The following is a 113,569-nucleotide window of genomic DNA, read 5'->3' as shown; positions in this document are numbered from 1 at the left end:
GACCACCCTTGACGACCTCGATGACGGTTCCGGTGACGACGCCGTCCTCTTCCTTGATCTTCTCGATCGTGCCCCAGGCCTTCTCGTACTGGGCGCGCTTCTTCGAGAGGATCAGACGGCCTTCCTTGTCCTCCTTCTGGAGAACCAGGGCCTCGACGTGGTCGCCGACGTTGACGACCTCGTTCGGGTCGACGTCGTGCTTGATCGACAGCTCGCGGGAGGGGATCACGCCTTCGGTCTTGTAACCGATGTCGAGCAGGACCTCGTCCCGGTCGACCTTGACGATGGTGCCCTCGACGATGTCGCCGTCGTTGAAGTACTTGATGGTCTGATCGATCGCCGCGAGGAAGTCTTCCTCCGACCCGATGTCATTGACCGCTACCTGCGGGGTGGTGCGAACTGCGGGGTCGAGGGGAGCCTCGATGCTGGCCGTCATGTGGTGGGTTGCTCCGTGGACTGGTGGTGTTGTGCGGTCGCGTCATGAACCGTTGGATCGCACCAAACCGCGGGATTGCCAGAAGACGACAGATTCACCACCGAGCTGCTGCGAGTCACGAGCCTGCTCCGTCCGAGGTCGCGCGGGCCCATAGCGCATCTCACAGAATACCGGTCTTGACTCGGACAGCACAACCTGGGGCACCCGGCATCACCGGCCGCCCGCCGAGGTCTCCCGACGTGCCCGACAACTACAGCTGATCTCAATGTACGACGTCCAGGTCCGGGCGGCCGCCGGCGAGCGTGCCCGTGTCCGCCATCCGGGAGACCAGGCGGTGCGCGCGGGCCGCGATCTCGTGCTCGGCCGCCCGCCCGGCCAGGTCGAGCAGCGCCCACAGATCGGCCGCCCGTCCGCGGTCGACGAGCCGGTCCCCCAGCCCCATCGGGCGCAGCGCGGCCAGAACGGCGCCCGCGAGCACCTTGTCCTCGGAGAACCGCAACAGGTTGCCGACGTCGGCGTACGGCGATCCCACGTGGCTGAACTCCCAGTCGATCAGGCCGGTGATCCGCACGGTGTCCGGGTCGACGAGCAGGTTCTTCGGGTTGAAGTCGCTGTGCACGAGGCAGAACCGGTCCACGCCGCCGGCCAGCAGCTCCTCCGCCTCGTCGATCACGTCGGCGAACCCGTCGGCGAGCCCCAGCCGGAGCCCCGCGACGTACTCCACGAGGTCACCCGTCCCGAACGGCTCGACCCCGAGCTCGTCGTCGCGGAACATGCCCGGCCGCAGGAACGGCATCCCGCTCAACCTCGCCAGCAACTCCCCCAGCTGGGTCCCGACCGTCCGGCGCTGCTCGTCGGAGGCCGTCTCCAGGAACACCTGCAGGTTCACCCCCGGCAGCCGCTCGGTCAGCAGGTACGGCGGCTCCTCGTACGACCCGTCGCGCTTGAGGTCCAGCACCCGCGGCACCGGCAACAGCCCGCGGACCAGCTCGAGCAGCGCGGCGTCCACCGCGGCCCGCCCCGGATCGTTGGCGTAGAACTTGATGACCGCGTCCTCGCCCCCGGCACTCACCGCGAACGTCTGCCCGCCGTACCCACCGGCGAGCGGAACAGCACTGGCTGCGAAGTCGACCATGGGTCCGACACTAGAGTGTGCGGCGTGAACGAGCCGGTACGGGTTGAGCTGACGGAAGCGCAGACGTCGCGGGCCAGCCGTACCTATTGGAACGAGGTCGCCGACGAGTACCTCGCGGAGCACGGCGAATTCCTCGGCGAGGACCGGTTCGTCTGGTCGCCGGAGGGGGTCGACGAGGCGGACGCGCGGCTGCTCGGGCCGGTGCGCGGCCGGCGGGTGCTGGAGGTCGGGTGCGGCGCCGCGCAGTGTTCGCGGTGGCTGGTGACGCAAGGCGCCGACGTGGTGGCGTTCGACATCTCGGTCGAGCAGTTGCGGATCGCGAAGACGCTGGACGAACGCACCGGCACCGCGGTCCGCACGGTCGCCGCGGACGCCGTCGCGCTCCCCTACCGTGACGCCGCGTTCGACATCGTCTGCTCGGCGTTCGGCGCGCTCCCGTTCGTGGCCGACGTCGGTACGGCGTTCCGCGAGGTCGCCCGCGTCCTGCGGCCGGGTGGACTGCTCGTGTTCTCGGTGACACACCCGTTCCGCTGGACGATGCCCGACGACCCGTCGGCGGCCGGGCTGCGCATCACCCACTCGTACTTCGACCGCACGCCGTACGTCGAGGTCGACGACTCCGGTACGCCGGTCTATGCCGAGCACCACCGCACCACCGGCGACTGGATCCGCGCGCTCACCGGCGCGGGCTTCGTCGTCGACGACCTGCTCGAGCCGGAATGGCCGGCCGGGCACGACCTGATCTGGGGCGGCTGGGGGCCGGTCCGCGGCCCGCTCGTCCCCGGCACGGCGATCTGGACGGCCCACAAACCATGAAGGACACCCGGTTCCCGGCAGTCGACGGCCTGCGGGTGATCGCCGCGCTCGCGGTGGTGATCTCACAGGTCGGTCTGCACACGCACGCACCGTTGGCCGGTGTTGTGTCGCGGCTGGACGTCGGCTGGGCGATCTTCTGCGCGCTGTCCGGCTTCCTCTTGTACCGGCCGCACGTGCTGGCGTGGTTCTCGGGCACCCTGCCCCCGCTGACCCTGCCCTACCTCCGGAGCCGCGCCCTACGCATCCTCCCGGCGCTACTGGTCGCGGTGCTGCTGTCCATAGTCTTCGTCCCGCACCCCGCGACGGCGTACCTGCGCTGGGCCGCATTCACACCGCTCCCGTTCTACCTACTCCTCCCTGGCCTCGGCCGGCTGCTGACCGGGTACGAACGCCCCACCCGGCGCAGTGTGCGCTGGCGGCTCCTCGTCCTGGTCGCGCTGACCGTTCTCGGACCTGTGTGGATGGCCGCCGTCACGGCCACCGGCCACCCGGACGCCGGTCTCTGGCTGCCCGGGTACCTCGGCTGGTACGCCGTCGGTATGGGTATGGCGCTGTGGCAAGTCGCCCGCGCCACCGGGCGACTCGGCCCCTCCACGCTCGATACGCTGACCAGGGTCCCCGGCACGCTCTGGGGTATCGCGGCAGCCCTCTTGCTGATCGCAGCCACCCCGATCGCCGGCCCGTACGACCACTCGACACCCACACCGGCGCAGGCGTTGGTCAAGAGCCTGCTGTACACGGTTGCCATCGCCTGCACGCTCTTCCCGGTCCTGACACCAAGCGCGAGGACTGTCCGCGTTCTCGGCGGTCGACCCGCGCAGATCGCCGCACACCTCTCGTACGGCGTCGTCGTGTACCAGTTCGTCGTACTAGGGCTGCTGCGCGGACCGTTCGCCGTACAGCTCCCTCTGATGTTGCTAGGGGCCGTAGCGCTCGCAGCAGTCAGCTACCGCCTTCTGGAGCGTCCCGTCTTGGGGAAGAAGACGCCCACGGCCAAGACGGACAGCAGCGCGACCAGCCCGAGCAGCAGCGCCGCCCGGTAGGTCCTGTCCGGCATGAAGCGTGCCGTGACGACCTGCTCCTGTCCGGCCGGAAGCAGCCAGCCCTGCTGCCAGCCGCCGACGCGGATCGGCGTCAGCTTCAGGCCGCTCCCGTCGTACGCCTCCCAGCCCTCGTCGTAGTTCTGCGCCACCACCAGCACGGACTGCTCGTCCGCACCGGGCACCTCGACCGTGAGCTCGGTGGGGTTCGACCGCCACACGTCCACGCCTTGGATCGGCTGAGCCTTGACGTCACCGAGCCCGGCCTTCGCCAACGTCGTCTCGATCGGCACCAGCCCACCGTTGGACTGCACTTCCACTTGGTGCTGCCCGGACCGCAGCGGGACCGCCTCCAACGAGCCGCACAGACTGAACGACACCGGCTGCCGCAGGAGCAGCTGCTGCATCGTGGCCGCGACCTGTGTCCGCAGCGGTACGCCGTCCACGCGGACCGCCGGCCCGTTACCGCAGTACGCCGGAACGTGCCGCTTCGGGTCGACCGCCTTCCGCAGCTCGTCGGCGCCGAGCACTTCCACCTCGGAGACGCCGACCGGGCTGGTCCGGGCGTCCTGCAGCGGCTTGGTCGCGGTGAAGTCGATCTTCACGGTCCGGGTGTGCCGGGTCGGGAACCGGACGTACCCGCCGGCATCGACAGTCGCGTTCACCGGCGTGCTGTTGTCGAAGTGCAGCGTCACCGCCGCGGGCCGCGACCCGTTCAGGTACGCGTCCGCCTGGAACCGCAGCCCGTGCACGTCCCTCGCGGTCGGCAATGTCAGCGTCAGGCTCGGCCTCGGGTCGTCCGACGCCGCGAGCCAGCCCGTCCCGGTGGAGCGATCGACCGCCGCACCGGGCCGGCCCTCGGGCGCGGCGATCGCCCGCGACGACGCGGTCGCGGTGATCGCGCCCGGCACGGTGAGCAATTGCTCGAGGGTCTCGCCGTCCTTCGCCAGCGCGGTCCCGCGCAACTCGTACGACGCGGCCTCCGGGATGCGGATGGCCCGGGACAGCCCGTTCGGCTCGGCGGAGTTCTCCGCCTGCTCCGGGCTGCACAGGGCCCGCGCTCCCAGATGCAGACAAGCGGAGCGCCCGATCTGCTTGTTCCGCAGTACGACGGCACTCGGCTCCTGGTCGTTGTCCCGGCTGTCGGTCTCGACCAGCGGCAGTCCGTCGACCTTGCCGCCCGCGTCCGCCCGCAGTACGGCGGCTCCTTGGCCGCCCAGTGCGGTCACCACCGTCGGTACGTCGTCCGCGCTGCCGTCGACCGCGACCAGCCGGGACCGCGGGATCAGCCGCCCCGGAGTGGTGGCGCCGACGTCGTAGATCTCCACGCTCGGGTACGGCAGCCGGGTCTCGCCCGCGGGGCCGAAGTACGCGACCCGCCCGATGCCGGCGTCGGCCAGGCTCTCGTGGATCGCGAGCGCCGGCGTAGCGTCCGGCAGATCGTTGCGCACGACAACGTAGCGGACGCCGTCCCGGGTCAGCTCCTGCCGCAGCGTCTGGTCGCCGACGCCGGAGTCCACGCGGTTCCACAGGTCGTCGGTGAGCGCAGCCATCGGCCGCTTCACCAGAGCGGCCAATGGCTCGTTGGAGGTCGACAGGACGAGCACACTGCCCGGCGCGGACTGGCCATCGAGCCAGCCAGCCGCCCGCTCCCAGTGCTTCGGTATCGCGGCGAACGCGCCGGCGGGCTGCATCAGGATCACCGGAAGAGCAGCAGCCGCGGCGAGGCTGGTGATCAGGACAGGGACAACGCGACGGTTGATGCCGCGTGACACGGAAAGCGTGGTCAGCCGCGGCAGGTAGTGCGCCGCCGCGAGCGCGAGCGGTAGAGCGACGACGGTGCCCGCCACAGGCAACCACCGTGGCCCTGGCGGAGCAGCGCCGTACCGGATGAGCATCAGGAGCGGCACGAGCCACCAGATCGACGCGGCCACCACAAAGCCGAGCCAGACGAGTGTCAGCTTCACCCGTGCTCGCAGCACCAACCACAGCGCGGCCAGGACGAGGACGGCCGCGTTTCCGGCCGGGCTGGCGCCACCGATCAGTGCGAAGGCGACAGCCGACCAACTGGCCCGCCACCAACCGGAACGGATGCGTGGTGAGACAAGCGGCAGCAGTACCCATGGGGCCATGGCCATCGGCCACACCTCGATGGGAAGCTCACCGAACGCCCGTGGCACCAGCGCGTACAGCAGGCCGACCGCGAAGCGCGTCCAGGGCACGCCGTACTGCAGGACGTTGCAGAGCTTCCAGATACCGAGGAACGCGACGCACAGCACCAGCGACCACCAGAGGCGCTGGATGATCCAGTCCGGCACCGACAGCGTGTCCAGCAACCAGTGGAACGGCCCCATCGGCAGCAGGTAACCATAGGCGTCGCTCTGCAACTGGCCGAACGCCGTGTGCGGGTCCCAGAGGTGCATGGCCCGCGACAGGAAGCCGCCCGGTCCGGCAGTCAGCTCGAGCTTGCGGTCCGGCACGACCAGGCCGGGAGCGTGCTGGAAGCAGAGGGCGATCAGCGCCAGGCAGCCCAGAACGAGCCGTGCCCGCCAGACGACCTGTTCGGAACTCCCTGCTGTCAGCCTCCTCACCGGCGGGACATTAACGGATCCGGCGGCTCCGCAGTGGCATCGTTGCCGTACCGTGAGGTCGGGCAAATCTCACACCAGTACCGTTTTCGCCACCGATCGAGCCGAGGCAGCACGCATGACTTCTGGCACCACTCCGGCGCCGCAACCGCAGGCTCCCCGTAAGAGCTTCCTGCGCAGTGCCACGGTCGTCGCGGTCGCGATGGCGATCATGAACGTGGCGGCGTACGGCTTCACGCTGATCGGGTCCCGGCGGCTGATGCCGGAACAGTTCGGCGCGATCACCGCGCTGCTCGGCCTGCTGCTGATCGGGAACGTCGCGTCCCTCGGCCTACAGGCCGCCGGCGCCCGGCAGCTCGCCACCCACACCGGGGACGGCGCCGCCACGCTCGCCGACGCGATGCTGAAGGCCGGCCGACGGTCGGCGCTCGCGCTGACGGTGCTCTGCCTGGTGCTGACGCCGGTGTTCATGTGGCTGCTGCACGTCGACTCGGTCATCGCGATCCTGCTGCTGGCCCCGACGCTCGGCGGCCTCACGCTGATGGGGTCGCAGCTCGGCATCCTCCAGGGCAGCCACCGCTGGACCGAACTGGCCGCCGTCTACACCGCGGCGGGCATCGGCAGGCTGGTCCTCGGCGGCGGCGCGCTGATCATCCACCCGTCCCTCGACTGGGCCATGGCCGGCCTCGCGGTCGGCGCCGCCGTACCGGCCGTCCTCGGCCAGTTCTTCCTCCGCGGCTCGGGCGGAGCGGCCGGCAAGGACATCAAGGAAGTACTGCGGGAGACCGTGCACGGCACGCACACCCTGCTCGCCTTCTTCGCGCTGGCGAACGCCGACGTGCTGTTCGCCAGGGCGCTGCTCGACGAGAAGGACAGCGGGTACTACGCGGCCGGGCTGATCATCGCGAAGGCCTGCCTGTTCCTCCCGCAGTTCGTGATCGTGCTGGTGTTCCCGTCGCTGGCGAACTCCCCTGGCGACACAGTCCGGCTCCGCCGGGCGATCTTCGCTGTCGCCGGCCTCGGCGCGTGTGCGGTCGCCGGGACGCTGATCCTGCCCGGAATCGTGGTCGAGGTGATCGGCGGCAAGGAGAAGTACGCCCCGCTCGGCCCGTACACCTGGCTGTTCGCCGTCGCCGGTTCGGCGTACGCCGTACTGCAGCTCGTCGTGTACGCCGCGATCGCGCAGCAGGAGAAGCGCGCCGCGCTGGTGATCTGGCTCGGGCTCGTCGTACTCGCGGTCGCCGCCGGGATCGTGCTCGGCACCGGCATCGCCGGCGGCCTGACCGGCGTGAAGGTGCTGGCCGGCATGACCAGCACCTGCGCGCTCCTCCTGTCCGGCGCACTCGCCACCGGACTGCACCGGCAGTCCAGCTGACTCACCAGAGGCTGGACCTGGCGAACCGCCGGGCGAAGGTGTTCGCCAGCACCAGCAACACGAGCCCGATCACCGATCGGAACAGCCCGATCGCGGTCGCATAGCTGAACTGCGGAACCGCCGACGCCAGACCGATCTTGTACACGTACGTGTCGATCACCTCGGCCACGTCCAGGTTCAGGTTGTTCTGCATCAGCAGCACCTTCTCGAACCCGACCGACAGGATCGAGCCGATGTTCAGGATCAGCAGGATCACCGCCACCGGCACGATCGCCGGCAGGTCGATGTGCCACATCCGCCGCAGCCGGGACGCCCCGTCGACGATCGCCGCCTCGTGCAGCTCCGGCGGCACGCTGGTCAGCGCGGCCAGATAGATGATCGCCGAGAACCCCATCGTCTGCCACGCCCCGGACCAGACGTACAGGTGCCGGAACAGTCCGGAATCGCCCATGAAGTCGACCGGCCCGAGCCCGAACAGCCCGAGCAACTGGTTCGCGACGCCGGTGTTCGGGTTGGTCAGGACGACCAGCAGGCCGACGACGACCACCGTCGAGATGAAGTGCGGCGCGTACGTGATCAGTTGCGCCGACCGGCTGAACCACTTCTTCCGGACGGTGTTCAGGCAGAGCGCGAGGATGATCGGCAACGGGAACGTCGCGAGCAACTCGTACACGTGCAGGAACACCGTGTTCTTGATCAGCCGCCAGAACTGGTAGGACTCCACGAACCGCTCGAAGTGCTTGAACCCGACCCACGGGCTGCCCCAGATCCCGGACACCACGTTGTAGTCCTTGAACGCGATGATCACGCCGTACATCGGCCAGTAGGCGAAGACCGCCAGCCAGATCAGCGGCAGGGCGAGCATCGCGTACAGCTGCCAGTTGCGGCGCATCCGCAGCCCCAGTCCGACCGACGACTTCGCGGTCCGGTCCCGCTTGTGGGTGGCCGCCGTCCGGGCGGCGTTCAGTGTCGTCATGCGGTCATCCCTTCAGGGAGCCGATCATGGCCCCCTTGACGAAATGCTTCTGGACGAACGGGTAGACCAGCAGCGGCGGGATCATCCCGATCACGATCAGCGAGTACTTCAGCTGCTGCTGCAGCTCCTTCAGCTGGATCAGCTTGCTGGTGTCCGGCATCTGCGACGGGTCGATCTTCGACTGGATCAGGATCTGCCGGAGGATCACCTGCAGCGGGAACAGGTGCTCGTTGGTCAGGTAGATCAGCGCGTTGAAGAACGAGTTCCACTGCCCGACCGCGTAGAACAGCAGGTTCACCGCGATGATCGGCTTGCTCAGCGGTAGCACGATCCGCCAGAAGAACCCGAAGTCGCTGCAGCCGTCGACCTTGCCCGCCTCGACCAGTTCCTCGGGAATCGTCACCATGAAGTACGTCCGGGTGATGATCACGTTCCAGACCGCGAGCGCGGCCGGCAGGATGATCGCCCAGCGGGTGTTCAGCAACCCGAGCTTGTCGACCACCAGGTACGTCGGGATCAGCCCGCCGCTGAACATCATCGTGAACACGAACGCCGCCATGATCAGGCCCTTGCCCGGCAGGCCCTTCCTGGACAGCGGGTACGCCGCGAGCAGCGTGAGGACCGTCGCCACCACGGCTCCGACGACCGCGTAGTACACGGAGTTGCCGAAGCCGCTGACGATGGATTTGTAGTCGAAGACCGCCTTGTACGCGTCCAGCGTGAAGCCGACCGGCCACAGCCACACCTCGCCCGCGGCGACCTTCTTCGTGTTGCTGACCGACGCGCTGAGCACGTAGACGATCGGGTAGAGGACGGCGAGACAGAACAGGCCCAGCGCCGTGTAGATGCAAGCCGAGACGATCTTGTCCGAACGGGTGTCCTGGGTGGCAGTGGCGCTCATGAGTTGTACGTCTCGTAGGCGGCCTGCTGCAGGTCGAGGTACGGCTTCACGCCGATCTTCGCGACCCGGTCCTTGTAGTCGTTCCACGCGCCGTCGTCGTTCGGGTCGAGCTGGCCGGTGACGAACCGGGACAGCGACTGGGAGACCTCGTTCTTCAGGTTGGTTTTCAGCTCGGCCTCCTGCGCCGCCTGGTCCTGGTCGAGCGTGACCGGCGGGAACTGCATCTCCTGCGGCTGCTTGTACGGGAAGTAGCTGTCGACGGTCTGCTGGTACAGCGGCTGCTCGAACGTCAGGTCCTTCGGGTTCACCTTCTCGCCGAGCCGGAAGTCCTGGGACCGGTACATCGCGTTGTCCTGGCTCCAGCTCGGGTTCTTCGCGGTGTTCCAGGTCGCGTCGAACCCATAGATCGCCTGTTTGCCGTTGATCCCCAGTTCGCCCTTCTTCGCCCACGCGAACTGCGGGCCGCCGTACGCGCGCAGGATGGCCTCGAGCTCCATCTGGGCGTCGGCCCACATCACCATCAGCTCCGGCTTGGCGCACTTCTTGGTGATCACGAGCTTGGCCACGTCCACGCCGACGCCGAGGTAGTTCCAGGCGGCGTACCGGACCTTGTTCGGGCCCTCCAGCGGCGGGATCGCCTGGTACTTGCGCCAGCGCGCGTTCGGGTCCTTCTGGTCGATGTCGACGAAGCCGCCCCAGTAGTACGAGCGGGCGCCCCCGATGATCGGCTTGCCCGGCGAATTCCCGTAGCGCTCCATCTGGTCCTGGTCGGCGGTGAACACGTCCTTGTTGATCAGCCCCTCGCGGTAGAGCCCGTGCAGGTACTTGAGACCCTCGCGCCACTCGTCCTTGTCGAACGTGACGTCGACCTTGCCGTCGTTCACGACCAGCCACGGGTCGCCCGGGTTGTAGAGGAACGCGTTCATGAAGTACGAGTCCAGCGCGGCGTCCTTGTAGCCGGCGAACGGGATCGTCTTGCCGTTGCCGCCGAGGTCGGCCTTCTTGAAAGCGCGCAGCACCTCGCGGAACTCGTCGGTGGTCTTCGGAACGTCCAGGCCGACCTGCTGCAGCCAGTCGGTGTTCAGGAACGTCCGGCCGTTGCTGGCCCGGCAGTGGTAGCAGTCGTTGATGCTCGGGAACGAGTAGATCTTCTTGTCCGGCGCCTGCACCAGTTTGCGGGTGTCCGGGTAGTCCTTCATCGCCTGCTGCAGGTTCAGCGCGTACGCGCCGATGTACTGGCCGACGTCGGTGAACAGGCCCTGCTGGCCGTACAGGAACAGTTGCGAGCGGGTGAACGAGACGCCCATGAACGCGTCCGGGATGTCGCCGGCCGCGATCATCGCGTTCACCTTGGTCATGATGTCGTCGGCGGTGCCGCCGATCTGGTTCCACTCGATGTGGACGTTCGTCTTCTGCTCCAGCCATTTGGTGAAGGCGTTGGTCTTCCAGTCCCCGATCGTCACGTCCTGCGGTACGACGATCTTGAACGTCACCTTCTCGCTGGTGAGCGGCTTCAGCGCGCGGGCGACCGGGCCGACGTACCCCTCCGGGTACTGCACCGTGGCGAGCTTCGGGCCGAGCGTGACGCTCGGGACCACGTCACCCGCGCCCGCTGCCGCGCTGCCTGCGCTGCCACCGCCGCTGCAGGCGCTGAGCAGGCCGCCGGCGGCTGTCGCCGCTGTGAGCCCGAGGGCGCCGGACAGCAGTGACCGGCGGCTGACTCCCGGGCGTGCGTGATCGTTCGACATGGTTCCTCCAAGGCGGCTGGGTCGGAACAAAGACGAAATATCCGATAGCAATATCCAATAGGATCTCGGATCTTGCCCGGGAGAATGACATAGAAAGTGAGTTGACGGAAGAGGTCGCCGACCACTGACCGGGATCGGTTGGTGACTGTCGGTATCTTGCGCGTAAGCGTTTACTGCTTGCGATTCCGGGCCCGACTTTCTTGCGTCAAGTAACCCGTCTCGAGGGGGTCGATAGGGTCGGGGCATGCCGACACCGAAGTTCATCCTCGACCTGCGCGAGAAGATCGGGCACGACCTGCTCTGGCTGACCGGGCTGAGCGCGGTGGTGCTCAACGACCAGGACGAGGTGCTGCTGGTCAAGCGGGCCGACAACGGCCGATGGAGCCTGATCGGCGGGATCCTCGAGCCGGGCGAGGAGCCCGCGGTCGCCGTCGTCCGCGAGATCCAGGAGGAGACCGCGGTCGAGGCCCGCGTCGACCGGCTGCTCAGCATCGAGGCCACGCCGCCGGCCGCCTACCCGAACGGTGACCGGGTCCAGTTCCTCGACCTCTGCTTCAGCTGCCGGCCGCTCGGTGGCGAGGCCCGGGTCAACGACGACGAGTCCACCGACGTCCGCTGGTGGCCGCTCGACGCCCTGCCCGACCTGACCGACGGGGAGCACCTCCGCCTCCGGCGCGCCCTCTCCCCCGCCGACCAGCCGGTCTACGTCACCGCCGCAGACTGACCTGCAGGTCGCGTAGCCAGCGCGCGCTGACCGCCGGCTCCCGGACCAGCAGCTCCGCGAGCCGGCGCCGTACCTTCGGCGTCCGCGCGGCCGCGACCAGCTTCACCGCCTCGGCCAGCGCCATCCGCGTCTTCTCGTCCCGGCGCGGGTCCGCCACCTCCGGATCGGTCCAGCGGGTCCGGCGGAACGAGGCGGCGGTCTTGTACTGGTAGTCGCCGAAGTACGACCAGATCCGGGCGTCCAGCGACACGTTCCGGATCGCCGACGCCGGCAGCTCCGCCGCGAACCCGGCGTGCTGCTGCCAGCGCCAGGTGTTCGGGCTGGTCTTCTTCCGGGCCGTGATGCCGACGAACCGCACCTGCCGCCGGATCACGTCCCACTGCGCGCGCTCGTCGTCGGCCCACCGGCGCAGCACGGCGTACAGGTTCTCGAACGTCGATCCCTCGTGGACCAGGTCGACGAACACCGTCGGCCGCCCGCGCATCAGCTCGGCCGGCGCCAGCCCGTCCGCGGCCAGGTTCGTCCGGAGCTGCCGCAGCTCACCGCCGGTGAGCGCCTGCCCGTCCGACCCGAACAGCGACAACGGCAGCGGATGCAGCCGCGAGCTCCACTCCGTGTCCGCCAACGCCCCGCTCAGCAGATCGAACAGGCTGTCCACCGACCGCCCGACGAAGTACAGCTCACCGTTGCCGCACTGCCCCAGCACCCGCGCCGCGCAGCGGATCAGGTCGTCGAGGAAGAACAGCTCCCAGATCTGGACGTCGTCGAGCAGCGAGCCGAGGTTGTCCGGCCGGATCAGGTCCCAGCGGAACGGCCGGTTCGCCTCCATCAGGTCAGTGCGCGGCCTCGTGCCAGGTGCGGCCGATGCCGACCGAGACGTCCAGCGGAACGGCCATCTCGACGGCGTGGCCCATGTCGTGGCGGACCAGCTTCTCCAGCGCCTCGCGCTCACCGGGGGCGATCTCGAAGACGAGTTCGTCGTGGACCTGGAGGAGCATCCGGGACTTCAGGCCGGACTCCCGCAGCGAGGCGTCCACCTTCAGCATCGCCATCTTGATCACGTCCGCCGCCGAACCCTGGATCGGCGCGTTCAGCGCCATCCGCTCGGCCATCTCGCGGCGCTGCCGGTTGTCGCTGGTCAGATCCGGCAGGTAGCGCCGACGCCCCAGGATGGTCTCGGTGTACCCGGTCTTGCCGGCGTCGATCACGATCGACCGCAGGTAGTCCCGAACCCCGCCGAAGCCCTCGAAGTACTCGTCCATCAGGCCCTTGGCCTCGTCGACGCCGATCTTCAGCTGCTGACTCAGCCCGTACGCCGACAACCCGTACGCGAGGCCGTAGTTCATCGCCTTGATCTTCGCGCGCTGCTCCTGCGTCACCGCGGACGGCTCGACCGAGAACACCCGGGACGCGGTCACCGAGTGGAAGTCCATCCCGGAGTTGAACGCGTCGATCAGGCCCTGGTCCTGGGACACGTGCGCCATGATCCGCATCTCGATCTGGCTGTAGTCCGCCGACATCAGCGACTCGTTGCCCTCGCCGACCACGAAGGCCTGCCGGATCCGGCGGCCCTCCTCGGTCCGGATCGGGATGTTCTGCAGGTTCGGCTCGGTGGAGCTCAGCCGGCCGGTCGCCGCGATCGTCTGGTTGAACGTGGTGTGGATCCGGCCGTCGCGCGGGCTGATCGTCTTCAGCAGACCCTCGACGGTCTGCCGCAGCCGGGTCGCGTCCCGGTGCGCCAGCAGGTACGCCAGGAACGGGTGCTCGGTCTTCTCGAACAGCGCCTGCAGCGAGTCCGCGTCGGTCGTGTAGCCGGTCTTGGTGCGCTTGGTCTTCGGCATCTGCAGCTCGTCGAACAGCACGACCTGCAACTGCTTCGGCGACCCGAGGTTGATCTCCTTGCCGATCACCTCGTACGCCGACGCCGCCGCCTCCCGGACACCGGTCGCGAACCGGTCCTCGAGCTGCTCCAGGTACGGCCGGTCGACCGCGATCCCGTCCCGCTCCATGGCCGCGATCACCTGGATCAGCGGCAGCTCGACGTCCGCGAGCAGCGCCGTACCCGCCTGCTTCTCGAGCTCGGCGTCCAGCGTGTCGGCGAGGTCCGCGATCGCGCGGGCACGCAGCATCGTGTGGTCGGCCGCCGGGCCGCCCTCGACGTCGTCGAAGCTCAGCTGCCCGTTGTCCGCCTCCTCGTTGCGCAGCTCGCGCTTGAGGTACCGCACGGTCAGGTCGGCGAGGTCGTACGCGCGCTGGTCCGGGCGGACGAGGTACGCGCTCAGCTGCGTGTCGGAGCTCAGGCCCCCGAGGGTCCAGCCGCGCTCGAGGAACCCGAGCAGCGGCCCGTTCACGTCGTGCAGCGCCTTCGGCACGGCCGGGTCCGCGAGCCAGGCCTTCCAGGCTTCGGCGTCGTCGGCGGTCAGCGCCTCCGGGTCGAACCAGGCCGCCGCACCGGTGGTGTTCGCCAGCGCGAGCCCGGTGATCTGCCCGGTGCCGCCGCCCCAGCTGCCCTGCACCGCGATGCCGACCCGATCGCCGCCGCTGACGTGCTCCTTCAGCCAGGCCGCCAGCTCACCCGGCTTCAGCTGGGCGCCGTCCAGGTCGAAGCCGTGGTCGACCGTCGCGTCGACCTCCTCGTGCTCGGCCACCAGCCGCTCGCGCAGCACCCGGAACTCCAGGCTGTCGAACAGCGTGTGCACCTTGTCCCGGTCCCAGGCGACCCGGGCCAGGTCGTCGACCGAGACGTCCAGGGTCAGGTCCCGGACCAGTTCGTTGATCTGCCGGTTCCGGATCACGTCGGCGAGGTGCTCGCGCAGCGACTCGCCGGCCTTGCCCTTGATCTCGTTCACCCGGTCGACCACGTCGTTCAGCGAACCGAACTGGTTCAGCCACTTCGCCGCGGTCTTCGGGCCGACGCCGGGGACGCCCGGCAGGTTGTCGCTCTGCTCCCCCACCAGCGCGGCCAGGTCCGGATACAGCCGGGGGCCGACGCCGTACTTCTCCTCGACCGCGGCCGGGTCCATCCGGGCGATCTCGGAGACGCCGCGCTTCGGGTACAGCACCGTGATGTTCTCGTTGATCAATTGGAACGAGTCCCGGTCGCCGCTGCTGATCAGCACCTCGAAGCCCTGCTCGTCGGCCTGCGTCGCGAGCGTCGCGATGATGTCGTCGGCCTCCCAGCCGTCGATCTCCGTGGTCGGGATCCGGAGCGCCTCCAGCACCTCCTTGACCAGCGAGATCTGGCCCTTGAACTCGTCCGGCGACTTCGACCGGCCGGCCTTGTACTCCGTGTACTGCTCGGAGCGGAAGGTCTTCCGGGACACGTCGAACGCGACGCAGATGTGGGTGGGCTGCTCGTCGCGGAGCATGTTGATCAGCATCGAGGTGAACCCGTACACCGCGTTGGTGTGCTGCCCGGTGGTGGTGGAGAAGTTCTCCACCGGGAGCGCGTAGAAAGCCCGGTACGCCAGCGAGTGCCCGTCCAGCAGCAGGATCCGCGGCCGGCCCGTGCCCGGGGTCGCGGAGTCCTTGGTCATGGTGTTCGTTTCTGCAGCCACACACCGACTCTAGTGGGTCCCACGGACAGTTCTGACACACTGCTGCCGTGACAGATGAATCGAACCTCGGACCGGGCATGTCGATGGAGGGCACCCTCCTCCAGACGATGGGAATCGTTGTCACCGAGGCCTCAGCGGACCGGGTGGTCGCCACCATGCCGGTCAAGGGCAACACGCAGCCGTACGGCCTGCTGCACGGCGGCGCGTCCTGCGTCCTCGCCGAGAGCCTCGGCTCGATCGGGTCCGCCCTGCACGCGGCGACGTACGGGAAGGTCGCGGTCGGCGTCGACATCAACGCCACCCACCACCGCGCCGTCCGCGACGGAGTGGTCACCGGGGTCGCGACGCCGATCTACCTCGGCCGTACGACGACGTCGTACGAGGTGGTCATCACCGACGACCGCGACAAGCGGGTCTGCACGGCGCGGATCACTTGCCAGCTGATTCAGAGCCCCCGGAGCTGACCGCGCGGCGGGCGAACGCGGAGCGGCGTGAGGAGAGCAGGGCCAGCAGGTTCGGGGCGTGCTCGGCGGCGAGCCGGCGACGGACGGTGAGCGTGTTCGCGAACCGCAGCACGCCGGCCTGACCGAGACCGAGGCGGGCCAGGAAGCGGTTCGCCTCGCGGGCGATCGCGGGTGCGACCACGGCCAGGTGCGCGCAGCTCTCGTGCTCGGCCCAGGCGACCGCCTCGGCGATCAGCGCCTTGCCGAGGCCGTGCCGCCGGGCCGCGTCGCTGACGTGCAGGTACTCGACGGTGACCGTGTTGTCGTCGTGCAGCGGGCTGACCGCGGTCCGTCGCAGGTACGCCATCCCGTGCACCTCGCCGTCCAGCTCGACCACCAGCAGCCGGCCGGCCGGGTCGCCGAGATGTTTGCTGACGGCAACCTCCGCGGCCGCCGCGGACGGCGGCGCCGGCAACCGGGACGGCAGCCCGGCGGCGGTGCTGAGCTCGCGCCACAGCGTGACCAGGGCATCCGCGTCCCCCGGCTGCGCGTCCCTCACCTCGACGGCTGCCACCACAGCGACCTCCCGGTCCGGTCCACCCCCGAGGTGAACAGACGGGCCGATACGCTCGTCCGAGCGCAACAGTAGGCCTTCGGGAGTCACATGCAAAGCTGACCCCAAATGTCCGGAGGGATCAGTTTGTTCATCGGAATCGGGACTGTCGTGAACGTCGCGACGGTGCTCGTCGGTTCGGTACTCGGCGTGCTCGTCGGCCACCGGCTGAGTCACCGGACCAGGGAGCTGGTCACCGACGCGATCGGCCTGGTCACGCTGCTGATAGCGATCTCCTCGGCACTCACCGTCGGTGACAAGGCACTCAGCGACGCGGTCGGCACCAGCGCCCCCGTGCTGATCGTCCTCGGCGCGATGCTGATCGGCGGCATCATCGGCTCGCTGCTGCGGATCGAGCAGCGGCTGGAGGGCTTCGGCGCCTGGATACAGCACCGGTTCGACCGCCGCGAGGGCGAGGGCAAGTTCGTCGAAGGGTTCGTGTCCGCGTCGATGGTGTTCTGCGTCGGCCCGCTGACCTTCCTCGGTTCACTCTCCGACGGTCTCGGCCGCGGCGCCGACCAGCTCTTCCTGAAGGCGGTCCTCGACGGCTTCACCAGCATCGCCTTCGCCGCCTCGTTCGGCTGGGGCGTGGCAGCCTCCGCCCTGGTGGTCCTCGTGGTGCAGGGCTCGATGACCGCGGTCGGAGCTCTGCTCGGCGACGTACTGCCTGACGCTCATGTCACCGCGCTCGGCGCCACCGGAGGCGTGATGCTCATCGGCGTGGCGCTCAGGTTGCTGAAGCTCAAGCAGGTAGCGGTCGCCGACCTGCTACCTGCCCTGATCGTCGCGCCGCTGCTGGTCCAGTTGCTGATTGCCGTCCGCAACTGAACCAGCAGCGACGGACCTCAGTCCTCGCCCAGGTAGGCCTTCCGGACCGAGTCGTTCACCAGCAGGTCCCGGCCGGTGCCGGACAGCACGATCTTTCCGACCTCGAGCACGTACCCGAAGTCGGCGCGCTTCAGCGCCGCCTGCGCGTTCTGCTCGACCAGCAGGATGGTCGTACCCTGCTTCTGCAACTCGGTCACCGTCGACATGATCCGCTTCATCATGATCGGCGACAGGCCCATCGACGGCTCGTCCAGCATCAGCAGCTTCGGCCGGCTCATCATCGCCCGGCCCATCGCCAGCATCTGCTGCTCACCGCCGGAGAACGTACCGGCCGGCTGCTTGCGCCGCTCCCCGAGAATCGGGAACAGGTCGTACGCCGCCTGCAGATCGGTGCGCACCCCCGCCGGATCCGTGCGGGAGAACGCGCCCAGCATCAGGTTCTCCTCGACCGACAGCCGCGGGAAGATCCGCCGGCCCTCGGGCGAGTGCGCCAGACCGCGGGTGACGATGTCGTGCGCCGCCACCTGGTCGATCCGCTCGCCCTGGAACCAGATCTCCCCCGACGTCGGCCGGAGCAGACCGGAGATCGTCTTCAGCGTGGTGGTCTTGCCGGCGCCGTTGGTGCCGATCAGCGACACCACCTGCCCCTGCTCCACGCTGAAGCTGATCTTCTTCACCGCGACGATCTTGCCGTAGGCAACTTCCAGGTCCTTGACCTCGAGCATCGCGCTCACGGGGCCTCACCCTCCGGTACGTCGTCCTGCGGCCGGTCGTCGTCTTCGTCCTCGCCGGTACCGATGTAGGCCTCGATCACGCGCGGGTCGGACTGGACCTCTTCCGGCGTGCCCTCGATCAAGGCCTCGCCCTGGACCAGGCAGAGCACCCGGTCGCAGAGGTTGAAGATGAACCGCATGTCGTGCTCGATCACCACCACCGCCAGGCCGGCGTCCCGGATCTTGAAGATCAGGTCGCTGGCCTGCCGGGTCTCCTGCGGGTTCATACCGGCCGTCGGCTCGTCCAGCAGGATGAGCTTCGGGTCGGTGGCCAGCGCCCGGGCGATCTCGAGCCGGCGCTGGTCGCCGTACGGCATGTTCCGGGCCAGGTGCTCGGTGGACCGGCCCAGGCCGACGAAGTCCAGCAGCTCCTGGGCCCGCAGCCGGGTGGCCGCCTCCTCGTGCCGGAACTTCGGACCGTGGATCACCGACGTGAACGCGCCCGCGCTGGTCCGGCAGTACCGCCCGACCATCACGTTCTCCAGCGCGGTCATGTTCGCGAACAGCCGGATGTTCTGGAACGTCCGCGCCATCCCGGCCCGGACCACCGCCCGCGGCTTCGGCGGCAGCGGCGCCAGGACCCCCGGCACGGGTGCCGTCAGGCCCGGGTTCTCCTGGAGCAGCGGCACGTCCTCCATCTGGTGGCCGCCGAGCGCGTTCCGCCGGAGCACCGGCAGGAACCGCATCGGCTGCCGCTTCTGCGGCGACGCGGCGAACCGGACCTGGCCGCTGGTCGGCTTGTAGAGCCCGGTGAGGCAGTTGAAGAACGTCGTCTTGCCGGCACCGTTCGGGCCGATCAGACCGACGATCTCGCCCTGCCGGACGCTCAGGTTGACGCTGTTCACGGCCAGCAGACCACCGAACCGCATCGTCACACCGGTTGCCTCGAGCACCGTTTCGCCGGTCACCGCCGGCCGCCCGACGTCCTGCACGGTGGTCATTTCGCCTCCCCGGTGACGAGTTGTTCCTCTTCGACCACGTCGGCCAGTTCCTCGTCCTCCTCGTGGAACTCCAGCTGCCTTCGTCTGCTCGCGACCAGCCCCTCGGGCCGGAACCGCATCATCAGCACCAGCAGCAGGCCGAACATCAGCAGCCGGTACTCCTGGAAGAACCGCAGCTTCTCCGGCAGCAGCTTCAGGATCGTCGCACCCAGCAACACACCGGCGATGGTGCCCATACCGCCGAGCACGATCGCGGCCAGCAGGAACGCCGACTCCAGGAACTGGTACTGGTCCGGACTGACCGCAGCGTCCTGGTGGGCCTTGATGGTGCCGGCCAGACCGGCCAGGAAGGCGCCGATCGCGAACGCGAGCAGCTTCAGCCCGAACACGTTCACGCCCATCGCCTCGGCGGCCTTCTCGTCCTCCCGGATCGCCACCCAGCCGCGGCCGATCCGGCTGTTGTTCAGCCGGGCGAAGACCAGGATCACGAAGCCGATCAGGACCAGCAGCAGGAAGTAGTAGTTCGAGAACCGGCCGAGGTCGATCCCGGCGACGGTATGGTCCGTGCCGAAGTTGAACCCGCCGACCTTCAGGTCGGGAATACCGGGTACGCCGTTCGGCCCGTTCGTCAGGTTCGGGCCGTTGTTGCCGTCCAGGTTGCCCATCGTGAACCGGAAGATCTCACCGAAGCCCAGCGTGACGATCGCCAGGTAGTCGCCCGAGACCCGGAGGGTCGGCGTACCGATGATCAGGCCCAGGATCGCGGACACGCAGGCGCCGATCAGCACCACGACCAGGAACGGCGGCTTCCAGTTGACCGTCGCGAACGCCGACTGCGACAGCACCGCGGCCGTGTACGAGCCGGCGCCGAGGAACGCGATGTACCCCAGGTCCAGCAGGCCGGCCAGGCCGACCACGATGTTCAGGCCCATCGCGGTGGCGCTGAAGATCAGCACCTGGTTCGCGATCGACATGTTCGCGTCCGACCCGTTCTGGGTGAACGGGAACAGGAACGCGACCACGAACGCGGCCAGCGTGAGCACCCGCTTGCGGCGCTGCGCGACGTGGCCGATCCACGTCATCGCGCCGGTGCGGAACAGGGCGACGGCCACGATCGCGACGAACACCAGGCAGAGGATGAACGACCACGCGTCCTGCAGGCCGAGCGCGTACGCCGCGGCGTACAGGATCGCGCCCATCAGCACCGCGATCGACAGGATCTCGAACCAGCCCGGCAGCCGGGCCTCGCTCATGTCCCGCAGTTGCCGCAAGGGCAGCATCCAGCCGGACGCCGCGAGCAGCAGGGCGCCGACGAGGGACACCCAGCCGCCCGGGTTCACGTTGATCAGGCCGCCGGCCTCGGTGGTGATCGCGATCACGATCAGCACCATGTAGAGCGCCAGGCCGGTCCCGAGCATCCGCAGGCCGACCGTCGCGTCCAGCCAGGAACCGAGCTTGACCAGCGGGCCCTTCTCGGCCAGCAGCAGTACGAGCGACAGCAGCGCGCCGATGATCGCGAGGATCTGCAGGCCGCCCGGGTAGAAGTTGATCGACAGGTCGTTGAGGATCTGGCCGTTATAGCTCCAGGACAGGAACGAGCCGATGATCACCAGGGCCACGCCGGCGATCCCGGCCGGCCAGGCGATCGGCTTGCCCGGCTTCGCCACCGGCGCCTCCGCGGCCTCGCCCACCGGCGTCTTCACGTGCGTCATGCCCGGTCCACCACCCTCGCGCCGAGCAGGCCCTGCGGCCTGAAGACCAGAACCAGAATCAGGATCACGAACGCCCAGACGTCCTTCCAGGTGCTACCGCCGAACTGGCCCGGGATGTACTGGGTGGCCATCGCCTCGACCACGCCGAGCACCAGACCGCCGACGACCGCGCCGTACACGTTGCCGATACCGCCCAGGACCGCGGCGGTGAACGCCTTCAGGCCGGCCAGGAAGCCCATCCGGAAGTCGATGTTGTTGTTCTGCAGACCCTGCGAGACACCCGCGATCGCGGCGAGCACCGCACCGAGGGCGAACGCGACCACGATGATCCGGTCCACGTTGATACCCATCAGCCGCGCAGTGTCCGGGTCCTGCGACACGGCCTGCATACCGCGGCCGAGCCGGGTCCGGTTGATGAAGAACCACAGCAGTACGGCGCAGGCCACGAGCGCGGCGACCGTGAAGATCGCGGACCGCTGGATCGTCACACCGCCCACCTGCAGCGCCTGGCCGGTCACCACGTCGAGCTGCGGGAACGGGATGCGCGCCTTCGCGCTCGGCCACTCGACCTTGTCGAGCACGGCCTTGAAGAAGACCCAGCCGACCTCCGCGACGACCGCTGCCACCGCGGCGGCGACAGCCACCGAGCGGATGTCGACCCGGACCCGGGCGCGCTGCTTCGTGGTCTGGCCGAGGATCGCGCCGACCGCCGTACCCACGACGGCGCCGCCGACGATCGCGGCCACGACGTACAGCGCGGAGAGGTCGGTGCTGATCAGCAGCACGACGATCCACAGCACGACGGCGCCGGCCGCGGCGCCGAGCAGCGGGGCCCGGTCGTACCACTTGGTGACCGGGTTGTCGAGGTTGACCCCGGACTGCCGGTGGCCGACCGCGTAGCCGGCCGCGATCGCGAGCCCGGCGAACACCACCACGGTCCAGGCCGGACGCTCGTAGAACAGCCGGATGAACTCCTGCAGGAACACGGAGATACCGATCGCCGTGATCAGCGGTGCGAGACGTGGCGCGTTCCGCAGGGGACGGTACGCGACACGCTCCATCAGCACCGCGGTACTGACCGACGCGATCATCGCGCCGACGATCATCACCGGCAGGATCCAGACACTGGTCTTGCCGTTGAAGAACAACAGGTACGTCGTCAGCGCGCCGAACGCGCCGATCATGAACACCTCGCCGTGGGCGAAGTTGATGAGCTGCACGATGCCGTACACGACGGTGTACCCGACCGCGATCAGGGCGTACAGCGAGCCCAAGGTCAACCCGTTGACGAGTTGCTGGAAGAACTGGTCCACGTCGACCTCCCATCTGCCTCGGTTGTGACATGCCAGGGGGGTGGGAGGATCACTCCCACCCCCGAGACATGAGGTCGACCCTGCTTACTTGTTCTCGAACGCCTTGGTTTCGACGGTCGCCCACTTGCCGCCGGCAACCTTGTAGACGGTCAGCACCTTGGAGGTGGTGTCGCCGTACTGGTCGAAGGCCACCTTCCCGGTCACGCCGTCGAAGGAAACCTTGCTCATGGCATCGACTGTCGCCTGGCGCGCGGACTCGACGTCCTTGGCGTCCTTCAGCGAGGTCTTCAGGGCGGCGATGATCGCGTTCGCCGCGTCGAAGGAGTAGCCGCCGTACGCCGCGTACGGCTCCTTGAAGCCGGCCGCGTTGTAGTCGGAGACGAACTTCTTCGCCGACTCCAGGGTGTCCACCGGGGCGCCGACCGAGGTGGCCAGGTCACCGTCGCTGGTCTTGCCGGCCAGCGTGATGTACTTCGGGTCGTAGATGCCGTCGCCGCCCATCAGCGGGATGTTCAGGCCGGCGGCCTTCATCTGCTGCGAGAGCGGACCGGCCTGCGGGTACTCACCGCCGTAGTAGAGCGCCTGCGGGTTCGACGGCTTGATCGCGGACAGCGCGGCCTGGTAGTTCGAGTCGTCCGGGTTGATGGTCTGGGCCGCGACGACCTGACCGCCGAGCTTCTTGAACTCCTCGGTGAAGGTGCCGACCAGACCCTGGCCGTAGGCCTTCTTGTCGTGGATCGTCGCGACCTTGGTGATCTTCGCGGTCTCGTACAGGTACCGGGCCGCGAACGGGCCCTGGACCGCGTCCGTGGTGCAGGTGCGGAAGTACGTCGGGTACGGCCGCTTCGGGTCGGTCTGCCAGTTGGCGCCCTGGGTCAGGCCGGGGCCGGTGTTGGCCGGCGAGACCTGGACGATGTTCTTCGCCGCGAGGACCGGCTGCACCTGCTGGCTGGTGCTGGTGTTCAGGGTGCCGACCACGCCGACGACGTCGGGGTCGGAGGCGATCGCCGTGGCGGCGTTCTTACCGGTGTCCGGCTTCGCCTCGTCGTCCTTGGCCTCGACCTCGAGCTTCCAGCCCGGGATCGCGTTGGAGTCGTTGGCCTGCTTCACGGCCAGCTCGACGGAGTGCTGGATACCCAGACCCAGGGCCGACAAGTCTCCGGACAGCGGCGCGATGACGCCGATCTTCGCGGTCTTGGTCGAGCCTCCGGAGCCCCCGCCAGAGTTGTTGCCACTGCGTGAACCGCAGGCAGTCAGGGCCAACGACGCCACGATCAGGGTCGCGCCGACCCGTACTACGGAACGCTGGTGCACTGTTCCTCCAATGTCTGGATAGTCCCAGCAAATCCGGGACTCTCGCGTATTTCCCGCGAGCACCGGCAGGTTAGACCCGGCGATGGTTCCAAACGAACAGCGCACCGGCTGTGTTGTGAGGTCGTTACCCCGGTAAGCATCGTCCTACCACCTGGATACTGACCCCGCAGGTGTGGCAGTGACATAGGGTCAGCATCCGGACTGCCTCAGTGAGATTCGGTGCGCGTCAATCACCCGAACCGCCACGGTTCGTCACGATTGCGCCGCCGGGTTCACCTCACGGTCACGACACGCCGGTATCGCGGGCGGACAACGCCCCAGCCGTGCTCACGGCGGACACAGGTTGTGCTCAGGAGTCGCCGGCCTCGTTGACCACGAGTTCGGCGACCTGCCGCATCGAGACCCGCTTGTCCATCGCGGTCTTCTGGATCCAGCGGAACGAGTCCGGCTCGGACAGCCCGAACTTGGTCTGCAGGATCGACTTCGCCCGGTCCACCAGCTTCCGGGTCTCCAGCCGCTCGGCCAGGTCCGCGACCTCACGCTCCAGCTCCGCGAGCTCGACGTACCGGGAAGCGGCGATCTCGATCGCGGGCAGCAGGTCGGCCTTGGAGAACGGCTTCACCAGGTACGCCATCGCGCCCGCGTCCCGGGCCCGCTCGACCAGCTCCCGCTGCGAGAACGCGGTCAGCATCAGCACCGGCGCGATCCGCTCCCCCGCGATCTTCTCCGCAGCACTGAGCCCGTCCAGCTTCGGCATCTTCACATCGAGGATCACCAGATCCGGCCGCTGCTCGATCGCGAGCCGAATAGCCTCCTCCCCGTCCCCCGCCTGCCCGACGACGTCATACCCCTCTTCCGCGAGCATCTCGGCCAGATCCATCCGGATCAAAGCCTCGTCCTCAGCGATCACCACACGCTTAGCAGTCACACCCGACACCTTATCGACCCCCGCTCACGACTTGGCCCCGACAAACCCGTCCAACACCGCGACCCCTTCCTTCCGGCTCACCGCGATCGCGTTCCGCCGGGGTTGCCGCCACTTGATACCCAACAGATCCAGCGCGTCGGTCAGTATGTTGCGGATGTCCTCGGACTCGTTCGAGAACATGTACCGCACGTAGTAGTACCGCTTCCCGTCCGGCTTACTCGCCCAGTTCACGAACCGGCACCCATCCGAGTGGAACAACCCCCGCAACAGCTGTTCGGGGTACTTGGCAACAATCTCCCGCTGCCAGTCCGCCAGCTCGATCTTCCTCAGATGCTTCAACCCGGGCCCGTGCTGCGGAAACAGACACGGCCAGTGCTTCCACCGAGCCTCCGTCCGCACGTAGCCGACACCGCGCCGTGGACAGGGGCTCGCGGTCGGCTTGACGAGCTTCATGGTCTCGAAGATCTCGCGGTTCAGATCCGGGTACTTCTCGTCGTTGGCAATTTGCAGCGTGAACACCCCGCGCCTCGCCTTCGCGATGTGACCGTCCCCGAGGTACCACCCCAGCAACAACGCGTACGCCGGCTCGTCCAACTCGGCACCGTCGCACCGCGGACACGGCGTCCCCTGAAACCCGGTGCCCCGAGGCAACCCGCGCCGCTGATACAGCCGCCGCCACCGCCGAATCGTCTTGACGGCAACACCGTGGATCTCGGCGTTCACGCGATCGGCGACACCTTCGTCGGACATCCGCAACGCGGAATCCACCGTCTCCTGCGACCTGATGTGCGGCATACCCCATCGTCACGCCGCCCACCGACAGTTTCTGGTGCCGGGTGTGGGACTTGAACCCACACGCCCTTGCGGGCAATGGTGTTTGAGACCACAGCGTCTGCCTATTCCGCCAACCCGGCAGGGTGCAAAAGCAACTCTAGCGGCAAGTGCGTCGAATCCACGCATCGGGCCCGTGCCGCTCGCTGAGACCAGGCATTCGGCGTGATTCCTGATTCGACGCGAGCGACGCCGGTTGACCGGGCTGCGCTGCGGGAGTGGCGGGATCGGCCTGCTCAGGCCGAGCGGGTGAGCGAGTGCCCGTGGTGCGGGACGGGCTCGCTCGACGGGTCGTCGTACGCGCAGCTGCTGGGGCCTGTATCTCGGGGTCGGTGGCCTGTCGCTCCACCGGCGGGGCGTGTACGCGCTGCGGATCGCCTGCGACGACGTCTATCCGCGGTTGATCGACGAGGCGGAGTACGTCGTGCGCGCCGTACACCCGAACCGCCCCGTGCACCGCGTGCAGGCGGTTGGCTGTACGTCGGTCGTCTCGTACTGGAAGCACTGGCCGTGCCTGTTCCCGCAGCACGCGCCCGGCCGGAAGCATCTCCGCACGATCCAACTGGAGGACCGGCAGCAGGAACTCGTTGCCGAGCACCCCGAACTGTTCCTCCGCGGCCTGTTCAACTCCGACGGCTGACGAGTCCCCCGACATCATGCACCTCTGCCGGCAGTCCCTCGACCAACTCGACATCCCCTGGCGCATGCCCCGCCCCAACGCCCTGTCAGTAGCCCGCCGCGAAGGTGTGCAACGTCTGGACACCTTCATCGGCCCGAAGTCGTAGCTGTCGACTCAGAGGGGTACGTCGCTGGCTCCAACGGCTGCCGCAGCCGAAACACCTTTAAAACCTTGCACCCAGCACTCTCCGTGAGCTAGGAGCGTGCCGGGGATATCCACAGGTGGAGCGTGCCGCATGGCGGGCACACCTTCATTCGCTCTCGCCTACGCCACCATTCGTGGGCACGGCTCGCGGCGCTACCCACCCGCCCGGCCAGCTTTGCGGAACATTCCGGGCACTATGCGCGAACTTTCTTCCGGAGTGCACGCCCTTCGCCGCTCGTCGCACTCGCGCCCGGCCCGGCCGCGCGCGGTACCCCCGCCGGACGTCTCCCGGGGTCCGACCTGCGCCGCGGTGTCCACCCCGCGCAGCCGGCGCGTCAGGACGACCCCGGGGGTAGGGAAGATTTCCTGCCCGTATCGGGACGATATTCTCCCCAGGTCGGTCAACCGCGGCAGGCCTGTCGGTACGACCCGAACGTTCCTGATGCAGTACTGAGGTTGACCCGGTTCGTCCTGCTGTGCGTTCGCCGGAGGCCGCTCTTACCGTGCTCCTGCCGGGCTCGCGCACGGCCGCCCGAGCCGGCCACTTCTCTCAAGCTGTTTGTCTTCTTGCTTTGGAAGCGGCTGAGGCGGGCGGTCAGGTGACCGTCCGCCTCGTGCGCGGTTGTACCGCTTGTTACGGGTTGGGGCTGCGGTAGGCGGGGGCGATGCCTTCGATGGCGTCGCCCATGCGGTGGACACGGAGGGCGTTGGTGGAGCCGGGGATGCTCGGTGGGGAGCCGGCGACGATGACGACCAGGTCGCCCTTCTGGAGGATGCCGAGTTCGAGGAGGCGCTGGTCCACCTGGCGGACCATCTCGTCGGTGTGTTCGACGGTGGGGACGATGTGGGTGGTGATGCCCCACACCACGCTCAGCCAGGAGCTGACGGACGGGACAGGAGTGAACGCGAGCAGCGGGACCTCGGTGCGGTAGCGCGCGAGGCGCAGCGCCGTGTCGCCGGACTGGGTGAACGCGATCAGGTACTTCGCGTCCAGCCGCTCGGCCACGTCGGCGGCCGCGCGGGCGATCACGCCGCCCTTGGTCTTCGGCTCCCACTCGATCGCCTGGACCCGGCTGAGACCGTGCTCCTCGGTGGACTCCACGATCCGGGCCATCGTCCTGACCGTCTCGATCGGGAACCGGCCGACGCTGGTCTCACCGGACAGCATCACCGCGTCGGCGCCGTCGAGTACGGCGTTCGCGACGTCGGAGGCCTCCGCCCGGGTGGGCCGCGGCGCGGAGATCATCGACTCGAGCATCTGGGTGGCGACGATCACCGGCTTCGCGTTCAGCCGGGCCTGGTCGATGATCAGCTTCTGGACCAGCGGGACCTCCTCGAGCGGGAGCTCCACGCCGAGATCGCCGCGGGCCACCATGAACCCGTCGAACGCCTCGACGATCTCGTCCAGGTTGGCGACCGCCTGCGGCTTCTCGATCTTCGCGACGACCGGGAGCCGCAGCCCCTCCTCGTCCATGATCTTGTGCACCAGCTGGATGTCGGCGGCGTCGCGCACGAACGACAGCGCGATCATGTCGGCCGGCAGGTGCAGCGCCCAGCGCAGGTCCTCGGCGTCCTTCTCGGACAGCGCCGGCACGCTCACCGACACGCCCGGCAGGTTGATGCCCTTGTGGTTCGAGACCGGCCCGCCGACGGTGACCCGGCAGATCACGTCGGTCTCGGTGACCTCCTCGGCGACCAGCGCGATCCGGCCGTCGTCGATCAGCAGCTGGTCACCGGGGTTCACGTCGCCCGGCAGGCCGTCGTACGTCGTCCCGCAGATGGTCTGGTCGCCCGGCACCTCCCGGGTGGTGATCGTGAAGCGCTCACCGTAGGTCAGGGTCGCCTTGCCCTCGGCGAACTCGGCCAGCCGGATCTTCGGGCCCTGGAGGTCGACGAGGATGCCGACGTTGTTCCCGGTCTCCGCCGCGGCGGTGCGGATCCGTTGGTAGATCCGTTCGTGCTCGGCGTGGGCGCCGTGACTCAGATTGAGCCTGGCGACGTCCATACCGGCTTGGACGAGTTCCATGATGCGCTCCGGGGCGGCCGTAGCCGGGCCGAGCGTACAAACGATCTTTGCGCGACGCACGTCACAAAACCCTACTCCTGCAAACCACTGCCCCCGCTGGTCCGCCCCCCTTACTGGACAGTTAACACCCGGGGAACTCCTCTCCCGGTCGCTGAATCGTCAAGAGGACAAGGGGGTGTAGGCCCCGACGGTGACGTCGCCGTTGAGCTCGGCGGTGACTGTCTGGAGGCCGACCGGCTCGCCCTTCAGGTACGTGATCAGGGTGACCTCACCCGGCCGCCGCAGCGTGTAGCCGAGGGCGAAGGCGTACGCCGCTCCCCCGGTCGTCCCGTTCGTGTACGTCGTGACCGGCCGCCCGTCGACGACCTTGGTCTCCGGGCCGACCTGCCGGTGCAGGTGCCCCGAGAGCAGCAGCGTCGCGCAGCCCCGGGCGGCGGTGTCCGCGAACGACGACGGATCGTGCACGACGAAGGTGGAGATCCGCTTGTCGGCCGGCTGGTCGCAGGCGACGTCGGCGAGCCGCTTGGACTGGTGGTCGACGGTCTCGTCGCCGGGCTGGTCCGCGCTGCCGAGCCCGGTCTTGGTGGGGTCGCTGTCGCCGAGGAACCGGATCCCGTCGACCTCGACCGGCTTGCTGTCCAGCACGGTGAAGCCGCTCTTGCGGTACGCCGCCTCGACGTGCCCGCCGGCGTCGTGGTTGCCGGCCACCGCGACCACCTTGAAGTCCTTGAAGTGCTGCCGGAGCGAGTTGACGCTGAACATCTCCCACTCCTGCCCGGACGAGGTGTCGTCGCCGGCGTCGATCAGCAGTTTCGCCCCGCCCGCCTTGGCGACCTCGGCCGCGACCGGGTCCATCCCGATGTTGTCGTGCCGGTCGTTGACCTGGATCGCGACGGTCTCGTCCTTGCCCGGCTGGTGGATCTGTCCCTTGACCCCGTCGATCCTGTCCTTGAGCTGGCCGTAGAACCTGGTCGACCGCTGGTACGTCTCGACGGCGGTCCGGATCACCCCGACCCCGCCGGTGGTGGAGAACCCGGACGCCACCTCGACCCCTTTGAGCTGGTCGTCCAGGTCGAGCTGCGGCAGCAGTTGCGCCAGCGAGACCCACTGGGTCGGCGGCGCCTCCACCCGGCGCATCCGGCCGGGCCCGAAGATCGAGGCGATCGTGATCAGCATCGCGACCAGTACGACGATCGCCCGGTGCTCGACCCGCCGTTCGTGCCGGTGGACGAGGTGCCAGAGTTCGCGGCGGCGCCGTACGCCGATCATCGCCCACAGCGTGGCGACCAGGACGACGGCCAGGAACCCGGTGCCCGCGCCGGCCAGCGCGTCGTCGACCGCCATCTCCTGGACGGTCTGCTGGATCCGCGCGATCTCACCTTCGGGCTGGGCGGCGATCAGCGCGTCCCGGTTGATCAGGTCGGTGAGACTCGAGGCGTCGGTCTCCTGGACGTCGATGTAGACACCGATCCCGAGCGGGTCGCTGCTGGCGAGCCGGAACCGCGGCAGCACCGCGCCGAGGTCGACGGTCGCGTGCCCGTCGAACGTCGGCGACACGACGGCCGCGTGCGCACCGATCGTGACCCGCTCGGAATCGTTCACGAACGCGAACAGCCCGACCACGACCGAGGTCGCCACGAAAAGCACGCTCAACGCGGCCCAGGGCGCGATCGCCCGGAGCCGCGCTTTCGTCACCAGCCGCCTGACCACGGTCACCAACCTACCGAGAAGCCCCACCCCGTGCCCGGCACACCGCGCCGGTCACCCCGGGTGGGGCCCTGTTCTCAGACTGCGAGCGGCCGGGCGGTCGGCGGGATCGGGGTGGGGAGGGTGGACGAACCGGTGAGGTGGGCGTCCACGCCGCCCGCGCAGGACCGGCCCTCGGCGATCGCCCAGACGATCAGCGACTGGCCGCGGCCGGCGTCGCCACAGGCGAACACGCCCTCGACCGACGTCTGGTACTGCTTGTCCCGCTTCACGTTGCCGCGCTCGTCGAGCTCGACGCCGAGCTGCTCGAGGAACCCCTCGCGCTCCGGGCCGAGGAAGCCCATCGCGAGCAGCACGAGCTGCGCCGGGATGGTCCGCTCGGAGCCCTCGACCGGGGAGAACTTCCCGTCCTTGAACTCGACCTCGACCAGGTTCAGCCCGGACACGTTGCCGTCGGCATCGGCCTCGAAGTTCACCGTGGAGACGGCGTACACCCGGTCGCCGCCCTCCTCGTGGGCGGACGCGACCCGGTAGATCATCGGGTACGTCGGCCACGGCTGGCCCGCCGGACGCTCGTCCGACGGCCGCGGCATGATCTCCAGCTGGGTGACCGAGCGGGCCCCCTGACGGTGCGCCGTACCGAGGCAGTCGGCGCCGGTGTCGCCGCCGCCGATGATCACCACGTCCTTGCCGGTGGCAACGATCTGGCCGTCGACGGTCTGTCCGAGCGCGACCCGGTTGGCCTGCGGCAGGTACTCCATCGCCTGGTGGATCCCGCCGTACTCGCGGCCCGGCACCGGCAGGTCGCGGGCGGCCGTGGAGCCGGTCGCGATCACCACCGCGTCGTACCGCTGCTTGAGCTGGGTCCCGGTGACGTCGACACCGACGTTGACGCCGGAGCGGAAGACCGTGCCCTCCTCCTTCATCTGCTGGATGCGGCGGTCGACCTGGAGCTTCTCCATCTTGAACTCGGGGATGCCGTACCGCAGCAGGCCGCCGGGCTTGTCGGCGCGTTCGTACACCGCGACCGTGTGCCCCGCGCGGGTCAGCTGCTGGGCGGCGGCCAGGCCGGCCGGACCGGACCCGACCACCGCGATCGTCTTACCGGTCAGCCATTCGGGCGGCTGCGGCTTGACGTCGCCGGTCTCCCAGGCCTTGTCGATGATCGCGACCTCGACGTTCTTGATCGTCACCGGGTCCTGGTTGATGCCGAGCACACACGCGGTCTCGCACGGCGCCGGGCACAGCCGCCCGGTGAACTCCGGGAAGTTGTTGGTCGCGTGCAGCCGCTCGATCGCGCTCGACCAGTCGTCCCGCCAGACCAGGTCGTTCCACTCCGGGATCAGGTTGCCCAGCGGGCAGCCGTTGTGGCAGAACGGGATGCCGCAGTCCATGCAGCGGCCGGCCTGCTTGGTGATGATCGGCAGCAGTGCCTTGCCGGGCCCGCCGGGGTAGACCTCTTTCCAGTCCTGCACCCGCTCCGCGACCGGCCGCCGGTCGGCGACCTCGCGGCCGGTGGTCAGGAATCCCTTGGGGTCAGCCATCAGATGGCCTCCATCATCGCTCGCGTGGTCGCGTCCTCGTCCAGCCCGTCGCGCTCGGCGGCCGCCTTGGCCGCCAGCACCCGGGCGTAGTCGCGCGGCATCACTGTGGTGAATCGCGGACCGGCGGCGGCCCAGTCGGCGAGCAGCTTCGCCGCCCGTTCCGAACCGGTCTCCTCGTGGTGCCGCCGGACCAGGTCCTGCAACAGCTCGGACTCGTCCTCGGTGAGTGGGAGCAGGTCCACCAGCTCCGGGTTCACCAGGGCAGGGTCCAGGTCGAGTACGTGGGCCACGCCGCCCGACATACCCGCCGCGAAGTTCCGGCCGACGGCGCCCAGGACGACGACCCGCCCGCCGGTCATGTACTCGCAGGCGTGGTCACCGACCGCTTCGACGACCGCGGTGGCGCCGGAGTTCCGGACGCAGAACCGCTGCCCCGCGCCGCCGCTGATGAACAGCTCGCCGGAGGTCGCGCCGTACGCGATCACGTTGCCGGCGATGATCTGGTCGGCGGCGTCGAACCGGGCCCGGCGGTCCGGCCGGATGACCACCCGGCCGCCGGACAGGCCCTTGCCGACATAGTCGTTGGCGTCACCCTCGAGCCGCAGGGTGACCCCGCGCGGCACGAACGCGGCGAACGAGTTGCCGGCCGACCCGGTGAAGGTCAGGTCGATGGTCCCGTCCGGGAGACCGGCGGCCTTGTACCGCTTGGTGATCTCGTGGCCGAGCATGGTGCCGACGGTCCGGTTCACGTTCCGGATCGCGACCTGCGCGCGGACCGGTTCGCCGTTCTCGAGCGCGGGCCGGCAGATCCGGATCAGCTCGTTGTCGAGCGCCTTGTCCAGCCCGTGGTTCTGCTCGACGGTCCGGTGCAGGGCCGCGCCCTCCGGGAGCGCCGGCACGTGCAGGATCGGTGCCAGGTCGAGCCCGTCGGCCTTCCAGTGGTCGACCGCGCGCTCGACATCCAGCACCTCGGCGTGCCCGATCGCCTCGTCCAGCGTCCGGAAGCCGAGCTCGGCCAGGTACTCGCGGACCTCCTCGGCGATGAACTCGAAGAAGTTCACCACGAACTCCGGCTTGCCGGAGAACCGCTCGCGGAGCACCGGGTTCTGGGTGGCGACGCCGACCGGGCAGGTGTCCAGGTGGCAGACGCGCATCATGATGCAGCCCGAGACCACCAGCGGAGCGGTCGCGAAACCGTACTCCTCGGCGCCGAGCAGCGCCGCGATCACGACGTCCCGCCCGGTCTTCAGCTGGCCGTCGGTCTGGACCACGATCCGGTCCCGCAACCCGTTCAGCAGCAGGGTCTGCTGGGTCTCGGCGAGGCCGAGCTCCCACGGACCGCCCGCGTGCTTCAGCGAGGTCAGCGGGGCCGCGCCGGTGCCGCCGTCGTGGCCGGAGATCAGTACGACGTCCGCGTGCGCCTTGGAGACACCCGCGGCGATCGTGCCGACACCGACCTCGGAGACCAGCTTCACGTGGATCCGCGCCTGCGGGTTCGCGTTCTTCAGGTCGTGGATCAGCTGCGCCAGGTCCTCGATCGAGTAGATGTCGTGGTGCGGCGGCGGCGAGATCAGGCCGACGCCGGGCGTCGAGTGCCGGGTGCTCGCCACCCACGGGTACACCTTCGGGCCGGGCAGCTGCCCGCCCTCGCCGGGCTTCGCGCCCTGCGCCATCTTGATCTGGATGTCGTCGGAGTTCGTCAGGTACTCCGCGGTGACGCCGAAGCGCCCCGACGCGACCTGCTTGATCGAGCTCCGCCGGGCCGGGTCGTACAGCCGGTCGGCGTCCTCGCCGCCCTCACCGGTGTTCGACTTGCCGCCGAGCTGGTTCATCGCGATCGCCAGCGTCTGGTGCGCCTCCATGCTGATCGAGCCGTAGCTCATCGCGCCGGTGGAGAACCGCTTGACGATCTCGCTGACCGGCTCGACCTCGTCGATCGGGATCGGCTGCCGGTCCGACTTGAAGGCGAACAGACCGCGCAGCGTCATCAGCCGCTCGGACTGCTCGTCGACGCGGGACGTGTACTGCTTGAAGATGTCGTACCGGCCGGTGCGGGTGCTGTGCTGCAGCCGGAACACCGTGTCCGGGTCGAACAGGTGCGGCTCGCCCTCGCGGCGCCACTGGTACTCGCCGCCGATCTCGAGCTTGCGGTGCGCGGGCAGGATCCCGTCGGCCGGGTACGCGCGCAGGTGCCGGCGCCGGACCTCCTCGGCGATCACGTCCAGGCCGATACCGCCGAGCTTGGACGACGTACCGGTGAAGTACCGGTCGACGAGCTCGGGCGCCAGGCCGTTCGCCTCGAAGATCTGGGCGCCGGTGTACGACGCGACGGTCGAGACACCCATCTTCGACATCACCTTGAGGACGCCCTTGCCGAGCGACTTCACCACGTTGCGGACCGCCTGCTCCGGCTCGACGCCCGGCAGGTAGGTGCCCTGGCGGCAGAGATCCTCGACGGACTCCAGCGCCAGGTACGGGTTGATCGCCGCGGCGCCGTACCCCATCAGCAGCGCGACGTGGTGGACCTCGCGGACGTCACCGGCCTCGACGACCAGGCCGACCTGGGTCCGGGTCTTCTCCCGGACCAGGTGGTGGTGGATCGCGGAGGTCAGCAGCAGCGACGGAATCGGTGCGCTGTCCGCGTTCGAGTGCCGGTCGGACAGCACCAGGATGCGGGCGCCGTCGGTGATCGCGGCGCTCGCCTCGGCGCACAGCTCGTCGAGCCGGGCCCGGAGGGCCTCGCCGCCGCCTTCGACGTCGTACACACCCCGCAGCACCGTGGTGGCCAGGCCGGGCATGTCGCCGTCGAGGTTGATGTGCCGGAGCTTGGCCAGCTCGTCGTTGGTGATCACCGGGAACGGGATCACCACCTGCCGGCAGGACGCCGGGCTCGGGCTGAGCAGGTTGGACTCCGGGCCGAGGCTGGACGACAGCGAGGTCACCAGCTCCTCGCGGATCGCGTCCAGCGGCGGGTTCGTGACCTGGGCGAACAGCTGCGCGAAGTAGTCGAACAGCAGCCGCGGCCGGTCGCTCAGCACCGCGATCGGGGTGTCGGTACCCATCGAGCCGATCGGCTCCGCACCGGACCTCGCCATCGGCGTGAGGATGACCCGCAGCTCTTCCTCGGTGTACCCGAAGACCTGCTGGCGGCGGGTCACCGACGCGTGGCTGTGCACGACGTGCTCGCGCTCGTGCAGGTCCTCGAACCGGATCAGCCCGGCGTGCAGCCATTCGTCGTACGGGTGCTCGGCGGCGAGGGTGTTCTTCACCTCGGCGTCGGTGATGATCCGGTGCGCGTCGACGTCGACCAGGAAGATCCGGCCCGGTTCGAGCCGGCCCTTCTCGGTCACGGTCGCCGGGTCGATGTCCAGCACACCGGCCTCGGACGCCAGGACGACGAGACCGTCGTCGGTCACCCAGTACCGCGAGGGGCGCAGGCCGTTGCGGTCCAGCACCGCGCCGACCTTCGTACCGTCGGAGAAGACCACCGAGGCCGGGCCGTCCCACGGCTCCATCAGCGTCGAGTGGAACTCGTAGAACGCGCGCCGCTTCGGGTCCATCGTGGCGGCGTTCTCCCACGCCTCCGGGATCATCATCAGCATCGCGTGCGGCAGCGAGCGGCCGCCGAGGTGCAGGAGCTCGAGCACCTCGTCGAAGGACGCGGAGTCGGACGCTCCCGGCGTACAGATCGGGTAGAGCTGCTCCAGGTCTCCCGGGATCAGGTCGCTGGCGAGCAGCGCCTCGCGGGCGCGCATCCAGTTCCGGTTGCCCTGCACGGTGTTGATCTCGCCGTTGTGGGCGATGTACCGGTACGGGTGCGCGAGCGGCCAGGACGGGAACGTGTTCGTCGAGAACCTGCTGTGCACGACGCCGATCGCGGACGCGAGGTCGGGGTCGGTCAGCTCCGGGAAGAACTTGTCGAGCTGGTCGGTGGTGAGCATCCCCTTGTAGGTGATGGTCCGGCCGGACAGCGACGGGAAGTACGTCGCGGTCTCCTTCTCGGCGCGCTTGCGCAGCCGGAAGGCCATCCGCTCCAGCGCCAGGCCGAGCACGCGGCCCGCCTTCGCGGTCACGAACAGCTGCTTGAACGTCGGCATCACCGAGCGCGCGGTCGCGCCGAGCAGCTCGGGCGTGGTCGGGATGTCCCGCCAGCCGACGACGTCCAGCTGCTCCTCGGCGGCCAGTTCCTCGATCCGGGCGACCGCCTTGGCGGCGTCGTCGGCCTCGGCCGGGAGGAACGCGACACCGGTCGCGTAGCTGTGCGGAGCCGGCAGCTCGAAGTCGCACACCTTGCGGTAGAAGGCGTCCGGAACCTGGATCAGGATGCCGGCGCCGTCGCCGGAGTCAGGCTCGGCACCGGACGCGCCGCGGTGTTCGAGGTTCCGCAGGGCGGTCAATGCCTTGGCCACGATGTCGTGGCTCGGTTCACCGGTCAGGGTCGCGACGAAGGCAACACCACAAGCGTCGTGCTCGTGCCGTCCGTCGTAGAGTCCCTCGGCGGGGAATGGGGGGCGACCATACATTCAGGAGCTCCCGTCGTCCTACGGTCAAATACAACTGGCCGCGGGACAACACTGGCCCAAGCCGGGTGTCCCGAGACTACCTCATGACGCCCGCCAAATGGACTTTCTGTCCACCGCGCAACGCCTTGATGACCCTCAGTAAGCAAGCGCTCACTAGTAGCCCCCTATCTTCCCAGCCTGGGGCCTTCGCAACCACCCGCGGCACCGGAAATTCACTTGCCGGGACTGATAGGCCGGAGCCATGTCCTGGCAGCCCTCCCCCGACTGGCACCCGCTCACCGCCGGCACCGGCCAGGCGACCGGCGGCGTGTGGCGGACGCCGGGCGGCGAGGTCGTGAAACGCCTGGTCAGCGGCGTGACCGACCCGCGTCATCACGCCTACTGGGAACGGCAGGCGCTGGTCGCCGAGTCCGGCGTCGTCGCCCGTACGGCGGGGCTCCGGGCGCCGGTCTGTACGGGCGTGCAGCGGGACGCGGACGGCATCACGCTGCGGACGGCCTACGTCGCGCCGTACGAGTGGGCTCCGGAGGCGCTGGCAGACGCTCTGCTGCGGTTCTCGGCCTGTTCCGTGGCTGAGCCCGGCTGGGGTGCCCGGGACGTCCTACGGGACCGTCTGCGGACCGTGGAGCGCCGCGGCGGGTGGGCGGCGCTGGGCGGGTTGTCGACGCCCGCGATCCAGGAGCTGTGGGTACGTCGGGAGGCCGCGCTCGAGGCGCTGGACGCGCTCCCCCGGGTGCCCACGCATGGCGACGCCCATCCGGTGAACCTCCTCGGCCGGGACGGCGACGACGTTGTCGCCATCGACTGGGAACAGTTCGGGCTGGGCCCGGCCGGCTTCGACCTCGGCGACCTGTTGCTCACGACCGACCTCCCGCTGGACGCTCTTGCGGACCAAGCCCGGCCTGGGGCGGCGTTGGTGGCGGCGTACACCGGGGTTTCCCGGGCAGCGTGGGCCGTCGGACGCGCCGGGGCCGGGGATCACGTGGAGCGGTTGGACAAGCTCGCGTCGATCGTGGACGAGGCGCTCAGCCACGCTTCGTAGAACGCCTGGTAGCTGGGGAACCGGGTCGTCGTGGCCTCGATCAGTACGTCGGCCACCGGTTGCGGCGGGTCAGGCAGCAGCACCAGGGCAGCGCGAGCCATGACGTACGCCGTCGTACGGCTGTCGACCGGTGCTCCGAGAACGAGCTCTTCGGGCGCCATGAAGCGCTCGGAGCCGAACATGCGGCCCATCGTGTTGCGCGACGGGCCGCGGCGGTAGAGGTCGAGATCGACCACGGTCAGCCGCCGGGCAGCGAAGTCGTACACCAGCGCGCCGTCGTAGAAGTCCCCCTCAACCCACCCGGCAGCGTCCAACGCAGCGTGGAGTTCGTACAAGGCGCCGAGCGCGGCCAGAACCTCCCCGGTGGGCAGCGCCCGAAAACGCTCGCGGGCCACGGAGTCGTGGAGCAGTTCGCCGTCGCGCCATTCGTAGACGAGGAGCGGTCCGGCCGGTGACTCGATCACCGCATGCAGCGTGGGCGTCGTGTCGTGCGTGACCGATCGCGCCAGCTCGGCCGCGGTCCGCAGGAGTGCGACGCGGTCGTCGAAGTCCAGGTAGGGCCGCGTGTCGGCGGGATCACCGGCGGTCTTGACGAAGTAGCGGGCAGTGTCGGTGTGCACGCCGTACGAGACGTTGCCGGAGTCCGGCGTGGCGAACCGGGCGAAGATGGTGCCTAGTTGGTCGAGGTGCGTGGCCGGGAGGACTTCGATCGCACCGGGGAACATCCCGCCGACCCTAGTGGAGGAACACCATGGCTCTCAGCGATTTTCCGCGGTACCCGCTGCTGTTCGGGCCCAGTCCGCTGCACCCGCTGGAGAGGTTGTCGGCGTACCTCGGCGGCGCGAAGATCTGGGCGAAGCGCGAGGACTGCAACTCGGGGCTCGCGTACGGCGGGAACAAGACGCGCAAGCTGGAATACCTGGTCCCGGACGCGCTCGCGCGGGGCGCCGACACGCTCGTGTCGATCGGCGGCTATCAGTCGAACCACACCCGCCAGGTCGCCGCCGTCGCCGCGAAGGCCGGGCTGAAAGCCGTACTGGTGCAGGAGAACTGGGTCGACTGGCCGGACGCGCTCAACGACCGGGTCGGGAACATCCTGCTCAGCCGGATCATGGGCGCCGAGGTACGGCTCGACCCGTCTGGCTTCGGGATCGGGTTCAAAGACAGCTGGAAGCAGGCGCTCGCGGACGTCGAGGCGCGCGGCGGTACGCCGTACGCGATCCCGGCCGGCGCCTCCGACCACCGGCTCGGCGGGCTCGGGTTCGCGAACTGGGCGTACGAGGTCGAGCAGCAGGAACGCGAGCTCGGGATCTTCTTCGACACGATCGTGGTCTGCTCGGTCACCGGCTCCACACACGCCGGCATGATCGCCGGGTTCGCCGGCCAGGACCGCCCGCGCCGGGTGATCGGTATCGACGCCAGCGCCAAGCTCCAGGAGACCCGCGACCAGGTCGAGCGGATCGCCCGCAACACCGCCGACCTGATCGGCCTCGGCCGGGACCTGCGCGCCGACGAGATCACGGTCCTGGAAGGCTGGGCCGGCGACGAGTACGGCGTACCGGTGGCGTCGACGCTCGACGCGATCCGGCTGACCGGGCAGCTCGAGGGCATGATCATCGACCCGGTCTACGAAGGAAAGTCGATGGCCGGCCTGATCGACCTGATCCGCACCGGCGACATCCCACCGACCTCCACCGTCCTCTACGCCCACCTCGGCGGCCAGCCCGCGCTGAACGCCTACAGCGGCCTTTTCACCCAGAGTCACCCCATCGATCAGTAAGCTGCCCGCACTGGGGGTGATCGGATGACCGGGGTCTCGCCCGAGGTGCGGATCTGCCTGTTCGGGCCTGTCCAGGTGACCGTCAGCGGTACGCCGGTCACGTTCAACGGCACCCGGATGCGCACGCTGGTCGCCGTACTCGCGGTCGCGGCGGGTGAGTCCGTGCCGCTCGAGGCGCTCGCCGACCGGATCTGGGGTGACGACCTCCCGGACCGGGTGCGGCAGAGCCTGCACGCGATGGTGTTCCGGCTCCGCCGGGCCGTCGGCGCGGACGTCGTACGGACGGCCGGCACCAGTTACTGCCTCGCGGTCCGGCCGGAGCAGGTCGACGTACTGCGGTTCGAGCGCGCGCTCCGGGAGGCGGCCGGTCCGGACGCGATCACCGCGGCGCTGGCGGTCTGGACCGGGCAGCCGTTCCTGGGTACGGATTCGGACTGGTTGAGCACGACGGTTCTCCCCCGGCTGGAGGAGCTGCGGCTCGGGGCGATCGAGCGACGGGCAGACCTCGTCGACGAACCGCCGGCCGAGCTGCTCGCCGAGCTGCGGCAGCTGACCGGCGACCACCCGCTCCGCGAGTCGCTGTGGGTCCGCCTGCTGCGAGCCCTCGTCCGGACCGGCCGCTCCGCCGAGGCGCTCGGCCTGTACGACGTGATCCGCAGCCGCCTCGCCGACGAACTCGGCGTCGGCCCCGGCCCGGAACTCCAGGCCCTGCACGCCCACCTGCTCGCGACCGACACCGCCCTGCACCTACCCGCCGACCGCCCGCCCTCCAACCGCCCACCCTTCAACCTGCCGCCCTCCGGAGCGCCGCACTCGAACCTGCCGCCCTCCAACCTGCCGGCCTCCGGGCCGCTGCACTCGAACCTGCCGCCCTCGAACCTGGCGCCCTCCGGGGCGCCGCACTCCAACCTGCCGCACTCCGGGCCGCCGCACTCCGACCTGCTGCACTCCGACCTGCCGCACTCCGACCTGCCGCCGTCCGACCTGCCGTCCGGCGAGCCGGTGGCGCCGGAGGCGCTGCCGGCGGAGGCGCCCGACTTCCTCGGGCGCGACCGTGAGCTGGCGATCCTGACCGGCACCGACGGTCCGCTGGTCGCCGCGATCGACGGTATGCCGGGTGTCGGCAAGACCGCGCTCGCGTTGCGGGCAGCGCATCGGCTGACGACCCGGTATCCCGACGGACAGGTGTTCCTCGACCTCCACGGCCACTCGGAGGGAGTAGCTCCGGTCGCGGCCGGGGACGCGCTCGGACGGTTGCTGGTGGCGTTCGGCGTACCGGACCGGCGGATCCCGCTGGAGCTGGAGGACCGGGCCGGGCTGCTGCGCAGCCTGCTGGCCCGGCGGCGGGTGCTGATCGTGCTCGACAACGCCGCCACCGAGGCCCAGGTCCGGCCGCTGCTGCCGGGGACACCGGACAGCGGTGTCATCGTCACCAGCCGGCTGCGCCTGACCGGCCTCGACGCGACGGCCGCCGTCTCGCTCGAGACGCTGGAACAGCCGACCGCGATCGAGCTGTTCACCCGGATCGCCGGCCCCGACCGGGTCGCCGGGTCGTCTCCGGCCGTCCTGGCGGAGCTCGTCGAGTGGTGCGGGCGGCTTCCACTCGCGCTCCGGATATCCGCCGCGCGGCTCCGTACGCATCGATCGTGGCGACCCGAGGACCTCCTGGACCGGCTGCGGAACCACGAGCGGCTGGCCGAACTCACCTCGGGCCCGCGGAGCGTCGCCGCGGCGATCGACCTGTCGTACCGCGAGCTCTCCGCCGGTCTCCGCCGCGGCTATCGGCTGCTCGGCGTACACCCCGGCGCCGAGTTCCGGGTCTGGTCGGCGGCACCGTTGCTCGGGCTCGACACCGCCGCGACCACGGGTGTTCTCGAGCGCCTGCTGGAGGCGCACCTGCTGGAGGAGCCGGTCCCCGGGCGCTACCGCTTCCACGACCTCGTGAAGGACCATGCCGCCCGCGCCGCCGAGGAGACGCCGGACGATCGGCGTACGGCGGTCGCCCGGATCGTCGAGCACTACTGCCAGTCCGCGTCCGAGGTCGCCGCACTGCGCGCACCCGAGCTGGACCTCGCCACCCACGGCCTGCCGCCGATCGTCAGCACCCCGGAGGCGGCCCGCGACTGGATCGACAACGAACTACCCACCGCCCTCCTCGTCCAGGCCCTGGCCCCGGACCACTGCGTCGTACACCTGGCCGAGTCCCTGTACTGGTGCCTCCGCGACCTCGGCCAGTACGACGCGAAGACCGCGCTGCTCCGGAGGGCGCTGGCCGTCGTCCGCGCGTCGGGGGACGTCACCACCGAGGTCAACGTCCTCAACCGCCTCGGCGAGGTGTCGCGATTGCGGGGCTCCTACCCGGACGCGATCGAGACCTTCGGCCAGGCCCGGACCGCGGCACAAACAGCGGGCTACCGGTTGGGCGAACTGCGGGCCATCGAGGGTGTGGCCAACGTCTACGGTCTGCAGGAACACCGCGACGCCGCAGTGGCCGAGTTGCGAACGGCGCTCGGCATCGCGGAGGAGATCGGCGACGAACACGCTCAGCTCGACCTGCTCAACGCGATCGGCTGGATGCACGTCCGGTACGGCGAGCACCTGCTGGCGCTGGACTACCGCGAACGAGCCCTGGCGGCGGCCCAGCGGACCCGGCCGCGGTCCACCGGGAAGTTCCTCGCCGCGATCGGCCACATCCGGCTGCAGCTCGGCGAGCTGGAGCTTGCGCTGGACTACTACGAGCGTGCACTGGAACATGCCCGAGCGACGGACAACCGGCACAACGAGCTTCGGGTGCTGGACGGGCTGGCGCACGTGTACCTGGAGCTCGGGCGGCTGGAGGAGGCCGAGCAGGCCCGCGAGCGGACGCTGGTCCTCGCGCGCGAGATGGGGTCGCAGAACTGGCTGTTCGAGGTGCACCAGGGGTTCGGCCGGCTGCGGCTGGCGCTGGCGGAACCGGAGGCGGCTCTGGCCGCCCATCAACGCGCGCTGGAGTTGGCGACCGCGCTGCATCAGCCGGTCGATCAGGCTCGTGCGCAGGACGGGCTGGGTGACGCACTGGCCATGCTCGGACGCGGCGAGGAGGCGGCGCGCCGGTGGCGGCACGCCTTGTCGGTGCTCGAGGCGGTCGGGGTGGAGACGACGGACGAGCTCGGTACGTCGGCTGCCCGGCTGCGGATGAAGCTCGCCGACGTACCCGAAGGGCAGCCGGTGCCCGGGCCGGCCGGGGTGCCGACGACCTAGGACGCTACTTCAGGCGCGGACCGCTGTGATGGGTCGGGCCGGGCGTGTCCTGCACGGACTGGGACGTCGACTGAGACTCGGGCTGAGGCTCGGTCTGAGGCTCGGCTTCGGGCGTGTTCTCGGGCTGGTCGGTCGCCTCGGCGGCTTCCGGTGCTGCTTCGGTCGCGGGGGACGCGCCGGCGGCCGGGCCGGAGGTGATGTCTTCCTGGCCGGGGCGTTTGCGGGCGCTGATCACGAAGGCGATCACCGCGAGCACGAACATGATCAGCGCGGTCCACACGTTCAGGCGGAGGCCGAAGATGTGGTTGACGGTGTCGACGCGGAGGTTCTCGATCCAGGCGCGGCCCGCGGTGTAGGCGGCGACGTAGAGGAAGAACGCGCGGCCGTGGCCGAGCTTGAAGCGGCGGTCGACGAGCAGGACGAGGGCGACCACGCCGAGGTTCCAGATCGCTTCGTAGAGGAACGTCGGGTGGTGCAGCGTGTGGCCGATGACCTTACCGTCGGGGTCCTTCGTGTCGATCTCCAGCGCCCAGGGCAGGTTGGTGGTACGGCCGTAAAGTTCCTGGTTGAAGTAGTTGCCGAAGCGGCCGAAGATCTGCGCCAGCGCGATCCCGGGCGCCATCGCGTCGGCGACCGCCAGGAACGGCACCTTCGCCCGCCGGCAGGCGATCCAGGCGCCGAGCGCGCCGAACCCGACCGCGCCCCAGATGCCCAGCCCGCCGTGCCAGATCTTCAGCGCGTCGATCGGGTGCTTGCCGGGACCGAAGTACAGCTCGGCGTCGGTGATCACGTGGTAGATCCGCGCGCCGACCAGGCCGAACGGGATCGCCCAGAAAATGATGTCGGCGAGCACCGGCGCGGATCCGCCGCGGGCCACCCAGCGGCGGCGGCCGAGCCAGTACCCGGCGAAGATGCCGGCCAGGATGCACAGCGCGTACGCGCGGATCGGCAGGCCGAGAACGTGCCAGACGCCCTGGCTCGGGCTGGGGATGAACGCCGGAACCGTCACGGCAAGACTCAAACTAGACATGGCAAGTGGGAACGCTACTCGACCTGCCCGGGCACGGCCACAAACCCACGGTCACGATGCAGCCTCAGCCACAGCAGCATCCACGCCCTTTTGCAGGCCCTCGGCGGTCAACTGGTCGGCCGGGAGCTGCTTGCCGTTCAGGTAGACGGTCGGCGTACCGGTCACACCGCGGTCGTCGGCGGCCTTCCCGACCGACTCGAGCCAGCCCGCGTACGTGTTGTCCTTCAGCGCCTGCTGGTACTTCGCGTCGCCGACGCCGAGCTGCTGGCCGAGCTCGATCAGCTGGTCGGTGGTCCAGGACTTGGTGAAGTCGCCGTACAGCTGGTCGGCGAAGCCCAGCGCCTTGCCGTTCGCGGCGGCCGCGGCGAACGCGTTCGCCAGCCGCGGTGAGGCGCTCGGGTTCACGAACTGCAGCGGCCAGTACGTGAGCGTCGCGGTACCGTCCGCGACCAGCTTGTCGATGGTCGCGCCGCTCTCCTTCTCGAAGTCCGCGCAGTGCGGGCAGCGGAAGTCGAGGTACAGGTCGATGTTCACCTTCGCGCCGGTCTTGCCGACCGTGACGCCCTTGCCGGACGTCCCCGGACCGGTGATGACGGCCGGCTCGGCCCGCCCGGTCGACGTCACCTCGACCTTGGAGTGCCCGCGGTAGTACTGCACGCCGACACCAGCGGCCAGCGCCAGTACCAGGATGACGACCACGACGACGCCGGGTGCGATCCGGCGTTTCGGCTGCTGCGCCAACGGGTTCACGGGATTGCTCACGACGCGGTGACTCCTTGCGGTCCTTTGGTTTCAGCGACGACAGCGAACTTGCTGGCCGGGTACACCCACAGCCAGCCGGCCAGCACCAGCAGGCCGACGTCCCGCAGGATCTCCTGCAGGTACTTCGTCTGTCCCGGCGCGACCTGCCCGCCGCCGCCGAAACAGCCGCAGTCGATCGACAGCCCGCGCGCCCAGGCCGACGACACCGCGACCACGAACGCGACCAGGAACACCCCGGCGGCGGCCGCGGACGCCCGGACGCCGAAGCCGACGATCAGCAGCAGCCCGATCGCGATCTCCAGGAACGGCAGGCCCCAGCCGACCGGCTGCACCAGCGACGACGGCAGCAGCTCGTACGCACGGACCGCCTGCGCGGCCGTCTCCGGATCGGTGACCTTCATCGCGCCGGCCACCAGCATCACGCCGCCGAGCAGCAGCCGTGCCCCCAGCGAGACCCACCCGAACCAGCCCCGCCGCTTCACTGGTTGTCCTCGACCAGCTTCCCGAAGTCGTGCACCAGGTCGCCGATCGCGGCGTTCGACAGCCAGATCACGGTCGCCTTGTCGTCCTTGCCGAAGCCGATCACCTGCGCTCCGTGACCGACCTCGTACCCGCCGGACGGCAGCTTCTGCATGCCCTCGACCGGTACGCCGACCGCCTTCGCGACGTCCTTGATCGACGTCAGCGACCCGGTCAGCCCGACGAACGACGGGTCGAACCGGTCCAGGTACTTGCGGATCACCGGCCCGGTGTCGCGCGCCGGGTCCGTGGTGATGAACAGCATCTGGATCTGGTCCTGCACCGGCTTGTCCAGCTTGGTCAGCGCGGACGCGACGTCGGCCATCACGGTCGGGCAGACGTCCGGGCAGTTCGTGTACCCGAAGAACACCAGCGTGACCGGCTTCTTCGTCGAGGTGACCAGGTTGAACGGGTTGCCGCTCGTGTCGGTCAAGGTGGCCGCAGGCATCGAGTACGGACGGTCCAGCGTCGCGCCGCGCATCCCGTTCGGGTCCTGGCTGCTGCGGATGACGGCTCCGCCGGGGTTGTCCGCCTTCTGCTGATTGCCGCCGCAGCCTGCGAGGGCCAGCAGAGCCACCGCCGCCAACAGGAGCACAGCGTTCCTGGTTCGACTCACGCGTCTACTAACGATCGGCCGGCTTGCGTGGTTCCCGGCGGACGCCCGCGGACAGGTCCTCGGCGAGGGTGCGGACAGCGGCGGGGCCGCCGTCGCCGAGCGCCCGGACCAGCGCCGCACCGACGATCGCCGCGTCCGCGAACGCGGTCACGCCGGCCGCCTGGTCGCCGTTGGAGATGCCGAGACCGACGCCGACCGGCAGCCCGGTCACCGCGTGCGTCCGGGCCACCAACGGCGCCGCCAGGTCCGACGGCTTGTCCCGCGCGCCGGTGACGCCCATCACAGCGGTCGCGTACACGAACCCGCGGCAGGCCGCCGTGGTCATCGCGATCCGCTCGTCGGTCGAGGACGGCGAGACCAGGAACACCTTGTCCAGGTCGTGCTTGTCCGCCGCCGCGATCCACTCGGCGCCCTCGTCCGGGATCAGGTCGGGCGTGATCAGCCCCGCTCCCCCGACGCCGGCGAAGTCGGCCGCGAACCGGTCCACGCCGTACCGCTCGATCGGGTTCCAGTACGTCATCACGAGCACCGGGACGTCGGAGTACGCCGCGAGCTTCTCGACCGTGCTGAGCACGTCGCGGGTGCGCAGGCCGCCGGCGCGCGCGATCTCGGTGGCCCGCTGGATCGTGACGCCGTCCATCACCGGGTCGCTGTACGGCAGGCCCAGCTCGATCACGTCGGCGCCGCCGTCGACGAGCGCCTTCAGCCCGTCGAGTGCGCCGTCGTACGTCGGGTAGCCGGCCGGCAGGTACCCGATGAAGGCCCCGCGGCCGGCGTCGTTCGCCTTCCGGATCGCGGCTCCGGCCTTGCCCAGGGCAACGTCGTTCATTCCCCGGATCCCTTCTCGCCCAGCCCGAACCAGGTCGCGGCCGTGTCCATGTCCTTGTCGCCGCGTCCCGAGAGGTTCACCAGGATGGTTGCCTCCGGCCCCAGTTCCTTGGCGATGTCCAGCGCGCCCGCGACCGCGTGCGCGGACTCGATCGCCGGGATGATGCCTTCGGTCCGGGACAGCAGCCGGAACGCCTCCATCGCCTCCGCGTCGGTGATCGGCCGGTACGTCGCCCGCCCGGTCTCGGCCAGCCACGCGTGCTCCGGGCCGACGCCCGGGTAGTCCAGCCCGGCGGAGATCGAGTGCGACTCGATCGTCTGCCCGTCGTCGTCCTGCAGCAGGAACGAGCGCGCACCGTGCAGTACGCCGACCTGCCCGGCGGTGATCGTCGCCGCGTGCCGGCCGGTCTCGAACCCGTCGCCACCCGGCTCGATGCCGTACAGCTTCACGGACTCGTCCGGGATGAACGCGGTGAACAGGCCGATCGCGTTCGACCCGCCGCCGACCGACGCGACCGCGGCGTCCGGCAGCTTCCCGGTCAGGGCGAGCGTCTGCTCGCGGGCCTCGTCGCCGATACCGCGGACGAAGTCCCGGACCATCGCCGGGAACGGGTGCGAACCGGCCGCCGTACCGAGGATGTAGTGCGTCTTGTCCACGCTCGCGACCCAGTCGCGGAGCGCGTCGTTGATCGCGTCCTTCAGCGTCCGGCTGCCGGTCTTGACCGAGATCACCTCGGCACCGAGCAGCCGCATCCGGGCCACGTTCAGCGCCTGCCGCTCGGTGTCGACCTCGCCCATGTAGACCACGCACTCGAGGCCGAGGTACGCGCAGGCGGTCGCGGTCGCGACGCCGTGCTGGCCGGCGCCGGTCTCGGCGATCACCCGCGGCTTGCCCATCCGCTTGGTCAGCAGCGCCTGGCCGATCGCGTTCCGGATCTTGTGCGCGCCGGTGTGGTTCAGGTCCTCGCGCTTCAGCAGGATCCGCGCACCGGCGACGTCCGACAGCCGGGTCGCGTCGTACAGCAGGCTCGGGGCGCCGATGTACTCGCGCAGCATCCGCTCGAAGTCAGCGGTGAACTCCGGGTCGGCCATGGCCTCGCGCCACGCCGTCGTGAGCTCGTCGAGCGGCGCGATCAGCGCCTCCGGCATGAACCTGCCGCCGAAACGGCCGAAGTGCCCGAACTGGTCGGGCAGCACAGTACTCATCCGACAAAACCTTCCGACCCGGCCCGTACGGCGCGGGAGAGTTACGGCCCCGCACCGTTTGGACCGGGCGGGCGTTCTAGTGCCGCTGCTGGATGGCGGGGTGCGATCCGGCGGCGACGAGGTCGGCGACCGAGGCGCGGGGATCGCGGCCGGTCACCAGAGTTTCACCGACGAGGACGACATCGGCCCCGGCGCGCGCGAACTCGATTACATCATGCGGGCCGCGGACGCCGGACTCGGCCACCCGGACCAGCTCGGTCGGGATCGTCGGCGCGACCCGGGCGAAGGTGTCCCGGTCGACCTCGAGGGTCTTCAGGTTCCGGTTGTTCACGCCGATGAGCTGGGCGCCGGCGTCCACCGCACGCCGCGTCTCCTCCTCGTCGTGCACCTCGACCAGCGGGCAGAGGCCGATCGACTGGGCCCGCTCGATCAGCGAGACCAGCGCCTCCTGCTCCAGCGCCGCCGCGATCAGCAGCACCATGTCGGCGCCCGCCGCCCGCGCCTCCCAGAGCTGGTACGACGAGACGATGAAGTCCTTGCGCAGCACGGGTACGTCGACCCGGCCGCGGACCGCCCGCAGGTCGTCGAGGCTGCCGTTGAACCGGCGCTCCTCGGTAAGCACCGAGATCGCCGCGGCGCCTCCCTGCTCGTACTCCCCGGCCAGCGCGGCCGGGTCGGTGATCTCGGCCAGCTCGCCCCTGGACGGGCTGGACCGCTTCACCTCGGCGATCACCGCGATCCCGTCGCCGCGGAACACCGGCATCGGGTCCTTGGCGTCCGGCTTCCGCTGGGCCTCCAGCTTCAGGTCGTCCAGGCTGACCCGCGCCTGGCGCTCCGCGAGGTCCGCACGGACCCCGGCGAGGATGTCGTCAAGCACAGTCATGTCCGATCGCCCCTTCAGTGGTCGCCGTCGGCCGGGACCCCGAAGCCGAGCAGCTGCAGCACCTTGCCGGCCAGCGCACCGAGCACCGCGATGCCGACCGAGATCCAGAACAGCACCCAGTTCGGGCCGAGCACCATCGCGATGGCGCCGATGGTGAACGCGATCAGCACGATCGCCACCGCCGTCCACGCCGCGGGGCTGTTGCCGTGCAGATCGTGCGGAGCCTCCTCCTCGATCCGGTCGGCCCCTTGATTCGCCACCGTATTGTTCATCTGGCGCCACTCCTCCTCGTCGTCCCGTCCTATTGTGGCGGTAGCCCTCGGCGATCAGAGAGTCGGGTCCTCCCCGGCGTCGATCGCCTTCCACTGATCGGCCGGTGCCGCGCCCGGATCACGCTCGTACCGCCGGCTCGGCCGCCGCCATCCCTGCGCCGTCAGCACGGTCAGCAGACCTGCCGCCGTCAGCGCGATCCCACCCGCGAGGGCCAGCCACGGCGCGGGCCCGAGCGTCTGCGTCACCTGGTTGGCAACCACGTCGCTCAGCTCCGGCCGCAGCCTGCTCAGCTCGGCGCCGTCGGGGCGCACTGTCAGGGCGACGACGACCGCGCCCACCCCGAGCAGCGCCACCAGCCCGCCCAGAACTCTCCGCAAGGCTGTCCCGGCGAGTTTGGTGACCACCACGGCGATCACGCCCGCGAGCGCGAACGTGACCGGCGCCTTCGTAATCGTGTAGCCGTTGAGATGGACCGCCTGCCGCCCGTTGCCCGGATCCGCGGACACCCAGGTCAGGTAGCCGGACAGCCCGAGCAGCACCAGCGCCGCGACGGCGAGCAGGTCGACGATCCGCTGGAACCTCATACTTCGCTGAACGTTCCCGCGACCGCGATCGCGTTCAGTACGGCGGCCGCCTTGGTCCGGCACTCCGCGTCCTCGGCGGCCGGGTCCGAGTCCGCGACGATCCCGGCACCGGCCTGTACGTACGCCGTCCCGCCGCGGAGCACCGCGGTCCGGATCGCGATCGCGGTGTCCGCGTCGCCGGCGAAGTCCAGGTAGCCGACCACGCCGCCGTACACCCCGCGCCGGGTGACCTCGAGCTTGTCGATGATCTCCATCGCCCGCGGTTTCGGTGCCCCGGACAACGTTCCGGCCGGGAACGCGGCGGTGAGCGCGTCGAACGCCGTCCGGCCGGCCGCCAACTGGCCGGTCACCGTTGACTCCAGGTGCATCACGTGGCTGTACCGCCGGACGTCCATGAAGTCCACGACCTCGACGGTGCCCGGCGCACAGACCCGGCCGACGTCGTTGCGGCCGAGATCGACGAGCATCAGGTGCTCGGCGCGCTCCTTGGCGTCCGCGCGCAGCTCCTCCTCCAGCGCGTGGTCCTCCTCCGGCGTCGCGCCGCGGCGGCGGGTGCCGGCGATCGGGTGCAGGATCACCTTGTTCTCGGTGACCTTGACCAGGGCCTCCGGGCTGGAGCCGACGATGTCGAAGCCGTCCAGGCGGACCAGGTACATGTACGGGCTCGGGTTCGACCTTCTCAGCACCCGGTAGATGTCCAGCGCGGACGCGGTGCTCGGCAGCTCGAATCGCTGCGAGACGACGATCTGGAACGCCTCGCCCGCGCGGATCTCTTCCTTGGCGTGCTCGACGGCCTGGCGGTACTCCGCGCTCGACCGCTGCCGGTGCGGGTCGGGCTGGGCCTGCCGGTCGGCGCGCACGACGTACGACGGGGTCGGCCGGGCCAGGTCCCGCTCCATCGCGTCCAGCCGCCGGACGGCGTCCGCGTACGCCTCGTCGACCCGGTCGTCGGAGTCGTCCCAGTTGACCGCGTTCGCGATCAGCCAGATCTCGCCGGTCTCGTGGTCGAGGGCGGCCAGGTCGGTGGCGAACAGGAACGTCAGCTCGGGCAGCCCGAGGTCGTCTGTCGTTGTGTCCGGCAACCGCTCCAGCCGGCGGACGGCGTCGTACCCGAGGAAGCCGACCATACCGCCGGTGAGCGGCGGCAGGCCCGGGAGCCGCGGGGTGTGCAGGATCTCCAGCGTCTCGCGGAGGGCCCGCAGCGGGTCGCCGGTCTGCGGCAGGCCGACCGGCGGGTTGCCGGTCCAGACGGCCTCGCCGTTCCGCTCGGTCAGGGTCGCGGCCGAGCGGACGCCGATGAACGAGTACCGCGACCAGACACCGCCGTTCTCCGCGGACTCCAGCAGGAACGTGCCCTCGCGCTCGGCGGCCAGCTTGCCGTACACCCCGATCGGGGTCTCCGCGTCGGCCAGCAGCCGGCGGGTGACCGGGATGACCCGGCGGTCCTTCGCGTACTCGCGGAACGTCTCCAGCTCGGGGACGGTCATCGGGCCCCCACCTCGATCTCGCCGTGCTCGAAGCAGCTGCGGGTGCCGGTGTGGCAGGCCGGGCCCTCCTGGTCGACGAGCAGCAGCAGGGTGTCCGCGTCGCAGTCGACGAGGATCTGCTTGACGTGCTGACGATGGCCGCTGGTCTCGCCCTTCACCCAGTACTGCTGCCGGCTGCGCGACCAGAACGTGCCGCGTCCGGTCTCCGCGGTACGGCGTACAGCCTCGGCGTTCATCCAGCCCACCATCAGGACCTCGCGCGTGTCGTACTGCTGCACCACTGCCGGGATCAGCCCGGCCACGTCGAAGGTCAACTCGTCGATGTTCACCCGTCCATTGTCGCTGATCACAGGTCGGGGCCCGACAACGGTGTGCGCCGACGAACCCCCGCGCGGGGATTGCTGACAAGATGACCTTCATGACGACGAGTGAGGCGCGGGTTCAGGCGGTGCTGGCGGACCATCCGGTGATCGACGGGCACAACGACCTGCCGATCGCGTTCTACGAGTTGTGCGGGTACGACCTGGACGCGCACGATCTCGCCGGACCGGTGCCACAGCTGAACACGGACCTGCCGCGGCTGCGGACCGGGCACGTCGGCGGGCAGTTCTGGTCGCTCTGGGTGCCACAGGACGAGCACGCCGTACGGCGGACCTTCGAGCAGCTGGACTTCGTCCGGCGGCTGGTCGAGCGGTTCCCCGACGACCTGCAGCTCGCGGACACCGCCGACGACGTCGAGGCCGCGATGAAGGAGGGCCGGGTCGCGTCGCTGACCGGGATGGAGGGCGGCCACTCGATCGGCGAGTCGCTCGGCGTCCTGCGGGTGATGCGCGCGCTCGGCGTCCGGTACATGACGCTGACGCACAACGACAACGTGTCCTGGGCGGACTCCGCGACCGACGAGCCGGTGCTCGGCGGGCTGAACGAGTTCGGCGAGCAGGTCGTCCGCGAGATGAACCGGATCGGCATGCTGGTCGACCTCTCGCACGTCTCCGCGGACACCATGCGGCACGCGCTCCGGGTGACGAGCGCGCCGGCGATCTTCAGCCACTCGTCGGCCCGCGCGGTCTGCGACGTACCGCGGAACGCGCCGGACGACGTCCTGGAGACGCTGGCCGCCAACGACGGCGTCTGCATGGTGACGTTCGTGCCGATGTTCGTCTCGCAGGCGTACGCCGACTGGGTGACCGACGCACAGGCCAAGGCGAAGGAGGCCGGCGTGAACGTGCACGGCCCGGAGCACCGCGCGCAGGTCGAGGAACTCGTCGGCCGGCCGCGGCCGCAGGCCACGCTCGCGGACGTGGTCGCGCACGTCGAGCACGTCCGGGAGGTCGCCGGGATCGACCACATCGGGGTCGGCGGCGACTACGACGGCTGCCCGGACTTCCCGGCGGAGCTGCCGGACGTGGCGTCGTACCCGGTGCTGTTCGCGGCGCTGGCCGACCGCGGCTGGAGTGACGAGGACCTCGGCAAACTTGCCAGCGGCAACATTCTCCGGGTGCTCCGGGCCGCGGACGACGTCGCGACCGCCTAGGCCTGCCGGTACTGGGCGCGGATCTCCTCGAGTGGCTGGAGACCCGCGGCCTGGTACGTCGCCACCGCGCCGACGTTGGTCGCGGGCGTGACCGTGTAGACGCTGGACGCGCCCATTTCCTGCAAGGCCTGAGCGCAGCCGAGCACCATCTTGGTGCCGTACCCGCGGCCCCGGTGCAGGTTGTGGACGCCCATCGGCTCCACGTAGCCCGGGCGTCCCGCACCGGCCGACCAGACGGTCGCGGCCGCCACCGACTCGCCGAGGTCGTTGCGGAGCACCAGGCACCGCGCGTCCTCGTACGGCAGGCCGTCGGACATCGCGAACCAGCGCTCGTTCGTGAACGTGGACCCGGCGAAGGACGCCCGCTGAACGCCGACTCGCTCGTGTGCCTCCTCCGCGCCGATCACGTCGACACGCGCGCCCGGGTCCGGCACCGGGGCGCTGAGGTCGCGGCGGACCGGGACCCAGGGTGCGTCCGCGTTCCAGCCCTCCTTGAACAGCAGGTCCTGCACCATCGCGCCCATCGGCGTCTCGACGAACACCTTCCCCTCGACCAGTACGCCGGTCAAGTCCGCCGCGATCTGCCGGGCCAGCTCCTCGTCACGCTGCAGCTCGGGAGCGATCGCCGTCCGCAACCAGTCCGGCTCGTCGAGCAGGCCGATCGCGACGATCTCCCCGTCCCGCCGCCAGATCCGGGTCGCGGCCGCGGTCGCCTCGATCCCGAACCGCCAGAACCACCCGAGATCCCCCGGATGCAGCTGCAGCGGCACGTCCTCCCGGGTCCACTCCCGCAACACATCGACGACGCCGCCCAACTCCCCGGCCCCCGCAGTACTCAACTCGATCGCCATCCCCCGATCCCACACCATCCCCACCCCCGCTCACACCCCCGCCCCCACAAGATCGGCCGTCTTTGTGCACCACATCCGTACGGCCGGGCTCTCGGCACGCGGATCCGGTGCACAAAGTCGAGTTGTCCACAGGCACTCGCGCGGCGGCGCGTGGTTTCCGGGAGGATTGGGGGGTGGAGCGACTGGATGACGGGGTGCGGGAGCGGCTTGTCCGCCGGCTCGCCAGGCCGCTGAGACACGTCGAACTGATGGAGCTGGGCCTGCGCAAGTACGAGGTCGAGCGGCTCCTGCGCAACGGCCACCTGCAGCGCGCCTACGGTCGGTACGTCTCCGGCGAGCTCGATCGAAACCTCGCCAGGGCAGCGTGTGCGCAGGCGGCACATCCGCGGTCGGTCATCAGCCACTTCACCGCCGCCGATCTCGCGGGACTCCGTACGTGGACCGATCACGAGCGGAGGCTTCGGCCCGGCCCGATCTGGCTCACCTGCGAACCGGGTTTACGCCGCAACCTGAAGCGCTCCGGCGTCGTCCTGCGCCGGGCAACGCTCTCCGAACCAGATCTGCAACTGCGTCGAGGCCTATGGCTCACGTCATCCGCGCGAGCCGCGGTCGACATCGCGCGCGAAGTGCCCCTGCGTGAGGCCGTGGTCACCGTCGACCACGCCCTGTCCGGATCGGTCTCGCTCACCGACCTCGAGGCGGTTCTGCAGCGTCAGTGCCGCTGGCCCGGGGGTGCGGAAGGCGCGGGCGGCTTGCGGGCGGGCACTTTGTGCACGAGATCCGTGATTCCATCGATCCGCCGTACGGACGCCGTGCACAAAGTGGCCCCTCGAGCGCGCCGCGGGGTGCGGGCGGCTGGGGCGGGCGGCGGGGCCGGCGGTCGGGGCGGTGTTTGTGATTTCGGCGTGGGGGCACGGGGCGGGAGCTATGACAACCGACGGATGGAGTGGGCTGTGCTGACCCTGACTGAGAACGCGACGCTGGTGATCAAGAGCATCACCGGGGTCGAGGGCGCGCCGGACGGAGCCGGGGTGCGGATCTCGCAGGAGAACCCGGCGGATCCGGCGCTCGCGGTGACCACGACCGAGGCTCCGCAACCGGGTGACCAGGTCGTCGAGGAGGCGGGTGCCCGGGTCTTCCTCGAGCAGAACGCCGCGAACGCCCTCGACGACAAGATCCTGGACGCGGCAGTGGACGACAAGGGCGGGGTGGAGTTCCTGCTCGTCCCGCAGCCGGGGCCGAGCAACGGCAGCGCGCCGACCCCGTAAGGCCTGTACCGGAGAACGGGTAGTACTGACCGTCCTCGCCCGTCGGCAGCTCACGCCGAGCGTGACCACCGCTGCCGACGGCGAGGACTACCCGTTCTTCGGTACATCACACCGCACTACGCTGCGCGATCCAGCTCTCGTGCAGCCTGCTGTAGACCCCACCTGCCGCGACCAGCCGAGCATGTGGCCCGCGCTCGACGACGACCCCTTCGTCGAACACCAGGATTTCGTCCGCGGCCTCGGCCGTCGACAGCCGGTGCGCGATCGTCACCGACGTACGCCCGGCCATCAGCCTCTCGAGCGCCGCGTTCACCCGCACCTCGGTGCCGGGGTCGACCGCCGAGGTCGCCTCGTCGAGCACCAGCAGGTCCGGGTCCGCGATGTTCGCGCGGACCAGCGCGACCAGCTGCCGCTCCCCCGCGGACAGCGACTCGCCGCGCTGACCGACCGGTGAGTCCAGCCCGTCCGGCAGCGACTCCAGCCAGTCCGTCAGCCCGAGCGACTCGAACGCGGCCAGCAGCTCCGCGTCGGTCACCTCCGGCCGCCCGAACCGCACGTTGTCGGCCAGTGACGCGTCGAACAGGTACCCGTCCTGCGGCACCATCACGACCCGCTCCCGCAGCGAGTCGAACGAGATCTCCCGGGCGTCCACCCCGTCCAGCCGGACCGCTCCGGACGTCGGGTCCATCAGCCGGGTGAGCAGCTTCGCGAATGTGGTCTTGCCGGACCCGGTCTCCCCGACGACCGCGACCCGCCGTCGCGGCTCGATCCGGACGTCGACGTCCCGCAGCACCAGCTCGCCCTCCGGGTAGGCGAAGTCGACGTCGTCGAAGTCGACCGTGATCGGCCCGCGGGCCTGCCGTACGCCGTCCTCGCCCGGGTCGGCGACGTCGGCCGGGGTGGCGATCACGCCGAGCACCCGCCGCCAGCCGGCGAACGCGCTCTGTGCGTCGGTCAGCACCTGGGTCGCGATCTGCACCGGGTCCGAGAACAGCGCCACCAGGAACATGAACGCGAGCAGCTCACCCAGCGTCGCCTGCTTGTCCACGCCTAGCAGCACGCCGACCGTCAGTACGCCGGCGTTCGCCAGCCCCGCGGCGAGTCCGCCGATCGAGAACGTCACACCGGTGATCGCCTGCGCCTTGGTCGCGGTCTTGCGGTAGTCCTCGATCGAGGCGTCGATCCGGTCCTGGGTGCGCTGCTCGATCGCGTACGAGCGGACGACCTGCGCGCCGACCACCGGCTCGGCGATCGCGGACAGCATCTCCCCGACCTTCGCCCGGACCACGCCGTACGCCGCCGACATCGCGCGCTGCAGGTACTTGAGGCTGGCGAACAGCGGGACGAAACAGACCAGCACCACCAGCGCGAGCTGCCACGAGTAGAAGAACATCACGATCGTCGCGAGGAACATCTGGCCCAGGCTGACCAGGAAGATGAACCCGCCGAACTGCAGGAACTGCGACACCGTGTCGACGTCGGACGTGACCCGGCTGACCAGAGCGCCGCGGCGCTCCGTGCTCTGGGTCAGCACCGGCAGGTCGTGCACGTGCCGGAACGCCTTGATCCGCATCGTCGCCAGTCCGTGCTCGGAATTGATCGCGAGGCGGACGGTGGTCAGGTACGACGCGCCCGCGGTGACGATCACGCCGAGCGCGCACACCAGGCACATCCAGGCGACGTACGACGTGTTCGGGCCGTTCGGTCCGGACAGCCCCTTGTCGATGGTCTGCTGGACGGCGATCGGCACGACGATCCGCCCCGCCGTCATGGTCAGGGCGAGGATCCCGGTCAGCCACCATCCGCGCGCCAGCTCGGGCGAGACCTTCAGGCCCTCCTTGAGGGTCTGCATCCCGCCCGCGTTGTCGCCGTGGTCGACCCGGCTGGCCTCTGCCGTGCTCACGCTGAAACCTCTTCCTCGTCGAGCTCTTCCTCGCGCCGTTCGGCGTCCTTCTCGTACGCGTCCACCAGGTCCCGGTACGCCGGCGTCGACGCCTGCAGCTCGGTGTGCGAGCCGTGCGCCTGGATCCGGCCGTCGTCGAGGAACAGCACCTCGTCGGCGAGCGAGATCGTCGCCTTCCGGTACGCGATCACCAGCACGGTCGTCGCGGACCCGGCGTCGTCCTGGACGGCGGACCGCAGGCCCGCGAGGATCCGCGCCTCGACCTGCGGGTCGACCGCGCTCGTCGCGTCGTCCAGGATCAGCAGCCGCGGCCGCCGGACCAGCGCGCGGGCCAGCGCGATCCGCTGCCGCTGCCCGCCGGACAGCGACGTACCGCGCTCGCCGACCTTGGTGTCCAGGCCGTCCGGCAGCGCCTTCACGAACCCGTCGCCCTGGGCGATCCGGAGCGCGTCCCAGACGTCGTCGTCGGTGTACTCGCCGCCGAGCGTGATGTTGCCGCGGATGGTGTCGTCGAACAGGAACGCGGTCTGCGCGACCAGGGCGACCGATCCGGCCAGCTCGTCGCGGGCCAGGTCGCGCAGGTCGGTGCCGTCGATCTTCACCGCGCCCTGCTCCGGGTCGACCAGCCGGGTCAGCAGCGTGGTCATCGTGGACTTCCCGGCCCCGGTCGGACCGACGACCGCGACGGTCCGGCCGGGCTCGACGGTGAAGTCCACACCGGCGAGCACGTCGCGCTCCGGGAGGTACCCGAACCGGACGCCGGCCACCTGCAGCCGGGCCGCCGTCGACGAGGTCAGCCGGGCGTCGCCGTACTCCATCCCGCCCTCGGCGGTCAGCACGCGCTGCACCCGGTCCCAGCCGACGACCGAACGCGGGAGCTCGCCGAGCACCCAGCCGAGCGCCCGGATCGGGAACCCGATCAGCGTGAACAGGAACGCCACCTGGACCACGTCACCCGCGTCGGCACCGCCGGACTTCACCCGCCCGACGCCGACCAGCAGCACCGCGAGGACGCCGAGCCGCGGCAGGCCGTCGATCACCGGATCGAACATGCCGCGCGCCTTGTTCACCGCGATGTTCGCGTCCCGGAGCGCGTACGTCGGCTCGCGGAACCGCTCGGTCTCGGCCGCCTCCCGGCCCAGCGTCTTCACCACGAGCGCGCCGTCGAACGACTCGTGCGCGACCTCGGACACGTCCGCCCGGAGCTGCTGCGCGCGCGTCGCGAGCGGCTGCAGGTACCGCTGGAAGATCACGTTCGCGACGAACACCAGCGGGAACACCAGGCAGCCGACGAGCGCCAGCCAGACGTCCGCGGCGAACATCGCGACGGTCGCGAACACCAGCATCGCGATCACGCCGATCGCCATCGGCAGCGGCGCGATCACGAACCAGGTCGACTCCACGTCGGCGTTCGCGTTCGAGAGCAACATCCCGGTCGAGTGCTGGTGGTGCCACTCGAGCGGGAGCTTCAGGTACTGCCGGGTGACCCGGCGGCGGTACGTCGCCTGCAGCCGGAACTGCATCACGCCCGCCCCGAGCCGGCGCCCGACGACACCGATCGCGTTCAGGATCGCGATCCCGATGAACAGCGAGATCAGCGCCGCGATCGTGCCGCCGCTGACGTCGCCGCGCTCGAACGCCGGGCGGATCAGGTGGTCGGTGGACCAGCCGAGCGCCCAGCCGCCGGCCACGGTCATCCCGCCGTACAGCATGCTGGCGAGCACGGACAGCGCGAAGATGCCCGGCTCCTCCCAGATCGCGACGCGCAGCACCCCGAACCCCCGCCGGGTGACGCTGCCCTTGTCTGGGACTTTCGGTGGCACGGGCAACACGCTCCAGGGACAGTCAGGTGCGAACACCAGGCACGGGAATGACAACGATTGACATTCTGCCATTCACACCCGACAACTACGATCGAGTATGTGACCGACTACAGCCGGGTAGAACGACTCGCACTCTGTGATCTGTTCGACGGGGTCGGGCCTGCCGCGCCGACTCTCTGCGAGGGCTGGGACGCCTACGACCTCGCGGTGCACCTGTACGTCCGGGAGGCGGATCCGGTGGCCGGACCGGGTCTGGTGATCTCGGCGCTGGCGGACACCACCGAGCGGCGGATGGCGCGGGCCAAGGAGAGATACGGGTTCGCCGAGGTGGTCGACAAGGTGCGGAACGGGCCGCCGCGCGCGTCGCTGTTCGCGGTCCCGAAGCTCGGGCCGCAGATCAACACCGCGGAGTACTTCATCCACCACGAGGACGTCCGCCGCGCGCAGCCGTCGTACGAGGTCCGCACGCTGCCGGCCGATCAGCAGGACGGGCTGTGGAAGGGGATCAAGCTGGCGGCGAGGTCGATGGCCCGCAAGTCGCCGACCGGCCTGGTGCTCATGCGGCCCGACGGGACGAGCGTGGTCGCGAAGCAGCCGACCGCGCTGGGCTCGGTCACGGTGACCGGGGAACCCGCTGAGCTGACGTTGTTCTGCAGCGGACGGCAGGCAGTCGCCGACGTGCAGCTCGACGGCGACCCGGAGGCTGTGGAGCAGCTCCGCAACGCGTCATTCGGGCTGTGACTCGGGCTCTGATCCCGTCGCTGCCCCGGCCTTCGCCCCGCGGCGGGCACGCTGGATCAGACTGCTCACGACCGTGGTGAGGACAACCAGCACGATCGCGGCCAGTACGCCCTGCCACGGCTCGTCGAAGAGGGCGTAGCCGAGCAGGCCGATGGCCATGTAGACGGCGGCCCACAGCGACGACGCGGTCAGGTCGACGAGCGCGAACCGCTCCCACCGGTACCCGGCGAGTCCGGCGGCGAGCAGCACCGGGACCCGGCCGCCCGGGATCAGCCGGGAGGTGAGCAGCACGCTGATCTCGTGCTCGGCCAGCCGGTCCTTGAGCGCGTCGAGTGACGCGTTGTCCCGCAACCACCCGATCCGCTTCGCCAGCCGCTCCCCGCCGAAACGGCACCCGGCGTACACGATCAGGTCACCGGCGTACGCCCCGGCCGCGCCCGCGATCAGTACGCCGACCAGCCCGATCGGGTTGCTGTGCGACGCCAGTACGGCGCCTGCCGACACCGCGGCACCCGTCGGCAGCACCGGGAGGACCGCCCCGACCAGAACAGCTCCCGCCAACGCGAACAGATACCAGAGGTCGAAGGTGGCATCGCCGGTCATGAGGGAACCTCGAGCGAACCGCCCGGTGTGAGGACCTCGACCTTGACCCCGGGATCGACGTTGGTCATCGCGGTCTTGAACCTCTCCCCCGGTGGCAGAAACAGCTCCGGCTTGATCCAGTCGCAGCCGATCGGCCAGAACGTCCCGAAATGTACCGGCACCGCGGTCGCCGCGCCGACCCGCCGCACCGCCTCCGCGGCCCGGACCGGGTCCAGGTGCCCGGGCCCGAGCGACGGCCCCCAGCCGCCGACCGGCACCAGCGCGACGTCGACCGGCCCGGCCTCGGCCGCGAGACCGTCGTACAGGTCGGTGTCCCCGGCGAACCAGACGCTCGGCGAGCTGTCGATCCGGTACCCGACCGCCGGCGCGCTGTACGACGACCACGGCAGCCGGCGGCCGTCGTGGTGCGCCGTGACGACGTCGATCTGCAACGCCCCGATCTTCAGCTGGTTGCCGGGAGCAACCTCGATGCAGCGGTCCGAGTACAGCGGCCCGCTGTCGGCGTGGATCAGCTTCGCGGCACCGCGCGGCACCACCAGCGCGGCGTCCGGCGAGATGAACGGCAACGACGTCAGGTGCAGGTGGTCGGCGTGCAGGTGCGACACCAGCACGGCGTCGCAGTCACCGGCCTCGGGCAACGGCGCCGGGCCGCGGCGGCGGCGCAGGTGCGCGATTCGCGCGGTCAGCACCGGGTCCGTGAGGAGCCGGGTGCCGTCCGCCTCGATCGTGGTGGTGGCATGACCCCACCAGGTGACGTGCATTCAGGCCTCTACCTTCGACTCGACCGGTTCTCGCTGGTCCTTGCGCTGCCCCAGCTTCTCCAGCCAGCCGATCAGCACCTCGTGTACCGCGTCCGAGCCTACGGGAGGCTCGCTCAACACCCAGCGGCTCGGGTGCACCAGCACCGCCTCGGTCTGCCAGCCGCCGATCCCGCCGTGGCACCCGACCAGCTCCTCGAACGCCGCCACCTCATGGGTGTAGTCGTCGACCCGGCTGACCACGACGAGGTCCCCGTTGTGCGGCATCTCCGCCTGCCGGAGCATCGAGGCGGCCGCGAGCTCGCCGTACGGCGTCAACGGGTCCTCCCCCTCGACGCGCCCGGAGCGCAGGACGTGCACCCCGGCGGCGCCGATGGCGACCGGGCCCTCGGCGAGCGAGTCGACGACCACGAACCCGATGCCGGGATGGGTCGCGAGGCCCGGGATCAGCTTCGGGTGCAGCAGCTCGATCTCCTCCAGCGGCACCCGGCCGGGGGTGGTCGCGAGGTAGATCAGCGCGAGGTTGCCGGACGCGGTGACGACCATCTGCTCGTCGGCCGCGATCTGCGGCTCGCAGTCCTTCGGGCCGAGCTCGACCTCGCCGGTCTTCACGTGCAGCGCCTTCCGGGTCACCGATCCGGCGACGCTGCGGCCCATCGTGAGCTCGGTGAGGAACGCGTTCACCTGGCCCCAGCCCTCCGAGCGGCCGACCGCCTGCACCGGCTCCTTGGTGGTGTCGACCAGGTCGTCGACCACCTCGGCGAGGGTCCGCCCGTACCGCTGCAGGAACGTCGACCCCTGGCTCTGGCCGTGGTCGGACAGGACGACGATCTCGTACGAGTGCGGCAGGATGTCGATGATCCGGCGCAGTGCACCGAGCACCCGGTCCAGGCCCTCCAGGGTCTGCAGCGACTCGGCGCGGGTCGGGCCGGCGTGGTGCGCGACCTCGTCGTAGTCGACGAAGTCGCAGTAGATCACCGGCGTGCCCTTGACCAGCTCGTCGGTGATCAGCGAGACGTTCAGGTCGCGAAGCAGAACGTTGGTGATCGCGCGCAGGAAGATGTACCCGCCGCCGCGCTTCACCCGCGGGACCAGGTGCCGGACGCGCTGCCGGCGGGCTTGGTGCAGCTCCTTGATCACCTCCGCCACGCACAGGATCAGGCCGCGCGCGGCACCCTGCGGGCTGGAGAAGAACCGGATGTAGCCCCGGCTGCGGCTGGTCGGCAGGGCGGCCCGGCTGAAGACCAGCTCGCACCTCTCGGCGTCGCCGGACCAGTTGTTGCTGATGCTGACGCCGCCGTCCGCGAGCAGCCCGCGCCCGGTCGACATCCGCTTCTCGATCTCCGCCGCGTCCCGGGCCCGGTTGGTGACCATCACCCGGCCGGTCTCCTTCTCGTACCACCGGAACGCCGGGATGTGCGTCGAGCCGCCGTGCAGGATGCCCGCCTGGCTCGCGGGCGTGGTCGCCGGGACGCCGGTGTGCCAGGTCTGCAGCGAGTGGTTGCCGTCCCGGATCCAGCCGCCGAGGTTCGGCAGGTTGCCCGCCAGCACCATCCAGTTCAGCAGCGGCGCCGACAGGCCGTCGATCTGGACGATCAGCATCCCGGTCTTCGACGCGGGCTGGATCCGCCGGGCCCGGCGGTGCACGACCCGCATCACCTCGGCGACGTACGCGTCGTCACTGCCCGCGTACGCGACCCAGCCGACGAAGGCGCTGATCGACGACATCACGATCGACACCAGCACCGGCGCCTCGACCCCGCCGTGCAGGTCCACGCCGGGGTCGACGGTGATCCCGAGGTACACCACCGCGAACTGCGACAGCAGTCCGCCGACGAGGACGCCGATCGAGCCGATCAGGACCGCGACCCCGGCGAGGATCCAGCGCATCAGCACCGAGAACACCGCCAGCAGCACGATCAGCCGGAGGACCGGCAGCCGGCCGTCGCTGCTGATCTGCGGGAGCAGCCAGAACGTCAGGGTCAGCGTGATCAGCGACGCGAGCCCGCCGTACAGCATGGCTCCCAGGCCACGTCCGGTACGGCGGAGATCCAGCCATACCGGACGTCGTCTGCGGGAGACCTGTTCTGGTGGTTTTGCCATCGCCTGCTTCCCCGTAGTGCCCAAGAAATGCACACTGTCCTGTACGAGACTACGGGGTCGTGCGGACGCTTTTACTGCACCTCGAGGTAGTCGACCTCCGTGTAGAGGGTGCCCTTGGTCAGCCGGATCGTGTTCCAGCCGGCGTTCAGCGTCACCGGGACGGCGCTCTCGTGCCAGTTGTCCCACCCCGTGACCGGGTAACTGACCGAGCCCACGTTGTTGCCATTGACAACGAGACCGTGACTGGCGGTGGACGCCGAACCGTTGGCGTACCCGACGTGCAGCGTGTAACTGCCGGCCACCGGCGCGAACACCGTGTTCTCCACCCACGAGTCCGCGTAGTCGATGTACGCGACCACCTTGCCGTCCGAGGCGCCGGCCGCGTTGTCGCGAACCGAGCAGTGGTTGAGCGTCCCGCGCTCAGCTTCGTACCGGACCCGGCTGCCGCGGACCACCGGGTAGTCGTTCGCGTACCCGACGTCCGCGACGTACAGGTGCCGGTCGCCGTTCACCCAGCCGTGCAGGAACACCTTGTCGCCGACGAAGTCCGCGCCGCCCGGCCCGCACACGTGGCTGTCGAACGTCGCGGTCGTCATCAACGGCCGGTACGCCGTGGTCCACGGGCCGCCGAGGCTCTTCGAGGTCGCGTACGACGTGAGGTAGTTGCAGTCGCTGTACCCGCCGCCGGAGAAGTAGAGCACGTACTGCGACCCGCGCTGGACCAGGTCGGGCGCCTCGATGATGCCGCTCGACGTCAGCATCGCGGTGTTGCCGCTCGCCAGCGTCTGGCCGTTGTTCGCGGTCTTGGTGAGCCAGAGCGTCGACGGCTTACTGACCGCGTTGCCGTCGTTCTTCCAGACCAGGTACCGGGTGCCGTCGTTGGCGACGAACGTGTTCGGGTCGATCGCGCCGCCGATGTCGAGCGGGCAGATCAGCGGCGCCGTACCCACGGGCTGGAACGGGCCGAGTGGGCTGGTCGCGGTGGCGACGCCGATGCACTGCCGGCCGGACGCCTTGTGCCAGGCGGTGTAGGTGAGGGTGTAGGTGCCGTCCGGGTTCGGGTAGACGTCCGGCGCCCAGGTGCGGCCCGGCTGGGCCCAGGCGCTCGACGGCCCGCCGGGCATGGCGTCGCCGCGGATCGTCCACGGGCCGTTCGCGCTCGGCGCGGTGGCGACGGGGACCGTGCCGTGGCTGCCGTTGGTCGCGTACGCGTACCAGGTGCCGTTCTGCTGGAAGACGTCCGGGTCGGGGAAGTTCTCGCCGATGATGTCGCTCGGGAACACGGCCCCGGCGGCGGCATGTGCCGGAACGGACAGGAACGTGGTCAAGCTCAGGGCGGCCACCAAGGCCGCCAGAAGTCGTCGCATGGGTGACTCCTCAGGTGGGGCGGATACCTGCGACTCCACTTTTACATCGATTCACCTGAAACACACCAGGGAATGAAGGAAGGAAAGAAAGGGAAGTTAGGGGTGGACCCCGGAGATTCCGGGGTGGAGACTCCCGCTAGTTGATTTCCGCCTGGATCAAGGGAGTGTCTCGTGAGTCTTTTACCGAGAGTGTCGGCACGCGGGGCGGTGGCCGCGGTAGCGGCGATCGCAGCCGTCGCCGGCGGCTTCGTCGGGCAGTCCGCGGCGACGCCGGCCGCCGTACAAGCAACACCGCTGCAGCAACGCCTGGACAGCCTGCTGAACGACAGCCGGTACGACGGCTCGCAGGTCGCGCTCGTGGTCCGCGACGCGACCACCGGCGAGACGCTGTACGACAAGGACGGCGCCGAGCGGCTGCTGCCCGCGTCGAACACCAAGCTGTTCACCTCGACGGCCGCGATGCACACGCTCGGCCCGTCGTACCGCTTCCACACCGACGTCCTCGCCACCGCACCCGTCCGCGGTGGACAGTTGCTCGGCAACCTCTACCTCAAGGGGTACGGCGACCCGACCGCGCTCGAGTCGGACTACGCCGGCCTCGCGAAACAGCTCAAGGCGGCCGGTGTCCGGCACGTCTTCGGCGATCTGGTCGCGGACGACACGTACTTCGACCACGTCCGGCTCGGCGACAGCTGGGCCTGGGACGACGAGCCGTACTACTACAACGCCCAGATCTCCGCACTGACGCTGGCGCCGAACACCGACTACGACTCCGGTACGGCGATCGTCGAAACCCGTCCGGGTGCGGCCGCGGGCGCTCCGGTGAAGCTCGACCTGGTGCCCGCGAACGGCGTACTCAAGCTGGTCAACACGGCCACCACCGGCGCGGCCGGCTCCGCGAACACGATCAGCGTCGACCGCGACCACGGCACGAACGTCGTCCGGATCACCGGGTCGATGCCGCTCGGGTCCGCGGTCGAGCAGGACTGGGTGACCGTCTGGGAGCCCGAGCTGTACGCCGCCGACGTGTTCCGGCGGGCGCTCGCCGCGCAGGGCATCACGGTCAGCGGGGCGATCAAGAACGCGGCGACCCCGGCCGGTGCCGGACGGCTCGCCCGGGACGAGTCGATGACGGTCGGCGAGCTGATGACGCCGTTCCTCAAGCTCTCCAACAACATGCACGCCGAGACGCTGGTGAAGACGATGGGCGCCGTCGCGGAGGCCGACGGCAGCTGGCCGGCCGGGCTCGACGTGGTGACGAAGTACGCCAAGACGCTCGGCGTCGACACCAGCCGGATCCGGCTCTCCGACGGCTCGGGCCTGTCCCGCAAGGTCAACGTCACCGCCGACTCGATCACCGACGTCCTGATCGGTGCGCAGAAGGAGTCGTGGTGGAAGCAGTGGTACGACGCACTGCCGATCGCGGGCAACCCGGACCGGTTCGTCGGCGGCACGCTGCGCAGCCGGATGCAGAACACGCCGGCCGCCAACAACCTGCACGGCAAGACCGGCTCGCTCACCGGGGTCACCGCGCTGTCCGGGTACGTCACGAACAAGGACGGCCGGAAGCTGGTGTTCTCGATGATCAGCAACAACTATCTGGTCAGCCCGCGCTCGATCGAGGACGCGGTCGGCGTCACGCTCGCGTCGTGGTCCGACCAGGCGCCGCCTGCCGCTTTGGTTGCGCCGTTCAAGGCTGCTTCGCCGGCGTGTGAGTCGGAGTGGGACAAGGCCTGCTAATCCGTTCGACAGGTACGGCGGCCATCCACCACCATGCGTGAATGACCGCCGTACTGCCTGACAAATACTCCGTGCGTCCGCCGGCGTTCGAGGACGCCCAGGCGATCCTGGACCTGGCCGGCGCCTACAACATCTCGGTGATCGGTTCGGCCGACTGGACGCTCGACGATGTGCAGGACGCGCTGAACGAGCCGGCCTTCGACGCCTCGCGTGATGCGTGGCTGGTGTTCGAAGGTGACCGGTTGGCCGGGTTCGGCTGGGTCTTCGGGAAGGGCGATCGGCGGCAACTCGACCAGGACGTGGTTGCCGCGGACCTTGAGCTCGAGCGGTGGTTGCTCGACCGGGTCGAGGAGCGCACGCGGGAGTTCGGGCGCGCGCACGGGCATTCGTCGGTGCAGCTGGACACCGTGGCCTATCAGGCTGACGCCGCCCGGCGCGACCGGTTGAAGGGTTATGGCTACCAGGTCGGAACCGTCTTTCACCGGATGCGGATCGACCACACCGGGGCGGTTCCCCGGCCGGAGGTTCCGGCTGGGGTTGTGGTGCGGCGCGGCACGCCCGACGAGGCGGGTCAGCGGGCGGCACACGGCGTACTGAACGCGGCGTTCGACGGGCAGTTCGGGTTCACGCCGCGGTCGTTCGAGGAATGGCGGGCGGCGCAGGAGGTCCACTCGGCGTTCGACTGGTCGCAGCAGACGGTGCTGGAGGTGGACGGCGAAGCGGTGGCGATGCTGTCCGCGAACGACCAGTTCGTCGAGGACGAGAACTGCGGGTACGTCGGGCGGCTCGCCGTCCTGGAGAAGGCACGCGGGAAGGGGCTCGCGAAGTTCCTGCTCCGGGACCAGTTCGCGATCGACGCGGCGAACGGGCGGTCCGGGACGATCCTGCACGTCGACACGAACAACCCGACGCCCGCGCTCGGCGTGTATCTGTCCGTCGGGATGCGGGCCGTGCTGGTGATGGAGGTCTGGCGACTCGAGGTCGCGGTATGAGCCTGCCGAGCGGCTACACCTGGCGGCCGATGCGGCTGCAGGACGCATCGGTGGTCGCCGAGCGGTCGGCCGCCTACACGTCCGCGTTGCTCGGATTCGCGAAGCACAGTCCCGAGGACGTCGCGAACTACCTGCGCGACCCCGGGACGAACCCCGCCACCGACGGGTGGATGGTGTTCGGCCCGAACGGCTTCGCGGGGTCGGCCACAGCCGTGCCGATCACGGGCGGGAGTCACGTCACCGTCGACATCCTCGGCACCGAACCGGCCGTCCTCGACTGGCTGCTCGAACAGGCGGAAGGCCGTGCGGTCGCGGCGGGCGGTCGAGCGGCCGCGCTTCGGGTAGGGGCGATTCGGCAGGACGAGTTGTTGCCGACCGTGCTTGCCGCTCGCGGGTACTCGATCGGTACGTCGGTGCACCGGATGCGGATCAGCTTCGACGGGCCGGTGGCGGAGCCCGTGGTGCCGGACGGGATCGTCGTACGGCGAGGTGCTCCGGACGAGGCGAGCCGGCGGGCGGCACACGCCGTACTGATGGAGGCGTTCGCCGACCAGCCCGGGACGCTGCCGCGGCCGTTCGACGCGTGGGTGGCGTCGCGGGAGAGCCGGTCGACGTTCGACTGGTCGCAGGTGACGATCCTGGAGCAGGCCGGGCAGGCGGTCGCGATGACCGAGTGCAACGACAACTTCGTCAGCACGGACAACTGCGGGTACGTCGGACGCCTCGCCGTCGTGTCGTCCGCCCGCGGGCGCGGGCTGGCCAAGTACCTGCTGCGCAACGCCTTCGCCGTCGATTCGGCGGCCGGCCGCTCCGGCACGATCCTGCACGTCGACACCAACAACCCGACTCCCGCGGTCGCCCTCTACACCGGCGTCGGCATGCGCCCGGACCTGATCAGCGACATCTGGACCCGCACCGCTTGAGGATTGCCTCCGGGAGATCTGAGAGATTACTCTCGAAACATGTCTCTCAGGAATCCGTACGGCGATTTCGAGATCACCGACCCGCAGGCGATGCGCGCGCTCGCGCATCCGGTCCGGCTCGCCGCGCTCAGCTACCTGCAACGGCACGGTCCCGCGACCGCCACCCAGCTGTCCGAGCATGTCGGCGCCTCGCCGTCGGTCACCAGCTGGCACCTGCGGCACCTGGCCGGGTTCGGGCTGGTCAACGACGGTCCGCCGCCGAGCGGCTCCGACAAGCGGCAACGCTGGTGGTACGCGGTCGCGGGCGGCTTCCGCTACGAGATGCCGGACACTCCGGAGGGCGTCGAGGCCGGCCGGCTGCTCCGGACCGAGATCATGAACCAGGCTCTGGAGGCGGCGCAGACCTGGCTGTCCGACACCGAGCCGAACCTGGACCCCGAGTGGAGCAGGCGGGCCGGATCGGCGAACACCTTGCTGGTGATCACCCCGGACGAGGCGGACGCGATCGAGTCCGCGATCGAGCAGCTGCTGGCGCCGTACGTCCAGCGCCGCGACGCCGGCGACGTACCGCAGGACGCGCGGCCGGTCCGGCACCTGCGGATCTCCTTGCCCGAAGCAACGGGCTCCTGATGAGCACGCTCGCCGCCACGAGCCTCTGGCGGGACGCCCGGTTCCGCAGATTCTGGTCCGCGCAGGGCGTCTCCGAGTTCGGCGACCGGATCACCGAGCTGGCGCTGCCACTGATCGCGGTCACGATGCTGGACGCCTCCCCCAGCCAGGTCGGTTTCCTGACCGCGGCGGTCTGGCTGCCGAACCTCGCGTCGTTGTTCATCGGCACCTGGGTCGACCACCGCCGCGACAAGCGCCCGCTGATGATCGCCGCCGACCTCACCCGGACGGTGCTCCTGCTCACGCTGCCGGTCGCCTACTGGTCCGGTTTCCTTGCCCTCGGCCACTTGTACGCGATCGCGGTCCTCGCCGGTACGGCGCATGTCGTGTTCAACACGGCGAACGCCTCGTTCTTCGTCCGGCTGGTGGATCGCGAGCAGTTCCTGGAGGCGAACAGCAAGCTGTCGGCGACGCGGTCGATCTCGTTCATGGGCGGGCCGGCCGTCGCCGGTCTGCTGGTGCAGTGGCTGACCGCGCCGCTCGCGATCCTCGTCGACGCGTTCACGTTCGTGTTCTCGGCGGTGCAGCTCAGCCGGCTGAAGATCGATCCGGGCCCGGCGGAGGAGTCCGGCGAGCCGATCCTGCGCCGGGCGGCGGCCGGGATGCGGTACGTGCTGAAGCATCCGTACATCAGCCGCAGCCTGGGCTGTGCGACCACGGTGAACTTCTTCAACCTGATGAGTACGGCGCTGCTCGTGCTGTTCGCGAGCCGCATCCTCGGGCTGTCGGCCGGGGTCATCGGTCTGGCGTTCGGCATCGGCGCGTCGGGCGGACTGCTCGGCGCGGTCAGCGCCTCCCCGCTCAGCCGCCGGTTCGGCGCCGGGCCGGTGATCGCGTTCGGCGCCGTCGTGTTCCCGACCTCGATCGCGATCGCCGCGCTGGCGAACGGTCCGCTGTGGGTGAAGGCGGTCGCGCTGGCGGCGGCCGAGTTCGTCGGGGCGTTCGCGGTAATGTGCTTCGACATACCACTGAACGCCTTGCAGGCCGCCGTCTGCCACGACAACATGCGCAGCCGGGTGGCGGGGGCGTTCAGCAGCATCAACTACGGCATCAGGCCGCTCGGCGCGGTCGTCGGAGGGTTCCTCGGCACCTGGATCGGTGTCCGCGAAACCCTCCTCGTCTCCGCCGCCGGCGGCCTGTTGTCCGTCGTGTGGCTGATCGGCTCACCCATCATCCGCACTCGCGAGCTGACGGGCCTGGAGCCGCCTGACTAGTCCTCGACCAGTTCCTCGACGACCTCGACCTTGTTGACGGTCTTGCGGAGCGGGACCTCCTTGATGAAGATCACCGCGATCAGGCTGACCACCGCGCAGGCGGCGGCGATCAGGAAGATCCGTCCGGTGGCGTCGCCGTACGCGTGCCGGACCAGCGCGGCCAGCTGCGGCGGGAGGTTCTTCACGTCCAGCAGGCTCGTGCTGCCGGAGCCGCCCTCCTGGAGTTTGCGCGCGGCTTCGGCGCCGTTCGGACCGGCGAGCACGCCGGCCACGATCAGGTCCTTGACCCGGGCGGCGAGCACCGCGCCGAGCGCGGACACGCCGACCGCACCACCCAGGCTGCGGAAGAACGCGACCGTCGCGGACGAGGCGCCGATCTGGGTGACGTCGACGGTGTTCTGGACGGCGAGCACCAGGTTCTGCATCGTCATACCCATGCCGAGGCCCATCGCCAGCATGCCGAGTCCGACGTACCAGTAGGGCGTGCTGTGGTCGATCGTGCCGAGGATCAGCAGGCCGGCGAGCAGCAGGACGCCGCCGGAGACCAGGTACCGCTTCCACTTGCCGTAGCGGGTGATCAGCTGACCCGATCCGGCCGAGCCGATGAACGAGCCGAGCATCATCGGGATGGTCAGCAGGCCGGCCTCGGTCGGGCTGTACCCGCGGGCGATCTGGAAGTACTGCCCGAGGAACAGCGCGCTGCCGAACATCGCGACACCGACCGACAGGCTGGCCACGATCGCCAGCGCGGTGGTGCGCTCCCGGACGACCTTCAGCGGGACGAGCGGCTCGGCGACCCGGTTCTCGACGAGTACGGCGAGGAAGCCGACGAGCAGCGTGCCACCGACGAACAGGGCGGACTGCCAGGACATCCACGCGAACTTCGTACCGGCGAAGGTGACCCACAGCAGCGGCAGGCTGGCCGCGATGCTGATCAGGACCGCTCCGAGGTAGTCGATCTGGACCTTGCGCTTGAGCAGCGGGAGGTGCAGGTACTTCTGCAGGATCACCAGGCTGACGACGGCGAGCGGGACGCAGACGTAGAAGCACCAGCGCCAGCCGAGCCACGAGGTGTCGACGATGACGCCGCCGATGAGCGGGCCGCTGACGGTCGCGACCGCCATCACGGCGCCCATGTAGCCGGAGTACCGGCCCCGCGACCGGGGTGGGATCGCGGCACCGATGATGGCCTGGGCGAGCGCCATCAGACCGCCCATCGCGAGACCCTGGAGGACCCGGGCACCGATCAGGAACGGCACGTTGTGGGACAGGCCGGCCAGCGCGGACCCGATCACGAAGACCGAGATCGCCAGCTGGACCAGCAACTTCTTGCTCACCAGGTCGGAGAGCTTGCCCCAGATCGGCGTGGACACCGTGGTGGCCAGCAGGCTCGCGGTGAGGACCCACGTGTACTGCGTCTGGGTGCCCTCGAGGTCGGCGATGATCGTCGGCAGGGCATTGCTGACGATCGTCGAGCTCAGCATCGCCGTGAACAGCGCGGCGAGCAGGCCGATCAGGATCTCGAGGATCTCCTTGTGGGTGAGTTCCGGCGCAGCGAGCGTCTGCTGCCGGGTCTCGGTGACAGTCATTACTCTCCAGTCTTGGGGCTTTGCCTCACGAGTTTGTTGGCCTCGGTGATCGCGACCGCGACCCGCTGCATCGTTGCGGCGGCCGCCGTCATCGCGTCGTCGTCGAGGTCTGCCAACGCGGTTCTCAGTTGCCGGGTGTAGGCGGAGTACATGGCCTCCAGCCGGGCCTTGCCCTCGGCCGAGAGGCTGACCAGTCCGACCCGGGCGTCGGCCGGATCCGGCCGACGGCTCACCAGTCCGTCGGCCTCCAGCGCGGTCAACTGCCGGCTCACCACCGACGCGTCGACGCCGAGCTTGCCGGCGATCTCGCCGCCGCGCTGCTCACCGTCCTTCATCAGCACCTTCAGCACGCTCGCGTCCGACCGGCGCAGTCCGCCGTCGCCGCCGGTGAGGTGCCGGTGCTCGATACAGCGCACGGCCCTGATCAGGGAACTGACCCCCTCGAGCAGCTCCTGAGCCGCCGCATCCCGCTCTACCCCGGGGACGAGGGGTTGCTGAGCTAGTTGCATAACCCAACTATATACACGGATAGTTGGTTTCCACAACCATATGCGCAGGGTGTGGATAAGTGGTTACTACCTGTGAGAGTGCCTCAGCCGAGGTCGGTGTTGAGGCGGGCGAGCAGGCGGCCGAGGTCGGCCAGATCGGCCGGGTTCCAGCGGTCGAGGATGGCGCGGAACTCGGTTTGCCGCTGGGTCCGCATCGCCTCGTAGCGCTCGGCGCCGGACGTGGTCAGCCGGAGCAGGCGGGCGCGGCCGTCGTCGGGGTCGCCGACGCGTTCGATCAGGCCCAGGTTCTCCAGCTGGGTGATGCCGCGGCTGACCGTGGACTTGTCGAGGCCGAGGACATGCGCCACGTCCGACGCCCTCACGCCCGCACTCGGGCCCGTACCCGCGCCGAGCTCGATCTGCGAGATCAGCGCGTAGCCGGCCGCGTCCATGTCCGGGTGCACCCGGCGGGCGAGCCGCAGCGACGCGGACCGGGACCGGCGGAACAGCGCGGACAGCTCCAGCTCGATCGCCGCGACCAGTTCCTCGGAGTGCTCCACCTTGGTGTTCACCGCACCACGATCCCGGCGTCCCGGAGCGCCCGCTTCACGTCCGCGATCCGGAAGTCACCGAAGTGGAACACACTGGCCGCGAGGACCGCGTCCGCACCGGCCTGCACCGCCGGCGGGAAGTGCTCCGGCGCCCCCGCTCCCCCGCTGGCGATCAGCGGTACGTCGACCACCGCGCGGACCGCCTTGATCAGCTCCAGGTCGAAGCCCTGCTTCGTGCCGTCGGCGTCCATCGAGTTCAGCAGGATCTCCCCCGCCCCCAGCTCGCACCCGCGCCGCGCCCACTCGATCGCGTCCAGCCCCGCGGACCGCCGCCCGCCGTGGGTCGTCACCTCGAACCCGCTCGGCTGCTCGGCGGACCGCCGTACGTCCAGCGACAGCACGAGCACCTGGTTGCCGAACCGGTGCGCGATCTCGCGGATCACCTCCGGCCGCGCGATCGCGCCGGTGTTGATCCCGACCTTGTCGGCGCCCGCCCGGAGCAGCCGGTCCACGTCCGCCGCCTCCCGGACCCCGCCGCCGACGGTCAGCGGGATGAACACCTGCTCGGCCGTCCGCCCGACCACGTCGTACGTCGTCTCCCGCGCGCCGGAGGACGCGGTGATGTCGAGGAAGGTGAGCTCGTCGGCGCCCTCGGCGTCGTACACCTGAGCCATCTCGACCGGGTCGCCCGCGTCCCGCAGATCGGCGAAGTTGACGCCCTTGACCACACGGCCGGCGTCGACGTCCAGACAGGGAATCACTCGTACGGCAAGACTCACGCGGCCAAGCGTAGCGTTCAGAGCGAGAGGATCAGCCCGAAGACCACACCGAGGAACAGCACACCGACGAGGATGCCCGCGAGTACGGCGGGGTTGCTGCCACTGTTGCGTGGGGCGCCTGGTACCGGCGGGAGGTTGAAGAGGTTGGTGATCCGTTGTGGGACCTGGACGCCGCGGATGATGGCATCACGGAGCGCCTGGGTCAGTGCCGGGCGGACGTGGTGCGGCACAGGGATCTGGATCGACACATCAGTGATGTCGTCGTGCAGGCGGATCCAGAGTGCGCCGCCTCGGCTGCGTTCCCAGCGGGTGGCGGTGAGGCGGGTCAGGTCGACCGACTGGCGGCCGATCAGGGTGGCGACGTCGAGGTACGGGCCGTTGATGCGCGGGTGCCATCCCATGTTGCCGATCAGGAGCGAGATCGCCACGAGGCCGACAGAGGTCACGACGAGGGCGACGGTGGTGAGGTGCGATCGTGTGCCTGCGCTGACCAGGAACGCAACTGTGACCGCGACCGTGAGGATCAGTCCGGCGGCGGTTCCGTAGCGCACCAGCCGCGACATGCGCCGAGGCCGCCGTTCGTCCACGCGGGCAACGGTAACTATTGAGGGGGTTATGCGCCTGGTAGCCGCATGTCGGCGGGGCCGTCAACAGGCTGTGGGGTCAGGCGACAGGCAATAGCTTGTCGTCAGCCCCCGACACGCGCGCTCAGCCCCGACCAAACGCCCAGCAACCAACCCGCGGTTACCCGGTCCCGGCGGTCCCTGGGGCCCGGGTGGTCCCCGGTGGTCCGGCGGTCCCCGGCGGTCCCCGGCGGTCCCCGGCGGTCCCGGCGGTCCGGTGGTCCGGCGGTCCCGCGGTCCCGCGGTCCCTGCGGTCCCGGCGGTCCGGTGGTCCCGGCAGTCCGGGCGGTCCCCGGTGGTCCCCGCGGTCCCGGCGGTCCGGGCGGTCCGGGCGGCCCCATGGTCCGGGCGGTCCCGGCGGTCCCCGGTGGTCCGGTGGTCCCCGCAGTCCGGGCGGCCCGGTGGTCCCGGCGGTCCGGGGGTCCCGACGGTCGGGTGGTCCCGACGGTCGGGTGGTCCCAGTGGTCCGGGTGGTCCCAGTGGTCCGGGTGGTCCAGTGGTCCGGGTGGTCCCAGCGGTCCAGGTCCCCGCGGTCCGGGTGGTCCCGGCGGTCCCCGCAGTCTTCAAGGGTGGGCGGGCGGGACACCAACCTCCACACCCGGCTACCACCCCCGCATCCCACCACCTCAAGGGCGGGTGGGCGGGCCAGCACCTCCACCAACCGCGAACCCATCCGCGCCCCACCACCTCAAGGGCGGGTCGGCGGGACACCACCCCACGCCCCGGCGGCAACCCCCACACCACACCACACCACACCACACTTGAGGGTGGGTGGGGGACGCCAAGTGTGTGCCGGGGTTACTTCCAGGCGCGGCGGCGGTTGTCGGTGGACTTCATGGGGCGGGTGGACTCCCAGACGCGGCGCCAGCGGGCGGCGTCGGGGCCGGTTTGGGCCGGGGAGGCGCCGATGGCCGCGCGGCGGCGGGACTCGTACCAGGTGGTGGACTCCTCGTCGAGGAGGGCCGAGACGGCGGCAGCGATCCGGGGGGCGAAGTCGCGGGCGCTTTCGCCGGCAGCCGGCCGCAGCGGGTCGCCGTACCGGACGTGGACGGCGGGGCGGCCGGGGACGGGCCAGCCGCGGCCGCGGGGCATGGCGGCGAAGGAGCCCTTGATGCCGACGGGGATGATCGGTACGTCGTGTTCGACGGCCAGGTACGCCGCACCCATCCGGAACCGCTGCACCCATCCGTCGGGCGAGCGGGTGCCTTCGGGGAACACGACGACGTTCCAGCCGTCGGCGAGCAGGTCGCCGGGCGTGGCGCTCATCTTCCCGCCGCGCCGTTCGATTGGGAACGTGTTGAACACGATCGCCGACCCGGCAGCCCGCCACCACGTGTCGAAGAAGTAGTCCGCCGCGGCCGCGAACGCGGTACGGCGACGCATCGCGTCGGGCAGCGACAGCAGCAGCAACGGGGTGTCGAGGTGCGACGAGTGGTTCGCGACGATGATCGCGGGCCCGTCGAGCTTGAGCAGCGAGTCGAGGCCGCTGACCTGCGGGCTGACCTCGAAGTTCAACACCGCGTTGAGCGGGCCCTTCTGGATCAGGTCGCGGACCGCGATGGCGGCCGGCGTCCGGGCCCACTTGGTCGGGAAGACCGTGGTCTCCTTCGGGATCACGTACGGCTCGGCGGACCGCGGGACCTGCGGCCGCCGGCCCCAGCGCCATCCGCGCGCGACCTGCCGGACGTCGCGCGCGGTGTCGCGGCCGAACTTCACCAGACCGGCACCCATCAGCGCACGTCCGCGAGCAGGTGCGGCGGGTTGTGCAGGTACGTGATCGACGGCGACCGGCCGACCGAGTGGCTGACCATCTCGAGCGCGTCGGACAGCGTCGACGCGGACCGGAAGCCCATCCGCTCGACGGTCTTGCGGTTCGCGCCGACCCAGACGATGTCGCCGCAGTGGTCCAGCGCGTGCGAGATCCAGTACCACATGTAGAACGGGTGTACGCCGTGGTACGCGTTCGACGTCCGGTACAGGTGGATGTACCACGGGTCCTCGGCGTACTGCTTCTCGAACTTCGCCTCGATCGTCGCCGGGTCGGTGCTCTCGGCAAGCACTTCCTCGAAGAAGTCGACGTACGACGGGTGGTGCAGCTGGCTGAACTCGTAGTCCACCGGGTGGTACAGGATCACCGCGCCGTCCTTGCGGACGATCGGCTGGCCCAGGTACGAGTTGAAGTAGTAGCCGAGCCCCATGCAGGCGGCGAGAATCGGGTTCATCACCGAGTTCACGTTGTACGGCCCGATGAACGGGACGCCCATGATCGCGACGTCGGCCTGGCCCTGGACCTCGACCTTGTGCTGGCGGTGCACGGCTTCGATGGTCTTCTCGTGCACAGGCTCGATCTTGCCGGCGGTGACCCCGGTCAGACCGTAGTTGGACCGGACGTCCTGGAAGATCTTCCGCCGGATCCGGGTCGGGGCGACGTCGAGACCGCGCTTGGCGGCCAGGTAGGAGCCCTGGTCCTTGATCGACCACTCCCACTCGCGCTTCTGCAGGAACTCCAGCGGCCCGCCGAAGATGTCGTTGTTCAGCGTGGTCTCGATCTGGAAGACCTTGACGTGCTGGGTCAGCACCTCGCCCATCCGCCAGGCGGAGTGGTGCATCTTGGACGCCTTGTGGTCCATGAACGACCGCGAGTGGATCATCGTGTGGCTGTTGTGGTGGTGCTTCAGCGACTTGTACGACGCCAGCCCGATCGACGTGGACTTGTGCCCGCCGTCCATCGCGACCAGGTTCACGTTCACGTAGACCAGCAGGTCGGACTCGGCCGCCCGCTTGGAGATCTCGACGTCCTCGCCGTGCCGGGTCTGACCGAGGTGGGTCAGGTTCGCGGCGTCCTCGGCGTCGAAGTTGTAGAGCTTGCCGTCGGGGTAGAACGACCGGAACACCCGCTCGCCGACGATGTCGCGCAGCTCGTTCGGGGTGAGCCGGCGGTGCAGCGCGTTCGCCGAGATCAGCTCGACGTCGTCGACGCCGGCCTGCGCGGCGAGCTCCAGCACCGCCTCGATGATGCGCTGCCGGATGTCCGGCTTCTTCATCGGCGGCAGTGGGATCGAGATGTCGTCGAACGCGATCGTCAGCCGCATCCCGGCGCGTAGCAGCTCCGGCAGCGGCTCCGACTCGATCGGGTGCAGCAGCGCGTTCTGGATCGCCTCGTCGACATCCCGGACCGGCGGCAGCGCCTCCGGCGGGTACACCACCCGGGTGCCCTGCGGGAATCGCTCCAGCAGGAAGCCCTCACCGTTGTGCACGAGCAGCGGCGGCGTCCGGTCGTCCACCTCAAGCACGAAACCTGGCCGAGACATGTCAGAACCTCTCTCGTCGTACGTACTGCAGTGTCACGGCCCTCATGAGGCCCTCACATCGAAAGCAACCTTGACCGTGCCGAGGCGGCCGGCCGAATGCGCGTGGTCAAGAGCCTCGCGCCAGCGGTACAGCGGATAGCGGGCGCCGACGATCCCGTCCAGCGGGGCGCGGCCGGCGAGTTCCAGTGCGGTCTCGAACGCCGGGCGGCCGTTCGGCTCCTCCCGCGCGGAGGCGTACGTGCCGGTCACCTCGAGTTCGCGGAACCAGACCGGCGACAGATCGGCGCCGGTGGCCGGCATCCCGGACAGTACGACGCGCCCGCCGGCCTTGGTGACCCGCAGTACGGTGTCGATCGAGTCCTTGCTGCCGACCGCGTCGACGGCGACGTCGACGCCGCCGAGCAGGAACTCGGATGCGCCGAACTCGGGCTTCAGCCGGAACGCGCCGGTCGACCGGCGGACGCCGCGGAACACCTCGTCGGGCGCGACGACGTCGCTGGCCCCGAAGGCACGCGCCAGTTCACGCTGCTTGGGGTGCTTGGCGACGACCGTGATCCGGCCGGCCTGGGTCAGCTCGCGCAGCGCCAGCGTCGCGAACAGACCGACGGCGCCGGCACCGCTGACGAGTACGGACTGCCCGGGCTGCACGTTGGCCCGCAGCGCGGCGTGCACCGCACCGGCCAGCGGCTCGACGAGTACGGCGCGCTCGTCGGACATCCCGTCCGGTACGGCGTACAGCTGGCTGCGGTGGGCGACGAGGAGATTGCCCCAGCCGCCGCCCGTGTCCTGGCAGAAGCCGGTCTGCAGGCCCGGCGCCACGTGGCCGACCGTGATCCGGTCGCACCGGTTGGTGTTCCCGGACACGCAGTTCTCGCAGGGCTCGACGCCGCGTGCCGCGCAGGTCAGCACGGAGTCCATCACGACCCGCGTGCCCTTCGGCAGGTCCTCGCAGTCGTCGAGCAGTTCGCCGACGATCTCGTGACCCGGCACGAACGGCATCGACACGACAGCAGAGAAGTACAGCTTGGTCGAACCGGTCACCATGCCGAGGTCCGAGCCGCAGATGCCGGACAGGATCGGGCGGATCCGCGCCCAGCCGGCCCGTTCGGCCTTCGGCTCGTTGATCGTGACCAGGCGCAGCGGAGCGGCCGGGCCGGTCAGGATGCCGGGGATCCGGCCGCCGACCGCCTTGGCCGCCAGGAACTTGGCCGGCGACCGGTACATCTCGAGTGCGAGCATCATCGAGCCGAACCTCCAGAACGCTGCACCCCTGGGAGCTCCAGACGGGACGAGGTGGACGGGGTCTTCCAGTCGACGATCTGCCAGCGCGCGGCCCGGGCGGCCCGGAACAGCGACACGTCCGGCGAGACCGCGACCGGGTTGCCGACCGTCGACAGCATCGGCAGGTCCGAGTGGCTGTCGGCGTAGGCGAAGGACTTGGACAGGTCGATCCCGGTCTGCCGCGCGTGGTGCTTGATCCACGCGGCCCGGGACTCGCCGACCAGCGGCGGCCCCGACAGGAAGCCGGTGCAACGGCCACGGTCGTCGACGGCCAGCTCGGCCGCGACGATCTCGTCGAACAGCGGCTCGAGCGGGCGGGTCAGCGGCCGGACGGCGCCGGTGATCAGGATCGTCTTGTGCCCGGCGGCGCGGTGCTCACGGATCCGCCGTACGGCAGCACCGCTCAGCCGTTCGAGCACGTGCTCGGCGAGGATCTCGTCGACGATCTGGTTCAGTTCCTCGAGATCGGCACCGGCGTACCGGCGGTAGATGGTGCGGAGGAACGTGCCGCGGTCCTCGCGTTCGGCGGCGATCAGCTTCGGCAGCTTGCGGAGCATCGCGCCGATCTCGCCGGCGCGCTGCGGGCCGTCGAGCTCGGGCAGCCGCATCCACAGGTAGGTCTCGATCACGTTCGAGGACAGCAGCGTGCCGTCCATGTCGAACGCCGCGATCACCTTCGCCGTGTCCGACGTGGAGGCTTCGACCTTCTTCAGTACCCCGGCCGACTCGGCGAGCGCCTTGTTCCGCTTCTTCCGGACGACGTCGAGGCGGCGCATCGACTCGGTGACGCTCGGGCAGTGCAGCTCCTGCAGGTAGTACTGCCAGTCGACGACCGAGGTGTCGCAGGCGAACTTCTCCTTGTCGTCGCCTTCGAGCCCGTTGTGCAGGGCGAGCACGTTGTCGTCGATGAACTGCAGCTCGGCCTGCGCGTACTCGGAGTACAGGTCCATGTAGCGGCGCAGGAAGTCCAGCCGGCGCTTCTGTACGTCGAGCTCGCGGGCGTACTTGCGGGTCCGCTCGCCGCGCGGGACCCGGGTGATCACGGCGTCGGCGATCTTGTGCGCGCGCTCGCCGTACCGGAGCATCGTCTCGACCGAGTCGCCGCCGGGGAACTTCCACACCGGCAGCCGGACCGCGCCGCGCTCGCCGAGGTCGAACGGGTGCTTGGAGAAGTACGCGCGGACGCCGGCGTACAGCTGCTCGAAGGTCAGCGGGTTCCGGGCGCCGGAGCCGATGTGGTAGTACTCCGGCTTGCTCAGCTCTGGCTCGGTCGCCATCACCGCGCAGATCGCGCCGACCACGTGGTCGACCGGGATGATCTCGATCACCGAGTCCGGCGACGCCGGGAACTCCGGCAGCTCGCCGCGGCCGTACGCGAGGATCAGCGGCTCGGCCATCTTGAAGCCCTCGATCCAGCCCGGATGCGGGCTCTGCACCGCGGACTCGATGATGGCCGGCCGGACGATCGAGGTCGGCAGCGTGCCGGAGAACTCCTCCACCACCCGCTCGCCGAGCGCCTTGGTGAACGTGTAGCAGTCGGTCCAGCCGAGGCTGCGGGCGCGCTCGGTGCCGGTCTCGACGAGCCGCTTCGCGACCCACTCGATCCGGCGCCGCTCGGTGTCGGCCGCGGCGGTCAGGTGGCCGGCACGGCGGTGCAGCTTCTCGGACTCCTTGCGGAACTTCGCCAGCATCGGCGCGGACCGGGACTGCTCCTCGATCCGGGCCTTCATCGCCATCCCGGCCTCGGCCTCGGTGCGCCAGTCGACCAGGTGCTCGACCGGGGCCTCCGGGATCGCGCCGCGCCGGCGGCCCGCGGTGTACGCGGTGGAGATGTGCACGTAGTGCACCGGGCGGCCCGTCTCGACGATCCGCTCGAGCAGGCTCTTGGTACCGAGCACGTTGGTCGTGAAGGCCTCGTGGATCGGCGGGTCGAAGCTCACGTCGCCGGCGCAGTGCACGACGATGTCGAGATCCTTGGGCAGCTCCGGTACGTCGGACAGGTCGCCGTCGATGACGTGGATCCGGGCCGCCGACAGCGCTTCGGCGTCGGCGTACTCCGTGCCCTCGCCGTAGAACGGCTTGAAGATGTCCTTGCGGAGCAGTTGCGCCATCCGGTCCGCGCCGGTCAGCGAGCCCTTCGGCCGGATGATCGCGGCCACGGTGGTGCCGGGCAGCTCACCGATGATCCGGTGCAGCAGCGCCTCACCGACGAAGCCGGTGACGCCGGTGACAAGGACCTTCTTGTCCTTGAGCTTGTCGGCCAGACTCACTTGTCGCCTCCACGCGTGAGCTCGAGTGCCTCGGTCAGGGTGAACGCGCCGGCGTACAGCGCCTTGCCGACGATGACGCCCTCGACGCCGTCGGCGACCAGCGTGCTCAGTGCCCGCAGGTCGTCCAGGCTGGACACGCCGCCGGACGCGACGATCGGCTTGTCGGTGCGGGCGCACAGGTCCCGGTACAGGTCCAGGTTCGGGCCCTGGAGCATGCCGTCCTTGGTGACGTCGGTGACGACGTACCGCTCGCAGCCGGCCGCCTCCAGCCGGGCGAGAACCTCGTACAGGTCGCCGCCTTCCTTGGTCCAGCCGCGGGCGGCCAGCGTCCGGCCGCGGACGTCCAGGCCGATCGCGACCCGGTCGCCGTACTGCTGGATGATCCGGTCGCACCACTCCGGGTCCTCGAGCGCCGCCGTACCGATGTTTACCCGGCGGGCACCGGTGGCCAGTGCAGCTTCCAGGGAGTCGTCGTCGCGGATGCCGCCGGACAGCTCGACCTGTACGTCGAGCTTGCCGGTCACCTCGGCGAGCAGCTCACGGTTGGAGCCCCGGCCGAACGCCGCGTCCAGGTCGACGAGGTGGATCCACTCCGCCCCCGCCTCCTGCCAGGCCGTCGCCGCCGCCAGCGGATCGCCGTACGACGTCTCGCTGCCGGCCTCGCCCTGCACCAGCCGAACCGCCTGCCCGTCCGCCACGTCGACGGCAGGCAGCAGCACCAAATGCTCAGACATGGCCCACACCCTAGAGGGCTTTGCTGAGAGATCCGTAACCCGGAGCCCTCCTGAGTCGTTTGAAATCGATCTGTCTCAGCAATACCAGTGGCGTCAATGGTATTACGCCTAGGCTTGGCCGGGTGGTCACCCTGGAGCAGCTCGAACGCGACCCTCATCCCACCCTCGCCGCTGTCCGGCCGGTCGGCTGGATCGAGGCGCTGAACTCCTGGGTGGTCACCGGCCGCGCCCTGGCTGTCCAGGTCCTTCGCGACCCGGAGACCTTCACGGTCGACGATCCACGGTTCTCCACCGCGCAGGTGGTCGGCCCGTCGATGCTGTCGCTCGACGGCGACCCGCACAAGGCGCACCGCGACCCCTTCGAGTCGCCGTTCGGCCTCGCCGAGACCCGCCGCCGCTTCACCGAGCCGGTCCGGCGGACGGTGGCCGAGCTGATGTCCGCCGTGAGCTCACCGGCCGATCTGCGGACCGGCCTGGCGGGCCCGTTGTCCGTCGCCGTGGTCGCCTACTCGTTGGGCATCCCACCGGCCTCGGCTCCGACGGTTCTGGGCTGGTACTCGGCGATCTCCGAGTCCGTGTCGGGGGTGTCGGCGGGGCGGCCCGTGACCGAGGCCGGTAGTGCGGCGTTCGCCGAGTTGCACAAGCACGTTGCCTCGGGCATCGACGGGCAGGACTCGTTGCTGGCGGCCGCGGCACACGAGGGGCTCGGCGTGGACGAGGTGGTGGCGAACGCCGCAGTGCTGATGTTCGGCGGGATCGAGACCACCGAGGGGATGATCACCAACGCCCTCTGGCATCTGCTCACCAACCCTTCCCAACTCGAGTTGGTGCTGGCCGACCCGGCACTTCTCGCCAACGCCGTCGAGGAATCCCTCCGACTCGAACCGGCCGCGGCAGTCGTCGACCGCTATGCAACCCGCGACGTCGAGGTCGCCGGCCACCAGATCCGCCGCGGCGACATGGTGACCGTCTCGCTGGCGGGCGCCGGGCGGGACCCGGAGGTGTTCGAGGACCCCGACGCCTTCGATGTACGGCGTACCAACGCCCGCCGGCATCTGGCCTTCGCCAGCGGTCCGCACATCTGCCTCGGCATGCACCTGACCCGGCTGGAGACGCTCACCGCCCTCGAAGCCGTCCTCCGGTTTCCGGGCCTCCTCCTCGCACCGGACTCGCCGCCGCCGCACGGCCTCGTCTTCCGCAAACCGTCCGCGCTGAAGGTCAGCTGGGACGCCTGAGCACCAGCATCGTCGCGTCGTGCACCGGCAGCACCCGGTCCGGGTCCTGCTCGACGTCCGCCGCGAACCGCGCGAACCCGGCCTCCATCTCCGCCTCCGGCAGATGCTCGAACGTGGACAACGCCCGCAGGCTCAACCGTTCGTACGTCGCCCGCACCGTCCGCGGGTCCTCGCCGGTGATCCGTACGACGTGCGCGTCCGGCAGCAGCCCCGCCTCGACGGCCAGCGCCCTCGCCTCGTCCACCGAGCAGTACATCGCCGCGTCGACCTCCTGCGCCGACGGGAAGTACCGGTACCAGAACAGGTCCGGCATCAGGTCGGAGAACTGCGTCCGCAACAACGCCACTCCCCCGGGCCGCAACACCCGGCACACCTCCCGCAGCCCTTGCAGCGGATCCGTCCAGTGGTGGAAGGTGAGGAACATCAGCACCACGTCGACCGATGCCTCAGGCAACGGAATGTCCTCGGCGCTGCCCTTCAGGTAGCTCACCCCGGGCGCCGGCGCCGCGGCCTCCCGCATCCGGTCCGCGGGCTCCACGCCGTACACCCGCCCGCCGAACTCCGCCGCCAGCCCCGGCGTGAAGCGTCCCGTACCGCTGCCGAGATCCAGCACGTCCAGCGGCCGCCGTTCCGGCGCGTACGCCGCGAACCCCGCCGTCCACCGCGCCACTTCGGCCGGCGAGATCCGCCGGCCCGCCACGTAGACGCTGCTCATCCGACCGTCGTAGTCGACCATGCAGGTCAACCTACCGCCCTGTGTCAGCCGAAGAACACGTCGTAGGCGAGGCGCAGGATCAGCGCGGAGACCACCACCAGGAAGATCACCCGGACGAACCGGCTGCCGCGGGCGACCGCGGTCCGGGCGCCGAGGAGGCCGCCGAGCATGTTGGCCGCACCCATGATCAGGCCCAGTCCCCAGAGCGGTGCGCCGTGCAGAGCGAAGACCAGGATCGCGCCCAGGTTCGTGGCCACGTTGGCGATCTTCGCCTTCGCGCTGGCCTGCAGGAAGTTATACCCGAGCAGGCCGACCAGCGCGAAGATCAGGAACGAACCGGTGCCCGGCCCGACCGCCCCGTCGTAGAAGCCGATCAGTACGCCGACCCCGGCCGCGGCCAGGTAGTGGTCGCGGCCGTCGAAGCGCAACGCGGTCCGGGCACCGAGCGACGGCTTCATCGCGGTGTAGATCGCGACCGCGACGAGCAGGACGAGCACGATCGGCTTGAACCAGGACATCGGGATCTTCGTGGCGACCAGCGCACCGGCAGCTGCGCCGAGACCGGCCGGAATCGCCAACGGCAGCACGGTTCTACGATCCGGGCGCACCTTGACACCGAACGTGACCGCACTGGTCGTCGTACCGCACAGCGACGAGATCTTGTTGGTGGACAGGATCTGCGCGGGCGACGCGTTCGGCAGACCCAGCAGCATCACCGGCAGCTGCAGCAGACCGCCGCCGCCCACCACCGCGTCGATCCACCCCGCCGCGAAGGCCGCGATCACCAGGAACAGCAACGTCAGCAACGAAACATCGGGCACAGGCGACCATGATCCGGTAAGGGCGTAGTACCGCTCAACCTTTACACCGCTCGATGAGAGGTATGACACCCGATCCGGGAGAATGGCCGGGTGAAGTTCCTACTGCTGATCCACAACAACGCCGAGGCGCTCGAGGGTTACACCGAGCAGCAGCTGGTGGAGCTGTCCGGCGGCCGCGACCACGTCGCCGAGTTGGCCCGCACCCTGATGGAGTCGGGCGAGCTGGTGTCCGTCCTCGCGCTCGACGAGCCGGGCCGGTCGACGGAGGACGTCCAACTCGTCGCCGGTACGCCGGTCATCTCGGACCGGCCGCTGCTGGAGACCAAGGAGTACCTCGCCGGGGCGATGGTGCTGAACTGCGCCTCGCGGGAGCGGGCACTGGAGATCGCGGCGCAGATCCCGCTCGCGCAGTTCCGGCGCGTCGAGTTCCGGGAGATCCGGCTCGACCAGGACGACTTCCTCGCGGAGCTCAACGAGTCGTGACCGTCCGATGAGCGAGGTCGAGGCCGCGATCCGGGCCGCCGCGCCCCGGGCGCTGGCCGCGCTGGTCCGGCGGTACGACGCGTTCGACCAGTGCGAGGACGCCGTCCAGGAGGCGCTGCTGGAGGCGTTCGTGCGGTGGCGGCAGAACGGCGTACCGGAGCAGCCGACCGGGTGGCTGATCAGTGTCGCGACCCGGCGGATGATGGACGGCTGGCGGCGGGACAACGCCCGGCGACAGCGCGAGCTGAACGACTTCCTGCGCGCGGCGGATCCCGCTCCGGAGGACTACCGCGAGGACACCGACGACACCGTCCGGTTGCTGGTGCTCTGCTGCCATCCGGCGCTGACTCCCGCCTCGCAGATCGCGCTCACGCTGCGCTCGGTCGGCGGCCTCACGACCGCGGAGGTCGCGGCGGCGTTGCTGGTCAGCGAGACGACCGTGGCGCAGCGGATCAGCCGGGCCAAGCGGCAGATCGCCGGCGCGCGGTTCGAGTTGCCGACACCCGAGGAGTACGACGTACGGCTCCGCGCCGTGCTCCAAGTGCTCTACCTGATCTTCAACGAAGGTCACACCGCCAGCGCGGGTGCGTCGTTGCAGCGCGTGGATCTCGCGGACGAGGCGCTCCGGATCACCCGCCTCCTGCACCGGTCCGCCGGCGGATCCGGTGAGGTCACCGGGCTGCTCGCGTTGATGATCCTCACCCATGCCCGCCGCGACGCCCGGACCGGTCCGGGCGGCAGCCTGATCCCGGCCGACCGGCAGGACCGCTCCCGCTGGTACGCCGACGAGATCGCCGAAGGCACCCGCCTGGTCGAGGACGCGCTCCGGGCCGGCGCCGTCGGGCCCTACCAGCTGGAGGCCGCGATCGCCGCCGTCCACAGCGAGGCCGACTCGGTCGAGACCACCGACTGGATCCAGATCGCCGGCCTGTACCGGCTCCTCGAACGCGTCGACCCGAGCCCGATGGTGACGCTCGGCGCCGCGGTCGCGGTCGCGATGACCGAGGGACCGGACGCCGGGATCGCGATCGTCGAAGGGCTGGCCGACGACCGGCACCTCGGCGACCACCACCGCCGGCTGTCGGTCCTCGCGCACCTCCACGAACTCGCGGGACGGCCGGACCGGGCGCGCGCCAACTACCTCGCGGCGCTGGAACGCACCCGGAACGCGGCCGAACAGAACTACCTGCGCGAACGCATCGCCCACCTCATCAAGTGACGGCGGCCACCGGTCCACTCCGGGCGCGGTGGGACGGTCAACTGGCTGCGGAAGACGTGGCCAGGGTCGACGGACTGCTTGAGCGCGGCCAGCCGCTTACGGTGCTGCTCCGGGAAGCAGGCGTCCAGGTCGGCCTCGGTCGGGTCGGACAGGAAGTTCAGGTACGCGCCGTCCGGCTTGAGCGACCGCCAGAGCGCGTCGAAGTCCTTCGGCTGCTGCGCGCCCTGCTGCTCGGGTGATCCGAGCAGCACCGAGTTGACCATGAACCGGGCATCCCGGTGCGCGAACGCGGTGCCGTCCGCGGGCATCGCGCCGTACGCGCCGCCGAGCGCACGGATCTCGAACGCGAGCCCGGGGATCCGGGGGCGGGCTTCGAGCAGCTTCCGCGCCATGTCGCTCGACCAGGTGTTGTAAAGGCCGTTGCGGATCCGCGGGCGCCACTCGGGCGGCATCGCCATCTCGACGAACACCTCGGGGTACGGGACCTCGGCGACCTTCTCGGTGATCAGCGAGCCGAGGTGACGCAACGGCTCGAGGGCACCTTCGGCTGTCGTACACACCTGGATCGCGACCGGGACCTGGCGGTCCGCCATCATCGTCGGCGCCAACTGCAGGCTCGACGTGAGGTCCTCGGGCGCGTCGGCGGCGTACTCGGCCCAGCCGTTGAGCACCTGCTCCGCCTGGGTCCACGGGTACAGCAAGGTGCCGAAGTGCACGGTCGGCTGCCGTACGGCGGCGATGTCGTACGACGTGACCACGCCGAGGCCGCCCGCGGCGCCGCGGAGGCCCCAGAACAGCTCCGGCTCGGTGGCGGCGTCGACCCGGCGCACCACGCCGTCGGCGGTCACCACTTCGGCCGCGACCACGTTGTCGATCGCCAGCCCGTGCTTGCGCACCATCCACCCGATGCCGCCGCCCGCCATCAGCCCGCCGACGCCGACACTCGCGGTGTCTCCCGACGAGATCGCCAGCCCGAGCTTCCCGAGCCGTGCCGCGACCTGCCCCCAGGTGGCGCCGGTGCCGACGCGTACGACGTCGTCCTGGAGCACCCGAACCTCGTCCATCGGGCGTACGTCGATCACCACGCCGCCGTCGTTCGTCCCGATCCCGGCCGCGTGGTGACCGCCGCTGCGCACCGCCACCGGCAGGTCCTGGCTCTCGGCGTACCGCAGCGCCGCGACCACGTCCGCCGCCCCCGCACACCGCACCACCACCCGCGGCCGCCCCGCGTTCATGATCACCCGCCCGGCGTCCGCGTACCCCGCGTCGCCGTCGACGAGCACCTCCCCCAGTACGTCGCCGCGCAGTCCGTCGATCGTCCGCGCGGCCGCCACCGATTCCGTCATCACACACTCCTTCGATCCCGGGCGCCCCTCAGGCGCCACATCCCGGGATCGAAGCCGGCCGCCGTCTCTCGACATGCTCCGGCGAAGAAATGTGGAACGGCCCCGCTCCTCGACGGAGGAGCGGGGCCGGGGTGGTGCCAGGGTCAGCTGCGGACCGCGGTGACCAGGTGGTCGACGACGTCCGCGACCGGGACGTCGGTGCGGTCGCCGGAGCGGCGGTCCTTGACCTCGATCGTCCCGTCGGCGAGGCCCTTGCCGACGACGGCGATGGTCGGGATGCCGAGCAGCTCGGCGTCCTTGAACTTGACGCCCGGGGAGACCTTCTCGCGGTCGTCGTACAGCACGGTCAGGCCGCGGGACTCCAGCTCGGCGGCGAGCTCGGCCGCCTTGTCGAAGACGTCCTTGTCCTTGCCGGTGGCAACCAGGTGGACGTCGGCGGGGGCCAGCTCGCGCGGCCAGACCAGACCGAGCTCGTCGTGGTTCCCCTCGGCGACCGCGGCCACGGCGCGGGTCACGCCGACGCCGTACGAGCCCATGGTCACCGTGACGAGCTTGCCGTTCTGGTCGAGGACCTTCAGGTCGAGCGCGTCGGCGTACTTCCGGCCGAGCTGGAAGATGTGCCCCATCTCGATCCCGCGCGCGGTCTCCAGCGGACCCGAACCGTCGGGCGCCTGGTCGCCGTCGCGAACCTCGGCGGCCTGGATCGTGCCGTCCGCGGTGAAGTCCCGGCCGTGCACCAGGTTGATCACGTGGAAGCCGGACTTGTCCGCCCCGGTCACCCACGCGGTGCCCTCGCCGACCCTCGGGTCCAGCAGGTACCGGATGCCCGAGGTGTTGTCGGCGCCGAGCACACCGGGGCCGATGTAGCCCTTCGCCAGCGACGGGTACTTCTCGAAGTCCGCCTCCTCGAACGCCACCACCTCGGCCGGCTCCACCTGCGCGCCGAGCCGCTTCTCGTCGATCGCGCGGTCCCCGGGCACGCCGATCGCCAGCGGCTCGCGGGTGCCGTCGGGGTTGAGCAGCATCACGAGCACGTTCTTCAGCGTGTCCGCGGCGGTCCATTCGCGGCCGTCGGTGCGGGGGTGCTTCGCGTTCAGCGCGTCCACCAGCGTGTCGATGGTGGGCGTGTCCGGCGTGTCGACGACCTCGGCGGCCGGTACGGCGGACGCGTCGACCGGCGCCGACTGCGGCACCACCACGGCCTCGACGTTCGCGGCGTACCCGCCCGGCGAGCGCACGAACGTGTCCTCACCGTTCTCCGCGATCGCCAGGAACTCCTCGGACCGGGACCCGCCCATCGCGCCGGACATCGCCTGCACGATCACGTAGTCGAACCCGAGCCGGTCGAAGATCCTGATGTACGCCTTGCGGTGCAGCTCGTACGACGCGGCGAGCCCGTCGTCGTCGATGTCGAACGAGTACGAGTCCTTCATCACGAACTCGCGCCCGCGGAGCACGCCGGCCCGCGGCCGCGCCTCGTCGCGGTACTTGTTCTGGATCTGGTAGATCGACAGCGGCAGGTCCTTGTACGACGAGTACAGGTCCTTCACGACCAGCGTGAACATCTCTTCGTGCGTCGGGCCGAGCAGCATGTCCGCGCCCTTGCGGTCCTTCAGGCGGAACAGGTTCGGCCCGTACTCCGTCCAGCGGCCGGTCGCCTCGTAGGGCTCGCGGGGCAGCAGCGCCGGGAACACCAGCTCCTGCGCGCCGATCGCGTCCATCTCCTCGCGGACGATGCGCTCGACGTTCCGCAGCACCCGCAGGCCGAGCGGCAGCCAGGTGTAGATGCCGGGCGCCGTGCGGCGGATGTAGCCGGCGCGGACGAGCAGCTTGTGGCTCGGGACCTCCGCGTCCGCCGGGTCCTCGCGAAGGGTGCGGAGGAACAACGACGACATACGCAAAATCACGGGAGTCTCCAAGCGTGCAGAAGTCGAGTACGGGACGTCACAGAGAATATCCGTCCCCGGGCAGTGCTCCCACCACGATATCCACAGGCCTGTTCAGAACAGGATCGTGGCGAAGGTTTCGATCGTGCGGAAGCCGACGCGTTCGTACGCCGCCCGGGCCGGGAGGTTGAAGGCGTTCACATAGAGCGTCACGACCGGCGCGATCTGCCGGGCCAGCTCCACCACGGCCGCCATCCCGGGCGCGGCGAGCCCGCGGCCGCGGTACTCCGGATCGACCCAGACGCCCTGGATCTGGCAGACCCCGGTGCCGACCGAGCCGACCTCCGCCTTGAACACCACCCGCCCGTCCTCGATCCGCGCGAACGCCCGCCCGGCGCGGATCAGCTCCGCGACCCGGGAGCGGTAGAACGTCCCGTCCGGCCCGGTCTGCGGCGGTACGCCGACCTCCTCGGTGTACATCGCCACACACGCGGGGTACAGGATCGGGAGCTCGACCGGCTCCACCGCGCGGACCAGCGGATCCGGCGCGATCGCCGGCGGCCCGTCGATCACCATGAACGGCTGGTCGTCGCGCACCTCGCGGGCCGGACCCCAGTGCGGCTCCAGGATCGTCCAGAGCTGGTCGACCGCGCGGGCCGGGCCGAGGATCTGGAAGCAGTTCCGCCCGCGGCGCAGCGCGTACGCCGCGAACGCCCGCAACGCGGCGTCGTCCGCGCCGACCGGGACCATGTTCCCGCCGGCGTGACAGAGCGCCTCGAGGGCGCCCTTCTCGACGTACCCCCACACCTCGGCACCGCGCCGCGGATCGAGTCCGGACGCCTGCACGAGGCTGTCCACGAACACGTTCACCACCGGATCGCGGGCGATGACCGCGCGCGCCGCCGCGAGGTCGCGAGGACCGAGAACCCGTACGCCCACGCGCAGAACCTAGCGGATGATCAGCGGGTTCGTATGCAACGGGGCCGGGTCAGGCCACCTCCGTCGCGTGGCCGGCCGCGATCCGGCGCAGCGGCGACGTCCAGGCGACGACCACTCCGACGCACCCGAACAGGCCCATCAGCACCATCCCGGTCCGCGGACCGAACGCGTTGCCGAGCAGGCCGCCGAGGACCGATCCGAGCGTCCAGCCGACGCCCCAGGACAACATACGGCCGGCCGTGTTGACCCGGCCGAGCAGGTTCTCCGGGGTCACCTGCTGCCGGTACGAGACCGCGTTCACGATCACGAGCACGTACGCCGAACCCCACACCAGCAGGGCCAGCGCGGCCACGACCCAGTGCGGCGACAGCGGCGCGAGTACGCCGAGGAGCGCCGAGCCGGGCAGTGCGTAGAGCGTGATCGCCGCGGGCGACATCCGCTTGAGCAGGCGCGGAAGACTCAGCGCGGCGATCAGCCCGCCGATCCCCCAGACGCCCCAGACCAGCCCGAACCGGAGTCCCGACGTACCGATGTGCAGAACGCGGTCGCACCACACCACGATCAGCGCCATGAAGCCGCCGCCCGCGAACGACTGGATGCTGCCGACGATCGTCATCGTCCGGACGCCGGCATGCCGGATCAGGTACCGCAGCCCCTCGCGGATGTCGTCCAGCACCACCCGCGGGCGCAGCGGCGGGCGCCCGTCCCGCGGCTCGGACATCGCGCGGACGATCCCGCGGACGGCGAACGCGGACGCCGCGAAGCTGATCGCGTCCAGGGTCAGCAGGCTGGCCGGGTCGAGGACCGCGAGCAGCAGACCGGTGAGCGGCGGGACGAACAGCTCGATCAGGCTGGACGCCGTCCAGACCGCCGAGTTCGCCTGCGCGACCCGCGCCCGGCCGACGAGCACCGGCAAGGCGCCGAAGTTCGCGCCGTCGAAGAACGTGTAGACGGCCTGCACGGTGAACGCGACCACCAGCACCTGGACGACGGTCAGTACGCCGAGCAGATGCGCGACCGGGACCGATCCGACGAGTACGGCGTTCACAGAGTCCGCCGTCACCATCACGCGCCGCCGGTTCCAGCGGTCCGCGAGCGCGCCGGCGAACAGGCCGGCCAGCAGGTACGGGGCCGACTCGAGCGCGCTCACCACCGCGGTCAGCACGGTCGAGCCGCTGAGCCGGTAGACCAGCACCGGCAGGGCGATCGCCGTCACCATCGACCCGGTGACCGAGAGCGCCCGCGCCAGCCAGTACCGCCGGAAGTCCGGATCGTCGCGCAGCCGCTGGGGCGCCCCCGTCGTCGTCATGAGGGGCATCCTGCAACCTCAGGTGCGGTGGAGGTCAAGACTCATCCACATCAGGTCCTCGCCGAGGTCACGGTCCGGCACCCGGCGCGGCTCGCCGAACCCCTGCGAGCGGTAGAAGCCGATCGCCTTCTCGTTCGTCACCAGGACGTCGAGCAGGAGTTCCGGCGTACCGTCCGGGAGAGCGGCGACCGCCGCGTCGAGGAGCGCCTTGCCGATCCCCTTGCCCTGGTGCCCGGGCACGACGTACAGCTTCCACATCACCCAGAAGTCGTCCTGCCGGCCAAGGCCCGTCATGCCGACCAGGTCGTCGCCGTCCGCGGCGACCAGCGTGACGCCGTTCCTGATGCCGCGCTCGACGGCCTCGCGGGACCACCACTGCGCGAGTCCGTCGGTGATGAACTCGTCGGGAACGAGGCCGGCGTACGCGACCGGCCAGGTCTGCAGGCCGATCGCCCGGACCGCATCGACGTCACCGAGCTCGGCTCTGCGAATCATCCGTGCACCACGATCAGCTGACCGTCAGGGTCGGTGAGCTCCAGACCGTGCTCGGTGCGGGTGCCCTGCACGCGGTTCTGCAGGTCGTCCTCGGTCGTGGACAGGTCGAGCCGTACGGCGAACTCGGCGCCCGGGCCGAACCGGACCGTCTCGTCCACGCCGATCGCGCTCAGGAACCTGCGCCAGGCGGGCTCGTCGGCTCCACTCAGGTACGGCGTGACCTCCACGCGCTCGTCAGGATCCGCGTCGTGCACCTTGTAGCCGTACATGTCCTCGGCGCGCTCGTCGACCCAGATCACCACGCCGTCCGGGCCGGTGACCGACAGCACCCGCCCGTACGCCTCGTCGAACACCGTCGCATCACCGAACCCGGCGTGCTCGAGCCGCTCGACCAGTTCGTCGATCTTCTCCGCCTCGAACGACAGGGACGTCTGCCCAGCCTGCCCGCCGGTGGAACTCGATGCCGCGTCGTGCAGCGCGACCATGCCGCGCCCCGCCAGCATGTCCACCCAGCCACCGCGTTCGGACTCGATCCGCGAACGCAGTCCGAGCCCTTCCAGGAACCTCCGCATCGCGTCCACGTCGTCCGTGAACCGCAACGGCCTGATCACCACGCCACTCATCCCCTGGCCTCCCCATGGTTGTCGAGATACTCCGCCAACGCCTGCTCGACCAGCGCCGACAGACTCGCCCCGTCGTCGATCGCCTTGTGCTTCACCCGCCGCACCAGCCCCGGCGGCAGGTACACGTTGAACTGCACCTTCTTGCCCGCATCGTCCACCATGGCTATATTGCTAGCATCCTAGACAGCTACCCGTCAACGAAGGAGCCGGCGCCATGACGATCCGTTTCGACCACCTCGGCCTCGTGACCGAGACCCGCGAGCAGAACCAGGCCCTCGCCGACTTCTTCTCCGGCGTCCTCGGGCTGGAGGTCTCCGGCGACGCCGGCGAGGGGTACGCCGAGGTGAAGGCGGGCGCAATGACGATCGCACTGCACACCGGGGCGATGGTGGACGTCAGCCCACTGGGCGGCACGCTCCTGCAGTTCAGCAGCGACGACGTCGGCGCCGACATCGAGGCGATCCGCGAGAGGGGCGGGAAGATCGCCCTCGAACCACTGGAGACCGACTGGGGCACGACCTCCGCGTACGTCGCGGGACCGCACGGCGTGCTGGTGGAGATCTACAAGTTCAACTAGGTCCACGGGTGTCCTAGTGCTCCGCGAGAGTTGACGTATGTCTACGAACGAGGAGCTCTCGGGGCTCGAGGAGTTGTTGTGGAAAGCGAACCGCGAGGGGGACGGTGCGTTCTACCAGCGGTACTTGCGGGACGACGCGATCGCGGTCAGTCGGTTCGGGGTGATCGACAAGGCCACCGCGGTGCCGGGGATCACCGCCAACCACAACCCGTACCTGAAGACGGAGCGCACCGACGAGCGCGTGATCGTGGTGGACGAGCACACGGCGATCGTCACGTACCACGTCGCCGTCACGGTACTTGTCGACGGCAACGAGCTGCAGGTGCCGTCGTACGCGAGCACCGTCTGGACGAAGGCCTCCGGTGAGTGGCTGGTCGCCTTTCACCAGCAGACGGCGTTAGACGGCGGTCAGTAGCGCGTCGTCGAGTTCCTTGAGGAGCTTGTGCTTCGGGCGGGCGCCGACGACGGACCAGATCAGCTCGCCACGGTGGAAGAGGGCGAGCGTGGGCAGCGCCATCACCCGGTAGTTCGCGGCGATCTGCGGGTTCTCGTCGGAGTTGAGCTTCACCACGGTCAGCTTGTCCGCGCGCTCGTCGGCGATCTGTGCGAGCACCGGCGCGATCTGGTGGCACGGCGGGCACCACTGCGCCCAGAAGTCCACCAGCACAGGCTTGTCGGCCCGCAGTACCTCGTCCCGGAACGTCTTCTGGTCAACACTGCGTAGCTTGCTCATAGTTTCTTTCTCCAACTCTCGGCATCGGACAGGAGATCGGTCAGCCGCTCCCGCAAATCGGTGAGCTCGGCGATCCGCCGGTCCACCTCTGCAATCCGGGTCCGGTACGCCGTCAGCGACGCCGGGCAGACGTCCGCGCGCGCATTGCCGGCCCGCAGGCACTCGATGAACGGATACGTCTGCTCGGCGGTCAACCCGAGGCTCAGCAATGCCTTCACCTCACGCACCACGACCACGTCGTCCGCGTCGTACAACCGGTACCCGTTGGCCTCCCGGCGCGGCTTGAGCAGCCCTTGCGACTCGTAGTACCGCACCGCCTTGACCGTCACCCCGGCCTCGGCCGCCAGATCGCTGATCCGCATCCCGCCTCCTTCACCCCACGCTAAACCTTGCCCCCAGGGTCAAGGTCAAGCCAGCATAGTCCGATGCAACTCGCGACCTTCCGCGCACCGAACCTCCCCGCCGGCCGGACGATCGAACGCACCGCCGTCCGCGGCGTCCTGCGCCGGGGCGACGAGCTCCTGCTGCTCGCCTCCCGCCACGGCGACTACAAGTTCCCGGGCGGCGGCGTCGAGCCCGGCGAGACCTTCGAGCAGGCGCTCCGCCGCGAGTTCCAGGAGGAGTGCGGGTACGACGGCATCCTGGTCGGCCCCGAGCTCGCGACCACCCGCGAGGAGCTCCCCGCGCGCGACACGGACTACGACGTCTTCGCGATGACGTCGCACTACCTCACCTGCTCCGGCGGCGAGCCCGGTCGGCCGCAGGATCTGGAGGCCTACGAGGCCGACCTCGAACTCACGCCGGTCTGGGTCACGGTCGCCGACGCGCTAGCCGCCAACCGGCGGGTGCTGGCGGGTGGGATTGGGGTCATGCGGTGGTTGGTGCGCGAGATCGCGGTGCTGGAGTGGCTCAGCGGACGTTCTCGCTGACCCACTCCCCCAGCACCTTGGCGCTGGCGTCGACGAGCGCCGGCCAGTCGAGGGCGGCCTCGTCGGCGGAGTCGGAGACATGCTTCACGACGCGGACCGGTACGCCGTACGCGCGGCACGCGTAGACCACGCCGTACGCCTCCATGTCCACCAACTGCGCCCGCTCCGCCAACCGCGCCCGTACGACAGGATCGGCCACGAACACGTCCCCCGAAGCGAGGACCGTGCCGTCGCCACCTTCGATCGGAAGCTCGTCCTGCGGGTCGAGGCCGATCGCGCGTACGGCGTCCGCGTTCACGTCGTGGTTGATCACCTTGCTCGGCAGGAACAACCCCGACAACCCATCACGCAACGCCCCGGTGGTCCCGACGTTCAGAACCACCAGATCCGTGGTGTCCCGCTCCGCCAACGCCCGACTCACAGCAACCGCCGCCGCAGTCTTCCCAACCCCGGTGACCACCACCGGAACCCCGTCCGGCACATACCGAGCCTCACCGGCAATCGCACTGACCACCAGGTACTGCGTCATCCGACGCTGACGGTGGGTTCGCCGGCTTCGCCGGTGGCCTCCATCTGCTCGGCGATACGCATCGCCTCTTCGATCAGCGTCTCGACGATGGCGGACTCGGGCACGGTCTTGATGACCTCGCCCTTGACGAAGATCTGGCCCTTGCCGTTGCCGGAGGCGACGCCGAGGTCGGCCTCGCGGGCCTCGCCGGGGCCGTTCACGACGCAGCCCATGACCGCGACGCGGAGCGGAACCTCCATGCCCTCCAGGCCGGCGGTCACCTGCTCGGCGAGCGTGTACACGTCCACCTGGGCACGACCGCAGGACGGGCAGGAGACGATCTCGAGCTTGCGCTCCCGCAGGTTCAGCGACTGCAGGATCTGCAGGCCGACCTTGACCTCCTCGACCGGCGGTGCGGACAGCGACACCCGGATCGTGTCGCCGATACCGCGGGACAGCAGCGCCCCGAACGCGACCGACGACTTGATCGTGCCCTGGAACGCCGGCCCGGCCTCGGTGACCCCGAGGTGCAGCGGCCAGTCGCCGCGCTCGGCGAGCATCTCGTACGCCTGCACCATCACGACCGGGTCGTTGTGCTTGACCGAGATCTTGAAGTCGTGGAAGTCGTGCTCCTCGAACAGCGACGCCTCCCAGACGGCGGACTCGACCAGCGCCTCCGGCGTCGCCTTCCCGTACTTCTCCAGCAGCCGCTTGTCCAGCGATCCGGCGTTCACCCCGATCCGCAGCGACGTACCGTGGTCCTTCGCCGCCTGGGCGATCTCCTTGACCTGGTCGTCGAACTTGCGGATGTTCCCCGGGTTCACCCGGACGGCAGCGCACCCGGCCTCGATGGCCGCGAACACGTACGACGGCTGGAAGTGGATGTCGGCGATCACCGGGATCTGCGAGTGCCGCGCGATCTCCGGCAGCGCGTCGGCGTCCTCCTGCCGCGGGCAGGCGACCCGGACGATGTCGCAGCCGGCCGCGGTCAGCTCGGCGATCTGCTGCAGCGTCTTGTTGACGTCGTTCGTCGGGGTGGTGGTCATCGACTGCACCGACACCGGCGCGTCCCCGCCGACCAGCACGCTGCCGACCTTGATCTGACGGGTCTTGCGGCGTGGGGCGAGGGTCGGCGGAGGCAGCGCGGGCATGCCCAGGTTGATGCTCATGTGTCCTTTATCCGTTGAACAGCTTGATGGGGTTGACGATGTCGGCGATGACGAGCAACACGCCCATCACCACGATCACGCTCGCGGCGACGTACGCGATCGGCAGCAGCTTGGCGACGTCGACGTACCCGGGGTCCGGCCGGCCGAACAGCTTGGCCAGGCCGCGCCGGATGCCTTCCCAGATCGCGCCGACCATGTGCCCGCCGTCGAGCGGCAGCAGCGGGATGAAGTTGAACAGGGCAAGGAACAGGTTCAGCGAGGCGAGCAGCAGGACCAGCGTGGCGGCCTTGTCGCCGACGCCGAGGTCACTGGCCGCGATCTCGCCCGCGACCCGGCTCGCACCGACGACGCTCATCGGGCTGTCCTGGTCGCGCTTGCCACCGACGATCGACTTCGCGACGCCGACCAGCTTCTCCGGGAACCGGCCGAGGGCCTGCACGGTGCTGACCGTGTACGTGCCCATCTTGTCCAGCGCGTAACCGACGCTCTGCCGCTCGAGCTTGTTCACCGGCGAGACCCCGAGGAACCCGACCGACACGTACTTGTCCGACCCCGGCGAGTCCAGCACCTGGTTGACGATCGTGCTGGTCTTCAGGGTGAGCTGCTGACCGTTGCGCTCGACAACGATCGTGGCGGCCTTGTCGGTGTTCGCCCGGATCAGCGGGGTGAGCTGGTCCCAGCTGGTGATCTGGGTGCCGTTGAAGGACAGGATCTTGTCGCCGACCTGGAACCCAGCCTGCTTGGCCGGCGACTCCTTGTCGCCGTCCTGGCACTTCCGGTCCGGCGTGGCCTGCTTGGCCGGGATCACGCAGTCGGTCACGGTCGAGATCGTCGTCTGCGGCACCCGGTCGCCGTACAGCGTGTAGAGACCGGTGAACAGCACCGCCGCGATCAGGACGTTGACCAGCGGCCCGGACGCCATCACGATCAGCTTCTTCCACCACACCTTCTGGTAGAAGAGCCGGCCGTTGTCCTCGGGCGCGATCGTCTCGTACTCCGCCGTACGCGCGTTCTCCACCATCGACTGGATGGCGCCGGTGTTGGCCTTGCGGACCTTGCTCGGGTCCTGGCCCTTCGCGGGCGGCATCATGCCGATGATCCGGACGAAGCCGCCGGCCGGGATCGCCTTGATGCCGTACTCCGTCTCGCCGCGCCGCACCGACCAGAGGGTGCGCCCGAACCCGGCGAAGAACTGCGTGACCTTCATCCCGAACGCCTTCGCCGGGAGCATGTGGCCGAGCTCGTGCAGCGCCACGGAGATCAGCACCCCGAGCACGAACACCACGATGCCGAGGATGGTGAGAAGCACGCTCATGCCTGGTGGGTCTCCTGTACTCCGGTGATCTCACGAGCCCGCGTTCGGGCCCACGCGTCCGCCGCCAGCACGTCGTCGACGGACAGTTCCTCATACGAGGGTACGTCGTGATCGGTCACCACCCGGGCCACCGTGTCGACGATCCCGGTGAACGGCAGCCGGCCGTCCCGGAACGCCTGCACGCAGACCTCGTTGGCGGCGTTGAACACGGCCGGCGCGGTGCCGCCCCGGGTACCCGCCTCACGGGCCAGCCCGACCGACGGGAACTCCGCGTCGTCGACCGGCTGGAACGTCCAGGTGCTCGCCTCGGCGAAGCTCCACGGCCGGGTCGCGTCCGGTATCCGGTCGGGCCAGCCGAGCGCGAGCGCGATCGGCACCGTCATGGTCGGGATCCCGACCTGGGCGATGGTGGCGCCGTCGGTGAACTCGACCATCGAGTGGATCGCCTGCTGCCGGTGGACGACCACGTCGATCCGGGCCATCGGGATGCCGAACAGCAGGTGCGCCTCGATCAGCTCCAGGCCCTTGTTGACCAGCGTCGCCGAGTTGATCGTGACGACCGGGCCCATCGCGAAGTTCGGGTGCTCGAGGGCCTGCTCGACCGTGACGTTCGCCAGCTCGCTGCGCGGCTTGCCGAGGAACGGCCCGCCGCTCGCGGTCAGCAGCAACTTGCGGACCTCGTCCGGCGAACCGCCGCGCAGGCACTGCGCGATCGCGCTGTGCTCGGAGTCCACCGCGACGATCTGACCGGGCTTGGCGCGCCGGGTGACGATCGGGCCGCCAATCACCAGCGACTCCTTGTTGGCGAGCGCGAGCGTGTTCCCCGCGTCCAGCGCCGCCAGCGTCGCGTGCAGACCGACCGAGCCGTTGATGCCGTTGAGTACTACGTCACACGGCATCGCCGCAAGCTCGCTCGACGCGTCCGGCCCGGTCAGGATCTTCGGGATCCGGAACTCGCCCTGCGCGTACCCCTTGCGCTGCGCCTCCGCGTAGAACGCCAACTGCAGGTCCTGCGCGACCGTGGCCTTCGCCACCGCAACGACCTCGACGCCGAAGTCCAGTGCCTGCTCCGCCAGCAACCCGACGTTGTCCCCGCCGGCGGACAGCGCGAGCACGTGGAAGCGGTCCCGGTTGCGTCCGATCAGCTCGAGCGCCGTGGTACCGATCGAGCCGGTCGAGCCGAGGATGACGACGCTGCGCGGGTTCACAGCGCCATTGTTCCAGGTCAGGACACCAGCAGGCGGAACGGGAGGCCCCCGAGCCGGATCTCGTCGCCGTGTCCCACCATTGCGGTCTGGATCGGTACGCCGTTCACCTGGGTGCCGTTGGTCGACCCGAGGTCCCGTAGCTCGTAACCGGTCGCGTCGATGCGCAGCAGCTCCGCGTGGTGCCTGCTGATCTCCTGCCTGTCCAGGATGAGGTCGCAGTCGGGTGCGCGGCCGATACGGGCCAGGTCCAGCAGCGGTACGACGTCACCGGTCTGGGTGACCAGGGCGGGCTGCTGGCCGGTCTCCAGCGCCGCCGCGATCTCCGCGACGCCGGCGGTCCGGACAGACAGCGAGACGATCACGTCGTCCCCCTTGTCCACGTGCAGGTTGTGCTGAGCGCCGTACCCCTGCAAGAGGTCGCCGTACTCGTCGACGACCACAGCGGACACGTGGTAATACCCCGGCGGCAGTTGTGCGTACGCCGCTGCACCGAGCGACGTGGTCAGTATTACTGCGTCGTACTCGCGGTGGCTGACATCGGTGATCGTGATGAGCACCGGGTTGTTGGCCGTCAGGTGTGCTTCGGCACCGGTGTCCCCCGGGGTGAACTCGACGGTGATCATCGGCGCCGGGCGGATCTCGTCCAGCCCGACCAGCCGGCCGATCACCGGCACGGTGCCGGTCGGGACGGACAGCGGCACGTACTGGCCGTGGGAGCGCACCAGGACGTCCAACTGCGGGCGGGACCACCCGTTGCGGCGGGCGAGCAGGTACGCGCTCACCATGCCCTTGCCGAAGACGAAGGCAACGTCTCCGACAACGGCGCGCACGAATCCACTGACTGGCTCCATCGGCACCCCCAGTGCATCAGTATCCAGGAACAGCGACTCCGGTACGCCGGTGTCTGCGTGTCAGCGGGTACCGCCGTACCGTTGCCCGGGTGACGACCGTGCTGATCATCGAGAACGACGCTGAAAGTGGACCCGGGCTACTGCTCGACTGGATGGACGCCCGCGGGATCACCCCGGTCGTCGTCCGGGCGTGGGACGGCGAGCCAGTACCCGCGAACATCGACGGACATGCGGCGCTGGTGCTGCTCGGAGGCGGGATGCTGCCGGACGAGGACGAGCGGTCGCCCTGGCTGCCGGCCGAACGTGCGTTGCTGCGTGACACGCACGGCCGGGTGCCGGTGCTCGGTATCTGCCTGGGTGGGCAGATGCTCGCGCATGAGTTCGGCGGAGAGGTTCGCGGGAAGTACGGGCTGCCGGAGAAGGGCGTCACGTCGCTGACGGTGCTCCCGGCCGCCGCGGACGACGTACTGCTGGCTGGGCTGCCATCGTCTGTGTGGGCCGTGGAAAGTCACCAGGACCAGATCACGCGGCTGCCGGAGGAAGCAGTGCTGCTGATGTCCAGCGAGCGCTGCCCGAACCAGATGCTGCGGATCGGCCAGAGCTGGGGTGTGCAGTTCCATCCGGAGGTCACGGCTACACGGGTACGGCGGTGGAACCCGGACCGGCTGCGTGCACTGGGATTCGACCCGGGCGCGGTGGTGGCCGACGCGGAACGGTACGCCACGGAACTCGACAAGACGTGGTCGACCGTGGTGGGTCGATTCCTGTCTCTCGTCGGCTGATCCGGCGCTACCTTTGGGTGCATGAGTCTGGAGCAGCCGCCACCCGGTCACCGGGCATCCGACAACGACCGTGAGCGTGCCGCCGCCGTGGTCCAGGAAGCGCACACCGACGGGCGGCTGGACTTCCAGGAGCTCGACGAGCGGCTGACCCAGATCTACTCGGCCAAGACCCAGCTGGAACTCCGCAACGCGACCGCCGACCTGGTCCCGGTCGCTCACGGGAGCGCCCAGGAACTGACGCTCCGGGCCCGCCACAGCGCCCAGAAGCGCGAAGGCGCGTGGATCGTCCCCGAGCGCCTGACCGCGATCGCGGAGCACTCGTCGGTCAAGCTCGACTTCACCGACGCCGTCGTCCACTGGTCCGACATCCACGTCGACGCCCAGGCCATCCACAGCTCCGTGGTGATGGTCATCCCCGAGGGCTGGAGCGTCGACATCGACCAGGTAGAGGCCAACCACAGCAGCGCCAAGAACCGCGCCGTAGCCCCCCGCCCCGGCGGCGTCCGCCTCCACGTCACCGGCAAAGCCCACCACGCCAGCGTCGTGGTCCGCCACGCCCGCAAACGCCACTGGTGGTGGCCCTGGTACCGCAAATGAGCTACGAGCAGTCGTACGCCGGAACCCTCCGCCGGCACGTCGGCAACCAGCGCCTCATCACCCCCGGCCCGCGCGCCGTGATCCTCGACGACACGGGCGCAGTGCTCCTCGTCCGCCGCTCCGACGACGACACCTGGGTGATGCCGGCCGGCGGACTCGAGCTCGGCGAGTCGATCTGGGACGCACTTGTCCGCGAGGTGCGCGAGGAGACCGGCCTGGTCGTCGAGGCGGCGACTCCGATCGCCATGTACACAGGCCCGCAGTACTGGTTCACCAACGCGTACGGCGGTGAGCACCAGATGTTCGCGGTGGTGTTCCGGGTGGATCGTTGGAGCGGCTCGCTGCTCTCCGAGACCGACGAGACGCGCGACGCCCGGTTCTTCGCACGCGACGAGCTGCCCGCGCTTCGACCGGTGTACCAGGAGACGCTCGCCGATCTGGACGCCTTCGACGGGACGCTGATCCTGAAGTAGGCGTGTGGCCTTCCACACCACCGCGTCACCGCTTCCACCAGCTAGCGTGAGCACATGGGTGCTTCTCTGGATCTGGTGGATGTCGACTCGTTGCTGACGTCGGAAGAGCTCGACGTGCGGGCGGCGGCGCGGCGGTTCGCGGACGAGCGGTTGCGGCCTTCGTTGCCGGAGTGGTTCGAGACGGCGTCGATTCCGGCGCGGGAACTCGCGAAAGAGCTGGGAGCGCTCGGCTTTCTGGGGATGCACCTGACCGGTTACGGGTGCGCGGGGCTCGGCCCGGTGGCGTACGGGCTCGCCTGCCTGGAGATCGAGGCCGCCGACTCCGGCATGCGCTCGCTCGTCTCCGTGCAGGGCTCGCTCGCGATGTACGCGATCTGGAAGTACGGCAGCGACGACCAGAAGAACGAGTGGCTCCCCAAGATGTCCGCCGGCGAGGCGATCGGCTGCTTCGGCCTGACCGAACCCGACTTCGGCTCCAACCCGGCCGGCATGCGCACCAACGCCCGCCGTGACGGCGGCGACTGGATCCTGAACGGGTCGAAGATGTGGATCACCAACGGTTCCGTCGCCGACGTCGCGGTGGTCTGGGCGCGGACCGACGACGGCGTCCGCGGCTTCGTCGTACCGACCTCGACGCCCGGCTTCTCCGCGCCCGAGATCAAGCAGAAGATGTCGCTGCGCGCCTCCGTCACCTCCGAGCTCGTGCTCGACGACGTACGTCTCCCGGAGTCCGCGATGTTGCCCGGGACGCGTGGTCTGTCCGGTCCGCTCGGCTGCCTGAACGAGGCCCGGTTCGGCATCATCTTCGGCGCGATGGGCGCGGCCCGGGACTGCCTGGAGACGGCGGTCGCGTACGCCGGCGAGCGGATCGTGTTCGACAAGCCGCTCACGGCGTACCAGCTGACCCAGGCGAAGCTCGCCGACATGGCCGTCGAACTCAACAAGGGCGTCCTGCTCGCCGTCCACCTCGGCCGTCTGAAGGAGAAGGGCACGCTGCGCCCGGAGCAGGTGTCGGTCGGCAAGCTGAACAACGTCCGCGAGGCGATCGCGATCGCCCGCGAATGCCGGACGATCCTGGCCGCGAACGGGATCAGCGGCGAGTACCCGATCATGCGGCACGCCAACAACCTCGAGTCGGTGCTCACCTACGAGGGCACGTCCGAGGTCCACCAACTCGTCATCGGTCAGGCCCTGACCGGCGAGTCGGCGTTCCGCTGACGATTGCCCGGCGGCCTTCCTGGGCACGGGAACTGAACAGTCAGTGACCCAGGAAGGAGCAGTATGCGGATCGGCCCCGGAATCACCCTCGTCGTGGTGGGCGCCATCCTCGCCTTCGCCGTTCGTGACCGGCTCAGCGCCGTGAACCTGACGGCCCTCGGCATCATCATGATGCTCGGCGGCGTCGCCGGGATCTGGCTCTCCTACCGTCTGGCGAACCAGCGGCGGCGCACGGAGGAGAACGTCATCGAGCCCGAGGTGGAGCGGCAGTACCGGACCACGCCGCCCCAGGAACGCATCGCCGACGAGCCGATCGACGTCACGCCGCAGCAGCACCGCGTGGTTCAGAAACGCTCGAGGAGATAACTCACTCGGCGCCGCTGCTCGCCGGTTACTTCGCTACCTCGGTCGCCCGCGACTCGCGAACCACGGTGACCCGGATCTGACCGGGGTAGGTCAGCTCCTCCTCGACCTGCTTGGCGATGTCGCGCGCCATCACCTGCGCCGCGATGTCGTCGACGGCGTCCGGCAGCACCATCACCCGGATCTCCCGGCCTGCCTGCATCGCGAACACCTTCTCGACACCGTCGTGGTGCATCGCGATCTCCTCCAGCCGTTCGAGCCGCTGCACGTACGCCTCCAGCGACTCGCGCCGCGCCCCGGGGCGGCCACCGCTGACCGCGTCGGCCGCCTGCGTCAGCACCGCCTCGACGGTCCGTACCTCGACCTCGTTGTGGTGCGCCTCGATGCAGTGCACGACGTCGTCGTTCTCGCCGTACTTCTTCGCCAGCTCCGCGCCGACGATCGCATGGCTGCCCTCGGACTCGTGCGTGAGCGCCTTCCCGATGTCGTGCAGGAACGCCCCACGCTTGCACAGCTTCGGATCCAGCCCGAGCTCGGCCGCCATCATCCCGGCGATGTGCGCCGACTCGATCAGGTGCTTGAGGACGTTCTGCCCGTACGACGTCCGGTACCGCAGCAGGCCCATCGTGCGCACCAGCTCCGGGTGCAGGTCGGTGATGCCGACCTCGGCCATCGCGTCCTCGGCGGCCCGCTCGCACAGCTCGGCGACCTCGCCCTTGCTGCGCTCGTAGATCTCCTCGATCCGGCTCGGGTGGATCCGGCCGTCGAGCACCAGCGAGTCCAGCGTCAGCCGCGCGGTCTCCCGCCGTACCGGGTCGAAGCACGACAGCAGCACCGCTTCGGGGGTGTCGTCGATGATCAGGTTCACGCCGGTCGTCTGCTCGAACGACCGGATGTTGCGGCCCTCGCGGCCGATGATCCGGCCCTTCATGTCGTCGCTCGGCAGGTGCACGACCGACACCACGGACTCACTCGTCTGCTCCGACGCGAGCCGCTGCACCGCCCCGGTGATGATCTTGCGCGCCTTCGTCTCGCCCTCGTCCAGCGCCTGCCGCTCGATCTCGCGGACGGTCGCGTGCGCGTGCCGCTTCGCCTCGTCCTCGATCGCCGCGACCAACTCGGCCTTCGCCTGCTCGGCGGTCAGGTTCGCGACCCCTTCGAGGATCCGCCGGCGCTCGTCCTCGAGGTCCTTGATCTCCTGGCTGCGCCGCGCCAGCTCGGCGAGTTGCGCGGTCAGCTCGGCCTGCCGTTCCTCGATCGCGCGGTGCTGTTCGTCGAGCCGCTCCTCGCGTTCGGTCAGCCGGTGGTCGCGGCGCTCCATCTCCAGACGCTGCTCGCGCAGGTCGTCCCGGATCGACTGCGCCTCCGCCTCGGCCTCCCGCCGTACCTCGGACGCCCGCTGCTCCGCGTCCCGCCGTACCTCCGACGCCCGATCCTCCGCCGTACGCCGGACCTCCTCGGCGCGACGTTCCGCGACCTCGGCGCGGGACCGCAGTACGGCGGCGTCCTCCTCGGCCTGCCGGCGGACCTGCTCGGCCGCGACCTCGACCTCGTGGTGGGCGGTCGCGGTGTCGACGGCCTTCCGGCGGGAGAGGGTGAGGCCGATCCAGGCCAGCAGTCCGGCGATCAGCAGTCCGATCAGGGTCAGGCCAACAGACATGGCGGTCATCGGCGTCTCCCCTCTCCGTCGAGTCCCGGCACGGGACTGTGGCCATCGGTCGAAGGGAATCCGGAGGTACGGCGGCATCGCGGGTACGGCGAACCGGCCGGTGTCGGCGCCGATCAGCGCCGGTGGCTCGGATCGGCTGCGGGTACGCACGGTCCGCGGACCCCCGTCCGCCGACTCGTCCTGGACACCCGCACCGTGCCGGGAACTCCGCTCGCCGGCCCGGTCGGGCGTCACGAGCAGTACTGCCTATCGGACGGCGCTCTTCGGCACCGTCACCCTTCCTTCAGCTCCGTCGAGCGTGATTGCGTTCTCGTCCGGCCGGCCGTGTCACCGGCCCACCGTCTCATGTCCGCCACCGAACCCGGTGGATTCATCCCTTCCTGATGCCGAGGCTAAGCGCGCCCTACCACCCGGTCAAGACGGACACTCACCCCTCACCCCTCGGATCTCCCACCGGACCACACCGCACCATGGTCTGCTCGCCACCATCACCCGGCAACAAAGTCCCGAACCACTCCCACCACCGCCACGACGAACCCACCCACCGTCAACGCCACCGTCAGCCGCTCATACCCGGGACGCCCGGCCTTCACCGTCACAGCCCGCCCCGAACCGGGCTGCGGCTCGGCCCGGGCGCTCACAGCACCGTCGAAGTGATCCCGAGGCCACATGAACGTCGGTAGACCGGTGAATCCACTTCCCCGCACCAAACGTGGCAGGCCCCGCTTGTACCCGACGTGATATTTGCAGGTACCGATCGTTCCCCGGACAAGCCACCGGCACGGAAGATGCTTCGTCGTCTCGACGCGACATCGCGTCAGCCTGAGCGCGCCGAAGTAGACGACAAGGATCCCGATCCAGACGGCACAAGTCGTCCACTGACGCACGAGCCCGGAAAGCACGGCGAGTGCGGACAGCAGGAGTCCCCACGACCTGAACTCGCCAGAGCGTCGCCCGCGCCGCCGCTTCCTCCCCATGCCACCTCCCCGTCCGGGTGACAGTTTAGAGTCAGTTGCTCACAGAGTGCGACGGATCTCGGCGCGCCTCCTTGACACCTCTCCGTTCATAGACCCGGGAGGTCGCGATCAGGAGCGGCCGGCTCGCTCACCACTGGGCAGCTCTGGCGAGCCGGCACACGATCTCCAGGGACTAAGCGTTCGGCCGGGAGGCAGATGTATCGGCGCCGCCACCCGTCGACGACGCGTCCGCTGCCTCGCTGGACGTGCTGGAGGACCCAGACGTGGTGGAGGGCCCAGGCGTGGCGGAGGGCCCAGGCGTGGCGGAGGAACCAGCCTCCGGCTGTGCGGCACCTTCCTGCGAACTCGTGGTCGCATCAGGTGACGGCTGAGAGCCCGCTTCGTCGGTCTGCTTGTCCACGAAAGTGCCGACCTTCTGCTGGACCGCGTCGACCTTTTCCGCGTATTTCCCGCCGGTCTGCTTGTCGATCAGGTCGCCTGCCTTCTCGACTCCGGCCTTGATCTTGTCCGGGTTCTGCTTGACGACATTCCGGAGCCAGTTCTTCGCCTGTTCCTGGAAATCGTTCATTGCACCCTCCGCGGTGTCTGGGGCGGATCGACGGAAAATCCCAGCCTACGGACCAGCCCAAATACCGGCCCTACTTCGGATAACACACCGTCACGCCCCACCCGTCAACGCCCCTCGCCGCACCCCACTCCCCCAACCCCATAACCCTCCGTAACCCACCCCCCACCAACCACACATTTCCCCGCACCCAAACCCCATCCACCCCCGCGCAGCTCCCCCGTGCCCACCCCAGTCCCCCGTCCCCCCGTCCGCCGCCCACACGCCCCGCCGCCCCCAGCCCACACTCACACCGACCGCCCGCCCCTGTCCCACACGACCATCCGCCGCCCAGCCCACACCCGCCCACCGCGAGCCAGCCGACCGCGAGCCGCCACACAGCCCGCCCGCTCCCCGCCCCACACCACCATCCGACGCACAGTCCACACTCACACCGTCTGCCCGCCCCCGGCCCCACACGACCATCCCCGCCCAGCCCACACGACCACACCCGCCCACGCGAGCCGCCACACAGCCCGCCTGACGCCCCTTGCCACCGGGGCTCCGCGCTTCACGCAGCCCATCCCTCGGTCCTGCCCAGCGCGCTCCGGTCACCGCAGCGATCCACTCGCGCTGCCGCACACCACTCACACACCGCCCTCGGCTCTACCCACCGCCCGGCATGCCCCACCCCTCGGCCCGCCCCAGCATGCTCCGGTCCCCGCAGCGATCCACTCGCACCGCAGCACACCACTCACACACCGCCCTCGGCTCTACCCACCGCCCGGCATGCCCCACCCCTCAGCCGCCCCAGCATGCTCCGGTCCCCGCAGCGATCCACTCGCACCGCAGCACACCACTCACACACCGCCCTCGGCTCTACCCACCGCCCGGCATAGCCCATCCCCTCAGCCGCCCCAGCATGCTCCGGTCCCCGCAGCGATCCACTCGCACCGCAGCACACCACTCACACACCGCCCTCGGCTCTACCAACCATCCCGGCATGCCCCACCCCTCGGCCCGCCCCAGCATGCTCCGGTCCCCGCAGCGATCCGCTCGCCTCACCCGGCCTTGGCTTACCCGGCCGCCCGCGCGCCCACGGGCTGCCGGGCTCTCTCCCGCTCCGATGGATTGCACCGCGCGCCCGACCCACGCCGTACGCACAGCGGCATCGTTCGCGTCACGTACCTGAGCTCACCGACGTATTCGACTGCCCGCAGCGCCGACTCGAGTAGCTAGCTCCGCCCGAGGCGGGCCTTCGCGACGTCCGCCGGCGCATGGACCAACCAGGCGTCGAGCAATGCCTCCTCCAGCACCCGCTCCGACACCTTGTTGAGCTGAACCAGCACCGCCGCATACCCATCGAAATGCGGAATCGTGAAGAACCCGTCCCCCGCCCGCGCCGCGAGCACAGCTTCCTTCTCCGCCAGGTCCTCAACCGTCAACGCCAAAATCGGCCCCTCCGGCGGCGTCTCGTCCCCGAACCGCTTCAAATCCGCCTTACTGAACGGCCGAACCCACGCATACGCCTTCCCCCCGACCTTCCACGTCTGCGTCCCATGCCGTTCGACCTCAACGGTTTCCGGCAACCCCGCAACCACCCGCTCCACATCCCCAAGTCCGACCATCCGTCCAAGCTACCCTCGCCCCACCGCCGCCCGGCCCCACAACCAAGGCCCAACACACCGCGCAAATCCCGCGCGCACATAGAACTCCGCGGCCTCGTCCCCCACCGCCGAAACAAACACCACCTCGGCCCCAGCTCCCGCCAGCCAGCCCCGACACTCGTCCAGCAGCGCAGTCCCGACACCGGTCCCACGCCGTCCCGGCGCAACAACCAGTTCCTCGATGGTCCCGTACGGCTCGCGCCCATAATCCACAAACGTTCCGACCACCACCCCGGCCACCTCGTCACCGTCGACAGCCACAAACGTCCGCGCCGCCTGCCGCACGAGCGGCAACGTCAACTCGTCAGCGCCCGCACCATGCAACTCTCCCAACAGGCGCCGGATCGCCCCCCGATCCGCAGCTCCCCCATCCCGCACAACAAGCCCATCGCGGTATCGACCACCCATCACAGCCTCCGTCCGGCAGGCACCCGAGCCCGCCCACCCCCGACAGACACCCCTCAAGCGAACCTTGTACCCGTAGGCGAAACCACCACCACGATGTCTCGCAGGCCGTCGCATCCCAACCACGGCGACAGCTAATGCTCCCGCCATACCGGGCAGGACGCGCCATCAACCGGCCGGCCTCGTCGGCTGCGCCGAGCTACTCGGCTTCCAGGCCGGAGGAATCCAGCAGCGGGAACTCCTCGTGACTCGCGTCGAGTTCCTGCTTCACGATGCTCATCGCCAAGCCGCCCGGATACCCCTTGCGCGCGAGCATCCCGAGCAAACGCCGCATCGCCACCTGGCGCTCGAGCGAACGCATCGACCGCAGCTTCCGCCGAACCAGCTCCCGCGCCGTCTGCTCTTCCTGCTCGGGATCAAGCTCCTCGAGGGCATCCCGCGCCAACTGATCGTCCACGCCACGCCGCCGTAGCTCTTGCGCCAGCGCACGTTTCCCCAACCCGCGCCCACGATGCCGCGACTCCACCCACGCGTTCGCGAACGCCGCGTCGTCGATCAACCCGACATCGGTGAACCGATCCAGTACCTCGTCGGCCACCTCGTCCGGAATCTCCCGATCCGCCAGCACATCCGCCAACTCGGCCCGCGTTCGCGGCTGCCCCGTCAGCTTGTCCAGCAAGATCGTCCGGGCCACCGAGTACGGGTCGGCATCCTGATCCATCCCCGGATCCGCCGGCCCCGGCTCAGCCTCCGCCCGCCGCCTCCGCGACCGCCCAAACCCCCCACCACTCGTCCGCCGCCGCCGACCCCCTGACCCACTCCCCGACGAAGCCGACGAAGCCGACGAAGCCGACGAAGCCGACGAAGCCGACGAAGCCGACGAAGCCGACGAAGCACGGTCGCGGGGTGGGGTGCTCTGGTCAACAGGTATCCGGCGCGCGGCTGTCTCAGGACTACTCGAGTTCTCGTCGCGGCCACCCTGGGCGGCTCCGCCCGACGTCGAGGATGTCTTCGCAGGGGTGCGGCGCACCTTCCGGCCGGAGATGGTCGGACTCTCGCCCGCGCCGACCTCATCACTCGGATCCCCCCACGGATCAGTCGCCGACTCAGACTGCGCCGAGGCCTTCCGCGCCCCGCGGTCCTGCAGCGGGTCGCGCAAGGCGGCGGCGCCGTCAGCCGATGGCTCGGGCATCTCCGCAGATTCGTCCGGGTCCGCCCACGGATCGAACGGAGGGGCAGGCTCAGCTGCGGTCTCCAGCTCAGGCGCCGGCTTGGGGTCAAGGGAACGGATGCCACGATGTGTGCTGTCGAGACCGTGGTCGGCGTGCGAGGAGAGCTCGTCGTCGGTGGGCGACAAGGATGCACCGCCGGCAGGCGAGAACGGTTCGCCGCCGGTGGGTAAGGAGGGTTCGCCGCCAGTAGGCGAGAAGGGTTCGCCGCCAGTAGGCAGGGAGGAGGCGTCGCTTGTCGGCGTGAAAGGTTCGTCGGCGGCGAATGCGCGGGCTTCGGCCAGGCGGCTCGCGGCCTGGGCTTTGAAGGTTTGGGCTACTTGCTCGTCGTCGCCCCACGGGTTGAGCACCTTCGAGGCCGGAGGCCGCGTGCTACGGCTCGCCGACCGGGTGTCCTGTGAATCGTCGCGGAGCGTCTCGGCGGTCGACTGAGGCGGTTCCTCCCGCCGACGCCGCTTACGAGCAGCCTGGGCGGGAGCAGCATCGTCGGTCGAGGGCTCGTCCCACGGGTCCACCGTTCCGATGGTCCGGCGGATGGAGCCCGGCCGTCGACGCGTCGTACTCCACTCGCTGTCTTCCTGGAACTCGTCCGAGTCCGCCCGGCCCCCGTCCACACGACTACGGCCGCGTGAGCGAGCAACTCGCTCCGGGCGCGCAGATGCTTCGGCTGGGCCGCTGTCCGGTTGCGTCGTACTGCGTTGCTCAGCCACCCGGCTGGACGTCGTGTGACGGTACGACGAGGTCTCGGCGGGCTCGCCCGCAGAGGATGTCGCGGCTCCGGACGCGCCTTCGGCCAGGAGTTTGCGGGCCAGGGCCAGCCGTTCGTCGTGGGGCAGGGACAGTGCTGCGGGGGCGGCGTCCTCGGCAGCTGTGGGCTGCCGAGGGACGCTGCCGCCCGCGGAGGGTCGATCAGAAGTCGACATCGACCTCGGCCGCGGCCTCGTCGGCCGGCTGGTCCAGGGTCGGACCGATGCCCATCTTCTCCTTGATCTTCTTCTCCAGCTCGTTTGCCAGGTCGGGGTTGTCGCGCAGGAAGTTCCGCGCGTTCTCCCGGCCCTGACCGAGCTGGTCGCTCTCGTACGTGAACCAGGCACCGGCCTTGCGGACGAAGCCCTGCTCCACGCCGAGGTCGAGCAGGCTGCCCTCGCGGCTGATGCCCTGGCCGTAGATGATGTCGAACTCGGCCTGCTTGAACGGCGGGGCCACCTTGTTCTTCACGACCTTGACGCGGGTCCGGTTACCGACCACGTCGGTGCCGTCCTTGAGCGACTCGATCCGGCGCACGTCCAGTCGCACCGACGCGTAGAACTTCAGCGCGCGACCACCGGTCGTGGTCTCCGGCGAGCCGAACATGACGCCGATCTTCTCGCGCAGCTGGTTGATGAAGATTGCCGTCGTCCCGGTGCCGTTGACCGCGCCGGTCATCTTCCGCAGCGCCTGGCTCATCAGTCGCGCCTGCAGACCGACGTGGCTGTCGCCCATCTCGCCCTCGATCTCGGCGCGCGGCACCAGCGCGGCCACCGAGTCGATCACGACGATGTCGATCGCGCCGGAGCGGACCAGCATGTCGGCGATCTCCAGGGCCTGCTCACCGGAGTCCGGCTGCGAGACCAGCAGGGCATCGGTGTCGACACCGAGCTTCCGCGCGTACTCCGGGTCGAGAGCGTGCTCGGCGTCGATGAAGGCGGCGATACCGCCTGCCCGCTGGGCGTTCGCGACCGCGTGCAGGGCGACCGTCGTCTTACCGGAGGATTCCGGGCCGTAGATCTCAACGACCCGGCCACGCGGAAGGCCGCCGATCCCGAGCGCGATGTCGAGCGCGATCGAACCGGTCGGAATGATCTCGATCGGCGCCTTGCCCTGCTCGCCGAGGCGCATGACCGCACCCTTGCCACACTGCCGCTCGATCTGCGTCAGCGCGGTCGCCAGCGCCTTCTCGCGATCGGCCGCCGCGCGCTCCGCACTCGTCGCGCTCGCTGCACTCGCCATGTGACTGCCACCTGACCCATCTGATAATCCAGGGCTGCCGGCCGGCCGCCCGAAGGAACTTTCGCTGTCGCCAGAGAAGGTATTCGTTGCCTCGGACAGTTTTCGTCGCCACTTCGAATCTGTGGACAAACTCGGCCGCCTCAGCACCTTCCGGGGACCAAAGTATCCCGAACACGTGTTCGAATCACAACTGACACGCCGAAGGCTGACCCAGCAGCCGTGCTGACCCACCGGATCTCTACTCTTGCGGGCGTGACAGACCGGCCCGACGTCCCCGATTCCGCGGTCGTCCTGGCGATCAGCCGGGTCGAGCTCGGGATCGACCACGTCCTCGACGCACTCCGTACCCAGGACCCGTTCGGCATCCGCAGCTACCTGACGGAGTACTCGGAGCAGGAGAAGCCGAACCTCGCCGAGAAGGGCCTGATCCTCGCGATCGACCGGCTCCTCCAGATGAAGGTGCCGGGACACGAGGAGTGGCCGACCCTCCCGCTCGCCAAGCGCTGCGACTGGTGGGTCGAGCGTCTCGGCGGATTCGCCGCGGTCGTCGCCGGCCTCCCCCGGCTCAGCGGCGCGGCGGCGGACCGGCTGCCGATGAAGGACACCCTCGGCGCGGCCGTACAGGCGATGGTGATCGGCGCGGTCTGCCGTGAGTACGGCGTCGAGGCGCACGCCGACCGTACGTCGGTCATCATCCGGGTGCTGACCGACCGCCCGACCACGCCGGACGAGGTACTCAAGTACGACGACCCGGCGGTCGCGGGCGACGACGTCGCCGAGCAGCTCGGACTCGATGAGGTCTCGACCGACATGGGTCTGCGCAAGGGCGTCCGGCTGGTCTGGCGGCTCAGCAAGCTGTTCGGCGGGCTCAGTGAGGTGTTCGAGCAGCGGCCGCGCGGCAGCCTCGGCGCCAGGTTCGTCGGCAAGCTCCCGGGTGTCGGTGTCGTCGGCGGGTTCTTCGACGAGCGCAAGGGCATCCGGAAAGCGGCGTACGAGGCGGGCGATCTGCTCACCAACAGCACCTTCCGGGTCAAACCGCTCTGATCGCTGGGCGGGACATCGCCGTACTGAGATGATCTCCACATGACTGGGATCGTCATCGTGAGGCCGGACGAGACCTGGCCGGCGCAGTACCAGAAGACCGCCTACGTGATCGGCGGTGTGCTCGGCGAGCTGGCGCAGCGGATCGACCACATCGGGTCCACCTCGGTGCCAGGCCTGCCCGCCAAGGACATCCTCGACATCCAGGCCACGGTCGCCGACGAGTCAGAGCTGGACGACGCGACCGAGCGGATGGTCGCCGCGGACTGGGAGCTTCGCCCGCCGCGGCGCGACCACCCGGTGCCAGGCCTGCCCACGGACGAGGCCCAGTGGGTGAAACGCATGCTGGTCGAACCGATGTACCGGCGCCGGGTCAACCTGCACATCCGCGTAGCGGGGCGCGCCAACCAACGCTACGCACTCCTGTTCCGCGACTATCTGCGGGCGCATCCGGAGACGGCGCGGGCGTACGGCACGTTCAAGCAGCAGGCCGCGGGGCTCCGGTTGGAGATCGGCGACTACAGCGATCTCAAGGACCCCGTCTGCGATCTCGTCTACCTGCCGGCCGAGGATTGGGCAGCTCGCACCGGATGGTCTGTCTAGCGGGCGGGGTCAGCGCTCGCTGGGCGGAAGGTTGAGGTGCGCCCACACGGCGCGCCAGACGACCTTGGCGGTCTCACCGTCGTCCAGTGCCTCGACGACCGTACGGCCGCCTAGTTCCTGGACCACCTGAGTCTCCGCCCAGGTCCGTGCGTACGCGGGACCGAGATGGTGATCCATCCGGGCCCAGAACTCAGTCAGTCTCATGCCTGCCCGTCATCGTCCTTCGGTGGTCCCCAACCGCCCTGCTGCCCCTGCTGAGGGCCCGAAGGACCACCCTGCTGCTGGCCCCACCCACCCTGCTGCTGCTGCGGCGGCTGCTGACTGTACTGCCCCTGCTGCGGACCTTGCGGCGGCTGCCCAGGCTGCTGCCCGGGCTGCTGGCCCCAGCCACCAGGACCCTGCTGCGGAGGCCGCTGCCCAGGTTGCTGGCCCTGCTGCGGCGGGCCCCACTGTCCCTGCCCCTGCTGCGGCTGACCAGGGTACTGCGGCTGCTGACCCGGCTGACCGCCGTACGGCGCCTGCCCGGGCTGGCCCTGCTGCGGCTGACCCGGGTACTGCTGGCCACCGTACTGACCAGGCTGCCCCTGCTGACCGCCGTACTGCCCCGGCTGCCCCGGGTACTGCCCGGCACCGGGCTGTCCGTACTGCTGCTGCCCCTGGTACTGCCCCGGACCGCCGTACTGCCCCGGATATTGCCCCGGGAACGGCTGGCCGTAGCCCTGCTGCCCCTTGTTCTTCCGGCTACGCAGGACGAAGAACACTGCCGCCAGGATCGCCAGCAGCACGACCACGATGATCAGGATCAGCGCCCAGCCGGGGAACCCGCCGCCGGCCTCGGAGGTCAGCGAGATCTTCCCCAGCTTCTCGAGACTGTCGTACGTCGCCGTCCGGCCGCTGACCTTCGCACCGTCGTCGTGCTCGAGGATCTTGCCCGGCATAGTGATCTTGACGTTGACCTCCGGCTGGCCGCTGCCCGCCGGCAGGTTGTTGCCGATCGAGCCGGCGTTCACGGAGACCTTGACCTTGTCGCCGTCCTTGCGGAAGCCGATGCCGTCCTGGCTCGCGCCGCCCATCTTGTCGAAGGGCACGTTCGAGAAGTTGCAGTCCGAGCCGACATACTTGCTGTCCTCGTACGACTTGCAACTGACGCCCTCGGTCGCGGACGACTTGATGCTGCTCTCGATCTCCTGGCGGATCTTGTCCAGGGACTGGCCACTGGACTGCAGCAGCTGCTTGTCCACGCCGATCTTCATCGAGCCCGACACCGTCTCGTTCGACCCGACCTTCAGGTCGCCGTCGATCTTGACGCACCCGGTCAACCCGACCAGGCAGGCCACGACGACGAGGGCTGCGCGTACGCGGTTCATCATGTCGCCGATCATTCCAGACGACGGGGACAATCTGCGCACCGGACGGACAGCAGGTGCTCACGGACGGCAACCGGGGGCCCGATCGGGCCATCGGGTGAAAACTGTCGGTGGCACCCGGCAAGATGGTCGGCGTGAAGAAGACCAGCGCGTTGAGCCGGTTCTCGCCCGCGACCCGGGCGTGGTTCGGCGACGTCTTCGAGGCGGCCACCCCGGCCCAGCTCGAGGCGTGGGACGCGATCACGGCGGGCCGGGACGCGCTGGTGGTCGCCCCGACCGGGTCAGGCAAGACGCTGGCCGCGTT

105 protein-coding genes and 1 tRNA gene (2 of these 106 cut by a window edge) are annotated in these 113,569 nt (G+C 69.7%); 32 read left to right on the top strand and 74 right to left on the bottom strand.

The window, feature by feature from the left end; all coding sequences use genetic code 11:
* On the bottom strand, positions 1-436 hold the 5' portion of the coding sequence (gene rpsA, locus AB0M51_RS05610; protein ID WP_344196996.1) for a 30S ribosomal protein S1. Its footprint begins 1,043 nt before the window's first position; 436 of the gene's 1,479 nt are visible here — the first part of the coding sequence; its start codon is at positions 434-436; the stop codon falls past the left edge of the window.
* A 262-nt stretch (positions 437-698) separates the two neighbouring features.
* Positions 699-1,571 carry a phosphotransferase gene (locus AB0M51_RS05605; protein WP_363748182.1) on the bottom strand — a complete coding sequence of 291 codons (873 nt, stop codon included), beginning with the start codon at positions 1,569-1,571 and terminating at the stop codon, positions 699-701.
* A 24-nt stretch (positions 1,572-1,595) separates the two neighbouring features.
* On the opposite strand from AB0M51_RS05605, the gene AB0M51_RS05600 reads away from it, so the two are divergent.
* On the top strand, positions 1,596-2,387 hold the full coding sequence (locus tag AB0M51_RS05600; RefSeq protein ID WP_363748180.1) for a class I SAM-dependent methyltransferase: 792 nt from the start codon (positions 1,596-1,598) through the stop codon (positions 2,385-2,387).
* Positions 2,384-3,430 (top strand): acyltransferase, encoded by a 1,047-nt coding sequence (locus tag AB0M51_RS05595; RefSeq protein ID WP_363748178.1) that lies wholly within the window; start codon positions 2,384-2,386, stop codon positions 3,428-3,430. Before AB0M51_RS05600 ends, AB0M51_RS05595 begins: the two co-directional genes overlap by 4 nt.
* Here AB0M51_RS05595 and AB0M51_RS05590 read toward each other — a convergent pair.
* Positions 3,334-6,018 (bottom strand): alpha-(1->3)-arabinofuranosyltransferase family protein, encoded by a 2,685-nt coding sequence (locus AB0M51_RS05590; protein ID WP_363748176.1) that lies wholly within the window; start codon positions 6,016-6,018, stop codon positions 3,334-3,336. The genes AB0M51_RS05595 and AB0M51_RS05590 overlap by 97 nt on opposite strands.
* A gap of 115 nt (positions 6,019-6,133) precedes the next feature.
* Between AB0M51_RS05590 and AB0M51_RS05585 the strand changes: the two genes are divergently transcribed.
* Positions 6,134-7,390 carry a polysaccharide biosynthesis protein gene (locus tag AB0M51_RS05585; RefSeq protein WP_363748174.1) on the top strand — a complete coding sequence of 419 codons (1,257 nt, stop codon included), beginning with the start codon at positions 6,134-6,136 and terminating at the stop codon, positions 7,388-7,390.
* 1 nt (position 7,391) lies between these two features.
* On the opposite strand, the gene AB0M51_RS05580 is transcribed toward AB0M51_RS05585, so the two are convergent.
* The 3 genes from AB0M51_RS05580 to AB0M51_RS05570 are packed head-to-tail and all read right to left on the bottom strand — an operon-like array spanning position 7,392 to position 11,015.
* Positions 7,392-8,366 (bottom strand): ABC transporter permease subunit, encoded by a 975-nt coding sequence (locus AB0M51_RS05580; protein ID WP_344197008.1) that lies wholly within the window; start codon positions 8,364-8,366, stop codon positions 7,392-7,394.
* Positions 8,367-8,370: 4 nt separating this feature from the next.
* Complete coding sequence (locus tag AB0M51_RS05575; protein ID WP_344197010.1) at positions 8,371-9,267, bottom strand: carbohydrate ABC transporter permease; 897 nt, start codon at positions 9,265-9,267, stop codon at positions 8,371-8,373.
* Positions 9,264-11,015, bottom strand: coding sequence for a hypothetical protein (locus tag AB0M51_RS05570; protein WP_363748172.1), 1,752 nt, complete (start codon positions 11,013-11,015; stop codon positions 9,264-9,266). Before AB0M51_RS05570 ends, AB0M51_RS05575 begins: the two co-directional genes overlap by 4 nt.
* 244 nt (positions 11,016-11,259) lie before the next feature.
* On the opposite strand from AB0M51_RS05570, the gene AB0M51_RS05565 reads away from it, so the two are divergent.
* On the top strand, positions 11,260-11,739 hold the full coding sequence (locus AB0M51_RS05565; RefSeq protein WP_344197013.1) for an NUDIX domain-containing protein: 480 nt from the start codon (positions 11,260-11,262) through the stop codon (positions 11,737-11,739).
* Here the strand turns inward: AB0M51_RS05565 and AB0M51_RS05560 are convergent.
* Positions 11,723-12,568 (bottom strand): hypothetical protein, encoded by an 846-nt coding sequence (locus AB0M51_RS05560; protein ID WP_344197014.1) that lies wholly within the window; start codon positions 12,566-12,568, stop codon positions 11,723-11,725. The two genes, AB0M51_RS05565 and AB0M51_RS05560, sit on opposite strands and share 17 nt — an antisense overlap.
* Before the next feature lie 4 nt (positions 12,569-12,572).
* Entirely contained in the window at positions 12,573-15,275 is a 2,703-nt protein-coding gene (gene polA / locus AB0M51_RS05555; protein ID WP_344197150.1) for a DNA polymerase I, read from the bottom strand.
* 68 nt (positions 15,276-15,343) lie between these two features.
* On the opposite strand from polA, the gene AB0M51_RS05550 reads away from it, so the two are divergent.
* Positions 15,344-15,760: a hotdog fold thioesterase gene (locus AB0M51_RS05550; protein WP_344197015.1), complete on the top strand. Its 417-nt coding sequence runs from the start codon at positions 15,344-15,346 to the stop codon at positions 15,758-15,760.
* Here AB0M51_RS05550 and AB0M51_RS05545 read toward each other — a convergent pair.
* Positions 15,726-16,313 (bottom strand): GNAT family N-acetyltransferase, encoded by a 588-nt coding sequence (locus AB0M51_RS05545; RefSeq protein ID WP_344197017.1) that lies wholly within the window; start codon positions 16,311-16,313, stop codon positions 15,726-15,728. The genes AB0M51_RS05550 and AB0M51_RS05545 overlap by 35 nt on opposite strands.
* A gap of 108 nt (positions 16,314-16,421) precedes the next feature.
* Here AB0M51_RS05545 and AB0M51_RS05540 point away from each other — a divergent pair, with 108 nt between their 5' ends.
* Complete coding sequence (locus tag AB0M51_RS05540) at positions 16,422-17,180, top strand: DUF554 domain-containing protein (RefSeq protein ID WP_344197019.1); 759 nt, start codon at positions 16,422-16,424, stop codon at positions 17,178-17,180.
* 17 nt (positions 17,181-17,197) lie between these two features.
* Here AB0M51_RS05540 and AB0M51_RS05535 read toward each other — a convergent pair whose 3' ends face one another.
* From AB0M51_RS05535 to AB0M51_RS05500, 8 genes are all read right to left on the bottom strand, one after another.
* Entirely contained in the window at positions 17,198-17,914 is a 717-nt protein-coding gene (locus tag AB0M51_RS05535) for an ABC transporter ATP-binding protein (RefSeq protein WP_344197021.1), read from the bottom strand.
* Positions 17,911-18,894: an ABC transporter ATP-binding protein gene (locus AB0M51_RS05530; RefSeq protein WP_344197023.1), complete on the bottom strand. Its 984-nt coding sequence runs from the start codon at positions 18,892-18,894 to the stop codon at positions 17,911-17,913. The genes AB0M51_RS05535 and AB0M51_RS05530 overlap by 4 nt, the downstream gene beginning before the upstream one ends.
* Positions 18,891-20,606: a branched-chain amino acid ABC transporter permease gene (locus AB0M51_RS05525; protein ID WP_344197025.1), complete on the bottom strand. Its 1,716-nt coding sequence runs from the start codon at positions 20,604-20,606 to the stop codon at positions 18,891-18,893. The genes AB0M51_RS05530 and AB0M51_RS05525 overlap by 4 nt, the downstream gene beginning before the upstream one ends.
* A complete protein-coding gene (locus AB0M51_RS05520) occupies positions 20,603-21,919 on the bottom strand; it encodes a branched-chain amino acid ABC transporter permease (RefSeq protein ID WP_344197027.1) in 1,317 nt (438 codons plus the stop codon). The genes AB0M51_RS05525 and AB0M51_RS05520 overlap by 4 nt, the downstream gene beginning before the upstream one ends.
* A gap of 84 nt (positions 21,920-22,003) precedes the next feature.
* Complete coding sequence (locus tag AB0M51_RS05515) at positions 22,004-23,233, bottom strand: branched-chain amino acid ABC transporter substrate-binding protein (protein ID WP_344197029.1); 1,230 nt, start codon at positions 23,231-23,233, stop codon at positions 22,004-22,006.
* A 349-nt stretch (positions 23,234-23,582) separates the two neighbouring features.
* Positions 23,583-24,170: a response regulator gene (locus AB0M51_RS05510; protein ID WP_344197031.1), complete on the bottom strand. Its 588-nt coding sequence runs from the start codon at positions 24,168-24,170 to the stop codon at positions 23,583-23,585.
* 15 nt (positions 24,171-24,185) lie between these two features.
* Positions 24,186-24,956 (bottom strand): transcriptional regulator, encoded by a 771-nt coding sequence (locus tag AB0M51_RS05505; protein WP_344197033.1) that lies wholly within the window; start codon positions 24,954-24,956, stop codon positions 24,186-24,188.
* Between the two features lie 32 nt (positions 24,957-24,988).
* Positions 24,989-25,075: transfer RNA gene (locus tag AB0M51_RS05500), tRNA-Leu, on the bottom strand.
* A gap of 275 nt (positions 25,076-25,350) precedes the next feature.
* Here AB0M51_RS05500 and AB0M51_RS05495 point away from each other — a divergent pair.
* Positions 25,351-25,632 carry a hypothetical protein gene (locus AB0M51_RS05495; protein WP_344197035.1) on the top strand — a complete coding sequence of 94 codons (282 nt, stop codon included), beginning with the start codon at positions 25,351-25,353 and terminating at the stop codon, positions 25,630-25,632.
* A gap of 817 nt (positions 25,633-26,449) precedes the next feature.
* On the opposite strand, the gene pyk is transcribed toward AB0M51_RS05495, so the two are convergent.
* The 4 genes from pyk to gltB form a co-directional block, all read right to left on the bottom strand.
* Positions 26,450-27,901 carry a pyruvate kinase gene (gene pyk / locus AB0M51_RS05490; RefSeq protein ID WP_344197037.1) on the bottom strand — a complete coding sequence of 484 codons (1,452 nt, stop codon included), beginning with the start codon at positions 27,899-27,901 and terminating at the stop codon, positions 26,450-26,452.
* Positions 27,902-28,000: 99 nt separating this feature from the next.
* Positions 28,001-29,551: a metallophosphoesterase gene (locus tag AB0M51_RS05485; protein ID WP_344197039.1), complete on the bottom strand. Its 1,551-nt coding sequence runs from the start codon at positions 29,549-29,551 to the stop codon at positions 28,001-28,003.
* 74 nt (positions 29,552-29,625) lie between these two features.
* Positions 29,626-31,092: a glutamate synthase subunit beta gene (locus AB0M51_RS05480; RefSeq protein WP_363748164.1), complete on the bottom strand. Its 1,467-nt coding sequence runs from the start codon at positions 31,090-31,092 to the stop codon at positions 29,626-29,628.
* Entirely contained in the window at positions 31,092-35,615 is a 4,524-nt protein-coding gene (gltB, locus tag AB0M51_RS05475) for a glutamate synthase large subunit (protein WP_344197043.1), read from the bottom strand. Before gltB ends, AB0M51_RS05480 begins: the two co-directional genes overlap by 1 nt.
* A 241-nt stretch (positions 35,616-35,856) precedes the next feature.
* Between gltB and AB0M51_RS05470 the strand changes: the two genes are divergently transcribed.
* Positions 35,857-36,657 (top strand): phosphotransferase, encoded by an 801-nt coding sequence (locus tag AB0M51_RS05470; protein WP_363748161.1) that lies wholly within the window; start codon positions 35,857-35,859, stop codon positions 36,655-36,657.
* Here AB0M51_RS05470 and AB0M51_RS05465 read toward each other — a convergent pair.
* On the bottom strand, positions 36,594-37,382 hold the full coding sequence (locus tag AB0M51_RS05465) for a hypothetical protein (protein ID WP_344197046.1): 789 nt from the start codon (positions 37,380-37,382) through the stop codon (positions 36,594-36,596). The two genes, AB0M51_RS05470 and AB0M51_RS05465, sit on opposite strands and share 64 nt — an antisense overlap.
* Positions 37,383-37,408: 26 nt before the next feature.
* Between AB0M51_RS05465 and AB0M51_RS05460 the strand changes: the two genes are divergently transcribed.
* Together AB0M51_RS05460 and AB0M51_RS05455 are read left to right on the top strand one after the other, a co-directional pair.
* Positions 37,409-38,437: a 1-aminocyclopropane-1-carboxylate deaminase gene (locus AB0M51_RS05460; RefSeq protein WP_344197048.1), complete on the top strand. Its 1,029-nt coding sequence runs from the start codon at positions 37,409-37,411 to the stop codon at positions 38,435-38,437.
* Between the two features lie 24 nt (positions 38,438-38,461).
* Positions 38,462-41,677: a tetratricopeptide repeat protein gene (locus AB0M51_RS05455; RefSeq protein WP_344197050.1), complete on the top strand. Its 3,216-nt coding sequence runs from the start codon at positions 38,462-38,464 to the stop codon at positions 41,675-41,677.
* 4 nt (positions 41,678-41,681) lie between these two features.
* Here the strand turns inward: AB0M51_RS05455 and lgt are convergent, their stop codons facing one another.
* From lgt to hisI, 11 genes are all read right to left on the bottom strand, one after another.
* Positions 41,682-42,686, bottom strand: a complete 1,005-nt coding sequence (gene lgt, locus AB0M51_RS05450; protein ID WP_344197052.1) for a prolipoprotein diacylglyceryl transferase — start codon at positions 42,684-42,686, stop codon at positions 41,682-41,684.
* 72 nt (positions 42,687-42,758) lie between these two features.
* Positions 42,759-43,469 (bottom strand): thioredoxin domain-containing protein, encoded by a 711-nt coding sequence (locus tag AB0M51_RS05445; RefSeq protein ID WP_344197054.1) that lies wholly within the window; start codon positions 43,467-43,469, stop codon positions 42,759-42,761.
* A complete protein-coding gene (locus AB0M51_RS05440) occupies positions 43,466-43,951 on the bottom strand; it encodes a MauE/DoxX family redox-associated membrane protein (protein ID WP_344197056.1) in 486 nt (161 codons plus the stop codon). Before AB0M51_RS05440 ends, AB0M51_RS05445 begins: the two co-directional genes overlap by 4 nt.
* Entirely contained in the window at positions 43,948-44,604 is a 657-nt protein-coding gene (locus AB0M51_RS05435; RefSeq protein WP_344197058.1) for an SCO family protein, read from the bottom strand. The genes AB0M51_RS05440 and AB0M51_RS05435 overlap by 4 nt, the downstream gene beginning before the upstream one ends.
* Positions 44,605-44,611: 7 nt before the next feature.
* Entirely contained in the window at positions 44,612-45,433 is an 822-nt protein-coding gene (trpA, locus tag AB0M51_RS05430) for a tryptophan synthase subunit alpha (protein ID WP_344197060.1), read from the bottom strand.
* Complete coding sequence (trpB, locus tag AB0M51_RS05425; RefSeq protein WP_344197062.1) at positions 45,430-46,638, bottom strand: tryptophan synthase subunit beta; 1,209 nt, start codon at positions 46,636-46,638, stop codon at positions 45,430-45,432. Before trpB ends, trpA begins: the two co-directional genes overlap by 4 nt.
* Positions 46,639-46,714: 76 nt before the next feature.
* Positions 46,715-47,521 (bottom strand): indole-3-glycerol phosphate synthase TrpC, encoded by an 807-nt coding sequence (gene trpC, locus AB0M51_RS05420; RefSeq protein WP_344197064.1) that lies wholly within the window; start codon positions 47,519-47,521, stop codon positions 46,715-46,717.
* Positions 47,522-47,535: 14 nt separating this feature from the next.
* Positions 47,536-47,793 (bottom strand): HGxxPAAW family protein, encoded by a 258-nt coding sequence (locus tag AB0M51_RS05415; RefSeq protein ID WP_344197066.1) that lies wholly within the window; start codon positions 47,791-47,793, stop codon positions 47,536-47,538.
* Between the two features lie 54 nt (positions 47,794-47,847).
* On the bottom strand, positions 47,848-48,378 hold the full coding sequence (locus AB0M51_RS05410; RefSeq protein ID WP_344197071.1) for a Trp biosynthesis-associated membrane protein: 531 nt from the start codon (positions 48,376-48,378) through the stop codon (positions 47,848-47,850).
* Positions 48,375-49,865 (bottom strand): anthranilate synthase component I, encoded by a 1,491-nt coding sequence (locus tag AB0M51_RS05405; RefSeq protein WP_344197073.1) that lies wholly within the window; start codon positions 49,863-49,865, stop codon positions 48,375-48,377. Before AB0M51_RS05405 ends, AB0M51_RS05410 begins: the two co-directional genes overlap by 4 nt.
* Complete coding sequence (hisI, locus tag AB0M51_RS05400) at positions 49,862-50,194, bottom strand: phosphoribosyl-AMP cyclohydrolase (RefSeq protein WP_344197075.1); 333 nt, start codon at positions 50,192-50,194, stop codon at positions 49,862-49,864. Before hisI ends, AB0M51_RS05405 begins: the two co-directional genes overlap by 4 nt.
* Positions 50,195-50,283: 89 nt before the next feature.
* Between hisI and AB0M51_RS05395 the strand changes: the two genes are divergently transcribed.
* Entirely contained in the window at positions 50,284-51,399 is a 1,116-nt protein-coding gene (locus AB0M51_RS05395) for a dipeptidase (protein ID WP_344197077.1), read from the top strand.
* On the opposite strand, the gene AB0M51_RS05390 is transcribed toward AB0M51_RS05395, so the two are convergent.
* Positions 51,396-52,250: a GNAT family N-acetyltransferase gene (locus AB0M51_RS05390; protein WP_344197078.1), complete on the bottom strand. Its 855-nt coding sequence runs from the start codon at positions 52,248-52,250 to the stop codon at positions 51,396-51,398. The two genes, AB0M51_RS05395 and AB0M51_RS05390, sit on opposite strands and share 4 nt — an antisense overlap.
* A 173-nt stretch (positions 52,251-52,423) precedes the next feature.
* Here AB0M51_RS05390 and AB0M51_RS05385 point away from each other — a divergent pair, with 173 nt between their 5' ends.
* Positions 52,424-53,518 carry a hypothetical protein gene (locus AB0M51_RS05385; RefSeq protein WP_344197080.1) on the top strand — a complete coding sequence of 365 codons (1,095 nt, stop codon included), beginning with the start codon at positions 52,424-52,426 and terminating at the stop codon, positions 53,516-53,518.
* Positions 53,519-53,624: 106 nt separating this feature from the next.
* Here the strand turns inward: AB0M51_RS05385 and AB0M51_RS05380 are convergent, their stop codons facing one another.
* Positions 53,625-55,421, bottom strand: a complete 1,797-nt coding sequence (locus AB0M51_RS05380) for an ABC transporter ATP-binding protein (RefSeq protein ID WP_363748152.1) — start codon at positions 55,419-55,421, stop codon at positions 53,625-53,627.
* On the bottom strand, positions 55,418-57,244 hold the full coding sequence (locus tag AB0M51_RS05375; protein WP_344197083.1) for an ABC transporter ATP-binding protein: 1,827 nt from the start codon (positions 57,242-57,244) through the stop codon (positions 55,418-55,420). Before AB0M51_RS05375 ends, AB0M51_RS05380 begins: the two co-directional genes overlap by 4 nt.
* 99 nt (positions 57,245-57,343) lie before the next feature.
* Here AB0M51_RS05375 and AB0M51_RS05370 point away from each other — a divergent pair, with 99 nt between their 5' ends.
* Positions 57,344-57,985, top strand: a complete 642-nt coding sequence (locus tag AB0M51_RS05370) for a TIGR03085 family metal-binding protein (RefSeq protein ID WP_344197085.1) — start codon at positions 57,344-57,346, stop codon at positions 57,983-57,985.
* Here AB0M51_RS05370 and AB0M51_RS05365 read toward each other — a convergent pair.
* From AB0M51_RS05365 to AB0M51_RS05350, 4 genes are all read right to left on the bottom strand, one after another.
* Positions 57,971-58,588, bottom strand: a complete 618-nt coding sequence (locus tag AB0M51_RS05365; RefSeq protein ID WP_344197086.1) for a VTT domain-containing protein — start codon at positions 58,586-58,588, stop codon at positions 57,971-57,973. The genes AB0M51_RS05370 and AB0M51_RS05365 overlap by 15 nt on opposite strands.
* Positions 58,585-59,349: an MBL fold metallo-hydrolase gene (locus tag AB0M51_RS05360; RefSeq protein ID WP_344197088.1), complete on the bottom strand. Its 765-nt coding sequence runs from the start codon at positions 59,347-59,349 to the stop codon at positions 58,585-58,587. The genes AB0M51_RS05365 and AB0M51_RS05360 overlap by 4 nt, the downstream gene beginning before the upstream one ends.
* Complete coding sequence (locus tag AB0M51_RS05355; RefSeq protein ID WP_344197090.1) at positions 59,350-61,449, bottom strand: alkaline phosphatase family protein; 2,100 nt, start codon at positions 61,447-61,449, stop codon at positions 59,350-59,352.
* Positions 61,450-61,520: 71 nt separating this feature from the next.
* Positions 61,521-62,816: a family 43 glycosylhydrolase gene (locus AB0M51_RS05350; RefSeq protein ID WP_344197092.1), complete on the bottom strand. Its 1,296-nt coding sequence runs from the start codon at positions 62,814-62,816 to the stop codon at positions 61,521-61,523.
* A gap of 171 nt (positions 62,817-62,987) precedes the next feature.
* Here AB0M51_RS05350 and dacB point away from each other — a divergent pair, with 171 nt between their 5' ends.
* Genes dacB through AB0M51_RS05325 form a run of 5 tightly spaced genes read left to right on the top strand, consistent with a single transcriptional unit; the run spans position 62,988 to position 68,354 of the window.
* A complete protein-coding gene (dacB, locus tag AB0M51_RS05345) occupies positions 62,988-64,556 on the top strand; it encodes a D-alanyl-D-alanine carboxypeptidase/D-alanyl-D-alanine-endopeptidase (RefSeq protein ID WP_344197094.1) in 1,569 nt (522 codons plus the stop codon).
* A gap of 41 nt (positions 64,557-64,597) precedes the next feature.
* Positions 64,598-65,548, top strand: a complete 951-nt coding sequence (locus AB0M51_RS05340) for a GNAT family N-acetyltransferase (protein ID WP_344197096.1) — start codon at positions 64,598-64,600, stop codon at positions 65,546-65,548.
* Entirely contained in the window at positions 65,545-66,471 is a 927-nt protein-coding gene (locus AB0M51_RS05335; protein ID WP_344197098.1) for a GNAT family N-acetyltransferase, read from the top strand. Before AB0M51_RS05340 ends, AB0M51_RS05335 begins: the two co-directional genes overlap by 4 nt.
* A gap of 39 nt (positions 66,472-66,510) precedes the next feature.
* Positions 66,511-67,101, top strand: coding sequence for an ArsR family transcriptional regulator (locus AB0M51_RS05330; protein ID WP_344197100.1), 591 nt, complete (start codon positions 66,511-66,513; stop codon positions 67,099-67,101).
* A complete protein-coding gene (locus AB0M51_RS05325) occupies positions 67,101-68,354 on the top strand; it encodes an MFS transporter (RefSeq protein WP_344197102.1) in 1,254 nt (417 codons plus the stop codon). Before AB0M51_RS05330 ends, AB0M51_RS05325 begins: the two co-directional genes overlap by 1 nt.
* On the opposite strand, the gene AB0M51_RS05320 is transcribed toward AB0M51_RS05325, so the two are convergent.
* From AB0M51_RS05320 to priA, 10 genes are all read right to left on the bottom strand, one after another.
* Positions 68,351-69,943, bottom strand: coding sequence for an MDR family MFS transporter (locus AB0M51_RS05320; protein WP_344197103.1), 1,593 nt, complete (start codon positions 69,941-69,943; stop codon positions 68,351-68,353). The two genes, AB0M51_RS05325 and AB0M51_RS05320, sit on opposite strands and share 4 nt — an antisense overlap.
* Positions 69,943-70,452, bottom strand: a complete 510-nt coding sequence (locus tag AB0M51_RS05315) for a MarR family transcriptional regulator (RefSeq protein ID WP_344197105.1) — start codon at positions 70,450-70,452, stop codon at positions 69,943-69,945. Before AB0M51_RS05315 ends, AB0M51_RS05320 begins: the two co-directional genes overlap by 1 nt.
* Before the next feature lie 83 nt (positions 70,453-70,535).
* Positions 70,536-71,003 (bottom strand): MarR family transcriptional regulator, encoded by a 468-nt coding sequence (locus AB0M51_RS05310; protein WP_344197107.1) that lies wholly within the window; start codon positions 71,001-71,003, stop codon positions 70,536-70,538.
* Positions 71,000-71,761 (bottom strand): imidazole glycerol phosphate synthase subunit HisF, encoded by a 762-nt coding sequence (gene hisF, locus AB0M51_RS05305; RefSeq protein ID WP_344197109.1) that lies wholly within the window; start codon positions 71,759-71,761, stop codon positions 71,000-71,002. Before hisF ends, AB0M51_RS05310 begins: the two co-directional genes overlap by 4 nt.
* A 17-nt stretch (positions 71,762-71,778) precedes the next feature.
* On the bottom strand, positions 71,779-72,348 hold the full coding sequence (locus AB0M51_RS05300) for a hypothetical protein (RefSeq protein WP_344197111.1): 570 nt from the start codon (positions 72,346-72,348) through the stop codon (positions 71,779-71,781).
* An 834-nt stretch (positions 72,349-73,182) separates the two neighbouring features.
* A complete protein-coding gene (locus AB0M51_RS05295) occupies positions 73,183-74,115 on the bottom strand; it encodes a lysophospholipid acyltransferase family protein (protein WP_344202135.1) in 933 nt (310 codons plus the stop codon).
* On the bottom strand, positions 74,115-75,695 hold the full coding sequence (locus AB0M51_RS05290) for a lactate racemase domain-containing protein (protein WP_363748143.1): 1,581 nt from the start codon (positions 75,693-75,695) through the stop codon (positions 74,115-74,117). The genes AB0M51_RS05295 and AB0M51_RS05290 overlap by 1 nt, the downstream gene beginning before the upstream one ends.
* Positions 75,696-75,737: 42 nt before the next feature.
* Positions 75,738-76,937, bottom strand: a complete 1,200-nt coding sequence (locus AB0M51_RS05285; protein WP_344202141.1) for a zinc-binding dehydrogenase — start codon at positions 76,935-76,937, stop codon at positions 75,738-75,740.
* Positions 76,934-79,246 (bottom strand): HAD-IB family hydrolase, encoded by a 2,313-nt coding sequence (locus tag AB0M51_RS05280; protein WP_363748140.1) that lies wholly within the window; start codon positions 79,244-79,246, stop codon positions 76,934-76,936. The genes AB0M51_RS05285 and AB0M51_RS05280 overlap by 4 nt, the downstream gene beginning before the upstream one ends.
* Positions 79,243-79,980: a bifunctional 1-(5-phosphoribosyl)-5-((5-phosphoribosylamino)methylideneamino)imidazole-4-carboxamide isomerase/phosphoribosylanthranilate isomerase PriA gene (gene priA / locus AB0M51_RS05275; protein ID WP_344202146.1), complete on the bottom strand. Its 738-nt coding sequence runs from the start codon at positions 79,978-79,980 to the stop codon at positions 79,243-79,245. Before priA ends, AB0M51_RS05280 begins: the two co-directional genes overlap by 4 nt.
* Positions 79,981-80,102: 122 nt before the next feature.
* Between priA and AB0M51_RS05270 the strand changes: the two genes are divergently transcribed.
* A complete protein-coding gene (locus AB0M51_RS05270) occupies positions 80,103-81,215 on the top strand; it encodes a cytochrome P450 (RefSeq protein ID WP_344202148.1) in 1,113 nt (370 codons plus the stop codon).
* On the opposite strand, the gene AB0M51_RS05265 is transcribed toward AB0M51_RS05270, so the two are convergent.
* Together AB0M51_RS05265 and AB0M51_RS05260 are read right to left on the bottom strand one after the other, a co-directional pair.
* Positions 81,199-81,951 (bottom strand): class I SAM-dependent methyltransferase, encoded by a 753-nt coding sequence (locus AB0M51_RS05265; protein WP_344202151.1) that lies wholly within the window; start codon positions 81,949-81,951, stop codon positions 81,199-81,201. The two genes, AB0M51_RS05270 and AB0M51_RS05265, sit on opposite strands and share 17 nt — an antisense overlap.
* A gap of 23 nt (positions 81,952-81,974) precedes the next feature.
* Positions 81,975-82,751, bottom strand: coding sequence for a TSUP family transporter (locus tag AB0M51_RS05260; RefSeq protein ID WP_363748137.1), 777 nt, complete (start codon positions 82,749-82,751; stop codon positions 81,975-81,977).
* Between the two features lie 90 nt (positions 82,752-82,841).
* Between AB0M51_RS05260 and AB0M51_RS05255 the strand changes: the two genes are divergently transcribed.
* Complete coding sequence (locus AB0M51_RS05255) at positions 82,842-83,234, top strand: YciI family protein (RefSeq protein WP_344202157.1); 393 nt, start codon at positions 82,842-82,844, stop codon at positions 83,232-83,234.
* 7 nt (positions 83,235-83,241) lie between these two features.
* The gene (locus AB0M51_RS05250) at positions 83,242-84,453 is read left to right on the top strand and encodes a sigma-70 family RNA polymerase sigma factor (protein ID WP_363748134.1); all 1,212 of its coding nucleotides are present in this window, start codon (positions 83,242-83,244) and stop codon (positions 84,451-84,453) included.
* On the opposite strand, the gene AB0M51_RS05245 is transcribed toward AB0M51_RS05250, so the two are convergent.
* The 7 genes from AB0M51_RS05245 to AB0M51_RS05215 all read right to left on the bottom strand — a co-directional run bounded on the left by AB0M51_RS05245 (position 84,417) and on the right by AB0M51_RS05215 (position 91,212).
* Complete coding sequence (locus AB0M51_RS05245) at positions 84,417-85,799, bottom strand: FAD-binding protein (RefSeq protein ID WP_344202162.1); 1,383 nt, start codon at positions 85,797-85,799, stop codon at positions 84,417-84,419. The two genes, AB0M51_RS05250 and AB0M51_RS05245, sit on opposite strands and share 37 nt — an antisense overlap.
* A 143-nt stretch (positions 85,800-85,942) precedes the next feature.
* On the bottom strand, positions 85,943-87,706 hold the full coding sequence (locus AB0M51_RS05240) for a proline--tRNA ligase (RefSeq protein ID WP_344202165.1): 1,764 nt from the start codon (positions 87,704-87,706) through the stop codon (positions 85,943-85,945).
* Between the two features lie 93 nt (positions 87,707-87,799).
* Positions 87,800-88,624, bottom strand: coding sequence for a GNAT family N-acetyltransferase (locus AB0M51_RS05235; protein ID WP_363748132.1), 825 nt, complete (start codon positions 88,622-88,624; stop codon positions 87,800-87,802).
* Positions 88,625-88,673: 49 nt separating this feature from the next.
* Positions 88,674-89,933, bottom strand: coding sequence for an MFS transporter (locus AB0M51_RS05230; RefSeq protein ID WP_344202171.1), 1,260 nt, complete (start codon positions 89,931-89,933; stop codon positions 88,674-88,676).
* An 18-nt stretch (positions 89,934-89,951) separates the two neighbouring features.
* Entirely contained in the window at positions 89,952-90,428 is a 477-nt protein-coding gene (locus tag AB0M51_RS05225) for a GNAT family N-acetyltransferase (protein ID WP_344202174.1), read from the bottom strand.
* Complete coding sequence (locus AB0M51_RS05220; RefSeq protein WP_363748129.1) at positions 90,425-91,051, bottom strand: VOC family protein; 627 nt, start codon at positions 91,049-91,051, stop codon at positions 90,425-90,427. Before AB0M51_RS05220 ends, AB0M51_RS05225 begins: the two co-directional genes overlap by 4 nt.
* Positions 91,048-91,212 carry a CopG family transcriptional regulator gene (locus AB0M51_RS05215; protein WP_344202180.1) on the bottom strand — a complete coding sequence of 55 codons (165 nt, stop codon included), beginning with the start codon at positions 91,210-91,212 and terminating at the stop codon, positions 91,048-91,050. Before AB0M51_RS05215 ends, AB0M51_RS05220 begins: the two co-directional genes overlap by 4 nt.
* Before the next feature lie 53 nt (positions 91,213-91,265).
* Here AB0M51_RS05215 and AB0M51_RS05210 point away from each other — a divergent pair, with 53 nt between their 5' ends.
* Together AB0M51_RS05210 and AB0M51_RS05205 are read left to right on the top strand one after the other, a co-directional pair.
* Positions 91,266-91,628 carry a VOC family protein gene (locus AB0M51_RS05210; RefSeq protein WP_363748127.1) on the top strand — a complete coding sequence of 121 codons (363 nt, stop codon included), beginning with the start codon at positions 91,266-91,268 and terminating at the stop codon, positions 91,626-91,628.
* 37 nt (positions 91,629-91,665) lie between these two features.
* Complete coding sequence (locus AB0M51_RS05205; RefSeq protein ID WP_363748125.1) at positions 91,666-92,043, top strand: nuclear transport factor 2 family protein; 378 nt, start codon at positions 91,666-91,668, stop codon at positions 92,041-92,043.
* Here the strand turns inward: AB0M51_RS05205 and trxA are convergent.
* On the bottom strand, positions 92,026-92,361 hold the full coding sequence (gene trxA, locus AB0M51_RS05200; RefSeq protein WP_344202187.1) for a thioredoxin: 336 nt from the start codon (positions 92,359-92,361) through the stop codon (positions 92,026-92,028). The two genes, AB0M51_RS05205 and trxA, sit on opposite strands and share 18 nt — an antisense overlap.
* The gene (locus AB0M51_RS05195; RefSeq protein ID WP_363748123.1) at positions 92,358-92,723 is read right to left on the bottom strand and encodes a MerR family transcriptional regulator; all 366 of its coding nucleotides are present in this window, start codon (positions 92,721-92,723) and stop codon (positions 92,358-92,360) included. Before AB0M51_RS05195 ends, trxA begins: the two co-directional genes overlap by 4 nt.
* Before the next feature lie 63 nt (positions 92,724-92,786).
* Here AB0M51_RS05195 and AB0M51_RS05190 point away from each other — a divergent pair, with 63 nt between their 5' ends.
* Positions 92,787-93,290: an NUDIX domain-containing protein gene (locus AB0M51_RS05190; protein WP_344202193.1), complete on the top strand. Its 504-nt coding sequence runs from the start codon at positions 92,787-92,789 to the stop codon at positions 93,288-93,290.
* Here AB0M51_RS05190 and AB0M51_RS05185 read toward each other — a convergent pair.
* Genes AB0M51_RS05185 through AB0M51_RS05165 form a run of 5 tightly spaced genes read right to left on the bottom strand, consistent with a single transcriptional unit; the run spans position 93,271 to position 98,341 of the window.
* On the bottom strand, positions 93,271-93,819 hold the full coding sequence (locus tag AB0M51_RS05185) for a nucleosidase (protein ID WP_363748121.1): 549 nt from the start codon (positions 93,817-93,819) through the stop codon (positions 93,271-93,273). The genes AB0M51_RS05190 and AB0M51_RS05185 overlap by 20 nt on opposite strands.
* Positions 93,816-94,967, bottom strand: coding sequence for a flavodoxin-dependent (E)-4-hydroxy-3-methylbut-2-enyl-diphosphate synthase (ispG, locus tag AB0M51_RS05180; RefSeq protein WP_363748119.1), 1,152 nt, complete (start codon positions 94,965-94,967; stop codon positions 93,816-93,818). Before ispG ends, AB0M51_RS05185 begins: the two co-directional genes overlap by 4 nt.
* A gap of 7 nt (positions 94,968-94,974) precedes the next feature.
* A complete protein-coding gene (locus tag AB0M51_RS05175; protein ID WP_344202203.1) occupies positions 94,975-96,282 on the bottom strand; it encodes a site-2 protease family protein in 1,308 nt (435 codons plus the stop codon).
* A complete protein-coding gene (dxr, locus tag AB0M51_RS05170) occupies positions 96,279-97,490 on the bottom strand; it encodes a 1-deoxy-D-xylulose-5-phosphate reductoisomerase (protein WP_363748117.1) in 1,212 nt (403 codons plus the stop codon). The genes AB0M51_RS05175 and dxr overlap by 4 nt, the downstream gene beginning before the upstream one ends.
* Positions 97,491-97,507: 17 nt before the next feature.
* Entirely contained in the window at positions 97,508-98,341 is an 834-nt protein-coding gene (locus AB0M51_RS05165; RefSeq protein ID WP_363748115.1) for an FHA domain-containing protein, read from the bottom strand.
* A gap of 89 nt (positions 98,342-98,430) precedes the next feature.
* Between AB0M51_RS05165 and AB0M51_RS05160 the strand changes: the two genes are divergently transcribed.
* The 5 genes from AB0M51_RS05160 to AB0M51_RS05140 all read left to right on the top strand — a co-directional run bounded on the left by AB0M51_RS05160 (position 98,431) and on the right by AB0M51_RS05140 (position 101,777).
* A complete protein-coding gene (locus AB0M51_RS05160; RefSeq protein ID WP_363748113.1) occupies positions 98,431-99,123 on the top strand; it encodes a type 1 glutamine amidotransferase in 693 nt (230 codons plus the stop codon).
* Between the two features lie 21 nt (positions 99,124-99,144).
* Positions 99,145-99,720, top strand: a complete 576-nt coding sequence (locus tag AB0M51_RS05155) for a DUF1707 domain-containing protein (RefSeq protein ID WP_344202213.1) — start codon at positions 99,145-99,147, stop codon at positions 99,718-99,720.
* A complete protein-coding gene (locus tag AB0M51_RS05150; protein WP_363748111.1) occupies positions 99,717-100,193 on the top strand; it encodes an NUDIX domain-containing protein in 477 nt (158 codons plus the stop codon). Before AB0M51_RS05155 ends, AB0M51_RS05150 begins: the two co-directional genes overlap by 4 nt.
* A gap of 54 nt (positions 100,194-100,247) precedes the next feature.
* Positions 100,248-101,411 carry an acyl-CoA dehydrogenase family protein gene (locus AB0M51_RS05145; protein ID WP_363748109.1) on the top strand — a complete coding sequence of 388 codons (1,164 nt, stop codon included), beginning with the start codon at positions 100,248-100,250 and terminating at the stop codon, positions 101,409-101,411.
* Positions 101,412-101,474: 63 nt separating this feature from the next.
* Positions 101,475-101,777 carry a DUF6458 family protein gene (locus tag AB0M51_RS05140; protein ID WP_344202221.1) on the top strand — a complete coding sequence of 101 codons (303 nt, stop codon included), beginning with the start codon at positions 101,475-101,477 and terminating at the stop codon, positions 101,775-101,777.
* A 25-nt stretch (positions 101,778-101,802) separates the two neighbouring features.
* Here the strand turns inward: AB0M51_RS05140 and rny are convergent, their stop codons facing one another.
* The 6 genes from rny to recA all read right to left on the bottom strand — a co-directional run bounded on the left by rny (position 101,803) and on the right by recA (position 110,254).
* A complete protein-coding gene (rny, locus tag AB0M51_RS05135) occupies positions 101,803-103,443 on the bottom strand; it encodes a ribonuclease Y (RefSeq protein ID WP_363748107.1) in 1,641 nt (546 codons plus the stop codon).
* 1,149 nt (positions 103,444-104,592) lie between these two features.
* Positions 104,593-104,988 carry an antitoxin gene (locus AB0M51_RS05130; protein ID WP_363748105.1) on the bottom strand — a complete coding sequence of 132 codons (396 nt, stop codon included), beginning with the start codon at positions 104,986-104,988 and terminating at the stop codon, positions 104,593-104,595.
* A 1,211-nt stretch (positions 104,989-106,199) separates the two neighbouring features.
* Positions 106,200-106,592, bottom strand: coding sequence for an MmcQ/YjbR family DNA-binding protein (locus AB0M51_RS05125; protein WP_344200746.1), 393 nt, complete (start codon positions 106,590-106,592; stop codon positions 106,200-106,202).
* Between the two features lie 9 nt (positions 106,593-106,601).
* A complete protein-coding gene (locus AB0M51_RS05120; RefSeq protein WP_363748103.1) occupies positions 106,602-107,039 on the bottom strand; it encodes a GNAT family N-acetyltransferase in 438 nt (145 codons plus the stop codon).
* 196 nt (positions 107,040-107,235) lie between these two features.
* Positions 107,236-107,757 (bottom strand): regulatory protein RecX, encoded by a 522-nt coding sequence (locus AB0M51_RS05115; RefSeq protein ID WP_363748101.1) that lies wholly within the window; start codon positions 107,755-107,757, stop codon positions 107,236-107,238.
* Between the two features lie 1,417 nt (positions 107,758-109,174).
* On the bottom strand, positions 109,175-110,254 hold the full coding sequence (recA, locus tag AB0M51_RS05110; protein ID WP_344200751.1) for a recombinase RecA: 1,080 nt from the start codon (positions 110,252-110,254) through the stop codon (positions 109,175-109,177).
* A 252-nt stretch (positions 110,255-110,506) separates the two neighbouring features.
* Here recA and AB0M51_RS05105 point away from each other — a divergent pair, with 252 nt between their 5' ends.
* The gene (locus tag AB0M51_RS05105; protein ID WP_363748099.1) at positions 110,507-111,298 is read left to right on the top strand and encodes a hypothetical protein; all 792 of its coding nucleotides are present in this window, start codon (positions 110,507-110,509) and stop codon (positions 111,296-111,298) included.
* Between the two features lie 39 nt (positions 111,299-111,337).
* Positions 111,338-111,898, top strand: coding sequence for a GrpB family protein (locus AB0M51_RS05100; protein ID WP_363748097.1), 561 nt, complete (start codon positions 111,338-111,340; stop codon positions 111,896-111,898).
* 9 nt (positions 111,899-111,907) lie between these two features.
* On the opposite strand, the gene AB0M51_RS05095 is transcribed toward AB0M51_RS05100, so the two are convergent.
* Entirely contained in the window at positions 111,908-112,102 is a 195-nt protein-coding gene (locus AB0M51_RS05095; protein WP_325042568.1) for a DUF3046 domain-containing protein, read from the bottom strand.
* Positions 112,099-113,268 carry a hypothetical protein gene (locus AB0M51_RS05090; protein WP_363748095.1) on the bottom strand — a complete coding sequence of 390 codons (1,170 nt, stop codon included), beginning with the start codon at positions 113,266-113,268 and terminating at the stop codon, positions 112,099-112,101. Before AB0M51_RS05090 ends, AB0M51_RS05095 begins: the two co-directional genes overlap by 4 nt.
* A 122-nt stretch (positions 113,269-113,390) precedes the next feature.
* On the opposite strand from AB0M51_RS05090, the gene AB0M51_RS05085 reads away from it, so the two are divergent.
* Positions 113,391-113,569, top strand: partial view of an ATP-dependent helicase gene (locus tag AB0M51_RS05085; RefSeq protein ID WP_363748502.1) — the beginning only. The gene runs 4,444 nt beyond the window's last position; only the first 179 of its 4,623 coding nucleotides appear in the window; it begins with the start codon at positions 113,391-113,393; its stop codon lies off the right edge, out of view.

The sequence above is a fragment of the Kribbella sp. NPDC051137 genome, assembly GCF_040682535.1.
Classification (GTDB): Bacteria; Actinomycetota; Actinomycetes; order Propionibacteriales; family Kribbellaceae; genus Kribbella; species Kribbella karoonensis.
Note: the sequence above shows the minus strand (reverse complement) of the source record. Positions and strands in the feature narration are given on the sequence as shown.

What these genes read in the sequence shown, in the direction of transcription:
- AB0M51_RS05605 (WP_363748182.1), bottom strand. Translation starts at nt 1,571, where the DNA reads ATGGTCGACTTCGCAGCCAGTGCTGTTCCGCTCGCCGGTGGGTACGGC.
- AB0M51_RS05595 (WP_363748178.1), top strand. Translation starts at nt 2,384, where the DNA reads ATGAAGGACACCCGGTTCCCGGCAGTCGACGGCCTGCGGGTGATCGCC.
- AB0M51_RS05585 (WP_363748174.1), top strand. Translation starts at nt 6,134, where the DNA reads ATGACTTCTGGCACCACTCCGGCGCCGCAACCGCAGGCTCCCCGTAAG.
- AB0M51_RS05580 (WP_344197008.1), bottom strand. Translation starts at nt 8,366, where the DNA reads ATGACGACACTGAACGCCGCCCGGACGGCGGCCACCCACAAGCGGGAC.
- AB0M51_RS05575 (WP_344197010.1), bottom strand. Translation starts at nt 9,267, where the DNA reads ATGAGCGCCACTGCCACCCAGGACACCCGTTCGGACAAGATCGTCTCG.
- AB0M51_RS05570 (WP_363748172.1), bottom strand. Translation starts at nt 11,015, where the DNA reads ATGTCGAACGATCACGCACGCCCGGGAGTCAGCCGCCGGTCACTGCTG.
- AB0M51_RS05565 (WP_344197013.1), top strand. Translation starts at nt 11,260, where the DNA reads ATGCCGACACCGAAGTTCATCCTCGACCTGCGCGAGAAGATCGGGCAC.
- AB0M51_RS05560 (WP_344197014.1), bottom strand. Translation starts at nt 12,568, where the DNA reads ATGGAGGCGAACCGGCCGTTCCGCTGGGACCTGATCCGGCCGGACAAC.
- polA (WP_344197150.1), bottom strand. Translation starts at nt 15,275, where the DNA reads ATGACCAAGGACTCCGCGACCCCGGGCACGGGCCGGCCGCGGATCCTG.
- AB0M51_RS05540 (WP_344197019.1), top strand. Translation starts at nt 16,422, where the DNA reads ATGTCCGGAGGGATCAGTTTGTTCATCGGAATCGGGACTGTCGTGAAC.
- AB0M51_RS05530 (WP_344197023.1), bottom strand. Translation starts at nt 18,894, where the DNA reads ATGACCACCGTGCAGGACGTCGGGCGGCCGGCGGTGACCGGCGAAACG.
- AB0M51_RS05525 (WP_344197025.1), bottom strand. Translation starts at nt 20,606, where the DNA reads ATGACGCACGTGAAGACGCCGGTGGGCGAGGCCGCGGAGGCGCCGGTG.
- AB0M51_RS05505 (WP_344197033.1), bottom strand. Translation starts at nt 24,956, where the DNA reads ATGCCGCACATCAGGTCGCAGGAGACGGTGGATTCCGCGTTGCGGATG.
- AB0M51_RS05480 (WP_363748164.1), bottom strand. Translation starts at nt 31,092, where the DNA reads ATGGCTGACCCCAAGGGATTCCTGACCACCGGCCGCGAGGTCGCCGAC.
- gltB (WP_344197043.1), bottom strand. Translation starts at nt 35,615, where the DNA reads ATGTATGGTCGCCCCCCATTCCCCGCCGAGGGACTCTACGACGGACGG.
- AB0M51_RS05470 (WP_363748161.1), top strand. Translation starts at nt 35,857, where the DNA reads ATGTCCTGGCAGCCCTCCCCCGACTGGCACCCGCTCACCGCCGGCACC.
- AB0M51_RS05465 (WP_344197046.1), bottom strand. Translation starts at nt 37,382, where the DNA reads ATGTTCCCCGGTGCGATCGAAGTCCTCCCGGCCACGCACCTCGACCAA.
- AB0M51_RS05460 (WP_344197048.1), top strand. Translation starts at nt 37,409, where the DNA reads ATGGCTCTCAGCGATTTTCCGCGGTACCCGCTGCTGTTCGGGCCCAGT.
- AB0M51_RS05455 (WP_344197050.1), top strand. Translation starts at nt 38,462, where the DNA reads ATGACCGGGGTCTCGCCCGAGGTGCGGATCTGCCTGTTCGGGCCTGTC.
- trpA (WP_344197060.1), bottom strand. Translation starts at nt 45,433, where the DNA reads ATGAACGACGTTGCCCTGGGCAAGGCCGGAGCCGCGATCCGGAAGGCG.
- trpB (WP_344197062.1), bottom strand. Translation starts at nt 46,638, where the DNA reads ATGAGTACTGTGCTGCCCGACCAGTTCGGGCACTTCGGCCGTTTCGGC.
- trpC (WP_344197064.1), bottom strand. Translation starts at nt 47,521, where the DNA reads ATGACTGTGCTTGACGACATCCTCGCCGGGGTCCGTGCGGACCTCGCG.
- AB0M51_RS05415 (WP_344197066.1), bottom strand. Translation starts at nt 47,793, where the DNA reads ATGAACAATACGGTGGCGAATCAAGGGGCCGACCGGATCGAGGAGGAG.
- AB0M51_RS05410 (WP_344197071.1), bottom strand. Translation starts at nt 48,378, where the DNA reads ATGAGGTTCCAGCGGATCGTCGACCTGCTCGCCGTCGCGGCGCTGGTG.
- AB0M51_RS05405 (WP_344197073.1), bottom strand. Translation starts at nt 49,865, where the DNA reads ATGACCGTCCCCGAGCTGGAGACGTTCCGCGAGTACGCGAAGGACCGC.
- AB0M51_RS05395 (WP_344197077.1), top strand. Translation starts at nt 50,284, where the DNA reads ATGACGACGAGTGAGGCGCGGGTTCAGGCGGTGCTGGCGGACCATCCG.
- AB0M51_RS05390 (WP_344197078.1), bottom strand. Translation starts at nt 52,250, where the DNA reads ATGGCGATCGAGTTGAGTACTGCGGGGGCCGGGGAGTTGGGCGGCGTC.
- AB0M51_RS05365 (WP_344197086.1), bottom strand. Translation starts at nt 58,588, where the DNA reads ATGACCGGCGATGCCACCTTCGACCTCTGGTATCTGTTCGCGTTGGCG.
- AB0M51_RS05360 (WP_344197088.1), bottom strand. Translation starts at nt 59,349, where the DNA reads ATGCACGTCACCTGGTGGGGTCATGCCACCACCACGATCGAGGCGGAC.
- AB0M51_RS05355 (WP_344197090.1), bottom strand. Translation starts at nt 61,449, where the DNA reads ATGGCAAAACCACCAGAACAGGTCTCCCGCAGACGACGTCCGGTATGG.
- AB0M51_RS05350 (WP_344197092.1), bottom strand. Translation starts at nt 62,816, where the DNA reads ATGCGACGACTTCTGGCGGCCTTGGTGGCCGCCCTGAGCTTGACCACG.
- AB0M51_RS05340 (WP_344197096.1), top strand. Translation starts at nt 64,598, where the DNA reads ATGACCGCCGTACTGCCTGACAAATACTCCGTGCGTCCGCCGGCGTTC.
- AB0M51_RS05335 (WP_344197098.1), top strand. Translation starts at nt 65,545, where the DNA reads ATGAGCCTGCCGAGCGGCTACACCTGGCGGCCGATGCGGCTGCAGGAC.
- AB0M51_RS05330 (WP_344197100.1), top strand. Translation starts at nt 66,511, where the DNA reads ATGTCTCTCAGGAATCCGTACGGCGATTTCGAGATCACCGACCCGCAG.
- AB0M51_RS05325 (WP_344197102.1), top strand. Translation starts at nt 67,101, where the DNA reads ATGAGCACGCTCGCCGCCACGAGCCTCTGGCGGGACGCCCGGTTCCGC.
- AB0M51_RS05320 (WP_344197103.1), bottom strand. Translation starts at nt 69,943, where the DNA reads ATGACTGTCACCGAGACCCGGCAGCAGACGCTCGCTGCGCCGGAACTC.
- AB0M51_RS05315 (WP_344197105.1), bottom strand. Translation starts at nt 70,452, where the DNA reads ATGCAACTAGCTCAGCAACCCCTCGTCCCCGGGGTAGAGCGGGATGCG.
- AB0M51_RS05295 (WP_344202135.1), bottom strand. Translation starts at nt 74,115, where the DNA reads ATGGGTGCCGGTCTGGTGAAGTTCGGCCGCGACACCGCGCGCGACGTC.
- AB0M51_RS05290 (WP_363748143.1), bottom strand. Translation starts at nt 75,695, where the DNA reads ATGTCTCGGCCAGGTTTCGTGCTTGAGGTGGACGACCGGACGCCGCCG.
- AB0M51_RS05285 (WP_344202141.1), bottom strand. Translation starts at nt 76,937, where the DNA reads ATGATGCTCGCACTCGAGATGTACCGGTCGCCGGCCAAGTTCCTGGCG.
- priA (WP_344202146.1), bottom strand. Translation starts at nt 79,980, where the DNA reads ATGTCTGAGCATTTGGTGCTGCTGCCTGCCGTCGACGTGGCGGACGGG.
- AB0M51_RS05265 (WP_344202151.1), bottom strand. Translation starts at nt 81,951, where the DNA reads ATGGTCGACTACGACGGTCGGATGAGCAGCGTCTACGTGGCGGGCCGG.
- AB0M51_RS05250 (WP_363748134.1), top strand. Translation starts at nt 83,242, where the DNA reads ATGAGCGAGGTCGAGGCCGCGATCCGGGCCGCCGCGCCCCGGGCGCTG.
- AB0M51_RS05245 (WP_344202162.1), bottom strand. Translation starts at nt 85,799, where the DNA reads ATGACGGAATCGGTGGCGGCCGCGCGGACGATCGACGGACTGCGCGGC.
- AB0M51_RS05230 (WP_344202171.1), bottom strand. Translation starts at nt 89,933, where the DNA reads ATGACGACGACGGGGGCGCCCCAGCGGCTGCGCGACGATCCGGACTTC.
- AB0M51_RS05225 (WP_344202174.1), bottom strand. Translation starts at nt 90,428, where the DNA reads ATGATTCGCAGAGCCGAGCTCGGTGACGTCGATGCGGTCCGGGCGATC.
- AB0M51_RS05220 (WP_363748129.1), bottom strand. Translation starts at nt 91,051, where the DNA reads ATGAGTGGCGTGGTGATCAGGCCGTTGCGGTTCACGGACGACGTGGAC.
- AB0M51_RS05215 (WP_344202180.1), bottom strand. Translation starts at nt 91,212, where the DNA reads ATGGTGGACGATGCGGGCAAGAAGGTGCAGTTCAACGTGTACCTGCCG.
- AB0M51_RS05210 (WP_363748127.1), top strand. Translation starts at nt 91,266, where the DNA reads ATGACGATCCGTTTCGACCACCTCGGCCTCGTGACCGAGACCCGCGAG.
- AB0M51_RS05205 (WP_363748125.1), top strand. Translation starts at nt 91,666, where the DNA reads ATGTCTACGAACGAGGAGCTCTCGGGGCTCGAGGAGTTGTTGTGGAAA.
- trxA (WP_344202187.1), bottom strand. Translation starts at nt 92,361, where the DNA reads ATGAGCAAGCTACGCAGTGTTGACCAGAAGACGTTCCGGGACGAGGTA.
- AB0M51_RS05195 (WP_363748123.1), bottom strand. Translation starts at nt 92,723, where the DNA reads ATGCGGATCAGCGATCTGGCGGCCGAGGCCGGGGTGACGGTCAAGGCG.
- AB0M51_RS05190 (WP_344202193.1), top strand. Translation starts at nt 92,787, where the DNA reads ATGCAACTCGCGACCTTCCGCGCACCGAACCTCCCCGCCGGCCGGACG.
- AB0M51_RS05185 (WP_363748121.1), bottom strand. Translation starts at nt 93,819, where the DNA reads ATGACGCAGTACCTGGTGGTCAGTGCGATTGCCGGTGAGGCTCGGTAT.
- ispG (WP_363748119.1), bottom strand. Translation starts at nt 94,967, where the DNA reads ATGAGCATCAACCTGGGCATGCCCGCGCTGCCTCCGCCGACCCTCGCC.
- AB0M51_RS05175 (WP_344202203.1), bottom strand. Translation starts at nt 96,282, where the DNA reads ATGAGCGTGCTTCTCACCATCCTCGGCATCGTGGTGTTCGTGCTCGGG.
- AB0M51_RS05165 (WP_363748115.1), bottom strand. Translation starts at nt 98,341, where the DNA reads ATGGAGCCAGTCAGTGGATTCGTGCGCGCCGTTGTCGGAGACGTTGCC.
- AB0M51_RS05155 (WP_344202213.1), top strand. Translation starts at nt 99,145, where the DNA reads ATGAGTCTGGAGCAGCCGCCACCCGGTCACCGGGCATCCGACAACGAC.
- AB0M51_RS05150 (WP_363748111.1), top strand. Translation starts at nt 99,717, where the DNA reads ATGAGCTACGAGCAGTCGTACGCCGGAACCCTCCGCCGGCACGTCGGC.
- AB0M51_RS05145 (WP_363748109.1), top strand. Translation starts at nt 100,248, where the DNA reads ATGGGTGCTTCTCTGGATCTGGTGGATGTCGACTCGTTGCTGACGTCG.
- AB0M51_RS05140 (WP_344202221.1), top strand. Translation starts at nt 101,475, where the DNA reads ATGCGGATCGGCCCCGGAATCACCCTCGTCGTGGTGGGCGCCATCCTC.
- rny (WP_363748107.1), bottom strand. Translation starts at nt 103,443, where the DNA reads ATGACCGCCATGTCTGTTGGCCTGACCCTGATCGGACTGCTGATCGCC.
- AB0M51_RS05130 (WP_363748105.1), bottom strand. Translation starts at nt 104,988, where the DNA reads ATGAACGATTTCCAGGAACAGGCGAAGAACTGGCTCCGGAATGTCGTC.
- AB0M51_RS05125 (WP_344200746.1), bottom strand. Translation starts at nt 106,592, where the DNA reads ATGGTCGGACTTGGGGATGTGGAGCGGGTGGTTGCGGGGTTGCCGGAA.
- AB0M51_RS05120 (WP_363748103.1), bottom strand. Translation starts at nt 107,039, where the DNA reads ATGGGTGGTCGATACCGCGATGGGCTTGTTGTGCGGGATGGGGGAGCT.
- AB0M51_RS05115 (WP_363748101.1), bottom strand. Translation starts at nt 107,757, where the DNA reads ATGGATCAGGATGCCGACCCGTACTCGGTGGCCCGGACGATCTTGCTG.
- recA (WP_344200751.1), bottom strand. Translation starts at nt 110,254, where the DNA reads ATGGCGAGTGCAGCGAGCGCGACGAGTGCGGAGCGCGCGGCGGCCGAT.
- AB0M51_RS05100 (WP_363748097.1), top strand. Translation starts at nt 111,338, where the DNA reads ATGACTGGGATCGTCATCGTGAGGCCGGACGAGACCTGGCCGGCGCAG.
- AB0M51_RS05095 (WP_325042568.1), bottom strand. Translation starts at nt 112,102, where the DNA reads ATGAGACTGACTGAGTTCTGGGCCCGGATGGATCACCATCTCGGTCCC.
- AB0M51_RS05090 (WP_363748095.1), bottom strand. Translation starts at nt 113,268, where the DNA reads ATGATGAACCGCGTACGCGCAGCCCTCGTCGTCGTGGCCTGCCTGGTC.